The 115,343-nt window shown below is 63.4% G+C and carries 98 protein-coding genes and 1 pseudogene (2 of these 99 running past the window's edge); 31 read left to right on the plus strand and 68 right to left on the minus strand.

The genetic code is table 11. From position 1 onward, the window contains the following. Positions 1-155: the 3' portion of an ABC transporter permease gene (locus tag QA643_RS29815; protein WP_283029233.1), read on the plus strand. 787 nt of this gene lie to the left of the window's left edge; 155 of the gene's 942 nt are visible here — the last part of the coding sequence; the start codon falls outside the window, past its left edge; the stop codon is at positions 153-155. A gap of 3 nt (positions 156-158) precedes the next feature. Continuing rightward, positions 159-1,046, plus strand: a complete 888-nt coding sequence (locus QA643_RS29820) for an ABC transporter permease (RefSeq protein WP_283029234.1) — start codon at positions 159-161, stop codon at positions 1,044-1,046. Between the two features lie 114 nt (positions 1,047-1,160). On the opposite strand, the gene QA643_RS29825 is transcribed toward QA643_RS29820, so the two are convergent. The 4 genes from QA643_RS29825 to QA643_RS29840 form a co-directional block, all read right to left on the minus strand. Then, a complete protein-coding gene (locus QA643_RS29825) occupies positions 1,161-1,904 on the minus strand; it encodes a hypothetical protein (RefSeq protein WP_283029235.1) in 744 nt (247 codons plus the stop codon). 126 nt (positions 1,905-2,030) lie between these two features. Next, positions 2,031-5,126, minus strand: a complete 3,096-nt coding sequence (locus QA643_RS29830) for a MexW/MexI family multidrug efflux RND transporter permease subunit (RefSeq protein ID WP_283034974.1) — start codon at positions 5,124-5,126, stop codon at positions 2,031-2,033. A 106-nt stretch (positions 5,127-5,232) separates the two neighbouring features. Beyond that, positions 5,233-6,426 (minus strand): efflux RND transporter periplasmic adaptor subunit, encoded by a 1,194-nt coding sequence (locus tag QA643_RS29835; RefSeq protein ID WP_283029236.1) that lies wholly within the window; start codon positions 6,424-6,426, stop codon positions 5,233-5,235. Position 6,427: 1 nt separating this feature from the next. After that, on the minus strand, positions 6,428-7,129 hold the full coding sequence (locus QA643_RS29840) for a TetR/AcrR family transcriptional regulator (RefSeq protein WP_283029237.1): 702 nt from the start codon (positions 7,127-7,129) through the stop codon (positions 6,428-6,430). A gap of 316 nt (positions 7,130-7,445) precedes the next feature. Here QA643_RS29840 and QA643_RS29845 point away from each other — a divergent pair, with 316 nt between their 5' ends. The 3 genes from QA643_RS29845 to QA643_RS29855 all read left to right on the plus strand — a co-directional run bounded on the left by QA643_RS29845 (position 7,446) and on the right by QA643_RS29855 (position 11,036). Then, the gene (locus tag QA643_RS29845; protein WP_283029238.1) at positions 7,446-8,666 is read left to right on the plus strand and encodes a cytochrome P450; all 1,221 of its coding nucleotides are present in this window, start codon (positions 7,446-7,448) and stop codon (positions 8,664-8,666) included. Between the two features lie 621 nt (positions 8,667-9,287). Then, complete coding sequence (locus QA643_RS29850) at positions 9,288-10,604, plus strand: Spy/CpxP family protein refolding chaperone (protein ID WP_283029239.1); 1,317 nt, start codon at positions 9,288-9,290, stop codon at positions 10,602-10,604. 51 nt (positions 10,605-10,655) lie between these two features. After that, positions 10,656-11,036: a c-type cytochrome gene (locus QA643_RS29855; RefSeq protein WP_283029240.1), complete on the plus strand. Its 381-nt coding sequence runs from the start codon at positions 10,656-10,658 to the stop codon at positions 11,034-11,036. Between the two features lie 37 nt (positions 11,037-11,073). Here the strand turns inward: QA643_RS29855 and QA643_RS29860 are convergent, their stop codons facing one another. From QA643_RS29860 to QA643_RS29925, 14 genes are all read right to left on the minus strand, one after another. Next, positions 11,074-11,946 carry a hypothetical protein gene (locus QA643_RS29860; protein ID WP_283029241.1) on the minus strand — a complete coding sequence of 291 codons (873 nt, stop codon included), beginning with the start codon at positions 11,944-11,946 and terminating at the stop codon, positions 11,074-11,076. A gap of 10 nt (positions 11,947-11,956) precedes the next feature. After that, positions 11,957-13,321 carry an MBOAT family O-acyltransferase gene (locus tag QA643_RS29865; RefSeq protein WP_283029242.1) on the minus strand — a complete coding sequence of 455 codons (1,365 nt, stop codon included), beginning with the start codon at positions 13,319-13,321 and terminating at the stop codon, positions 11,957-11,959. A gap of 118 nt (positions 13,322-13,439) precedes the next feature. Further along, positions 13,440-13,820, minus strand: a complete 381-nt coding sequence (locus QA643_RS29870) for a hypothetical protein (protein ID WP_283029243.1) — start codon at positions 13,818-13,820, stop codon at positions 13,440-13,442. 194 nt (positions 13,821-14,014) lie between these two features. Further along, positions 14,015-14,308 carry a hypothetical protein gene (locus QA643_RS29875; protein WP_283029244.1) on the minus strand — a complete coding sequence of 98 codons (294 nt, stop codon included), beginning with the start codon at positions 14,306-14,308 and terminating at the stop codon, positions 14,015-14,017. A 237-nt stretch (positions 14,309-14,545) separates the two neighbouring features. Further along, entirely contained in the window at positions 14,546-15,409 is an 864-nt protein-coding gene (locus QA643_RS29880; RefSeq protein WP_283029245.1) for a sugar phosphate isomerase/epimerase family protein, read from the minus strand. Next, the gene (locus tag QA643_RS29885; protein ID WP_283029246.1) at positions 15,409-16,602 is read right to left on the minus strand and encodes a dihydrodipicolinate synthase family protein; all 1,194 of its coding nucleotides are present in this window, start codon (positions 16,600-16,602) and stop codon (positions 15,409-15,411) included. Before QA643_RS29885 ends, QA643_RS29880 begins: the two co-directional genes overlap by 1 nt. A 12-nt stretch (positions 16,603-16,614) precedes the next feature. Beyond that, entirely contained in the window at positions 16,615-17,766 is a 1,152-nt protein-coding gene (locus tag QA643_RS29890) for a Gfo/Idh/MocA family oxidoreductase (protein WP_283029247.1), read from the minus strand. Further along, on the minus strand, positions 17,763-19,166 hold the full coding sequence (locus QA643_RS29895) for a hypothetical protein (RefSeq protein WP_283029248.1): 1,404 nt from the start codon (positions 19,164-19,166) through the stop codon (positions 17,763-17,765). The genes QA643_RS29890 and QA643_RS29895 overlap by 4 nt, the downstream gene beginning before the upstream one ends. 12 nt (positions 19,167-19,178) lie before the next feature. Next, entirely contained in the window at positions 19,179-20,027 is an 849-nt protein-coding gene (locus tag QA643_RS29900; protein WP_283029249.1) for an ABC transporter ATP-binding protein, read from the minus strand. A 174-nt stretch (positions 20,028-20,201) separates the two neighbouring features. Beyond that, on the minus strand, positions 20,202-21,200 hold the full coding sequence (locus tag QA643_RS29905) for an ABC transporter substrate-binding protein (protein WP_283029250.1): 999 nt from the start codon (positions 21,198-21,200) through the stop codon (positions 20,202-20,204). Between the two features lie 124 nt (positions 21,201-21,324). Continuing rightward, positions 21,325-22,134, minus strand: coding sequence for an ABC transporter permease (locus QA643_RS29910; protein WP_283029251.1), 810 nt, complete (start codon positions 22,132-22,134; stop codon positions 21,325-21,327). Between the two features lie 208 nt (positions 22,135-22,342). Then, complete coding sequence (locus tag QA643_RS29915; RefSeq protein ID WP_283029252.1) at positions 22,343-23,002, minus strand: TetR/AcrR family transcriptional regulator; 660 nt, start codon at positions 23,000-23,002, stop codon at positions 22,343-22,345. Between the two features lie 206 nt (positions 23,003-23,208). Further along, entirely contained in the window at positions 23,209-24,096 is an 888-nt protein-coding gene (locus QA643_RS29920; RefSeq protein WP_283029253.1) for a VOC family protein, read from the minus strand. Further along, positions 24,093-25,352 carry a Glu/Leu/Phe/Val dehydrogenase gene (locus tag QA643_RS29925; protein ID WP_283029254.1) on the minus strand — a complete coding sequence of 420 codons (1,260 nt, stop codon included), beginning with the start codon at positions 25,350-25,352 and terminating at the stop codon, positions 24,093-24,095. Before QA643_RS29925 ends, QA643_RS29920 begins: the two co-directional genes overlap by 4 nt. Before the next feature lie 265 nt (positions 25,353-25,617). On the opposite strand from QA643_RS29925, the gene QA643_RS29930 reads away from it, so the two are divergent. Together QA643_RS29930 and rbsK are read left to right on the plus strand one after the other, a co-directional pair. Beyond that, positions 25,618-26,529 (plus strand): sugar kinase, encoded by a 912-nt coding sequence (locus tag QA643_RS29930; protein WP_283029255.1) that lies wholly within the window; start codon positions 25,618-25,620, stop codon positions 26,527-26,529. 2 nt (positions 26,530-26,531) lie between these two features. Further along, positions 26,532-27,446: a ribokinase gene (rbsK, locus tag QA643_RS29935; RefSeq protein WP_283029256.1), complete on the plus strand. Its 915-nt coding sequence runs from the start codon at positions 26,532-26,534 to the stop codon at positions 27,444-27,446. Here the strand turns inward: rbsK and QA643_RS29940 are convergent. Beyond that, positions 27,439-28,425 (minus strand): sialic acid TRAP transporter substrate-binding protein SiaP, encoded by a 987-nt coding sequence (locus QA643_RS29940; RefSeq protein WP_283029257.1) that lies wholly within the window; start codon positions 28,423-28,425, stop codon positions 27,439-27,441. The genes rbsK and QA643_RS29940 overlap by 8 nt on opposite strands. Positions 28,426-28,537: 112 nt before the next feature. Beyond that, positions 28,538-29,767, minus strand: a complete 1,230-nt coding sequence (locus QA643_RS29945; protein WP_283029258.1) for an FAD-dependent oxidoreductase — start codon at positions 29,765-29,767, stop codon at positions 28,538-28,540. A gap of 264 nt (positions 29,768-30,031) precedes the next feature. On the opposite strand from QA643_RS29945, the gene QA643_RS29950 reads away from it, so the two are divergent. Continuing rightward, on the plus strand, positions 30,032-30,826 hold the full coding sequence (locus QA643_RS29950) for an enoyl-CoA hydratase/isomerase family protein (protein WP_283029259.1): 795 nt from the start codon (positions 30,032-30,034) through the stop codon (positions 30,824-30,826). 142 nt (positions 30,827-30,968) lie between these two features. Here QA643_RS29950 and QA643_RS29955 read toward each other — a convergent pair whose 3' ends face one another. The 4 genes from QA643_RS29955 to QA643_RS29970 form a co-directional block, all read right to left on the minus strand. Next, positions 30,969-32,309, minus strand: a complete 1,341-nt coding sequence (locus tag QA643_RS29955; RefSeq protein ID WP_283029260.1) for a TRAP transporter large permease — start codon at positions 32,307-32,309, stop codon at positions 30,969-30,971. Continuing rightward, on the minus strand, positions 32,306-32,890 hold the full coding sequence (locus QA643_RS29960) for a TRAP transporter small permease (protein ID WP_283029261.1): 585 nt from the start codon (positions 32,888-32,890) through the stop codon (positions 32,306-32,308). The genes QA643_RS29955 and QA643_RS29960 overlap by 4 nt, the downstream gene beginning before the upstream one ends. A 147-nt stretch (positions 32,891-33,037) precedes the next feature. Next, the gene (locus tag QA643_RS29965) at positions 33,038-34,039 is read right to left on the minus strand and encodes a TRAP transporter substrate-binding protein (RefSeq protein WP_283029262.1); all 1,002 of its coding nucleotides are present in this window, start codon (positions 34,037-34,039) and stop codon (positions 33,038-33,040) included. A 138-nt stretch (positions 34,040-34,177) separates the two neighbouring features. Next, on the minus strand, positions 34,178-35,884 hold the full coding sequence (locus QA643_RS29970; RefSeq protein WP_283029263.1) for an IlvD/Edd family dehydratase: 1,707 nt from the start codon (positions 35,882-35,884) through the stop codon (positions 34,178-34,180). Positions 35,885-36,050: 166 nt separating this feature from the next. On the opposite strand from QA643_RS29970, the gene QA643_RS29975 reads away from it, so the two are divergent. Continuing rightward, entirely contained in the window at positions 36,051-37,058 is a 1,008-nt protein-coding gene (locus tag QA643_RS29975; RefSeq protein WP_283029264.1) for a Gfo/Idh/MocA family oxidoreductase, read from the plus strand. After that, positions 37,055-37,747: a GntR family transcriptional regulator gene (locus QA643_RS29980; protein ID WP_283029265.1), complete on the plus strand. Its 693-nt coding sequence runs from the start codon at positions 37,055-37,057 to the stop codon at positions 37,745-37,747. The genes QA643_RS29975 and QA643_RS29980 overlap by 4 nt, the downstream gene beginning before the upstream one ends. Here the strand turns inward: QA643_RS29980 and QA643_RS29985 are convergent. Then, positions 37,744-38,568 (minus strand): NAD(P)-dependent oxidoreductase, encoded by an 825-nt coding sequence (locus QA643_RS29985; RefSeq protein ID WP_283029266.1) that lies wholly within the window; start codon positions 38,566-38,568, stop codon positions 37,744-37,746. The genes QA643_RS29980 and QA643_RS29985 overlap by 4 nt on opposite strands. A 93-nt stretch (positions 38,569-38,661) precedes the next feature. Between QA643_RS29985 and QA643_RS29990 the strand changes: the two genes are divergently transcribed. Continuing rightward, positions 38,662-39,630 carry an SMP-30/gluconolactonase/LRE family protein gene (locus tag QA643_RS29990; protein ID WP_283029267.1) on the plus strand — a complete coding sequence of 323 codons (969 nt, stop codon included), beginning with the start codon at positions 38,662-38,664 and terminating at the stop codon, positions 39,628-39,630. 180 nt (positions 39,631-39,810) lie between these two features. Here QA643_RS29990 and bla read toward each other — a convergent pair whose 3' ends face one another. The 3 genes from bla to QA643_RS30005 form a co-directional block, all read right to left on the minus strand. After that, on the minus strand, positions 39,811-40,698 hold the full coding sequence (bla, locus tag QA643_RS29995; RefSeq protein ID WP_283029268.1) for a subclass B3 metallo-beta-lactamase: 888 nt from the start codon (positions 40,696-40,698) through the stop codon (positions 39,811-39,813). A 135-nt stretch (positions 40,699-40,833) separates the two neighbouring features. Continuing rightward, positions 40,834-42,264 (minus strand): aldehyde dehydrogenase family protein, encoded by a 1,431-nt coding sequence (locus QA643_RS30000; protein WP_283029269.1) that lies wholly within the window; start codon positions 42,262-42,264, stop codon positions 40,834-40,836. 281 nt (positions 42,265-42,545) lie between these two features. Continuing rightward, on the minus strand, positions 42,546-44,912 hold the full coding sequence (locus QA643_RS30005) for a transketolase (protein WP_283029270.1): 2,367 nt from the start codon (positions 44,910-44,912) through the stop codon (positions 42,546-42,548). 136 nt (positions 44,913-45,048) lie between these two features. Here QA643_RS30005 and QA643_RS30010 point away from each other — a divergent pair, with 136 nt between their 5' ends. Next, the gene (locus QA643_RS30010) at positions 45,049-45,510 is read left to right on the plus strand and encodes an Lrp/AsnC family transcriptional regulator (protein WP_283029271.1); all 462 of its coding nucleotides are present in this window, start codon (positions 45,049-45,051) and stop codon (positions 45,508-45,510) included. 877 nt (positions 45,511-46,387) lie between these two features. Further along, on the plus strand, positions 46,388-47,539 hold the full coding sequence (locus tag QA643_RS30015) for a DJ-1/PfpI family protein (RefSeq protein WP_283029272.1): 1,152 nt from the start codon (positions 46,388-46,390) through the stop codon (positions 47,537-47,539). A 109-nt stretch (positions 47,540-47,648) separates the two neighbouring features. Here QA643_RS30015 and QA643_RS30020 read toward each other — a convergent pair whose 3' ends face one another. From QA643_RS30020 to QA643_RS30040, 5 genes are all read right to left on the minus strand, one after another. After that, a complete protein-coding gene (locus QA643_RS30020) occupies positions 47,649-48,731 on the minus strand; it encodes a zinc-binding dehydrogenase (RefSeq protein ID WP_283029273.1) in 1,083 nt (360 codons plus the stop codon). Positions 48,732-48,776: 45 nt separating this feature from the next. Continuing rightward, a complete protein-coding gene (locus tag QA643_RS30025; protein WP_283029274.1) occupies positions 48,777-51,317 on the minus strand; it encodes an autotransporter domain-containing protein in 2,541 nt (846 codons plus the stop codon). A 275-nt stretch (positions 51,318-51,592) separates the two neighbouring features. Beyond that, a complete protein-coding gene (locus QA643_RS30030; RefSeq protein ID WP_283029275.1) occupies positions 51,593-52,585 on the minus strand; it encodes a DMT family transporter in 993 nt (330 codons plus the stop codon). A 137-nt stretch (positions 52,586-52,722) separates the two neighbouring features. Further along, the gene (locus tag QA643_RS30035) at positions 52,723-53,565 is read right to left on the minus strand and encodes an aldo/keto reductase (protein WP_283029276.1); all 843 of its coding nucleotides are present in this window, start codon (positions 53,563-53,565) and stop codon (positions 52,723-52,725) included. An 8-nt stretch (positions 53,566-53,573) separates the two neighbouring features. After that, positions 53,574-54,200, minus strand: coding sequence for a LysR family transcriptional regulator (locus QA643_RS30040; protein ID WP_283029277.1), 627 nt, complete (start codon positions 54,198-54,200; stop codon positions 53,574-53,576). On the opposite strand from QA643_RS30040, the gene QA643_RS30045 reads away from it, so the two are divergent. The 3 genes and pseudogenes from QA643_RS30045 to QA643_RS30055 all read left to right on the plus strand — a co-directional run bounded on the left by QA643_RS30045 (position 54,182) and on the right by QA643_RS30055 (position 57,324). Beyond that, positions 54,182-55,198 carry a VOC family protein gene (locus tag QA643_RS30045; RefSeq protein ID WP_283029278.1) on the plus strand — a complete coding sequence of 339 codons (1,017 nt, stop codon included), beginning with the start codon at positions 54,182-54,184 and terminating at the stop codon, positions 55,196-55,198. The genes QA643_RS30040 and QA643_RS30045 overlap by 19 nt on opposite strands. 1 nt (position 55,199) lies before the next feature. Next, positions 55,200-55,550, plus strand: a pseudogene (locus QA643_RS30050) (L-2-amino-thiazoline-4-carboxylic acid hydrolase); the annotation flags it as partial. Between the two features lie 214 nt (positions 55,551-55,764). After that, a complete protein-coding gene (locus QA643_RS30055; protein WP_283029279.1) occupies positions 55,765-57,324 on the plus strand; it encodes a hypothetical protein in 1,560 nt (519 codons plus the stop codon). 230 nt (positions 57,325-57,554) lie between these two features. On the opposite strand, the gene QA643_RS30060 is transcribed toward QA643_RS30055, so the two are convergent. From QA643_RS30060 to urtA, 8 genes are all read right to left on the minus strand, one after another. After that, entirely contained in the window at positions 57,555-58,595 is a 1,041-nt protein-coding gene (locus QA643_RS30060) for an aliphatic amidase (protein WP_283029280.1), read from the minus strand. 41 nt (positions 58,596-58,636) lie between these two features. Continuing rightward, positions 58,637-58,984 (minus strand): zinc ribbon domain-containing protein, encoded by a 348-nt coding sequence (locus QA643_RS30065; protein ID WP_283029281.1) that lies wholly within the window; start codon positions 58,982-58,984, stop codon positions 58,637-58,639. A gap of 107 nt (positions 58,985-59,091) precedes the next feature. Further along, on the minus strand, positions 59,092-60,321 hold the full coding sequence (gene fmdA / locus QA643_RS30070; protein ID WP_283029282.1) for a formamidase: 1,230 nt from the start codon (positions 60,319-60,321) through the stop codon (positions 59,092-59,094). Between the two features lie 28 nt (positions 60,322-60,349). Then, the gene (urtE, locus tag QA643_RS30075; RefSeq protein ID WP_283029283.1) at positions 60,350-61,039 is read right to left on the minus strand and encodes an urea ABC transporter ATP-binding subunit UrtE; all 690 of its coding nucleotides are present in this window, start codon (positions 61,037-61,039) and stop codon (positions 60,350-60,352) included. An 11-nt stretch (positions 61,040-61,050) separates the two neighbouring features. Next, on the minus strand, positions 61,051-61,806 hold the full coding sequence (gene urtD / locus QA643_RS30080; RefSeq protein ID WP_283029284.1) for an urea ABC transporter ATP-binding protein UrtD: 756 nt from the start codon (positions 61,804-61,806) through the stop codon (positions 61,051-61,053). Positions 61,807-61,874: 68 nt separating this feature from the next. Continuing rightward, positions 61,875-63,014 carry an urea ABC transporter permease subunit UrtC gene (urtC, locus tag QA643_RS30085; RefSeq protein ID WP_283029285.1) on the minus strand — a complete coding sequence of 380 codons (1,140 nt, stop codon included), beginning with the start codon at positions 63,012-63,014 and terminating at the stop codon, positions 61,875-61,877. Positions 63,015-63,032: 18 nt separating this feature from the next. Continuing rightward, positions 63,033-63,959: an urea ABC transporter permease subunit UrtB gene (gene urtB / locus QA643_RS30090; RefSeq protein ID WP_283029286.1), complete on the minus strand. Its 927-nt coding sequence runs from the start codon at positions 63,957-63,959 to the stop codon at positions 63,033-63,035. 131 nt (positions 63,960-64,090) lie between these two features. Next, positions 64,091-65,350, minus strand: coding sequence for an urea ABC transporter substrate-binding protein (gene urtA / locus QA643_RS30095; RefSeq protein WP_283029287.1), 1,260 nt, complete (start codon positions 65,348-65,350; stop codon positions 64,091-64,093). A gap of 176 nt (positions 65,351-65,526) precedes the next feature. On the opposite strand from urtA, the gene QA643_RS30100 reads away from it, so the two are divergent. Both QA643_RS30100 and QA643_RS30105 read left to right on the plus strand, forming a co-directional pair. Continuing rightward, a complete protein-coding gene (locus tag QA643_RS30100; protein ID WP_283029288.1) occupies positions 65,527-68,898 on the plus strand; it encodes an ATP-binding protein in 3,372 nt (1,123 codons plus the stop codon). Next, a complete protein-coding gene (locus tag QA643_RS30105; protein WP_283029289.1) occupies positions 68,888-69,814 on the plus strand; it encodes a response regulator transcription factor in 927 nt (308 codons plus the stop codon). Before QA643_RS30100 ends, QA643_RS30105 begins: the two co-directional genes overlap by 11 nt. A gap of 165 nt (positions 69,815-69,979) precedes the next feature. On the opposite strand, the gene QA643_RS30110 is transcribed toward QA643_RS30105, so the two are convergent. From QA643_RS30110 to QA643_RS30140, 7 genes are all read right to left on the minus strand, one after another. Beyond that, the gene (locus QA643_RS30110) at positions 69,980-72,688 is read right to left on the minus strand and encodes a nitrate reductase (RefSeq protein ID WP_283029290.1); all 2,709 of its coding nucleotides are present in this window, start codon (positions 72,686-72,688) and stop codon (positions 69,980-69,982) included. Positions 72,689-72,701: 13 nt separating this feature from the next. Next, a complete protein-coding gene (locus tag QA643_RS30115; RefSeq protein WP_283029291.1) occupies positions 72,702-73,919 on the minus strand; it encodes an FAD-dependent oxidoreductase in 1,218 nt (405 codons plus the stop codon). A 9-nt stretch (positions 73,920-73,928) separates the two neighbouring features. After that, the gene (locus QA643_RS30120) at positions 73,929-74,354 is read right to left on the minus strand and encodes a globin family protein (protein WP_283029292.1); all 426 of its coding nucleotides are present in this window, start codon (positions 74,352-74,354) and stop codon (positions 73,929-73,931) included. Between the two features lie 53 nt (positions 74,355-74,407). Beyond that, positions 74,408-75,202 carry an ABC transporter ATP-binding protein gene (locus QA643_RS30125; RefSeq protein ID WP_283029293.1) on the minus strand — a complete coding sequence of 265 codons (795 nt, stop codon included), beginning with the start codon at positions 75,200-75,202 and terminating at the stop codon, positions 74,408-74,410. A gap of 11 nt (positions 75,203-75,213) precedes the next feature. Further along, entirely contained in the window at positions 75,214-76,122 is a 909-nt protein-coding gene (gene ntrB / locus QA643_RS30130; RefSeq protein ID WP_283029294.1) for a nitrate ABC transporter permease, read from the minus strand. Positions 76,123-76,187: 65 nt separating this feature from the next. Further along, entirely contained in the window at positions 76,188-77,510 is a 1,323-nt protein-coding gene (locus tag QA643_RS30135; protein ID WP_283029296.1) for a CmpA/NrtA family ABC transporter substrate-binding protein, read from the minus strand. A 332-nt stretch (positions 77,511-77,842) separates the two neighbouring features. Then, a complete protein-coding gene (locus tag QA643_RS30140) occupies positions 77,843-78,757 on the minus strand; it encodes a dioxygenase (protein ID WP_283029297.1) in 915 nt (304 codons plus the stop codon). Positions 78,758-78,892: 135 nt separating this feature from the next. Between QA643_RS30140 and QA643_RS30145 the strand changes: the two genes are divergently transcribed. Together QA643_RS30145 and QA643_RS30150 are read left to right on the plus strand one after the other, a co-directional pair. Next, positions 78,893-80,167, plus strand: coding sequence for a serine hydrolase domain-containing protein (locus tag QA643_RS30145; RefSeq protein WP_283029298.1), 1,275 nt, complete (start codon positions 78,893-78,895; stop codon positions 80,165-80,167). A gap of 153 nt (positions 80,168-80,320) precedes the next feature. Further along, complete coding sequence (locus QA643_RS30150) at positions 80,321-81,829, plus strand: sensor histidine kinase (protein ID WP_283029299.1); 1,509 nt, start codon at positions 80,321-80,323, stop codon at positions 81,827-81,829. Position 81,830: 1 nt separating this feature from the next. Here QA643_RS30150 and QA643_RS30155 read toward each other — a convergent pair whose 3' ends face one another. The 3 genes from QA643_RS30155 to QA643_RS30165 form a co-directional block, all read right to left on the minus strand. After that, positions 81,831-83,150: a TRAP transporter large permease gene (locus QA643_RS30155; RefSeq protein ID WP_283029300.1), complete on the minus strand. Its 1,320-nt coding sequence runs from the start codon at positions 83,148-83,150 to the stop codon at positions 81,831-81,833. Next, complete coding sequence (locus QA643_RS30160; RefSeq protein ID WP_283029301.1) at positions 83,147-83,662, minus strand: TRAP transporter small permease; 516 nt, start codon at positions 83,660-83,662, stop codon at positions 83,147-83,149. Before QA643_RS30160 ends, QA643_RS30155 begins: the two co-directional genes overlap by 4 nt. Before the next feature lie 80 nt (positions 83,663-83,742). Further along, entirely contained in the window at positions 83,743-84,741 is a 999-nt protein-coding gene (locus tag QA643_RS30165) for a TRAP transporter substrate-binding protein (RefSeq protein WP_283029302.1), read from the minus strand. 909 nt (positions 84,742-85,650) lie between these two features. On the opposite strand from QA643_RS30165, the gene QA643_RS30170 reads away from it, so the two are divergent. Together QA643_RS30170 and QA643_RS30175 are read left to right on the plus strand one after the other, a co-directional pair. Then, positions 85,651-86,046: a helix-turn-helix transcriptional regulator gene (locus QA643_RS30170; protein WP_283029303.1), complete on the plus strand. Its 396-nt coding sequence runs from the start codon at positions 85,651-85,653 to the stop codon at positions 86,044-86,046. Positions 86,047-86,432: 386 nt separating this feature from the next. Further along, on the plus strand, positions 86,433-87,254 hold the full coding sequence (locus tag QA643_RS30175; RefSeq protein WP_283029304.1) for an enoyl-CoA hydratase: 822 nt from the start codon (positions 86,433-86,435) through the stop codon (positions 87,252-87,254). 183 nt (positions 87,255-87,437) lie between these two features. On the opposite strand, the gene QA643_RS30180 is transcribed toward QA643_RS30175, so the two are convergent. From QA643_RS30180 to QA643_RS30215, 8 genes are all read right to left on the minus strand, one after another. Beyond that, positions 87,438-88,520: an isocitrate/isopropylmalate dehydrogenase family protein gene (locus QA643_RS30180; RefSeq protein WP_283029305.1), complete on the minus strand. Its 1,083-nt coding sequence runs from the start codon at positions 88,518-88,520 to the stop codon at positions 87,438-87,440. Positions 88,521-88,722: 202 nt separating this feature from the next. Further along, the gene (locus tag QA643_RS30185; protein ID WP_283029306.1) at positions 88,723-89,793 is read right to left on the minus strand and encodes an alcohol dehydrogenase; all 1,071 of its coding nucleotides are present in this window, start codon (positions 89,791-89,793) and stop codon (positions 88,723-88,725) included. Between the two features lie 99 nt (positions 89,794-89,892). Next, a complete protein-coding gene (locus QA643_RS30190) occupies positions 89,893-90,870 on the minus strand; it encodes an oligopeptide/dipeptide ABC transporter ATP-binding protein (protein WP_283029307.1) in 978 nt (325 codons plus the stop codon). Further along, positions 90,870-91,862 carry an ABC transporter ATP-binding protein gene (locus QA643_RS30195; protein WP_283034975.1) on the minus strand — a complete coding sequence of 331 codons (993 nt, stop codon included), beginning with the start codon at positions 91,860-91,862 and terminating at the stop codon, positions 90,870-90,872. Before QA643_RS30195 ends, QA643_RS30190 begins: the two co-directional genes overlap by 1 nt. Beyond that, positions 91,862-92,734, minus strand: coding sequence for an ABC transporter permease (locus QA643_RS30200; protein WP_283029308.1), 873 nt, complete (start codon positions 92,732-92,734; stop codon positions 91,862-91,864). Before QA643_RS30200 ends, QA643_RS30195 begins: the two co-directional genes overlap by 1 nt. Then, positions 92,721-93,671 (minus strand): ABC transporter permease, encoded by a 951-nt coding sequence (locus QA643_RS30205; RefSeq protein ID WP_283029309.1) that lies wholly within the window; start codon positions 93,669-93,671, stop codon positions 92,721-92,723. The genes QA643_RS30200 and QA643_RS30205 overlap by 14 nt, the downstream gene beginning before the upstream one ends. Positions 93,672-93,677: 6 nt before the next feature. Further along, positions 93,678-95,219, minus strand: coding sequence for an ABC transporter substrate-binding protein (locus QA643_RS30210; protein WP_283029310.1), 1,542 nt, complete (start codon positions 95,217-95,219; stop codon positions 93,678-93,680). 149 nt (positions 95,220-95,368) lie between these two features. Continuing rightward, a complete protein-coding gene (locus QA643_RS30215; RefSeq protein ID WP_283029311.1) occupies positions 95,369-96,574 on the minus strand; it encodes a CoA transferase in 1,206 nt (401 codons plus the stop codon). A 193-nt stretch (positions 96,575-96,767) separates the two neighbouring features. Here QA643_RS30215 and glgA point away from each other — a divergent pair, with 193 nt between their 5' ends. After that, entirely contained in the window at positions 96,768-98,219 is a 1,452-nt protein-coding gene (gene glgA, locus QA643_RS30220; RefSeq protein WP_283029312.1) for a glycogen synthase GlgA, read from the plus strand. On the opposite strand, the gene QA643_RS30225 is transcribed toward glgA, so the two are convergent. Further along, positions 98,197-99,348 (minus strand): patatin-like phospholipase family protein, encoded by a 1,152-nt coding sequence (locus QA643_RS30225; protein ID WP_283029313.1) that lies wholly within the window; start codon positions 99,346-99,348, stop codon positions 98,197-98,199. The two genes, glgA and QA643_RS30225, sit on opposite strands and share 23 nt — an antisense overlap. 23 nt (positions 99,349-99,371) lie before the next feature. Next, positions 99,372-100,196 (minus strand): 3-hydroxybutyrate dehydrogenase, encoded by an 825-nt coding sequence (locus tag QA643_RS30230; RefSeq protein ID WP_283029314.1) that lies wholly within the window; start codon positions 100,194-100,196, stop codon positions 99,372-99,374. A 167-nt stretch (positions 100,197-100,363) separates the two neighbouring features. Here QA643_RS30230 and QA643_RS30235 point away from each other — a divergent pair, with 167 nt between their 5' ends. The 3 genes from QA643_RS30235 to QA643_RS30245 all read left to right on the plus strand — a co-directional run bounded on the left by QA643_RS30235 (position 100,364) and on the right by QA643_RS30245 (position 102,454). Continuing rightward, the gene (locus QA643_RS30235; RefSeq protein WP_283029315.1) at positions 100,364-101,257 is read left to right on the plus strand and encodes a LysR family transcriptional regulator; all 894 of its coding nucleotides are present in this window, start codon (positions 100,364-100,366) and stop codon (positions 101,255-101,257) included. Positions 101,258-101,353: 96 nt separating this feature from the next. Continuing rightward, a complete protein-coding gene (locus QA643_RS30240) occupies positions 101,354-102,073 on the plus strand; it encodes a DUF899 family protein (RefSeq protein WP_283029316.1) in 720 nt (239 codons plus the stop codon). A 54-nt stretch (positions 102,074-102,127) separates the two neighbouring features. Further along, a complete protein-coding gene (locus QA643_RS30245; protein ID WP_283029317.1) occupies positions 102,128-102,454 on the plus strand; it encodes an antibiotic biosynthesis monooxygenase family protein in 327 nt (108 codons plus the stop codon). 39 nt (positions 102,455-102,493) lie between these two features. On the opposite strand, the gene QA643_RS30250 is transcribed toward QA643_RS30245, so the two are convergent. Further along, positions 102,494-103,213: a peroxiredoxin-like family protein gene (locus QA643_RS30250; protein WP_283029318.1), complete on the minus strand. Its 720-nt coding sequence runs from the start codon at positions 103,211-103,213 to the stop codon at positions 102,494-102,496. A gap of 80 nt (positions 103,214-103,293) precedes the next feature. Next, positions 103,294-103,614 (minus strand): hypothetical protein, encoded by a 321-nt coding sequence (locus QA643_RS30255; protein ID WP_283029319.1) that lies wholly within the window; start codon positions 103,612-103,614, stop codon positions 103,294-103,296. A 207-nt stretch (positions 103,615-103,821) separates the two neighbouring features. Between QA643_RS30255 and QA643_RS30260 the strand changes: the two genes are divergently transcribed. The 4 genes from QA643_RS30260 to QA643_RS30275 all read left to right on the plus strand — a co-directional run bounded on the left by QA643_RS30260 (position 103,822) and on the right by QA643_RS30275 (position 107,710). Next, entirely contained in the window at positions 103,822-104,313 is a 492-nt protein-coding gene (locus QA643_RS30260) for a DUF302 domain-containing protein (protein ID WP_283029320.1), read from the plus strand. 78 nt (positions 104,314-104,391) lie between these two features. Next, on the plus strand, positions 104,392-105,753 hold the full coding sequence (locus QA643_RS30265; protein ID WP_283029321.1) for an NAD(P)/FAD-dependent oxidoreductase: 1,362 nt from the start codon (positions 104,392-104,394) through the stop codon (positions 105,751-105,753). Between the two features lie 115 nt (positions 105,754-105,868). Then, complete coding sequence (locus tag QA643_RS30270) at positions 105,869-106,360, plus strand: cupin domain-containing protein (protein ID WP_283029322.1); 492 nt, start codon at positions 105,869-105,871, stop codon at positions 106,358-106,360. Positions 106,361-106,480: 120 nt separating this feature from the next. Continuing rightward, complete coding sequence (locus tag QA643_RS30275; protein ID WP_283029323.1) at positions 106,481-107,710, plus strand: MFS transporter; 1,230 nt, start codon at positions 106,481-106,483, stop codon at positions 107,708-107,710. Here the strand turns inward: QA643_RS30275 and QA643_RS30280 are convergent. From QA643_RS30280 to QA643_RS30295, 4 genes are all read right to left on the minus strand, one after another. Further along, positions 107,673-108,911, minus strand: coding sequence for an MFS transporter (locus QA643_RS30280; protein ID WP_283029324.1), 1,239 nt, complete (start codon positions 108,909-108,911; stop codon positions 107,673-107,675). The two genes, QA643_RS30275 and QA643_RS30280, sit on opposite strands and share 38 nt — an antisense overlap. Before the next feature lie 89 nt (positions 108,912-109,000). Then, a complete protein-coding gene (locus tag QA643_RS30285; protein WP_283029325.1) occupies positions 109,001-109,486 on the minus strand; it encodes a PRC-barrel domain-containing protein in 486 nt (161 codons plus the stop codon). A 41-nt stretch (positions 109,487-109,527) separates the two neighbouring features. Next, positions 109,528-111,726 (minus strand): amylo-alpha-1,6-glucosidase, encoded by a 2,199-nt coding sequence (locus QA643_RS30290; RefSeq protein ID WP_283029326.1) that lies wholly within the window; start codon positions 111,724-111,726, stop codon positions 109,528-109,530. Between the two features lie 67 nt (positions 111,727-111,793). Further along, entirely contained in the window at positions 111,794-113,557 is a 1,764-nt protein-coding gene (locus QA643_RS30295) for an ABC transporter ATP-binding protein (protein ID WP_283029327.1), read from the minus strand. 304 nt (positions 113,558-113,861) lie between these two features. Between QA643_RS30295 and QA643_RS30300 the strand changes: the two genes are divergently transcribed. Next, positions 113,862-114,932 (plus strand): glycosyltransferase family 4 protein, encoded by a 1,071-nt coding sequence (locus tag QA643_RS30300; protein ID WP_283034976.1) that lies wholly within the window; start codon positions 113,862-113,864, stop codon positions 114,930-114,932. Between the two features lie 140 nt (positions 114,933-115,072). Here the strand turns inward: QA643_RS30300 and QA643_RS30305 are convergent, their stop codons facing one another. Further along, positions 115,073-115,343 carry the end of an alkyl sulfatase dimerization domain-containing protein gene (locus QA643_RS30305; protein WP_283029328.1) on the minus strand. The gene runs 1,676 nt beyond the window's last position, so 271 of the gene's 1,947 nt are visible here — the last part of the coding sequence; its start codon lies off the right edge, out of view — the gene reads right to left on this strand; its stop codon occupies positions 115,073-115,075.

Consider the following 115,343-nt stretch of genomic DNA (forward strand, 5'->3'; position numbering starts at 1 on the left):
TTCCCGGGTTCGGCAAACTGATCGTTGATGCCGTCTTCAACCGCGACTATGCGGTCGTGCAGGGCGTCGTGCTGACGACGGCGACGATCTACATCACGCTCAACCTGATTGCCGACATTGCCTATGTCCTAGTCAATCCGCGGCTGAGGTCGTAAGCGATGACCGACGCCGCCCTCAACGCATTGCCCGCTGCCGCCTCCGACGAACTCGAGAGCCCGGCGCGGCGCGCGCTGCGCCGCCTGTTCAAGCGCAAGGGCGCGGTGGCCGGCCTCGTGGTGATCGCAACCTTCGTGCTGCTCGCGCTGTTTGCGCCGCTGATCTCGCCCTATGAGCCGATCGCGACAAGCTGGTCACTGGTGCGCAAGCCGCCCTCCGCGCTGCACTGGTTCGGCACCGACGAGCTCGGCCGCGACATCCTGGCCCGCGTGATCTATGGCGCGCGGGCTTCGCTCTTGGCCGGCGCGATCTCGGTCGGGATCGCGCTGTCGATCGGCGTGCCGCTCGGCCTGTTGTCAGGCTACCGCGGCGGCTTCATCGACGCGCTGATCAGCCGCATCACCGATGCGATGCTGGCCTGCCCGTTCTTGATCCTGGCGATTGCGCTGGCCGCCTTCCTGGGGCCGAGCCTTGGCAATGCCATGATCGCGATCGGCGTCTCGGCGACCCCGATCTTCGTGCGGCTCACCCGCGGCCAGGTGATGAGCGTCAAGGTCGAGGACTATGTCGAAGCCGCGCGCGCCATGGGCAATCCGCGCTGGCGCATCGCGCTGTTTCACATCCTGCCCAACATCATGCCGGCGCTGTTGGTGCAGGCGACGCTGTCTATCGCCGCGGCGATCATTGCCGAGGCCGCCCTGTCCTTCCTCGGCCTCGGCCAGCAGCCGCCCGCCCCGTCCTGGGGCAGCATGCTGAACGCCGCGCAGCGCTTTTTGACCAATGCGCCCTGGATGGCGGTCTGGCCGGGGCTGGCGATCTTCCTGGTCGTGCTGTCGTTCAATCTGGTCGGTGACGGCCTGCGCGATGCGCTGGACCCGAGGGAGCGGTAGGCACCGCCGCCCGTCATTGCGAGCGAAGCGAAGCAATCCATAGCGCCGCAAGCGGAAGGATGGATTGCTTCGTCGCTGCGCTCCTCGCAATGACGACTAACCCCGCTAGTGGCTCTAGATCACCAGCTCCCGCAGCACCCTCCGGCAGTCCATCTCATACTCAAGATCGATCACCGGAGGCCGGGCAAAGTGCCAGGTCAGGCCGGAGCGCGCAGCGCCGCGGCAGACCAGCGCCTCGGCGAAGACGTGATGAAAGTCGTGGATGGTGTAGGTCTGCACACCAGTTGCATCCTTCCAACCGAAGCCGAACTCGCCCATCCGCCGCTCCATTACGCCGGCGACATAGTGGACTTTTTCGGCAATGCCATCGGGGCTGATATCGCGGTAGCGCACGGTGCGTTCGGCGTAGCTCGCATTGCCCTCCTGCGACTCGCCGCTGCCGGCGATCACGAAGCTTGGCCCAGCGCCCTCCCTCGGCCGTGTGAACGAAAACGCGTAGAACGACGGCTCGGCCGGCGGATCGACCTCCGGGCAAACATTGCTGCGCGCCACCGGGTTGGTGGTGCCGTCATAGATACCCCACTCCGCCAGCGTCCTGACGTAGTGCAGGTTGAAATTGCGAAAGCCCTCGTCGGTGAACGCGGCGGGCGAGCGCAACTCGCAGGCGCAGAACGAGGTCAGCGGCCGGCTCGCGGCCTGGATATATTCAGCGAACCGCGTAAATCCTTCGGCCAGCGGCACCGGCCGATCGAAACGCACCCGCTCGATTTCGAAGCCTGGGCTAGCGGCGACGCCACCGGAATACTGGAACACGGCCGGGATGAAGCGGTAGTTGCCGGCGGAAAAGTCGCTCGTCATGGTGGCACCCTGCTTTTTCTTTTCTTTCTAGCACGGGGAACCGGCTGCGTCGCGGGGCGCGCAACATGAAAACGGCGGCAGCGATGTTTCGCTGCCGCCGTCGGCGCTTGTTCCTGAGGTGAGCACTCAGGTCGGCTTCAACGCCTTGTTGCCGAGATCGAAGTCGGCGATCTCCTTGGTGCGCTCCGAGCTTGCATGAGCCTGGTGGTCGGTCGCCAACCAGACATAGACCGCCGGCAGCACGAACAGCGTGAATAGCGTGCCGATCGACATGCCCGCGACCACGACGAGACCGATCGAGAAGCGGCTGGCCGCGCCCGCGCCGCTCGCCGTCAACAGCGGAATCAGGCCGGTGACCATCGCTGCCGTCGTCATCAGGATCGGACGCAGCCGGATGCGGGCCGCCATCTCGATCGCCGAACGCTTGTCGAGGCCTTCATTGAGCTGCAGCTCGTTGGCGAACTCCACCATCAGGATGCCGTGCTTGGTGATGAGGCCGACCAGCGTCAACAGCCCGACCTGGGTGTAGATATTGATGGTCGCGACGCCGAAGAACAGCGGGAATAGCGCGCCGACGATCGCCATGGGCACGCTGATCATGATCACCAGCGGGTCCCGGAGGCTCTCGAACTGCGCCGCCAGCACCAGGAAAATGATGATCAGCGCGAAGCCGAAGGTGATCGCGAGCTGGTTGCCCTCCTGCACATATTGGCGGGAGTCGGCGAGATAATCGTGACCGAAGCCGGTCGGCAGCTTCTTCGCTTCACCCTCCAGGAAGTCGACCGCCTGCCCGACCGTCACGCCCGGCATCGGCACCGCCGAGAAGGTGGCGGAGTTGAGCTGGTTGTAGTGCGTGAGCGAGTTCGGATCGGTGGCGGTCTCGATCGACACGATGGTCGACAGCGGCACCAACTGCCCGGTGTTGGTCGGGACGTAGTAGCCGCCAAGCGATTCCGGCGACAGCCGCTTCTCGCGCGGCACCTGCGGAATCACCTGATACGAACGTCCCTCGAGATTGAAGCGATTGACGTAGTTGCCGCCCAAGAGCGTCTGCAGGGTGGCGCCGACCTGCGCCATGTTGATGCCGAGGTCGCTGGCCTTGGAGCGGTCGACAGAGACGCGCACCACCGGCTGATTGAACTCGAGGTCGCTGTCGGACACGATGAACAGGCCGCTCTTGCGCGCGGCGTCTTTCAGCTTGGCCATCTGCTCATAGACGGCCTGGAAACCGGCGGTCGAGTTGATCACCATCTGGATCGGCAGGCCGCCCGGTCCGCCCGGCAGCGGCGGCAGGTTGAACGCGAACGCCTGCACGCCTTCGATCTTGCTGATTTCAGCCTGCACCAGCGGCTTCAGCTTGATCGAGGACCGCTTACGCTCCTCCCAGGGTTTTAGCAGCATGCCGGCGATGCCGCCCTGCGGCCCGTTGATGCCGTTCAGGACAAAGCGCAGATCGGTTTCGGGGAATTTGGCAAACGCCTTGTCGAGCTTGTCGCCATAGAAGTCGACGTAATCGATATTGGCGTATTTCGGCGCCTTGGTCACCGAGAACACGATGCCCTGGTCCTCTTCCGGCGCCAGCTCCTTGGCGGTGTTCATGTAGAGGAAGCCGACCAGACCCAGCATCGTCAGCGCGAACAGGCCGGTGACCGGCCGATAGTCGAGCGAGCGGTCGAGCTGACGGCCGTACCAGCGCGTCATCGCGCCGAACACACGGTTGACCAGCCGGGCAAAGCGCCCCTCATCGGCGCTCTTGAGCAGCACCGAGCACATCATCGGCGACAGTGTCAGCGCGATGACGCCGGATACGATCACCGAGCCTGCGAGCGTGAAGGCGAATTCGCGGAACAGCGAGCCGGTCAGGCCGCCGAGGAAGCCGATCGGCGCGTACACCGCGGCGAGCGTAATGGTCATCGAGATGACCGGACCGACAATTTCGCGCGCGCCCTGCAGCGACGCCTGTACGGGCGTCTTGCCCTCCTCCAGATGACGATGGATGTTCTCGACCACCACGATCGCGTCGTCGACGACGAGGCCGATCGCCAGCACCATCGCCAGCAGTGTCAGAAGGTTGAAGCTGAAGCCCAGCGCCAGCATCAGACTGCAGACGCCGATCAGCGACAGCGGGATCGTCACGACGGGAATGATGACCGACCGGAGCGAGGCCAGGAACAGGAAGATCACGACCACGACGATTCCTACGGCCTCGATCAGCGTGTTCTTCACCTCATCGATTGATGACTGAATGAACTTGGTGGAGTCATAGGCCACCTTCATCTTCATCGACGGCGGCAGGTTGCGCTCGATCTCCGGCATCAGCGCGCGCACGCCCTTGACCAGCGTCAGCGGGTTGCCTTGCGGCGTCGCCTGCACGCCGATGAAGATCGCCCGCTCGCCGCTGAAGGCGACGCTCGCATCAGAGCTCTGGGCGGCAAGTTCGACGGTTGCGACATCCTCGATTCTGACGAAGCCGCCGTCCTTGGACTTGACGATCATCTTCTTGAACTGCTCGAGGTTGCGCAGGTCGGTATTGGTCTGGATGTTCGAGACGATGAAGTAGCCCTTGGCCTGACCGGCCGCGGCCTGGAAGTTGTTGGCGGCAATCGCCTGCGAAACATCGCTCGGCGAGACGCCGCGCCCGGCCATCTTGACCGGATCGAGCCACAGACGCATCGCAAAGGTCTGGCCGCCGAGAATGTCGGCCGACGCCACGCCGTCGACCGTCGACAGCACCGGCTGGACCACGCGCGTCAGGTAGTCCGAGATCGCCGAGCCCGAGAGCTCATCGCTGGAGAAACCGAGATACATCACGGCCGTGGTCTGACCGGTGGTCTTGGTCACGATCGGATCGTTCGATTCCTTCGGGATCAGGTAGCGGACCGAGTTCACCTTGGCGAGGACTTCGGTGAGCGCCTGGTTCGGATCGAAATTCAGCTTGATGTAGACCTGGATCGTGCTGGTGCCTTGCACGGAGGACGAGGTGATGTAGTCGACACCCTCGGCGGAAGCGACCGCCTGCTCGATCGGGGTGGTGATGAAGCCCTGGATCAGGTTGGCCGATGCGCCGGGATAAACCGTGGTGACGTTGACCACGGTGTTCGACAGCTTCGGATATTGCCGGATCGGCAATACGCTGGCGGCCCGCAGGCCGATCAGGAGGATCAGCAGGCTGACGACGATCGACAGGACCGGACGCTTGATGAAAATATCGGTTAAGGCCATCACAGAATTATCCCGCTGAGTTCAGCATTCCGGGCACGGCCTCCCCATGGAGACCGCCGCCTGTCTTTTCTCGCCAGCGCGGCCCTGAAGGCCGCGCGATCGTCCGTCAGTAACGCGGCGGCTTCGCCGGAACCGGCGGCACCGGATCGTTCGAGATCTCCACCGCCGCGCCCGACTGCAGCTTGAGCTGGCCGACCGCCACGACGCGGTCGCCCTCCTTCAACCCCTTCAGGACTTCGGCCCGTCCTTCGACGCGGTTGCCGGTCTGCACGAAGGTTCGTGTCACCGTGAGGCTGGTCTTGCCGTCCTCTGCCTTCTTCTCGGTCAGGAGGTAAACCGAGTCGCCATAGAGCGTGTAGTCAACAGCGGTTTCCGGCACGGTGATGACGGGCGGCTTCTCCGGCAGCACCACGGTGGTGGTCGCGAACATGCCGGGTTTGAGGATCTTGTCGGGGTTCTGGATCGTCGCCTGCACGCGAATGTTGCGCGTCTCAGTCGCGATCTGCGGCTCGATCGTCGTGATCTTGCCCTCGAAGGTGCGGCCCGGATAGGCATCGACCGCGATGCGGACGATCTGGCCGACCTTGAGCTGTCCGGAATCCTTTTCCGTCACGGTGAAGTTCGCAAACAGCACCGACAGGTCGGTCAACGAGACGATCTGCGTGCCGGCGGTCAGATATTGTCCGACTTCGACCTTGCGAACGCCGAGCTCGCCGTCGAACGGCGCCCGCACCAGCTTCTGCGAGATGATTGCTTCGGTCTTGGCGATGCCGGCGCTGGCCTGGTCGAACACAGCCTGGGCGTTGTCCACCGTCGCCTGCGGTCCGACCTGGCGCTCGGCCAGTTGCTTGGCACGATCGAGCGAAATCTGCGCCACGCGCTGCTGCGCCTTGTAGTTGGCGAGATCGCCCTGCTCGGGTCCGTCGAACAGCTGCACCAGCGGCGTACCCTCCTTCACGGCGGCGCCCGCCTTGAACATGATGTCGGTGATGCGGCCGTTGACGTCGGAGGTCACGTTGACCTGATGCACGGCGGCGAGATCGCCGACCGCGGTCAGGAGATTCGGAATGGTTTCGGACTTTGCCGTGGCGACGTTGACGCTGATCGGCGGCGGCGCCTTGCTGAAAATCTGCTTGAACAGATTCGGCAGAAAGACAAACTTGAAGAACACGAGAACGCCGACCACCAGGGCCAGCAGCGTCCCAACGATGAGGAACCAGCGCACCAGCTTGACCGGCCGCTTGTGCGGCTTCTCGGTAATCGGCTTGCCCGAAAGTTTGGGTTCAGTCACGATATTCATGTCATGCACTTTCTGCAGTTACCGATTGTCCCGGGGTCGGTGACAGCTCGCCGTCCAGATGAGAAGCAATTGCGGCCTCGGTAAGTCCGATGCCGCGCAGGATGAATTGGGTAAGCTGCCGCTCCAGGTCGGCAGCGTTGCCGTAGGAAAGACAGGGCACGGCGGGAAGCCGCGTCAGCGCCGCCATCAGCACGGTATGGTGCGCGAACCAGAACAGGTTGAGCGGATCGCTGCCGATCCGCGCCGCATCGCCGGCCGCAACCGCGCTTTCGATCGACGCCTTAAACACCGGCCCGATCAGGCCGCCGATCTTGTCATAGAGCAGCCGCGCAAACTCGCCGTCGTCGAGATGGCTCGTCGTCATCAGCCGCAGGCGCTGCGCTTCCTCCTGGTCCGAGCCGTCGGATACTTCAATGAAGTGGCCGACCATGCCCTTGACCAGTTCGACCAGTGTGGCAGTTGAAGGCTCCTGGCCGAGCAGGTTTGCGAAATCCGGATCGGCCTCGCACTCCTCCGCCAGGATTTCGGCATAGAGCGCGGCCTTGGATGGGAAGTGCTTGAACAACAGCCCTTCCGAAATAGCCGCGGCGGCCGCCACGCTCTTGGTCGTGGTGCCGGCAAAGCCGTTACGGGCGAAGCATCGCTTGGCGGCGCTCAGGATCAATTGGCGCCGCAAGTCACTGGTCATGCGCAGGCTAGACATGGGCGCGTGAGTAATTACTCACCTTGACGAAGTCAAGGATCTATTGCAGCGCACCCGGCGGATTCTGTTGCGGGGTGATGTTAAAGCCACAACCTCATCATCTTGTTTGGTCACGATTTTTCCGAGAATCGGGCGCTCATCTTCAAGCTTATTCTAAATAGGCCGCAACCCCAGCGCGCCCATCAAGACGCCCGTCGGGCATCGAGCTGCCGGCGTCGCGCCGGCTTGACGCGCCCTCCGCGGCATCTAAGATAGTTGCATATGCGACTAATTATCGGTCGCGAGGACGTCGGTCTTCCCAAAACATTGGCGAGCCATGGTTTTAGAAGCGAACGAACTGGCGGCGACCTTCGACCTCGAAAAGCTGACGCCGGAGTTCTACGCCAATCCCTATCCGACCTACCGCGCGCTGCGCGAGACCGAGCCGGTCAAGCGGCTGCCGAACGGCTCGTATTTCCTGACCCGCTATGACGACCTGGTGGCCGCCTACAAGAACACCAAGGCCTTCTCCTCCGACAAGAAGAAGGAGTTCTTGCCGAAATACGGCGACTCCCTGCTCTACGAGCACCACACCACGAGCCTCGTCTTCAACGATCCGCCCGCGCATACCCGCGTCCGGCGGCTGATCATGGGCGCGCTGTCCCCGCGCGCGATTGCCGGCATGGAGGCCGACCTGATCCGCCTGATCGACCGCCTGCTCGATGCCATCGCGGCCAAGGGCAAGGTCGACCTGATCGATGATTTCGCCGCCGCGATCCCGATCGAGGTGATCGGCAATCTGCTCGACGTGCCGCAGGACGAGCGTGAGCCGCTGCGCGACTGGTCGCTGGCGATCCTCGGCGCGCTGGAGCCGGTGATCGGCGCGGAGGCGTTCGCCCGCGGCAACAAGGCGGTAAAGGACTTTCTCGCCTATCTGGAAGTGCTGGTGGCGCGGCGGCGGGCGAGGCCCGGCAATCCCGACCGTGACGTGCTGACACGGCTGATCCACGGCGAGGACAATGGCGAGCGGTTGACCGAGAAGGAGCTGCTGCACAATTGCATCTTCCTGCTCAATGCCGGCCATGAGACCACCACCAACCTGATCGGCAACGGCCTGGTGACACTATCGGGCCATCCGGGCGAGAAACGGCGGCTGATCGAAGACCCCACGCTGATCAAGACCGCGATCGAGGAAATGCTGCGGTTCGAGAGTTCCAACCAGCTCGGCAACCGCATGAGCGTCGAGCCGTTCGAACTCGGCGGCATTGCGATGCCACCGGGCACGGGCGTGACGCTGTGCATCGGCGCCGCCAACCGCGATCCCGCGCAGTTCGCCGACCCTGAGCGTTTCGACATCGGCCGTACGCCGAACCGGCACCTGGCCTTCGGCACCGGCGCGCATCAATGCGCCGGGATGGCGCTGGCGCGGCTCGAGGGCGCGATCGCGATCGCGCGCTTCCTCGCGCGCTTTCCGGATTATGCGCTGCGTGGCGAGCCGGTCCGCGGCGGCCGGGTGCGCTTTCGCGGCTATTTGAGTGTGCCTTGCACGGTCAGCTAGCACTGTGACGAATTGCATCAGCTTCGGCGTCGCAAAATCGTGAACGATTGCTACGCTTGCGCGTTGACTCCCCGGGCGACGAAGCACGAGGGAGTTGCGACCATGCTTCCGCGCGGTGTTCGCCTTGCAGCGCTTTTTCTTGGTGCCTCCGCGATCGCGCTGAGCACCGGTTCGTTTGCCCAACCAGGAGGAAGAGGCCATGGCCCACCATCTGGAGCAGCCGCACCGGCTGCCCGACCGGCGGGGCCGCCACCTGCCATGGCGCGCCCGGCGGCGCCGCCGGCGATGGCACGTCCAGCAGCACCTCCGGCAATGGCACGACCAGCCGCACCGGCGTTCCGTGCGGCTCCTCCCATGCAGCGTCCGGCGATGGCTCCGCATGCCGCGCCACGTATCGCTGCACCGCCACGACCGGCCGCACCGCACATTGCTGCGCCGCGGCCCCAGATCCATCGTGCCGCACCGCCGCAGCGGCCGGCCATGGCGCGGCGTCCCGAGCCGCGCATTGCCGCACCATCGCGTCAGGGCCCACCGCCCGCGGCCGCGCGGCAATCGCGAGGCGAACAAATCGAAACGCGTGCGCAGCAGCGTGCACAACGCATCGAGGAACGGCGCCAAGTCGTGCAGGAGCGACAGCGCGGCATGCTGACGCGCCAGAGCACGGAGCGGCAGAGCCGCATCGAGCGCATGCAGCAGCGTGTGCAGCAATTGCAGGGGCAAAAGCCGGAAGGCGTTCGGGCGCAACGCGCGCAGCAGCGATTGCTGCAGACCGAAAACCGCCGGCTGCAGCGCGAGCAGCGCATGCTGCAAAGCGACCAAGCCCGCCTGCAGCGGATGGGGCCGCAGCCCTCGGCTGAACGATCGGCTTCTGCCGCCGCGCAGGCCGCGGCCCGCGGACGTTTTTCCACCCAATTCCGCAGCAATGATGCCATGCAAGCCCGCGCGGCACTCACGGCGCGAGAGAACGCCTGGGCACCTCGCCATGCCTGGCGGCGCGGTCACCGCGCAGCCTTTGTGGCCTGGCTCGGCCCCGTGTTCTGGCCCTACGCCTATTCCGACATCTTCAGTTACACCTTCTGGCCCTATGCCTATGATCCCGGCTACTGGGCCTACGCCTATGACGACTTCGTCGACACGGTGTTCTGGGGCGCCGACAGTCCATATTCCGCCTATGCCAGATATCCCGAGCCCGGCGCCGCGATCACTGGCTATCAAACGCGCAAGCATCCGACCGCGAGCCGGCAGACGCTGCGGGAATTGTGTGGAGCGCCCGGCGACGGGGTGACCGCCTGGCCGATCGCCTCGATTGCGCGCGCAGTGCAGCCGACGCCCGAACAGCGCGCGCTGCTAGACGAATTGAAGGCCGCCGCGGCGAAGGCCGCCGACGCGTTCAAGGATTCTTGTGCCGATTATTATGGAATGACACCGCCCGGCCGCTTGCGGGCGATGACGACCCGCATCAGTGCAACGCTCAACGCGGTCAGGATCGTACGGCCGGCGCTCGAGCAATTTTACAATTCGCTGAGCGACGAGCAGAAGGCGCGCTTCAACGCCCTCGGCCCGAACGTCGGTGAAGGTTCGCAACAGCCGCAACAGGAAGCAAACGCGCAAGGCGAGCGCTGCGGCGAGCCGAAGTCCAGCCTCACGCAGTTGCCGATCGATCGGATCGAGGCCGTGATACATCCGGCCGGCAACCAGAAGGAAGCGCTCGACCGCCTGAGCCAGGCGACGAAGAATGCGGTTGAACGGCTGCAGGCCGCCTGCCCCGACGACGTCCCGCTTACCCCGCTTGGACGGCTCGAAGCCATGGAAAAGCGGCTCGATGCAATGCTGCAGGCCGCCGCGCTGGTGCAGCCGGCATTGGATGAGTTCTATGCCACGCTGAGCAACGAGCAGAAGGCGCGCTTCAATACGCTGCAACAGGTGGCAGGCCAGTGAGCTAACCCAACCCTTTCAAGCGAGGCTCGCATGAGATGGCGAGACGGACGCATGCGGAACCGAGTGCTCATGATGATGGCGGTGGGCGGGATAGCATACGCGCTTTCATCGCCGTTCGCCCTGCCGCAGGACGCCTCCGGACAACAGGCGTTCAACAATTCCTGCCGGACCTGTCACATGGTACGCGAAGGCGACAATCGGCTCGGCCCCAATTTGCACAAGATCATCGGACGGAAAGCAGGATCTCTGCCGGAATACGCCTTCTCCAGCGCGATGAAGGAAGCTGGCTTCGTCTGGGATGAAGAGAAGCTCGATCGCTTCATCGCCAACCCCGAGGAGGTCGTACCCGGCAATAACATGAAGCCGTATGGCGGTCTCTCCTCGAGCGAGGACCGAAAGAAGATCATCGCCTTCCTGGCCGAAGGGCGCTGACGCGCGGCCTTGAACAGCTCTTGAGAACGACGGTCGGCTACTTCATGCGCACTGACGCTAAGGCGCGTTCCAGCGCCTCGGTCACGATGATCGCCGAGCGCTCGTCGAGATGAACGCCGTCTGCCCAGCGCAGCTCGCCTCGGTCTACTTCGATCGGCAACCACCGGTTCGAATCCGGAAATGCGGCGTGGGCAATCTGCCGCGTGGTGGCGGCGTATCGCGAGGCTTCGATCGGCCCCGAATAAGGAATCTCAAACAGAAATACCCGTGCGCCGCGCAGTTCGATCGTGCGGATCAACTCCGCGATCCGTTTCTCATTGAACTGTACCATATCCGTCGGATCTTCCGCCTCGAACTGTTGCAGCGCGCGATCCGCATAGATCCGGTTGTCGAAGTCGCTTGGCGGCTGCGCGGTCAATCGGCGCAGATTGACCGCGACCTGCTCATGCGCAAGCGGGGCATGAAGCCGCTGCTCATAGGCGGCGATCGCAGCCCTGACAGGGCGAAAGAACCACGGCTCGCTGTCGCTGCGCGCATAAAGTTCGACCAGCGTGGCATCGACCGGACGGGCAAGCACGTTAGCCTCGACCAGAATGATCGCCGGAAGATGCGGCTGGCTCGCGACGATTTCCAGCCCGGTAACCGGTGAGCCGCCGGCCAGTGCCAGATTCCGCAAGCCCGGCGTTGCAAAATATTCCTCCTTGAGGCGGAACGCGATCGAGCTGCCGACCAGTACGATGTCGGGCACGGGCTCGCGCAGGTAGCGGCTCAGGGTGGTCAGCGTGCCGTCCCGCGTCGTGGTCGCCGGCATCTGCAGCCCGGTGCCGAAACGCGCCGTCGCAAAACCGCAGGCGATCAGCACGACCGCCGCGCCGACACTGCATTTCATCAACCACCTGATAGCAGACACTTTTCTCATCCTAGAACTGAAAATAAATGAACGAGGTTTCCGGGCCGGCCTCCAGATACATCAGCGCGGCCATCGAGCCGTAGAGATATGGCTCCGCCCAGCGTAGCCTTCCCTCGGAAAGCGCACGGAAACCAAGATGCTGGATCATGACCGGCAGCGAATAGAGCAGCGCCAGGCTGTAGAACAGCTTTGTCGGATTTGGGTTTGTGCCCGGCGTGAACATTCCCACGAGATAGCCGAGCGCGTGGTCGAAGTTCGGTAGCTTGAAGAAGATCCAGAGCATGCTGACGAAGACGAAGACGACCGTCATGCGCGCCGCCCGGAACGCCGCAAGGTCGATCGAGCCCAGCCGCGCCAGCAAGGGGCGTTCGAGCACCAGCAGCAGACCGTGCATCAATCCCCACGCCAGATAGCTGAGGCCGGCGCCATGCCAGAGGCCGCCGAGACCCATCACGATCATCAGGTTCAGATAGGTCCGCCAGACACCATGACGATTGCCGCCGAGCGGGATGTAGAGATAGGTGCGCAGCCAGGTCGACAACGAAATATGCCAGCGCGTCCAGAACTCGGAGAACGAGGTCGAGATATAGGGAAGATTGAAGTTGATCGGCAGGCGGTAGCCGAACAAGAGGCCAAGGCCGAGCGCAATCGCCGAATAGCCGAAGAAGTCCGCATAGATCTGGTAGCTGTAGAGGAAGATCAGCAGCCAGCGGTCCTGGGTCTGCAGCGTCTCATGGAGCGGGTAGCTCATGTAAGACGTCATCTCATTGAGGTTGTTCGCCACATAGAGCTTGAAGAAAAAGCCGGCGAGAATCCATTTCGCGGCCTCGACGAACGGAACGTCCGCAAAATATTTCGGCTTGATCTGCGGCATGAATATTTCTGCTCGCGTGATCGGACCGGACACCAGCTGCGGAAAGAAGATGATGTAGAGGAAGACCCCGGTCAGCGTCGGTGGCGCCGGCTTCTGCCGGGTAAGATCAACCAGCAGGCTGATGTTGTGGAAGACGAAAAACGAAATGCCGATCGGCAGCGGCAGCTTTAAAAGAAAATCCAGCGGCGCAAAATCGGTCAGGCGCGGGGAAGCCGGATCGAGAAACAGGAACTTGTATTTGAAGAAGGCGAGCAGCGCGAAATTGAAGACGATGCCGACCGGCAGCCAGACCCGCCGGTTTCGCAAGGCAAGGATCAGGAAGAGATAGGTTCCGAAAACTGCGACAGCGAGCAGCGCCAGCAATTCCGGCTGGCCGTATCCGTAAAAGAACAGGCTGGCGAACACCAGCAGCTGGATCTGAAAGCCCCGCAGCGCCGGCAGGTAATAAGCCGCGAACACGAGCGCGACGAAAACGCCGAACTGCCAGGATGTGAAAGTCATGCCGCCCCAACGGATGTCGGGGAAGCTCTAGCATTTCGGTTCGGGAGGGCATAGCCGGAACCGGGGCTGCCGGTGCGGGCCCGGCCGCCGCGCGATCCTGCCCTTGTGTCAGGAAGCGCTAATTGCCGGCGGTATTGAAGCGCGAGAGATCGCAATCCCGTTCGGCATATCGCACACGCCGCAGGCCCTCGCTATCCTCGATCACGGTCGGCCGGCAGCGGGCGTTCCAGGCGGCCTGGCCGGCTTCGTCGGCCTTCAGTTCTTCCGCCGTCCGGGGCGCGACCTTCACCATGGCGCGACCGCCGACATAGAAATTGGTCTGCTGGCTCGGAAGCAGCGGCGCGCCGGAGGCGATCGCCGCGGCCTTGGCATCTGCAGCAGCCCTCGCCGCGCGTGCGGCCGCTGCGGCGTCCGCCGCGTGGCCGTGGTCCATCGCGAATTGCGCTGACGCGGACGAGACCGAAGCGACGAGAATCGAGATTGCGATGAAGAAGCGCATTGCCCTGCCTCTTGAAATGACTGCCCTGTCAGCAATGACGGACAAGCATTGAGGCGCCGTAAAGCAGCGTGACTAACCGGATCGCAATTTGGTCGATAAAGATTTAGCGGTTGTTCGGGCGCGGCAAGGCGGCGGAACCATCGGGCTCACAGGCCCGGAAATGCTCCCCGCCAGTTGCGAGGAGCAGAGGCAGATTAATCGCTGCTGCGACCGAACTCGCAGCCCTTGCGCGCATAGACCAGGCGGGTGACGCCTTCCTCATCATAGGTGCGCCGCGGCTTGCAGAACGCTTCCCACTTCTCGATGCTGGCGCGCCTTGCTTTCTCGTCTTCCTGTTCCTGCTGCGCGTTGCGCGGCGCATCATCCAGATAGGAAGTCGTGCACACCCTGCCAAAGAACTTGCTGTAGGTGCAGCGCTCCACGACCTGCCAGGCCTGTGCCGACGACGACAGCAGAACGAGGGCCGCAATTGCGTAAAGAGTTTTCATGGTGTCGCTCATCGCTCGCGGAGAAACGTTCTCCATGCGGCGTAGCTAGCGCCGGAGTTCTCACGGGCGCAACGGTAACCCTTTGTTAATCTAAATAGCTGCGCAAAAGGTTAAATCCGGAACCGCGCGCTGTCTCACGGCGCGACGCTATCAGAAAACACAACTCACGGCAGTTCACATACGAGACAACAGCGTGCGCAATTGAGACAGCTAACAAGCGACCTCGACACACGACCCTCAGACCACCGTGCGGTGCCGCGCGATACAGGTCTGTAAAACCTCGTCCATCGGCCTTCCCCACCAGTCGTTGGAGAAGATTTCGATCTCGGAATAGCCGGCAAAGCCCTGCGCCTCGACCGCTGCTCGCGCGGATTTGATGTCGATGACGCCGTCGCCCATCATGCCGCGGTCGTTGAGGATGTCCTTTGTCGGCACCAGCCAGTCGCAGACGTGAAATGCGAGCAGGCGGTCTTTGCCGGCGCGCGCGATCTGCGGCATCAATTCCGGATCCCACCAGATGTGATACACGTCGAGCGCAACGCCGAGCGCGCCGGTGCGTTGCGGATCGAGCTGGTCGCAAATATCAAGCGCCTGCTTCGTCGTGTTCACGCAGGCACGGTCCGCGGCATAGGCCGGGTGCAGGGGCTCGATCGCGAGCGGCATGTTGGCCCCCCTCGCATATTCCAGCATCTCCGCGATGGCGTCATGCACCTGTGTACGCGCAGCCACGATATCCTTCGATGCCGTGCTTCCGGGGCGCGAATATTGCGGCAGGCCGCCGACAACGAGCACGATGCACGGCGCGCCCAGCGCCTTGGCTTCGTCCACGGCGCGGCGGTTGTCGTCGCGCGCCTCGATACGGTGCGCGGCGTCCGCCGTGAACATGCCGCCGCGGCAGTAGCCAGATAATTCGAGTCCTGCGTCGCGCACCGTCCGCACCGCGCGGTCAAGACCGACGGCCGCAACCTGGTCGCGCCAGGGATCGATGGCGCGGATGCCATGTCGCGCGCAGGCTTCGATGATGGCGACGAGATCGCCCTGCTTGCGGACGGTTGCCGTATTCAGCGACAGCCAGCGATGATCCGAAGAGAAATCGCGCATCAAGGTTCGATGCCGCGCGTTGCCAGCACCGTCTTCATGCGCCGCGTCGCCAGTTCGGGGTTGGAGAGCAGCCCGGCCCTGTCGGCGAGGCGAAATAGTTCGGCGAGATGCAGCGTCGAGCGCGTGCTCTCCTGGCCGCCGACCATGGTGAAATGGTCCTGATGGCCGTTGAGGTACGCCATGAACACGATACCGGTCTTGTAGAACCGCGTCGGCGCACGGAAGATATGGCGCGACAGCGGCACCGTTGGGCCCAGCACATCGTGAAAGCCGGCCTCGTCGCCGGCGGCAAGCCGCGACAGCGCGTAGGATGCCGCCGGCGCGATGGCATCGAAGATGCCGAGCAGCGCGTGCGAAAAGCCTTGCGCGTCGCCGGCGATCAATTCGGCATAGTTGAAGTCGTCGCCGGTATACATCTTGACGTTCTCATCGAGGCGCCGGCGCATGTCGATTTCGCGCTGCTTGTCGAGCAGCGAGACCTTTACGCCGTCCACCTTGGCCGCGTTGGCGTTGATGATGGCGACCGCCGTATCCATCGCCTTGTCGAGATCGGTCGTGCCCCAATAGCCCGCCAGCGCCGGGTCGAACATGTCGCCGAGCCAGTGGATGATCACGGGCTCGCGTACCTGCGACAGTACGCGATTATAGACTTTTGCGTAATCGTCGGCGCTGCGGCCGAGCTTGGCCAGCGCGCGCGAGGCCATCAGGATGATCCGGCCGCCGGCCTTCTCCACCGCCGCGATCTGTTCCTCATAGGCGCGGATCACGTCATCGATCGATTTGGCATCCTCCACTGCGAGGTGGTCGGTGCCGGCGCCGGAAAACACCAGCGCATTGCCCCTCGCCTTCGCGGCCCTCACCGAGCGCTGAATCAATTCCAGCGATGTCGGCCAATCCAGCCCCATGCCGCGCTGCGCGGTATCCATGGCTTCAGCGACGCCAAGGCCGAGGTCCCAGACATGCTCGCGGAACGCAATGGTGCGATCCCAATCGATCGCGGCGCTGAGCCAGGGATCGTTGTCGGCAAGCGGATCGGCGACCGTATGCGCAGCCGAGAAGGCGACGCGGTTCAGCGTGCCCTGAAGCTTCGCCGGAAACGTCTGCGACGCCGCCAGACGATAGGTCTCGATGGAACGTTCCGCGGTCGGCAGTTTCAGGAACAGCGATGACATCGGCAGGACAGGCTTGTTCATGCTTGGGCCTCCTCACACCTTGATCGGGGCAACGTCGATCCAGCGCCGCTCGCGCCAACTCTGCAGCGCGCATTCGGCAAGCTGCACGCCCTTGGCGCCTTCCAGCAGCGTGAACTTGTAGGGTGCGTCCTCGCAGACGTGGCGGATGAACATCTCCCACTGCTCCTTGAAGCCGTTATCGTAGACGGCGTTGTCAGGAACCTTCTGCCAATCGGCATAGAAATCATGCGTGCGCTTTTCGTCCGGATTCCACACCGGCCGCGGCGTTGCCTGGCGTGCCTGGATCACGCAATCGGTCAGGCCGGCGACTGCCGAGCCGTGGGTGCCGTCGACCTGGAAGGTCACGAGGTCGTCGCGATAGACCCGCGTCACCCAGCTCATGTTGATATGCGCGATCACGCCGCCCTTGAGGCGGAAGGTGGCGTAGGCGGAGTCATCGGCGGTCGCCGTGTATTTCTTGCCTTTCTCGTCGAAGCGCTCGGGGATATCTGTGGTGCCGAGGCAAGAGATGCTCTCGACCTCGCCGAAGAGATTGTCGAGCACGTAGCGCCAGTGGCAGACCATGTCGAGGATGATGCCGCCGCCGTCCTCGCTGCGGTAGTTCCACGACGGCCGCTGCGCCTCCTGCCAGCCGCCCTCGAACACCCAATAGCCGAATTCGCCGCGCACCGAGAGCATGCGGCCGAAGAAGCCGGAATCGCGCAGGAAGGCGAGCTTCTTCAGGCCCGGCAGGAACAGCTTGTCCTGCACCGTGCCGTGCTTGACGCCTTTGGCGTTGGCGAGCTTGAGCACCGTGACCGCTTCCTCGAGATTGGTCGCGATCGGTTTCTCGCAATAGACGTGCTTGCCGGCCTCGATCGCTTTCGTCAGCAGCGAAGGGCGCGCCTGCGTGGTGGCGGCGTCAAAGAAGATCGTGTCGTTCTTGTCGGCGAGCGCCTTGTCGAGGTCGGTTGACCAGCGCTCCACGTTGAAACGTTTTGCCAGCCGCTCCACCTTCTCGGCGTCGCGGCCGATCAGAATCGGATCGGGCAGCATGCGGTCGCCATTCGACAGCAGCACGCCGCCCTGGTCGCGGATCGCGATGATGGAGCGGATCAAATGCTGGTTGAGCCCCATCCGGCCGGTCACGCCGTTCATGATCAGGCCGAGGCGTTTGGTCGTCATACTGCTTTCTCCAGGGAGTTTTTGGCTATGGGCTCGGCAAGCGGCGACATCGCGGACCAGTCCGGATGTACTGAAGTGGCGAAGCCCGGTGTCGTCAGCGATCCCGTCAGGAGATCGCCGTCATGGACAGCGAGACGAACCTTGCCGCCGTCGCGGGTGTAGAGATCGGGATGACCTGCGAGAAACGCTTCCGCCTCGGCGGCCGGCGTGTCGCCAAATCCATCGACGTAATGGTGGCCGTTGCGCTCGGCATGGGTGACGCCGATCAGCGCGCCGAGCGCGAGATCCTGCTGCACGGCTAGCCCCGCCTGACAGGTGAGATCCTCGCCCGTAACGAAGCATTTTTCGCCTGCCGCGCTCCATCGGGCGGCGCGGGTCGCGTTGATCACCGACTTGTAGATGCCCTTGCAGGATTTCGAGGAGATGCCGCGATAGCCGAGCGCCCGCGCGATCGGGAAGGCGTCGTAGGAATCATCCGCCTCGTCGACAATGAAATCGCGCCGGGCCAGCGCACCAAGCGGTGACTGGCGCGTGATGTCGCGCGGCATCGGCTGTTCGATGTAAAGTAATTTTGACGCAATCGGCCGCAACGCGGCGTCGCGGTCGAGGCGGTCAATCAGCGCGCCGAGAACGGCGAGGTCGGAATATTGCTCGTTGGCATCAAGCGTGACGCGGTAATCATGGGACAGCGTGGCCAGCTCGTGGCCGATTCGAATCAGGCGGTCGGCATCGTGCGCGGGATCGCCGTTGAGCTTGAGCTTGAAATAGCGCGCGCCGGCGTTTTCACGTGCATCGGCGACACCGCCCTCGCCTTCGACCTCGTCGTCCATGCCGACCGTATGTCTGATGGCCACGCGCTCCAGCCGCTTGCGGCTGGCGAGGAGCTTGGTCACGTCACCATCGCCGATATCGCGTGACAGGCGCGCATCGATGCCGGCGATGTTGGCCGCCATGCCATCGAAGAAGTTGGCGCCGGTGCAGCGCAACAACGCATCCAAAATCGCCTTGTCGATTTCGGCCGGCCCGTAAGCTGCCGCCAGCGGCGGGATGTCCTCGGCGGCGCAGGCCTCGATTTGCGCGCTGATACAAGCAGCATGCAGACCGAACGCGGTCTCTAAGCCGGAATGTGCCAGATAGATATCCCGCGCGATCAGCAGCGAGCGGCGCAGCTCGGTCACCGTCTCCTGCGGCGAGAGATGCGGCCGCTTGTCGAACCATTTGGCGACCAGAAACTCGGCGCTTGCGCCCGTCGCCCTGCCTTTGCCTTCAACCTCGATCTCGACCCGCACAAAAGCCTGCGGCGTGCCGTCGATGACAACCGCGCCGAACCGGAACGGCCGGGCGAAGGCGACCTGCCGTTCAAAAAAGGAGATGTCCTTTATGGCTAGACGTGGCGGCATCGAAAGCCTGTCTCAATCCAGCGCGCTTTGGGTGAAGAAGTGCTTGCGAATCCGCTGCACCAGCTCGGTGAAGGCCGGATCGGCCATCGCATCGAGCGAGCGCGGACGCGGCAGCGGCACGTCATAGATTGCCGCGATCGCGCCGGGACGCTCGGTCATAACAAGCACGCGGTCCGCCAGAAACACCGCTTCCGGGATCGAATGCGTGATCAGGAGTACGGTCTTGCCGGTCTCGCGCTGGATGCGCATCAGTTCGACATTCATCTTCTCGCGCGTCATGGCATCGAGCGCGCCGAACGGCTCGTCCATCAGCATGATCTTGGGATCGTGCACCAGCGCGCGGCAGATCGAGGCGCGCTGCTGCATGCCGCCAGAGAGCTGCCAGGGCAGCTTCTTCTCAAACCCTTCGAGGCCGACCAGCTTGAGCAGCGACTTGGCGCGCGGCAGATATTCGTCGCGCGGCAGCTTCTTCATGTCGATCGGCAACATCACGTTGGAGAGGATGTTGCGCCAGGGCAGCAGCAGCGCATTCTGAAACACGATGCCGACATTGCCGTGCGGTTTCGTCACCGGCTCGCCATCAACGGTGATTTCGCCGGTCGAGGGCGCGAGCAACCCCGAGATCATCTTCAGCAGCGTGGATTTGCCGCAGCCGGACGGGCCGACCACGACGAAGAACTCGCCCTCGTTGATATGGAAATCCAGCGGCCGCAGCGACGGCACGTCGCCGTCGCGCGACCGATAGGTTTTCGAGACGCCCGAAAGCGTAATCCCCGGCGCCGCGCTGCCGGCGCGATCCGATACCAGCCGCAGATGCGCGGCCGGTTGATTGATCTCGATTGGTTTGGTCGCCGGGTTCATTCAGATGAGTCCATTTGGAAAAGTCTCGCTCCGCCGTCGTCCCTGCGAACGCAGGGACCCATACGCCGTGCCCTTTCGTTTGGGCAGCCTGGCAGAGACCTTCTGCAACAACACAGGCCGGTGGTTATGGGTCCCCGCGTGCGCGGGGACGACGATGGAATTTTTAACGCCTGCTCACGAACCGCCCTGCGGCAGGTAGTCGTTGGTATAAAACGCCTTCGGATTGTCCTTGGCCTTGGCGTCCAGCCCGCCATACTCGACCATCAAATTGACCGTGTCGGTCATGTTCTGGTCGGTCACCTGGAACGGCCGCTTGGCCTTGGTTTCAGCCGTGCGGTAAAGCGGAATCGTCAGCTCAAAGCCCTGCGTCAGCGTTTCGATCTTGCCGCCCTTCGGGTTGGCGTCGAGGATCGACTGCGCCGCGCCCTTCGGGTCCTTCTCGGCTGCTTCGACCGCCTTGGTCGTTGCCGACATGAAGCGCTTGACGAGGTCGGCATTGGCCTTGACGAAGTCGGTGTTGGCGACGATGCCCGAGCAGACCATGTTGATGCCGTAGTCGGCGAACTTGATCGCGTTGACGTCCTTGCCGGTCGCGTCCTTGATCTTCATCGACTGGTCCATGACGTAGCCGAGCAAGAGATCGGCCTGCCCGTTGATGACGGCGTTGAGCTTGGTCTGGCCGTCGCCCGCTACCGTCTGGAAATCGCTTTCCTTCAGGCCGGTCTTCTTCAGGAACAGCGGCCAGATCTGCGTCATCGAGTCGGCCGGCGTGATCGCCACCGTCTTGCCCTTGATGTCCTCGGGCTTCTTGATGTTCTTCTCGACAAAGCCCATCGCCGACATCGGGCTGGTCTGCAGCAGCACGCCGGTGGCAACGATCGGCGCACCCTTGACCGCCGCGCGCATCATGGTGGGCACATCGACATAGCCGAAATTGGCGGTCTTGGCCGCCACGGCCTGCGTGGTCGCTGCGGAGCCGCGGCCTTCCTGGATCTCGAGGTCAATGCCCTCGGCGGCGTAGATGCCCTTGGCCTTGCCGTAATAGAACGGCGCGTGCTCGCCATAAACGTACCAGTTCAGCATCAGCACCACCTTGTCGGCGGCCGATGCCGGAAGCACCGAAAGCGCGGTCCAGATCAGGGCGGCGGAGACCGCCGCTATCGTTCGTATCATTGTCTTCCTCCCTTTGCTTCGTCATTGCGAGCGAAGCGAAGCAATCCATCTCTCAACTTGCGGCGCCATGGATTGCTTCGCTGCGCTCGCAATGACGTCATCTGCTATCGTTCCAACGGTAATTTCACGAAGCGAAAATGATGTCGTCACGCTGGCTGACGTGCCAGGGGATCACGAGGCGCTCGATGCGATCGACGACCCAGAACAGCACGACGCCGAGCAGCGCGAGGATCACCAGCGCGGCAAACATCGTCGGCAGGTCGAACGTTCCGATCGAGCGCTGCATCACATAGCCGATGCCGGAATTGGAGCCGACGAACTCGCCGACCACGGCGCCGACGACGGCGAGCGTGACCGATACTTTCAGGCCGGAGAAGATCGCCGGCATAGCATGCGGCAGGTTGACGGCGCGGAACACCTGAAAGCGGCTGCCCTGCATCGCGCGCGCGAGATCGACCATGTCAGGATCGACCGATTTGAAGCCCTGCACGGCGGAGACCACGACCGGGAAGAATCCCAGCAGGAATGCCGAGATTACTTTCGGAATGATGCCGAAGCCGAACCACACCACGAACAGCGGCGCGATCGCGATCTTCGGCACGGACTGCGAGAATACGAGCAGCGGATAGACATAGCTTTCCACCGTCTTCGATCCCGCAATCAGCATGGCGACGGGGATGCCGAATACCGCCGACAGCAGGAAGCCGCAAATGGTGGCGTAGGTGGTCGGCCAGGACTGCCGCAGCAATTCCGGCCACTCCGTCCGCAAGACCGCCACGACATCGCCGGGCGCCGGGATCTGATAGGCCGGAATCTGGAACAGGCGGATGGTGACGTCCCACATCACCACGATGAAGATCAGGAACAGAAACGGCCGCACCCACGCCGCGTTCAGCGCTTTCGACAAGCCACTTTCAGCCTTCAACTCGGCCACGTTGCGCTCCCTGGTATCGTCTTTTCGGAGGAGAAATTAACCCGTTGGATAAATACTGGCAAGCGGGTTTTCGTGCGGTATTTTGTCGTTCCTGCTCACACAGGAACCCATAACCACGAACGTTAATTGTCAAAGCAAGATCAACGACTACCGCCTCAAGTCGAAAGGCCGCAGCGTATGGGTCCCGGCTTTCGCCGGGACGACAGAATCACACCGGCTGATGCTCGGGCGACCGTGCCCCCTGCGCGATGGCCTTGCCAAAATCCGCGGTCGATTTTCCGGTCAGCGCCGCCAGCACCAGCGCCACCATGTGGGCGAGGCGCTCGTCCCGCGCCTCCTTCTTCAGGAGGTCGCGGCCGAAGATCACGGAGAGCGTCGCGCTGTTGGACAGATAGAAGAAGCACAGCGCCGCGATCGAAATGTAGAGCTGAACCGGATCGACGGCGACACGGAAATCGCCGCTGACGACGCCGCGCGTCACCACGGTGCGGATCATCTCGACGAACGGGGAATGCATCGACTTGACCTTGGTCGAGCGCTTCAGGTGGCGCGCCTTGGCCAGGTTTTCGGTGTTCAGCAGCGCCAGGAATTCGGGGTTACGGAGAAAATAATTCCATGTGAAGTCGATCAGACGCTCGATCGCTTCCGGCGGATCGAGATGCTCGAGATCGAGCTCCCGCTCCTCGGAACGGATCTTCTCATAGGCGCCTTCCAGCACCGTGAGATAGAGGTCCTCCTTGTTGCCGACGTGGTAGTACAGCATGCGCTTGTTGGCGCCGGCATTGGCCGCGATGCGATCGACCCGCGCGCCAGCCAGGCCGTGGGCGGCGAATTCCTGCTTGGCGGCCTCGAGAATCCGAAGTCGCATCCCCTCAGGGTCGCGTTGCCATTTCTGTCCGCGTTTTGCCTTTGCCAAATCAGTTGCCCGATGGATGCACGAAGCAAGCTGTAGCATGCGAGAGGCGCTTTGAGAACGGATCACCCTCCCCTGGAGGGGCGTGACGGGGTGGGGTGATCTCTCCACTCGGGCACTGTTGGATGACGAGAGACCGTCACCCCACCTCGGTTCGCATTTCATGCGAACCGATCCTCCCCCTCCAGGGGAGGATAAGCTCTTTCGCCCTTCCCCGCCGATGGCTGCACCAATAGTGTCGGCACGCCGCAGGTCCCCTTCCGCACCGTCATGACCCGCGTGCCCGGCTTGCGGCCGGTGCGGATTTCGGAGACGTCGGCGCCGGCCTGGACCAGCCGCGCATGGACGGCGTCGATGTCCGCGATGCGCCAGCACAGGCCGTATAATTTATCCTGCGTCGTATCGGCCTGCTTGCCCGGCCGGTGCGTGATCTCGACGATGAGGTCGCCGCAGCGGAAGAACATCAGCCGGCCCCAATCGGGATGCGAGCGGTCGAGTGCCATGTCGAGGCCGAGCCGTGCGCCGTAGAGGGCAGCGGCGTGCTCGGGGTCCGAGGTCGAAACCACGACATGGTCCAATGCCGTGATCGCGGCGGCCGTAGTTGGCACCGACGGCGGCCGCTCCTTGTCACGCTCGAGGAAGAACAGGCGGACGCCGCGCGAGGCCTCCGTTGCGGTCCGCGTGCGCCTCCAAGACAGCGTCGCACCCGAGATCGCATCGCGGCTCTCGACCTCCGCGATCGCCTCCGGCTGCAACGCCAGCCGCTCGAGCCGGCGATGCATTTTCGCGATGTCGCCGGTCCGGAAGCAGATGCTCGCCAGCCCCTCGCCCTGCGCATCGAGTACGGCGCGGATGCGGTCCGCATCCATGCCCTCCCCGTTCGGGGCCACCAATTCCAGCGTGGTGTTGTCAAGCGTGAACAGGACGCGGTCAGCGCCCCCGCCGCCATACTGCCAGGCCGGCGCGCGGGCAAACAGCGTCTGGTAGGCGGTGGATGCCGCGTTGATGTCGCCGGTGAGAATGACGACGTGGTCGAGGTCAGTGATCACGGGAACAGGCCTCGCGTGTTCTTGGCGGCGCGCACCTTCTCCACCCCGATCGCCATCGCCGCGGTGCGGTGCGGAATCTTGTCTGCCTTGGCGCGTGCCAGCATGGTGTCGAAGGCGCGATCGAGGATGGCGTATTCGCGCCGTGTCACCTCTTCTTCCTCCCAGAACAATTGCTGCAGGTCCTGCACCCACTCGAAATAGCTGACCACGACGCCGCCGGAATTGCAGAGAATGTCGGGGATCAGAAACACTTCGCCCTGGCGCTTCTCCAGCACCAGATCGGCCTCCGGCGTGGTCGGGCCATTGGCGCCCTCCGCCAACACGCGGCATTTGAGGTTTTCCGCGACCTTGGCGTCGATCACCCGCTCCATCGCGGCCGGCACCAGCACGTCACACTTCAAAGTGAGGATCTGCTCGGGGTCAAAAGTCAGCTGGTTGGAGAAGCCGGCGATGCTGCCATGGCTGCCGGCATGCCGCATCAGCGCCGGAATATCGAGGCCGGCCGGATCGTGCAGCGCGCCGGTGTGATCGCTGACGGCGATGATCTTTAGGCCGTAATTGTGCAGTTCCAGCGCGGCATAGGAGCCGACATTGCCAAACCCCTGGATCACCGCGGTCGCCGTGCCCGGATTGATCGACAGCTCCTTGAGCACGCGTTTGGCGAGATAGGCGACGCCGCGGCCAGTCGCCTCGCGCCGGCCGAGCGTGCCGCCCGACGAGACCGGTTTGCCGGTGACGATCTCGGTCACGGTTTTGCCCTGGTACATCGAATAGGTGTCCATGAACCAGGCCATCACCTGCTCATTGGTGCCCATGTCGGGCGCCATCACGTCGGTGTGCGGGCCGACGAACGGAATCATCTCCTGCATGTAACGCCGCGACAGACCTTCCAGTTCGCGCTTGGAAATCGTGGAGAGATCGACATTGACCCCGCCCTTGGCGCCGCCATACGGCAGCCCGACAAGCGCACACTTCCAGCTCATCCAGATCGCCAGCGCCGCGACCTCGCCGATGTCGACGGAGGGGGCGAATCGCGTGCCGCCCTTGGTGGGGCCAAGTGTGAGGTGATGCTGCACCCGGTAGCCTTCGAACACCGCGACCGTACCGTCGTCGCGGTGAATCGGACAGGAGACGGTGATCGCCCGCTTCGGCATCAGGATACGGTCGCGCTCGTCCATCGGGATTTCCAGATGGTTGGCGATGACGCCAAATTGGTTAACCGCCATGTCGAAGACGGGACCGGAATAAACGGTCATCATTCCCTCCACTTTTGTCGCGCCGCCGGGAAACCCGGGCAGCCGTCAGCCGTTATACGGCAGTATGCCCAATACCTCTAAGGACAAGACCTTCTCAGGAAGACCTCCAAGTACAGGACCCAAGGACGGTCGTATTCTCCTCATACTCCCATCTCAAGCTGCAAAGACGGCACGGTTGCGAATAATTTCAGCGAATGCATCCGATAACCGGTGCTAATGTGTGTACGCCGGGGCCGGGATAACCCAAGCTCATGACGGAAAACGAATGCAGGCTCTCTTCATCGGACAGACCTATATCGACGTCACCTTCATCACCGACCACATGCCGACCGGCGACGAAAAACATGTGGCTTCCAACTATGCGGTGTCGTTTGGCGGCAATGCCGTCACTGCGGCGTTCTGCTGCGCCAAGCTCGGCGTCGTGCCCGACCTGATCGCGACCGTCGCCAATGACTGGCTCGGCCGCATGTTTCAGGACATGGCCGCGAAATACGGAATCTCGATCCATCCGCGCAAGGTCAACTCCTCATCGCTGTCGTTCATCATGCCGAAGGACGGCAAGCGCGCCATCGTGCGCTGCCGTGACGACGAGCACATTCATCCCTTCCCGATGCTCAACCTGAAGGGCTGCCGCGCGCTGCATGTCGACGGCCATCAGCCCGATGCCGCCATTCATTACGCAAAGCTCTGCCGCGAGGACGGCATTCTGACCTCGCTCGACGGTGGCGGCCTGCGCACCAACACCCACGAGCTGCTGCAATTCATCGACGTTGCTATCGTCGCCGAGCGCTTGTGCGAGCAGATGGACAAGACGCCGGAGGCCATGCTCGATTATCTCAAGAGCCGCGGCTGCCGGGTCGGCGGCGTCACCATGGGCGAACAGGGCCTGCTCTGGTATGACGAGACCGGCGCGGTGCGCAAGCTGCCGGCGCTGCCGATCGCCGCCGAGCGCGTCATCGATACCAACGGCGCCGGCGACGTATTCCATGGCGCTTACGTGTTTTCCTATCTCAACAATCCCTCAAAAGGCTGGCACGAGCATTTCGAGTTTGCGCGTGCGGCCTCGACCTATAAGATCCAGCGCCTCGGCAACGAGGCTGGATTGCCGACGCTGGCCGATATCGACGCGGTCAAGCAGGAATTCCAGATCGGGCGCAAGAAGGAATTTTGGGACTAGAGATGGGGCGTGTCTTCGTCGCCGGCAGCATCAACATGGATGTGGTGGCAACCGCCAGCCGGCATCCCAAGGTCGGCGAAACCGTCGCGGGCCAGGCCGTGCATTATTTTCCGGGCGGCAAGGGCGCCAACCAGGCGGTATCAGCCGCAAAGCTTGGTGCGCCGGTCACGCTGATCGGCCGGCTCGGCACGGATGCGTTCGGCCGGCAACTCCGGCAGTTTCTTGAGCTGCAGGGCGTCGATCTCGCTCTGGTCAAGGACAGCGCTGACATCCATACCGGGACAGCCATCATCACCATCGCCGATGCCGACAACACGATCGTCGTCGTGCCCGGTGCCAATGCGCTGGTCAGCGCCGAGGATGTCGCCGCCCCCGCGCTCGCCAGAGGCGACGTTGCTGTGAGCCAGTTCGAGATTCCGCAAATGGCGATCGCTGCCTTCTTCAAGCGTGCCCGCGCGGCCGGCGCCGCCACCATCCTCAATCCAGCGCCGGCGCTTGCCTGCGGCGCCGAATTGCTCGACCTCGTCGATATTCTCGTCCTCAACGAGACCGAGCTCGGGCTGCTCGCACAGGCCGAGCTTCGCGATACCGACGAGCCCGCTCGTTTCGTTGAAGCCGCGTGCCGCCTCCCGACGGCCTCGGACAAGATCATCTGCGTCACGCTGGGCAAGCGCGGCGTGCTCGCGCTCATCGGCGGCGAGCCGTCGCTGATCGAGGGACGCGCCGTGAAAGCGGTGGACACTACCGGCGCCGGCGATTGCTTCGTCGGCGCCCTCGCCGCCCAGCTTGCCAATGGCAAGCCGATCCGCGACGCGCTTCAATACGCCAATGCGGCCGCGTCGATCTGCGTGCAACGGATGGGCGCCGCGCCGTCGATGCCGACCGCCGCCGAGGTGGCTGCGCTATCAGCTATTTGAGGGCCTGCAATTCATCATATTGCGCGCGCGTCCACCCCGCCCCGAGGGATGCATCATTATGCAGCGGGATCGCCGCCTTTCGGAACGCCTCCCGGTCGGGCTCGATCACAGTCATGCCGAGCCGCTTCAACTCGCCGGCCAAAATCCGCTCAGAGGCCTCGATCGCTTCCGTTGCCTTCGCGGCGGCTTCCTGCAACGTATCGGCAAAGAGCTTGCGATCTTCCACCGTCAACTTGTTCCAGACGTGACCGCCGACCACCGTTACCATCGACTCGGTGATGTGGCCGGTCAGCGCGATGTGGCTCTGCACCTGATAGAATTTTTTCGCCATGATGGTCGGCAGCGGATTCTCCTGGCCGTCGACCAGCCGCTGCTGGAGCGCCGTATAGACGTCGGAAAAAGCGATCGGGATTGCATCGGCGCCGACCGACTTGGTGAACATCAAAACCAGCGGCGCCGGCGGCACGCGCAGCTTCATGCCCTTCATGTCCTGTGGGATGCGGATAGGCTTGTTGGCCGTGACATGGCGCTGACCGTAATAGGTCAGCGCCACGATCTTGTGTCTCGTCTTGTCCTCATAGCCCTTCGCCAGTTCGGCAAACAACTTGCTGCCGCGGTAGGCCTTCCAGTGCTCGAAGTCGCGCAGCATGAACGGCGCGCCGGTGATGCCGAGCGGCTGATAGGTCGCCGCGGCGAAATTGATCCCGACATAGACGATATCGATGGCGCCGGCGCCGAGCGCTTCATTGATCTGATTCTCATTGCCGAGCTGGGAGGCCGGAAACACCTCGATATCGAACCTGCCGTTACTGCGCTTCCTGATCTCGCTGGCCGCCCAAAGCGCCTCGGTGTGGAAGGGTTCGGTGACCTCGTAGACATGCGCCCATCTCAGCTTGGTCTGCGCCGATGCCGGGCCGCTTGCAATCCAAGCGACGATGGCAGCGCCAATCAACCCGAGATAGCACGCACGAACAGACATATACCCTCCGAGGATGGACCGCCGGAGACTCATGACGGACCTTCCGCGGCATGGTTGCCGAAATGGATCGGCCGACGCAAGCAGACTGGCGGCGCGGAAAGTCGAATCTAAGTCAGGCCACGTTCGAAGTCAGGGCGCGCTTGAGGTCGAATTCGGCATCGGCGGCTTGCTCGGGGGTAATTGAGCCGTGAGCGGCGAGCAGACGCCGTCCGAACATGTGATCGCCCGCGCGGTTAACGGATTCGATGCCGACGAGTTGCCCCGCCTTGTAGCAAAAGACGGAGAACGCGCCTTGCGCGCGATCACCGCGCACCACCACCTGGTCATAACCTGTGGTCAATCCCACCATCTGCAGCTTGTCAGGTCCCTGATCGCTCCAGAACCACGGCAGGCCGTCATAGGGCTTGGCATCGCCGGTCAGCCGGGCGGCAATGCAGCGCGCGTGGTCTGTGGCGTTCTGCACGGATTCCAGCCGCAGCGAGCCGCCGAACCGCGGGCTCGCATAAAGCGAGCAATCGCCCATCGCCGAGATATTCGGATCCTCGGTCAAAAGATTCTCATCGACGATGATGCCGGCGGCGACCTTCAAGCCGGCGTCCGCCGCCAGTTCGACATTAGGTAAAACGCCGACGCCGACCACGATCAGGTCGGCCTTGATATGCCGTCCGTCGCTCAGGCTCACACCGGTGACCTTGCTGCCGTCACTCTCGATGCTGGTGACCTGTACGCCGAGGTGAATCCGGATACCGGCCGCGGTGTGCCGGGACTGGAAGTGCTCCGAGATTTCCGCTGTCACCGCGCGCGCCATGACCCGCGGCGCGAGCTCGACGACGTCGACCTCGAGGCCCTTGGCTCGCGCCGTTGCGGCAAATTCCAGCCCGATGAATCCGGCGCCGATGACGACGACGCGCTGGCCTGCCGTGATATAGTCGCGCAACGACTGGCTTTCATCGAGCGTGCGCAAATAGCGCACGCTGTCGAGATTGGCATTTGGAATATCGAGCAGGCGGTTGCGCGCGCCGGTCGCCAGCACCAGGTGGCCGTAATCGAGCGAGGCGCCGGAGGCGAGCGCCACCTTGCGCGCGGCACGATCGATCGACACCGCGCGATCGGAAATCAGATCGATCTTCTGGTCGGCATAGAATTTTTCCGGGCGGAACATCAGGCTGTCGGGTCCGCCGGTTCCCTTCAGATAGGCCTTCGATAGCGGCGGCCGCTGGTACGGCAGATGGCCCTCGTCATTCACGAGCGCGATGGCTTGCGAAAAGCCGTGCTGGCGCAGCGAGGCCGCGAGCTGGTAGCCGGCGTGGCCCGCCCCAATGATGACAACCGGTCCTGTCATCGGCACATCCTACGTTCGAGCGCACGGGAACGACCCATGTTGTTTCCCCTCCGAGGTTTTGGCTTGCCTGTCCCGTCCCCTGAAGCGGCGCTCGTGTCCGTCCGACAAACGATGACAGCTCCTATCTGACCTCATGGCGCGCGGAGACGCAAGAGCGCCGTGGCCAGAGGATCGCGCAGTATTTTGCCGGCCATGCCTCGGGGATTGTCACCCCTTGCCTTCTGCGATTTAAATGCAGACCCCGTTTCGAGCCGAGGGCCCGCCATGCCAACGTCAGATGATACCGCCAGCGCACCTGCCCTGCTCCGGATCGAGGGTGCAATCGCCACCATCACATTGAACCGGCCCGCCGCCTTCAACTCCATCAATCTGCCGATCGCGCAGAAGCTCGAGCAGCTCGGCGCCGAGATCGAGGCTAACCACGATATCCGGGTGCTGGTCATCGAGGGCGAAGGCCGCGCCTTTTCGGCCGGCGGCGATTTGCAAACCATTGGTGCTGCGGCCGCCAACGACACCGTCGCACCTGTGGTCGGCGAACTCCTGAAGCACTACCACGCCTTCATCGAGACGCTGCGGCGGATGCCGAAGATCGTTCTCTCCAGCGTCCACGGCTCCGCCGCCGGCGCCGGCATGGGCCTCGCCTTCGTAGCCGATCTCTGCATCGCCGCCGAGGACGCCCGCTTCACGCCGGCCTATGCCAAGATCGGCGTGTCCCCGGACGGCGGCAGCACCGTAAGCATGGTCGGCACCGTAGGCACCCGCCGCGCGTTGCAGATCTTCCTCGCTGAGGACAGTTTTACCGCGCAGCAGGCCTATGAATGGGGCCTGGTCGCCCGCGTCGTTCCGGCAGCCGAGCTGAAGGCGCAAACGCGAAAGTTCGCCGAGCGGCTGGCGCAAAATCCGCCGGCCGCCATCGGCGGCACCAAGGCGCTGGTCTATCAGGCAGCGGTCACGCCGGTGAAGCAGCAGTTAGATGCCGAGGAAGCGAAGATCATCGATGCCATGTGCACCGACGAATTCCGGGCTGCCGTGAAGAAGTTTACCAGCAAATCGAAGTAGCGGCGTACTGGCGCCGCCCACTCAACTGTCATCATCCGCGAAGGCGGATGATCCAGTACGCCGCGCCCTCTCGATTCACGTCCGGCGCCTCGGCGTACTGGATGCCCGCCTTCGCGGGCATGACGACGATGTGCCGACCCGATCAATTCGGGCAGATATACCCCGTCCCTGATGGTGACTTGAAGCAGCCGACCGATTCCGGGATCACCTGCTTCGGCAGCCACAGCACCACCTTCGGGAAGTAGATCGTAAAGGTGATGGTGACCAGGAACACGACATAGATCGGCAGCGCCGCCCGCAACGCCTTGGAAAACGGGACCCCGACGAATTTCGAGGCCATCAGCAGCACCAGCCCGTAAGGCGGCGTGATCAGTCCGAATGCCAAAGTCGCAATCAGCACGACGCCCATGTGAACGGCGTTGATGTCTCCGGCTTGCGTCAGCGTATTCACCAGCGGCATGAAGATGATGATGGTCGGCACCGGCTCGATGAAATCGCCGACCACGGTGAACAAGAGCACCAGCAGCAGCATGATCAAATGCGGATCGTTGCCGGCGATCGCGATGATCCAGTCGGCGATCACGGAGGCGCCGCGCAGGTAGGCCAGCATCCAGCCGAACGCATTGGCGGCGCCGATCGTGATCAGCGGCAGCGAGAAGATCAGCCCGGCGAGGCAGAAATCATAGGGAATGTTCTTGAAGTGGCCGCGGTTGAGCGCGGGGATCACCACGGCGATGATCCAGATCACGGCGACGACGCCGGCCTCGGTCGGTGTGAAGGCGCCGGTCAGGATGCCGCCGAGCAGGATGACCGGGATCATCATCGGAAGGGCCGCATCGCCTGCCGCGAACACGATCTGCTTCAGCGGCGCGCGGGGCCGGCGCATGCCGGTCGGCCCGAAGAAGAAACAATAGATCATCAGGCCGAAGCCGATCATCAGCCCCGGCACCACGCCGGCCATGAACAGGCCGGCGATCGAGACGTTGCCGACCGCGCCGTAGACCACGGCGGTGATGCTCGGCGGCACCAATGCCGCGATGGTAGAAGCCGCGGCAATGATCGCGGCGATGAAGGCGGGGCTGTATCCCTCCTTCTTCATCGGGCCGCCCAGCGCGCGGGTCATCACGGCAACGTCGGCGGTGGTCGATCCCGACATTTCCGAGAAGAACATCGAGAACACGACCACGACCTGCGACAGCCCGCCCCTGATATGCCCGACCAGCGACAGCGACAGATTGGCGATCCGTATCACCACATTGGCCGAGCTCATGAGTTCGCCAACCAACAGGAAGAACGGGATCGCGAGCAGCGCTTCGGAATCCACGCCGTCAAAGATCTTCTGCATGATGGCGGCAAGCGAGACATCGGCGAGCAGCGCGCCGACGAAAACGCCAGCCATCAGCGAGAACGGCACCGGCACGCCGAGATAGCCGAAGAACAGGAAGCAGAACGTCATCAGTCCGAGAATGACGGGGGAGCTCACAGCCGTCCCCCGTTCTGGATGCCGACATCGGCGGGCGGAATGTCGGCAGTCTCTTCAGGGGGCTCGGGATGGTCAAAGCCGTTGCGGATGCCGTTGACCAGCTGCTCGATGGTGAACAGCGCGATCAGCGCACCTGACAGCGGAATCGCGGCATAGAGCGAGGCGATCGGCGTGTTCGAGGGCAGCCGGAAACTGCCGAAACCCCTAAGATAGTTGATGTAGCCGTAATAGATCAGGCATCCCGCCACCGTCAGTACCACGAGCCGGATCAGGATTTCGACGATCATGCGCGGCGTGCCGTGCATCGATTCCGAGATCGCGGTCAGATAGAGGTGATCGTTGCGGCGCGTGGCAACCGCGGAGCCGATGAAGATGGCATAGATGAACAGCGTCGAGGTCGCTTCCTGCAGCCATAGCCAGGGGTGGCCGACGGTCCGCGTGAAGATGTCAGCGGTGACGGAGAGCGAAAAGCCGAAGCACAGCATACCACAGATCATCATCAGGATCAGTTCGAGCCGGTCGAGCGCCCGCCATTTCAGATGATGCTGGCGTTGCAGCACGAGTCTATCGGCAATGGACATTGCTACACTCTCTGCCGTCGTCCCTGCGAAAGCAGGGACCCATAACCATGGGCGCTAATTTAGTCGTTGCGAACGTCGGCTAGCCGATCACTCAGCCGACAGGCCGCGGGGTATGGGTCCCGGCGTTCGCCGGGACGACGCACGGAACTAATTGACCGCCCGGATCAGCGTCTTGATCTTGTCGGCGTGCGGACCGAGCTCCTTGGCGAGCTTGTCGAGATAGGGGTCGGCGATCTTCTGGAAGCTCGCTTTGTCGACGTCCTTGACGATCTTGACGCCCATTTTCTCGAGCCGCGTCGCAGCCGCGTTCTCCAGATCGAATGCTCGCTTCGGCTCCTGCAGGCTGACGTCCCGCGCGGCGGCCAGCACCCATTTGCGCTGATCGGCATTGAGGCCCTGCCAGAGCTTGTCGCTGACCCAGACCACGCAATTGTTGGCCTCATGTCCGGTCGTCGACAGCACGGGCGCGACTTCGTAGTGCTTGTTGATCATGTAGACGTTGACGGCGTTCTCGCCGAAGTCGACCACGCCGGTTTGCAGCGAGGTGTAGACGCTGCCGAACGGCATGTGCACCGTCTGGGCGCTATAGGCCGGAAACATCATGTCCTCGGTCGCGGTCGCCTGGACGCGGACCTTGAGGCCCTTCATATCCTCGGGCTTGCGCACCTCCTTCTTGCCGTACATGTGCCGAAAGCCCTGGGTGCAGAGGCCGATGGCGTGAATGCCCTGCGTGGTGTTGTCGATCATGTCGCGCACCGCCTCGAACACCTTCTCGTCGCCGAGCGCCTTGATGTTGTGCTCCTCGGAGCGGAATAGGAAGTGCAGCGACATCACGCCGGCCTGCGGCGAGATCGTCGAGGTGTTGGCTGACGACACCACCGCGAAATCGAGATCGCCGGCCTTCACCAGCTGCAGGAGCTGAGGCTCCTGCCCGAGCTGCGCGCCGGGAAACTGATCGACGAGCATCGTGCCCTTACTCAGCTCCTTCAGCTTCGCCGAAAAGATGTCGTAAGCAATGCTGTAACCGGAGTTGAGCTGCTGATCGTGCGCGAAGCGATAGTGCTTCACTTCCTGCGCACTGGCGCCGGTGGCGAGCATGACCGCCGCAGCGGCGATCGCCGCGAGTATCGATTTCCCTGGATTCCCCATGACGCATTCCCCCGTTGGCTTGATTTTTTCCAATCAAACCACCGGGGTGGCGACATTGTCAATAAAGCATCGGATTTTTCCCGCCAGATCGCGCCAATCAGCTGTATCCTGATAGCTATTATCGATAATTCGGCCGGATCAGTCCCTGCCCTCGCCGCGCATGAAATCGAAGTCGCAGCCCTCGTCGGCCTGCAGAATCGTTTCATTGAACAGATACGCGTAGCCGCGCCGGGCTCCCTCGGCCGTTGCGGCCGGGGCCAGCGCCGCACGGCGCTTTGCCAGCTCGGCTTCATCGACCAGGAGATCGAGGCGGCGGCCTGCGACGTCGAGCCGGATCATGTCGCCGTTCCTCACCAGCGCCAGCGGGCCGCCCACCGCCGATTCCGGCGTAATGTGCAGTACGATGGTGCCGAACGCGGTGCCGCTCATACGCGCGTCCGAGATCCGCACCATGTCCTTGGTGCCGCCGCGCGCCAGCTTCTTCGGGATCGGCAGATAGCCGGCTTCGGGCATGCCCGGCGCGCCCTTGGGGCCGGCATTGCGTAGCACCAGCACGTCATCGGCATTGACGTCGAGATCGGGATCATCGACCCGCAGCGTCATGTCCTCGACGGATTCGAACACCACCGCACGTCCGGTGTGCTGCAGCAGTTTTGGGCTCGCCGCCGATTGCTTGATGACGGCCCCCCGCGGCGCCAGATTTCCATGCAGGATCGCCATCGCGCCTTCCGCTTTGATCGGGTTGTCGCGTGAACGGATGGCATCCTGCCCCGGCACATCCTCCGCGCCGGCGACGATCTCGCGCAGCGTCTGGCCCGTGATGGTCTTGGCATCGAGATCGATGAGGTCGCCAAGTTGCGCCATCAGCTTCGGCACGCCGCCGGCATGATGGAAATGCTCCATGTAATGCTCGCCTGACGGCTTCAGATCGACCAGCACCGGCACCTCACGGCCGAGCCTGTCGAACGTCTCAAGATCGATCTTGTGCGGCGAGCGATGGGCGATCGCGGTCAGATGGATCAGCCCGTTGGTCGAGCCGCCGATCGCCTGCATCACGACCTGGGCGTTGCGGAACGACGCCGGCGTCAATAGTTCGCTGGGTTTTGGCCCCTTCGTCTTGGCCATTGCGGCAGCGACCCTGCCGCTGGCCTCCGCCGAACGAAATCGCTCGGCATGCGGCGCAGGAATCGTTGCACTCATCGGCAGCGACAGCCCGAGCGCTTCGGTGATGCACGCCATGGTGCTGGCAGTGCCCATCACCATGCAGGTGCCGACCGATGGCGCGAGCCGGCCATTGACATCTTCGATCTCGACGTCATCGATTTCGCCCGCACGATATTTCGCCCAGAGGCGGCGACAGTCGGTGCAGGCGCCGAGCACCTCACCCTTGTGATGTCCGACTACCATCGGCCCGACCGGGATGACGACAGTCGGCAGATCGGCGCTGACCGCGGCCATGATCTGCGCCGGCAGCGTCTTGTCGCATCCGCCGATCACCACCACCGCATCCATCGGCTGCGCCCGGATCATCTCCTCCGTATCCATCGCCATCAGGTTGCGCAGATACATCGAGGTCGGATGCGAGAAGCTTTCGGCGATCGAAATGGTCGGAAACACCATCGGCATCGCGCCCGACAGCATCACGCCGCGCTTCACCGCCTCGATGATCTGCGGCACATTGCCGTGGCAGGGGTTGTAGTCGCTGTAGGTATTGGTGATGCCGACGATCGGCCTGTTCAGCGCGTCGTCCGAATAGCCCATGGCCTTGATGAAGGCCTTGCGCAGGAACAGCGAGAAGCCAGCATCGCCATAACTTGCCAGTCCCTTGCGAAGTCCGTCGGCCATTTTTTCTTCCCGTTTCGTTGGAGGTGGGCACTTAAGGAGCCCGCCGGATTATTGTCAATGTCTGATTATTCGGGCGCATTCTGGGCTCATGCACCCCGAAATCGGCCGTCATTATTGACAATAAAGATCCGGCGTGTTGACTACGGGCACCATTGGAAACGCGCCCATGAACCAACCGTTGCGCATTGGCCTGATCGGCGCCGGCATGGTGAGCCGTCATCATCTCATCGCCTGGGCCAGCATATCAGATCAGGCCCGCGTCGTGGCCATCGCCGATCCGTCGGCCGAAAATGCCGCACGGCGCGCCGGCGAGTTCGGAATTGCGCAGACCTATGCCAGCGCCGAGGCGATGCTCGCGGCGGTGACGCTCGACGCCGTCGATATCGCAGCGCCCCGCGAAATGCACGCGCCGCTGGTGCGGCTCGCTGCCGCAAGACGATTGCCGGTGCTGTGCCAGAAGCCGCTCGCGCCCAACCTGCAGGAGGCAACGGAGCTTGCGGCCGAAGTCGATGGTGCGACACGCCTGATGGTGCACGAGAACTGGCGTTTTCGCGGTTATTACCGCGATGCGGCGGCGTGGCTGCGCGAGGGACGGATCGGCAATATCAAACAGGCGCAACTGACACTGTTGACCTCCGGCGTGCTGCCGGGGCCGGACGGGCTTTGTCCCGCGTTGGAACGGCAGCCGTTCATGCGGCGCGAACGGCGCATGCTCGTGGCTGAAGTGCTAATCCATCATCTCGATACGCTGCGCATGTTGCTCGGGCCGCTGCAGGTGACGGCGGCGCAGCTCTCGCGTTCCAGTGACCTTCTCGCCGGCGAAGACGGCGCGGTGATCCAGCTTCGGACCGATGGCGGCGCGGGCGTTGCCATGTTCGCCAGCTTCGCCGCCCACGGGCACCCGGCCACGCAGGTCGACCGGCTGGAAATCCTCGGCGACAAAGGCGCGATCCGGCTCGACGGGCCGTCGCTGACGTGTTCGGGCACGTCGCCGGCCGAACGCAGCTACGATCTCGCCGTCGAGTATCAGGGTTCCTATAATCGCACCATCGCGCATTTCGTGAGTGCGCTCCGCGACAATCTGCCCTTCGAGACCGCGCCGGCCGACAACCTTCAGACCTTGCGCCTCGTCGAGGATTGTTATCGGCTGTCGGGCTGGGAGGCTCTGCGATGAACCCACAGCCATCGTCGACGGACGCGCCCGCGCCCTCGCGCGAGGAGGAGCAGGCAGAGGTCATCCGCCGGCTCGAGGAGGACATCATCTTCGGCCGCTTCGCGCCGGGCCTGCGGCTGGTCGAAGACAACTTGATGCAGCGCTACGACGCCAGCCGGCACTTCGTCCGCCAGGCGCTGTTTCAGCTCGAGCGCCAGGGCATCGTGCTACGCGAGAAGAACATCGGCGCCACCGTGCGATTCTATTCGGCCGACGAGGTGCGCCAGATCTACGAGGTGCGGGAAATGCTGACGCGGCAGGCGGCGCTGATGATTACGCTCCCCGCTCCCGCCAGCCTGATCGAACAGTTGACCGAACTGCAGCGGCAATACTGCGCCAAGGCCGACGCGCAGGATCTGCGCGGCATCCACGAGGCCAACGACGCGTTTCACGTCGCGCTGTTCTCGGCCTGCGGCAACCCGTATCTGGTGCGCTCGCTGCAGGACTACATGAACCTGACACTGCCGATGCGCGCCAAGAATCTCGCCGACAAAGAAGGACTGGCGCTATCCCGACGCCAGCACGAACTGATGATCGAACTCCTCACGGGCCGCGACAGCTGGGCGCTGGCGCAGCTGTGCGTCGATCACATGCAGTACAGCAAGTCGGATTATCTCGGCCGCATCGCGGAGGACGAGGGCAAGCGCTAGCGCTTGCCCCAATCCACGATCCGGCCCTTGTCGCCATCGAACTCCATGCTGCAGAACGTGCCGCCCTGGAAGTAATCGCCGACCGGATCAGGCTTCAGCTTGGCCTGCTCGGCCATGGCGTGCTCGCGGAAATCTTCTGCCCTGCCGGTCGGCCGGTAGCCGAGCTCATAGGCTCGGTGGTTGTCCCACCAGGCGCGCTCGTTATAGGAGGCGCCGTAGAAGATCTCGAAATGGATGTCGGGATGTTCGAGGCCGATGCGGCAGAGCTGCACGAGGTCCTCGGGCTTCAGCCAGATCGAGAGGCGGCGGTGGTCGAGCGGCATCTCGCCGAAATTGCCGATCCGGATGCAGGTGACGCCAAGCCCGTGCTTGTCGGCGTAGAGCGCGCCGACCGCTTCGCCAAATACCTTGCTGACGCCGTAACGGCCATCGGGGCGCGGGGTGACGTCGGTGCCGATCCGGTGATGGCGCGGGTAGAAGCCGACCGCATGGTTCGACGAGGCGAAGATCACGCGCTTGACGCCCTTCTTTCGCGCCGCCTCGAACAGATTGTAGCCGCCGATGATGTTGGACTGCAGGATCGAATCCCAGGGCCCTTCGACCGAATAGCCGCCGAAATGCAGGATGCCGTCGACGCCCTCGCAGATCGCCTCGACCTCAGCCATATTGGCGAGATCGGCCGCCTTGAATTTCTCGTCCTTGCCGAGATCGGCCGGCGCCTTCAGGTCGCTCAGCACCAGGTCCGGATAGATCGGCGGCAGCAGCTTGCGCAGGGATGTCCCGATCCCGCCGGCGGCGCCGGTCATCAATATGCGTGGCATTTCGTTCCTCTTATCTCGCAACCGATTTGCGGTCATTAGCAGGGAATGATAGCAAACCCAACCGCTCTGGGAACGCACCAACGAGAACAGCAAATGTCCGATGCAGCATCGCATGCCGCCGGCTGGCGCCCGGCTACTTATTACCCCGATCCGGCCATCCGTGCCCTCGACCCGCGCTTCGAGAAATACTGGCTCAAGCTCTCGGCAGTCGAGCGGCTGACCACCGGGCTGCGCTGGGCCGAAGGGCCGGTGTGGTTCGGCGACGGGCGGTATCTGCTCTGCAGCGACATTCCGAACCAGCGCATCATCAAATGGGAAGAGGAGACCGGCGCGGTCAGCATCTTCCGCAAGCCCTCGAACTTCGCCAACGGCAACACCCGCGACCGCCAAGGCCGCCTCGTCACCTGCGAGCACGGCGGCCGCCGCGTCACCCGCACCGAGTATGACGGCTCGATCACCGTGCTGATGGATTCGTTTGACGGCAAGCGGCTAAACTCGCCGAACGACATCGTCGTCAAATCCGACGGCTCGATCTGGTTCACCGATCCGGTGTTCGGCCTGCTCGGCAACTACGAAGGCTACAAGGCGGAGTCGGAGATCGAGCCGAATGTCTATCGGATCGACGGGCAGACCGGCAAAGCCACCGTCGTCGCCGAAGGCGTGCTGGGGCCGAACGGACTCGCCTTCTCGCCAGATGAAAAGATTCTGTACGTCATCGAGTCGCGCGGCGTGCCCAACCGCAAGATCCTCGCCTATGACGTCTCACCTTCCGGCGACAAGCTTTCCAACAAGCGCGTGTTCGTCGATGCCGGACCGGGCACGCCTGATGGCTTCAGGGTCGACATCGACGGCAATCTCTGGTGCGGCTGGGGCATGGGCGATCCGGAACTCGACGGCGTCGTGGTGTTCGCGCCCGACGGCGTCATGATCGGCCGCATTGCGCTGCCCGAGCGCTGCGCCAATCTCTGCTTCGGCGGCGTCAAGCGCAACCGCCTGTTCATGGCCGCGAGCCAGTCGATCTACGCGCTCTATGTCAACACGCAGGGCGCGCCGGGGGGATAACGCTCCCGCACACACTGCTGTCGTTCCGGCGAAAGCCGGAACCCATAACCACAGAATCGAGTCGTTGGAGCGAGCTGGAGCGCGAGCCTTCGCAAAGTGACTTCCTGTGGTTATGGATCCCGGATCGGCGCTCGCTGTGCTCGCTTGTCCGGGACCACGGGGTGGTCAGAGACTATCAGCTCACCCCTTCTTCTCCTGCGCGGCGGTCTGCTTGACGAGCGCGTCCTCGAACGCCTTCTCCAGCGTCGCCGCGTAGGCATTGAACTCGCCGGGATTGACGAATGGATTGGGTCCGCCTTCGCCGAGCTTGGCGCGTTTGTCCTGCATCTTGTACATTTCCGGATGCGGCGCGAGCAGCACGTCCACCTTCATGTCCTTGGCGCGCGCGAACGTCTTGCGGTAATCGGCGACGATTCCGAAATAGGTGGGATCGCCGACCAAGCGGTTCAGCGCCACAGTGCCGCTGCAGAAGATCAGCGCGGAGCGCGTGGCGTCACCGTCCTTCACCGAAAATTCCCAACTCGTGCAGCCCGGCGAATGTCCGGGAGTCTCCCGCGCAGTCAGCGTGACATCGCCGACCGTCACCGTGTCGCCCTCGCGCACCGTGCGGTCGACCTTGACCGGCGGGAAATTGAGCGCGTCGTTGTTCTCCGCGCCCGGGTAGTAGCCGCCTTCGAGCAGCGACTTGTCGGCTTCGCCCGCCACCATCCGCGCGCCGCTCGCCTTCTTGATCTCGGCAAGGCCGCCGGTGTGGTCGATATGGGCGTGGGTGTTGAGGATGTATTTGATGTCGGTGATCTTGAAGTCGAGCTTCTCGATGTTTGCTTTGACCAGCGAGGTCGATTCCGGCATCACCATATCGACGAGGACATGCCCCTGCGGCGACGTGATCAGATAGGACGCCAGCCCCTCGGTTCCAACATAGTAGACGTTGCCGATCATCTTGAATGGCTCGGTCGGTGCGTTCCACTTTGCGCGTAGGGTTGCGAGCATATCCTTGACCGTCTGGGCCTGCGCGACCCCGGCAAGCGGCAACAGCGCGACCAGCGCAATGGCGACTCTCTTCATCTTCAACCTCGGTTTCTTGATTGTTCTGCGCCCGTCCTGCGAAGCGGCGTCATTATGAGGATCGAAAGCAACGAAGCAATCCACGCTTGTCCAGCAATGGATTGCTTCGCTTTACGCGTAGTGACGGTTTAGGGATTACGCAGCGTTGTAGCCGGCGACCGCCTTCACCTCGAGATATTCCTCGAGGCCGTACTTGCCCCACTCGCGGCCGTTGCCGGACTGCTTGTAGCCGCCGAACGGCGCGGTGCGGTCGTTCGGCACGCCCTGCAGGTTGACGTTGCCGGCGCGGATCTGGCGGGCGACGCGGCGCGCGCTTTCCACGGTATCGCCGGTGACGTAGCCGGCGAGACCATAGGGCGTGTCGTTGGCGATCTTCACTGCTTCAGCCTCGTCCTTGGCGCCGATGATGGTCAGCACCGGTCCGAAGATTTCCTCCTTCGCGATGGTCATGTCGTTGGTGACGTCGGCGAAGATGGTCGGGCGGACATAGAAGCCCTTGTTGACGCCGTCCGGCAGGCCCGGACCGCCGGCGACGAGCGTCGCGCCTTCATCGATGCCCTTCTTGATCAACGCCTGGATCTTGTCCCACTGGCCACGGTTGACGACGGGGCCGATAGTGGTGCCTTCGGCGCGGGGATCGCCGGCCTTGGTCTTGTCGGCGACGCCCTTCGCGATCGCAGCGACTTCTTTCATCTTCGACAGCGGCACGATCATCCGCGACGGCGCGTTGCACGACTGTCCGGAGTTGTTGAACATGTGCATGACGCCACCGGTTACCGCCTTGGTGAGGTCGGCGCCTTCGAGGATGACGTTCGGCGACTTGCCGCCGAGCTCCTGGCTGACGCGCTTCACGGTCGGCGCGGCGCGCTTGGCAACGTCGACGCCGGCGCGGGTCGAGCCGGTGAACGAGATCATGTCGATGTCGGGATGTTCGGCCATCGCAGCGCCGACTTCGGGGCCGAGGCCGTTGATGAGGTTGAACACGCCCTTCGGCACGCCGGCTTCATGGAGGATTTCCGCGAAGATCAGCGCCGAGGTCGGGGTGAATTCGGAGGGCTTGAGGATCATGGTGCAGCCAGCGGCGAGCGCGGGCGCGACCTTGCAGGCGATCTGGTTCAGCGGCCAGTTCCACGGCGTGATCATGCCGACGACGCCGACCGGCTCGCGCACGACGACGGCCGAGCCGAGCGTCTCCTCGAAATGGTAGTTCTTCAGCACTTCCAGCGTCGAGGCGATGTGGCCGAGCCCGGCGCCGGCCTGCAGCCGCTCGGCCATCGGCAGCGGCGCACCCATCTCGTCGGACACCGCCGCGCCGATCTCCTTCATGCGGCCCTTGTAGACCTCGATGATCTTTTCCAGGAGCGCGATGCGCTCTTCGCGGCTGGTCTGCGAATAGGTCACGAAGGCGCGCTTGGCGGCGGCGACGGCCTTGTCGAGATCGGCCTTGGAGCCCAGCGCAACTTCATACATCGCTTCTTCGGTCGCTGGATTGACGACCGGGGTGGACTTCTTGACGGCCGGATCGACCCAGGCGCCATCGATGTAGAATTGCATGCGATTGACCATCGGAAACCTCTTTAATCTCGGAGCAATGGAGGGGAACGAAAGCGTTCGGCAGGCATCCTTGCACGAAAGCCAAGGCGGTTGAACCCGCCATATGCGGGGCGCCGCGATGCGGCAGGCGCTGGATATAAGGACGGCGGCGCGGCGGTGGCAAGGTCGGTAATTCGTCCCGGCGAAGGCCGGGACCCATAAGCACCGGCGGGAGTCGTGAGATAATGCCGTTGGACCTCATCAAGGTAACGGCGGCGTATGGGTCCCGGCCTTCGCCGGGACGACTGGAATTGTCACACCGCCATCTTCCTGTGCCGCACCGGTGCGCCAACCGTCAGGCTTTCTGCCGCATCGATGATGGCGTTGGCATCTATTCCGTAGTGGCGGTAGAGGTCTTGAATGGTGCCGGTCTGGCCGAACTGCTCGACGCCGAGCGCCTCGACGCGGTGGCCGCGGACGCTGCCGAGCCAGCCAAGCGCAGCGGGGTGGCCGTCGATCACGGTCACGATGCCGCAGTCGCGGCCGAGCGGCGCCAGCAATTTTTCGACATGGCTGAGATGTTGTATGCCACGGCGGTCGCGCCGCAAATTCCGCGCCGCGGACCATCCCGCGTGCAGCCGGTCGGCGGAGGTTACCGCCAGTAAACCGACATCGCGGTGGCTTTCACCGATCAGGCCGACGGCCTCGATCGCCTCGGGCGCCACCGCGCCGGTATAGGCGATCACGATATCGCAGTTCGGCCCTGGCTCGCGCAGCCAGTACGCACCCTCGGCAATGTCCCGTTGCAGGTCCGGCGTCATGATGCGCTGCGGCTGGTCGATGGTGCGGGTCGAAAGGCGCAAGTAAACCGAGCCGCCCTCGCCGCCTTCGCGCTGCATGTGGCGGAAGCCAAACGCCATGATCGCCGCCAACTCATCGACGAAGGCCGGCTCGAACGAAGCCAGCCCGTCCTGCGCCATGCCGATCAGCGGCGTTGCAATCGACTGGTGCGCGCCGCCTTCCGGCGCCAGCGTGATGCCCGACGGTGTCGCCGCCACCATGAAGCGCGCGTCCTGGTAACAGGCATAATTCAGCGCATCGAGGCCGCGCTCGATGAAGGGATCGTACAGTGTGCCGACCGGCAGCAGCCGCTCGCCATTGATCTGGTGCGACAGGCCGAGCGCCGAGAGCATGATGAACAGGTTCATCTCGGCAATGCCGAGTTCGAGGTGCTGGCCCTTCGGCGAAAATTCCCAGCTATAGGCGGACGGAATCTTCTCCTGCCGGAACAGGTCGTGATTTTCGGCCTTGGCGAACAGCCCGCGGCGGTTGACCCAGGCGCCGAGATTGGTCGACACCGTGACGTCGGGCGATGCGGTCACGATCCGCGACGCCAGCTCGGTGTCGGCGCGTGCGAGTTCGTTGAGCACCAGCCCAAAGCCCTGCTGCGTCGACATCTGCGCCGCCGGCTTGAAGGTGAGCCGCTCGGGTACCTCGATCGTGGACGCGGTCAGCCGGCGGCGGCCCTGCTGATTGAAGGGCGCGGCCGCCAGAAAGGCCTCGAGCTCGGTCGGCGTCTGCGACAGGCCCTCGAACTTGTCCCACTCATGGCCGGGGCGGATGTTCTGTGCAGTGCGCCATTTTTCCATCTGCGCCACTGTCATCAGGCCGGCGTGGTTGTCCTTGTGGCCCTGCATCGGCAGGCCGACGCCCTTGATGGTGTAGGCGATGAAGCAGACGGGGCGATCATGATCGATCGCCTCAAACGCCTCGATCATGCTCGCCATGTCGTGGCCGCCGAGGTTGGACATCAGCGCCAGCAATTCCTCATCGCTGCGGCGGTCGATCAGCTCTGACACCGCGCCCTGGTCGCCGATGTCGTCCTGCAGATGCTTGCGGAAGGCGGCGCCGCCCTGAAAGCACAGCGCGGCATACATCTGGTTCGGGCAATTATCGATCCAGCGCCGCAGCGCCTCGCCGGCGGGTTCGGCGAACGCCGCCTGCATCAGGCGGCCGTACTTCACGATCACGACCTCCCAGCCGAAGTTGCGGAACATGGTCTCGAACTTCGCCCACAGCCCCTCGCGCACGACGGCATCCAGGCTCTGGCGGTTGTAGTCGACGATCCACCAGGTGTTGCGCAGCGCATGCTTCCAGCCTTCGAGCAGCGCTTCAAAGATGTTGCCCTCGTCCATCTCGGCATCGCCGACGAGTGCAATCATCCGCCCCTCGGGGCGATTTTTCATCCAGCCATGCGCGGTGACGTAGTCCTGCACCAGCGAGGAGAACAGGGTTTGTGCGACGCCAAGGCCGACCGAGCCGGTGGAGAAGTCGACATCGTCGGCATCCTTGGTGCGCGACGGATAGGACTGCGCGCCCTTGTAGCCGCGGAAATTTTCCAGCTTCTCGCGGGTCTGGTTGCCGAACAGGTACTGGATGGCGTGAAACACCGGGCTAGCATGCGGCTTCACCGCGACACGGTCCTGCGGGCGCAGCACCGAGAAGTACAGCGCCGACATGATGTTGGCGAGCGAGGCGGACGAGGCCTGGTGGCCGCCGACCTTCAGCCCGTCGGCATTCGGCCTGACGTGGTTGGCGTGATGGATTGTCCACGACGACAGCCAGAGCACCTTGCGCGCCAGCGCGGACAACAGTTCGAGACGTGCAGGCTCGATCGGCATGGCAGGGCTCCCGGCGATTCAGTATGCGCCAATTTTAGCCGCGGCGCAGGCGCCAAACTTCTCAATTTCCTGCGGCATACCGTCCGATATTGGGATAAAATACCACAATACCCCTCCAAACTATGAGTTCATCCCAATGGCCGCCCTCGATGCCATCGACCGCAAGATCCTCAGCCACCTGCAGAGCGACAGTCGCATGACCATGCAGGAGCTCGCCGACAAGGTCGGCCTTTCGGTGTCGCCATGCCATCGCCGGGTGAAATTGCTGGAACAGCACGGCGTCATCACCCGCTATATCGCGACCGTCGACCAGAAATCGCTCGGGCTTCACGTCAGCGTGTTCATCTCGATCAAGCTGGCGCGGCAGAAGGAAGAGGACCTCAACCGGTTCGCCAAGGCGATCTCGAAATGGGACGAGGTGCTGGAGTGCTACCTGATGACCGGCAACCGCGATTACCTCTTGCGCGTCGTCGCCGCCGACCTCTCCTCCTATGAAGCGTTCCTGAAGAACAAGCTGACGCGGCTCGATGGTATTGCTTCCATCGAGTCGAGCTTTGCGCTGAGCCAGGTGAAGTATTCGATCGCGCTGCCGGTGTGATGGAGAGATGCCGCCACACACACCATTGTCGTCCCCGCGAAAGCGGGGATCCAGTACGCCGCGGCTTATCCGTTCAATCACTGGCGTCTCTGGCATACTGGGTCACCCGCCTGCGCGGGTGACGACAGCTGAATGTGGAGCGGCGATCTCGCGACATGATTTGCCCGAGGTTTGCATCTCGTTTGCCCCCATCGAAATGAGGGCGCAGGGAAGACCAGGTGCGCGCCGCACCCGCGGTCTCGCGTGCCATTATGCGCATTAGCAAAAGATGCACACGAGCATACAGGTTCGGCGGGAGCATCCCGGCCTTCCCTGCGCAATGGCTTTACCGCTTACTTCGCGCTCTTCCCGGAGAACGGCTCTTTTGCCTCCGTCGCCCGCAAGATGCTTTCGCTTCCCGAGGGCTTAACGCCAGCACCACGGCGCCAGAACCACACGACTTCACCGTACGCCTCAGCCACACTCGTCCGTCATGGCATCGGCGTCCATCGCATCTCCCCGCGCGTCAGTGACGATGGCCAACGCCCCTCATCTCGCGGTGAGACGGCGGTATTTATGCCGCTGATTTGGGTCAGAATGGAAGCGGAATATTTCTGATTATCAGCAATTCCTGACTTGACGCCACTTCTGACAATCAGAACTGATTTGCCCGTCGGGCAGCCACAATCGTCGGTGCCGTAGGGTGGGCAAAGCGACAGCGTGCCCACCATCGAGCGGCGCGATCGGTGAGAGATGGTGGGCACGTCGCTTGCGCTCCTCTGCCCACCCTACGGCATCCTCATTCTACATGACCGTTTTCGCGGGATTTGCGTCATTTCCAGCGGAATATGACGGCGGTAAACTCTGATACAATCAAGCACGCATCGAGCCGGCAATTATGACATCGCGACGCCTGTTGTGGAGCGCCCTTGGCGCTGTCGCACTTCTTCTCATTATCGGCGGCGGCTGGCTGTGGTCGCTGCCGCCTGCCCCAGCCGTCACACCGCCGCCGCCGATCGCACAGGCCGAGCGCGACGCGACGGTTGCGGCGTTGAAGCCGCCGAAGCGGCAGCGCCCGCTGATCGCCATCATCGGCATCAACGATGGCACCGAGACCACCGATTACCTGATGCCCTACGGCATCCTGCGGCGCGCCGATGTTGCCGATGTTATGACGCTGGCGACGAAGCCGGGCCCCGTGCAGCTCTATCCGGTGCTCAAGGTCGAGCCGCAGGCGACCATCGCTGAGTTCGATGCGCAGCACCCTGATGGTGCCGACTATGTCATCGTGCCCGCGATGATCCGCGACGACGATCCGGCGGCGCTGCAATGGATCAGGAATCAATCGGCCAAGAAGGCCATCATCATCGGCGTCTGCGTCGGCGCCAAGGTGGTCGGCGATGCCGGGCTGCTGCACGGCAAGCGCGCGACCACGCACTGGTATTCGGTCAAGGAATTGCGCAGCAAGCATCCGACCATGCAATACGTTGAGGACCGGCGGTTCGTCGTCGACGACGGCGTGGCGACCACCACCGGCATCTCCGCCTCGATGCCGATCTCGCTGACGTTGATCGAGGCGATCGCCGGCCGCGACAAGGCGCGCGCGGTGGGACGCGATATCGGCGTCGCCGACTGGGATGCGCGGCATGAAAGCGACGCGTTCCGCTTCACGCGCCCGTTTGCGCTGACCGCAATCGGCAACACCGCCGCGTTCTGGGCGCGCGAACGGCTCGGCATCGAGCTCAAGGACGGTGTCGACGAAGTGTCGCTGGCGCTCGCCGCCGATGCGTGGTCGCGGACCTTTCGCTCCCAGGCGGTGACGTTCGCCGTCACCGCCGATGCCCGGCAGAGCCGGGGCGGTCTCCGCATCTATCCCGAAGAGGTCGCCGCGAGCTGGCCGGCGGAACGGCTGCTGGCTTCAGTCGGGGAGCGCAAGCCGGCGGAAGCGCTGGACGAGACCTTGCGCGCCATGACGGCGCGTTACGGTGCGCGCACGACGGATTTTGTCGCGATGCAGATGGAGTATCCGAGAAATCGTGCAGCGCAGTGAGATTTCGTAGGGTGGGCAAAGCGAAGCGTGCCCACCATCTCACAGCGTACTCGTCGATGGATGGTGGGCACGTCGCTTCGCTCCTTTGCCCACCCTACGGCAGCGGCAATCACCGCCACGGCTCGACGATGATCTTGGTGTGCGCCTCGGGATTGGCGAGATCGGCGAAGGCTTTTGCGACGCCGTCGATGCCGACTGACGCGGTCACCATCGAAGCTGCATCGACCTGCCCTTCCGCGATCAGCCGCAGCGAATACGCGAACTCCTCCGGCGTGTAGCCGAGCGCATACTGGACGTTGAGCTCCTTCAGGATGCCGAGCATTGGCTCGGAGCGGTCGGTCTCCATGCAGACGCCGACCACGACGATGCGCGCATCGCGCGGCGCGCCCTCGAACACCTGCTGGATCAGGCCGGGCACGCCGACGCATTCGAAGATCAGCGCGGGCTTGAGCGCCGGCAGCAGCGCCTGCAGCGGCGGGCGCGCGGCCTTCTCCTCCGGCGACATCTGGGCGTGCTCCGCCCAGGTCGTATAAGGCTGCGTGCGCGCGGGATCGACGACGACGTCGGCGCCGAGCCTTTCGGCCAGCGCGCGGCGCGCCGGCGAGTAATCCGCGGCGACTATCGGATGCAAACCCCTGATCTTGAGCGCGGCGATGACGGCGAGCCCGACCGGACCGCAGCCGATCACCAGCGGCACCTCGCCGCCGCTGATGTTGGCTTTCGCCACCGCGTGCACGCCGACCGCGAGCGGCTCGGTCAGCGCGGCATGCTCGGCGGCAAGGCCGTTCGGCACTTCAAGCAGCAGCGCCTCGGAGAGCAGCATTTGCTCGGCATAGGCGCCGACAAAATCGTTGGAATAGCCGATGCCCTTCGGACCTTCGGCGGTCAGCAGCGCCGGGATCGAGCAGACTTTTGCGCCGGGCTTGAACTTACGAGCGGTATCGGGGCCGTAGTCCAGCACCTCGCAGCAGAACTCATGGCCGAACACCACATCGCGCGAGAGATCCATCGGCTTGCGGCCGGGAAAATGTTTTGCCAGTTCCACCATGCGGTGCGCATGTTTGCGCGCGTGCAGGTCGGAGCCGCAGATGCCGCAGGCCAGCGACTTCACCAGCACCTGCCCGGCGCCGGGTTTCGGCTCCGGCATCTGATCGACGACAATTTCCCCGTTGCGGAAAATGGCGGCGCGCATCGACGGAATCCTCCCGGTGATTTTTCATCACTCTAGCATGGAGAATTACCAGGAATAGCGGACCACACCCTTGCCGGCGTAGGAATTGGTGACGCTCGAGAACTGGCCTTCGAAGGTTGCCGCCGTCGACCAGCCGTTCAGCCATTTCATCTCGGCCGCGGCCGTCACCAGCGCCGAGTCGTGCGCCTGCGCCGCGCCGTTGACGATGAAGGCCGCGCCCGGCAGCGTCTGGAACAAGGCCGTGACGTTGCGGTCGGTGTTGAAGTCGTGCGCCCAGGCGGCGCGGCCGCGCAGCGTGAGGATGCCGTTCTGCACGGCATACGATTTGTCGGTGCGCAGGCCGAGTTCGGTGCGCGCGGCGGTGACGTCCTTGGCGGCATAGTTCAGCGCGAAGGTGCCGGGGCCGACCAGCACCTGCTCGGCATAGGCCGGCAGGCTATAGCTGGTGAACTGGCCGGCGGCATAGGGCGTGATGCCCATCCACGGCGTGATGAAGCGGTAACCACCTTCGATGCGGCCGGAATAAGCGTTGGTGTTGAACTCGGCGCGCAGGCGCTCGAAGCCGGCGACCGTAACCGTGCGCTCCGTGGAGACATCCTGCCAGCCATAGGCGGCCGCGGCGGTGACATAGGCTTGGCCCATGGTGTGGCGCACGAACGCGCCGGCCTGGAACAGGTCCGAACGTCCCGAGCCGAAACCGGAGACGGCAAAGCTGGTGCCCCCGCCGGCGAGCGCAAAGACAGCCAGCGTATCCGGCGAGAAGCGATAATCGGCGCCGACCGCAACGCCGAAGGCGCGCGCGCTGGCGTCGTTCGAGCCGAGCGCCGCGTTGCCCGACGTATTGCTGCCGCCGCCATAAGCCGAGCCCCAGACGCTCCAGCGCCGATCGAACAGATCGCTCTGCGCGACGTCCGCCTTGGTCGGGAATTTGGCGAAGGCCTCGCGCGCGGGACGCTTCTTCGCGGCATAGCCGAGCTCGCTCTCCTCCGCGAACGGCACTGCGCCGGCATTGCCACCGAAGCCGCCATTGCGGCCGGCGACGAACGGATCCGAGATCAGCGACAGGAACAGGTTCATCGCATCGAACGTCGCCTGCTGCGAGCCGGTCGCGAGTTCACCCGACACCTGCGTCAGGCCGGCCGGCGACAGCGAGGCGAAGGCGGCGGGAATGCCGCCGGTGGCGTTGAAGAAATTGGTCAGGCTGCCCGCAACATTCTGCTGGTTGACGTTGAGGCCGCCGCCATAGTTCAGCGCGAAATTCAGGTAGACGTTATTGAGGTCATAGCTGAGGCTTGCGGCCAGGTTCGGCGTGGTGCTCGACACGACCGGGTTGAACGTGCCGGAGACGCCGCCGGTCGCGGTAAGGATGGTGTACTGCTTCGCCACTGTCCCCAGCGGCGCAACTACGACGGTGGCGCCGCCGAGCGTCGCCACGCCGGTGACGCGAGTCAGGTCACTGCTCGCGCCTGAAATCTCCACCATGTAGCTCGACGCCGCCGTAAAGGTCAGGCTACCAGGCACGTTCAGCGTACCGATCGAATTGCCCGGCGCCAGCGTGCCACCATTGACTGTGACATCGTTGATCGTGCCGATACCGCCGAGCGTGCCGCCGGCGTTGATGGTGACGAGGCCGTTGATGATGCCGTTGACCGAAAGCGTGCCGCCCAGCACGTTCCAGTTCTGCGCGCCGGTGCCGAGGAGGGTCCAGTTCGAGGCGCCAACCTTGTTGAAGGTCGTGAAGCCGTCATATTGCTGGCCGCCGCCGATCAGGCTGAGGTTGAACGTATCCTTGCCGACGCCGCCGAGCTGGAACGTATCGGTGCCGCTGCCCATCACGAGGCCGTTGATGACGCTGCGGGGCCCGAGCGTCAGCGTGCTGTTGCCACAGCCGCAGAGCTCGATCGCGGCAAATCCCCCGGCAGCATTGATGGTGCCCGAGTTGAATATCGTGCCGCTGCCCCGGAGCAGAATGCCGATGCCGATCCCCCCCGTGCCGACGTTGACCGTGCCGGTATTGGTGACGGAACTGGTGCCGACGAAACTGGAAACGTCGATGCCGACGGCAAACCCGTTTCCGACGGTGATGGTGCCGCTGTTGGTGATGGTGTTGGAATCGCCGACCACGAGGATGCCAACCGCAGCCTCTCCGAGCAGGATGCGGCCGCTGTTGTCGATCGTGCCGGACGAGCCGTTAAAGGCAAGGCCCGCGCTCTGCACCCCACCATTGATTGTGCCGGAATGAGTGATCAGCGCGCGGGCGCCCACGATGGCAATTCCGGCGCCGTTATCGCCGATATTCATCACCCCATTGCTTGTGATCGTCGCATCGTCGCCGAACACGTCGATGCCGGCCCCGGAAGCCGCCGTGTTGATCGTGCCCGCGTTGTTGATGATCCCGCGGTTGCCTTGCAGAAAGACGCCGTCGCCGTTGATGCCAGCGATGAGGGTGGCGCCGGCCAGGACATTGACGGTGAGATTGTCGATCCCGCCGGCCTGAAAGCCGTTCGGAGTCCAGCCGCTACAGGTTACAGTGTCCCCGCTCGCGGCGGGATCGGGCGCGCACGCCGCGTTCGCGGGCGCTGCCACCAAACTCAATGCGCCGAAAGATGCCGACACGGCGACGGCCCACGCAGCCGCGCTCCGGCGTCGTCGGCCCTGCGCCGATAGAAGCAACTGAAAAAACAACGCCCCGAACCCCAATATCAGGCGCTCTTCCGGCGCCATCGGGATTCACTAGCACGGGTTCCGCCGTGGAATTACGGATGCGGTGTTGAATCCGCCGGATTTGCGCCACAACCGGGCGTTTTGCGGCGCGGCTGTGGCACGCGCGCCACGTTTTTGACGGCCAGCCTACGGCGGGCTCAGGCGTTGGGCGACGGCTCGCCCGAGACGGAAAGAAGCTGCGAGCGGCGCACCCGCTCGCGATGGGCGGTGTAGAGGCCGCTGGCGACGATGAAGGCGGCGCCGGTGATGGTGTAGGCGTCGGGGACCTCGCCGAAGATGAAGAAGCCGAGGATGCTGACCCACAAGAGCTGCGTGTAGGAGAACGGCGCCAGCACGGACGCATCGGCATAGCGGAACGCCAGCACCACGATCCACTGCCCTGCGGTCGAGGCGACGCCGATCAAAATGCCGAAGCCGAGGTCGTGCCAGGTCGGCGTGACCCAGACGAACGGCACCAGCGCCGAGAGAATGCACAGGCCGACGATCGACGAATAGGCCATCACCGTGATGGCGCGCTCGGTGCCGCTCATCATCCGCGTGATGATCAGCGTGCAGGCCCAGGCCAGCGCCGAGACTAGCGGAAAGAACGCCGCCGGATGGAATGCGCCGGTGCCCGGCCGCAGGATGATGAGCACACCGATCAGGCCGACGGCCGTGGCGATCCAGCGGCGCAGGCCGACCTTCTCGCTGAGAAAGATGATCGACAGCGCCGTGACGAACAGCGGCGCGACGAAGCCGGTGGCGGAGGCTTCCGCGATGGGGAGGAACCGCAGGCCGGAGATGAAGAACAGCGAGGAACCCAAAATGGTCGCGCCGCGCAGCAGATGCAGGCCGAGCCGGCCGGTCTGCATCGCAAACAGCGGCGAACCCGGCATCATCGCCGGCGTCATGATCAGCGCGAACACCAGGAAGCGGATCCAGGTGATCTCGATCGAGGGCAGCGTGGCCGAGAGATATTTCGCCGTGACGTCGGAAGTGCCGAGAAACACCGTCGAGGCCAGGATCAACGCGATGCCCTTGAACGGCCGGTCGGCGCGCGCCGGCGCCTTGGGGACAGAGGCGGTCTTCTTTTCGGGAATGGGTAATGGAGCGCTGTCCAGCCTTGCGGCTGCGGCGGGGGGCGGTGTCACGGCAATCTCGAAGGCAGTAATTCGAATCGGGCGAGGTTGTAAAAAACACCAATTCGCGGCATGCGACTAGGTCCGAAAACAGGATGCCGATATGCACAGAGGGCGCGATTGAAACACTTTGTTAAGGACGGTGTTCCTCAGAGCATCGGCAGGCCGCGCGGCTTCGGGCCGCGCGGCAACGCCTTGTCGAGCGCGGCGATATCGGCGGCGCTTAGTTTCAAATTCCCCGCCCCCGCATTCTCCGCCGCATGTTCCGCGCTCGAGGCTTTCGGAATCGCCAGCACGGAAGCCGCGCGTGTGAGAAACGCCAGCGCGACCTGGCGCGGGGTCGCTCTGTGCACTTCGGCAATCGCCTGCAGCACCTCGCCGCCCCTGCTGCGTGCGGACGGAAAATCATTGTGACCGAACGGCGAATAGGCGACGACAGCAACGCCGTTGCGCTCGCACCACGGGATCACCGCGTGCTCGATCGCCCGCTCCTGCAGATGATAGAGCACCTGATTGCAGGCGATCCTGCCCTCGCCGGCGACATCGAGTAGTTCGTCGAGATCGTCCTCGTCGAAATTGCTGACGCCCCAGGAGCGGATCTTTCCGCTTGCGACAAGCTCCTCGAAGGCCGCGACCGTCTCCTCGAGCGGATAGGAGCCGCGCCAGTGCAAGAGATAGCAATCGAGATGATCGGTCTTCAGCCGTTTCAATGAGCGCTCGCAGGCGGTAATGGTGCCACGCCGCGAGGCGTTGCTCGGCAAGACCTTTGAGACCAGGAACAGTTTTTCGCGTGGCAGGCCGGCGATGGCGTCGGCGATGACAAGCTCGGCATCGCCATACATCTCGGCGGTGTCGATATGCGTCATGCCGGTCTCGATGCCGCGGCGGAGCGCAGCGACCGCGGCCTTGCGGTCGCCGTGGTCGAGATACCAGGTGCCCTGCCCGATCACGGATACGTCAGGGCCGCCGGCGCCGAATTTTTTCTGCTTCAAGAGTCACCTCAACTTCTGACGATGCCGACTACCCGGCGGCGTTGCAGCGCAAGCGAATTAGCATCTGGCAAGCCGTGCAGCCAATCACGGAAACTGGATATCTCTGGACAATCCGCCGTGCCCGCCGGTGCGACCAGCCAGTCGCCCACCCCGGCCCCCTCCGTCACGCGATCGCAGCGATATCCCGGATGATGGCCGACACCGCGCGCGATCAGGACGTCGACCTTGCCCTCGACCAGCTCATGCAGGCGGGCGGGCTGCAGCACCCGCACGCCGATTTCCGGGTGGCTTGTGCGAAACTCCTCGAGCGCCAGACGGCGCAGATCGAAGCTGCCGTGCACGCCGAGTTGCAGCAGCACCGCGCCCACCGGCTTCAATTGCGCGGTTGCGTCGGCGATGCGGCGAAAGCCGTCGGAAATTTCCGGCAGATAGGCCTGGCCGGCCTCAGTCAGGATGAGTTGCTTGTGCAGCCGCTCGAACAGGCGGACGCCGAGGCGCGCTTCGAGCGCCTTCACCTGCTGCCCGACGGCGGCCGGCGTGACATGCAGTTCATGCGCCGCGAGCTTGAAGCTGAGATGGCGCGCCGCGGCTTCGAAGGCACGCAGCGCGTTGAGCGGTGGAAGGATGTAGGTCATTACCGCACCAGTTTGACACCGATAGGCCGCGGCCTTGCAATAGATTTTCTTGCGCTAAACCGCAGCAACAATGCTTTGCCGCGCGGCGATGCCGCCGGTTACGGTCGGCCCGCAACCCGGAGAACCCCATGCCCCGCCGACTGGATCATCTCGTCGTTTGTGTTCGCGACCTGACGCAGGCTGCGCTCGATTGGCAAACGCTCGGCTTCACCCTCACGCCGACCGGCGTGCATCCGTTCGGAACCAGCAATCGCCTCGCACAGTTCGGGAACAATTTTCTGGAACTGCTTGCGGTCACCGATGCTGCGGCGGTGCCGCCGGCCGCGCCCGACCGATTCAGCTTCGCCGCCCACAACCAGGATTTTCTTCGCACCCGTGAAGGAATGTCGATGCTGGCGCTGCACAGCGACGATGCCCACGCCGATGCAGCACGCTTCAAGGCCGAGCACGTTAGTAGCTACGCGCCGTTTGATTTCGGCCGCGACGCAGTACTGCCGGGCGGTGGCACGGCGCGCGTTGAATTTTCACTCGCCTTCGCCGCCGCGACGGCCATGCCCGGGATCGCCTTCTTCACCTGCCAGCAGCGTCATCCGCCGGAGCTGTTCTGGAAATCGGATTATCAGTGCCACCCGAACGGCGCGCTTCGCGTGGTCGAGGTCGTGATGTCGGCGCCGGAGCCGGCGGCGCACCGCGATTTCCTCGAACGCGTCACGGAAAGCAAAGCCGAACTTGCGCCCGGCCGGCTGACGGTTGGTGCGAGCGGCGACCGCATCAGCGTGCTCGACGCACGCGAGACGGCGCGCCGGCTGCCCGGTTGCGCGATCGATACCGCGCCGCGCTTTTGCGCCGCGCGTGTGGTGGTCACCGATCTGGATGCGACAAGATTGGGATTGAAGGACAACGGCGTCGACTTCGAGATGATCGGCGCTGTGCTGCTTGTTTCATCCGCCGCAACGCATGGCCTGGCCCTGGAGTTCGTCGAGCGGAAGGCGGTCTGACATGCCGGAGACCGAACGGCTCGCGTCGGGACATCAGTTCATGTCTGCCGAGAACCAATCCCTGCTCCGCGAGCAGGCAGTCAAAAGCCAGACGAATGAATATCCGGAAGATTTCATCTACGATTTCGTCGAGCCTGGGCCCGGCGACAGCTTTGAGTTCGGTATCGATTACAAGGCCTGCGGCTTCTGCAAATTCGCCGCGCGTCACGGCGATCAAGAAATCCTCCCACATATTTGCGGACTTGATTTCGATGCCTATGCAACGCGTGGCATTCATTTGGAACGAACCCAAACGCTGGCCGGCGGCGCCAGTCACTGCAACTTTCGTTTCTCCCGCATCGAGGCAGAGTAGGAGATACCGGCACGCGAAGTGATCGCGCTTGTTCGACGAACTCGTCGGCACGAATGCGCGCGAATCCGGGCGGCGAGTTCCATCACGCGTCATGGATTCGTCCAGCTATCACCTTGCTTGCAGGTGCAATGGCCGCGGTCTCGGCCGAATGACGCCACGAAGGAGGACGATCGGTTGCGGCCATCGGTCACGTTGACAGGGAGAAAAGCCAGCCATGGCCAGCCATTCTCATCACCATCATCGCCACGATCAGACATCCCCAGTCATTACGCCTGATCCCCCGGTGGATCCGACGCCTCCAACCGATCCGACCACGCCTCCGACTGATCCGACACCGCCAACATCTTCTGCGCCGGCATTCTCGGACCTCGGCCTGACGTTCAACGACGCAACCCGCGCCCTCGTCGGCGGTTTGTGGCAAAACGTGGTCGAGGAAGGCGGCCAGGGATTGGGCAGTGTGTTCAAATACACCGCCGATCTCACTGCCGTGCAAACTGGCCTTCAGGCCGAGATCGCGGCCGGACAATTCACCGGCGACACGCTGACCCATGTCAACACGATCCTTGCCGATATCACGACCGCACTCTCGGCGGCCACGGCCTCGGTGAACGGCGGCGGCGATTTCGGCAGCGTCGCGGCGGCAGAAGCCGCGCTGCGCACGAGCCATCTCGACATTCTCAACATCGTCAACAACGATGCCAATCTAGCCACCCTGGCAACGCAAGACGGCGCGGCCGGATTTCTTGCCGCGCCCGTGGGCCTTGCCGCCGGCGTCACGGCCGCGACCGCGCCCCACGCCAATCTCGCCGAGATCGGCGTCATCTTCAACGACGTGGCGAGCCAGATCCTCGGCGGCGTCAATGCCGACAACGCGGCCACCATCAGCAACGATGTGAACGCGATCATCACGGACATGCAGGCCTTGATGACGGCAAACCCGCTGCTGTTCGGCGGACTGACCGGCGTTCACGCCGAGGCTGTCGTGCGGCAGCTTCAGCTCGAGAACATCTACATCGCAGAGGCGGGCATCAACCCCGATGCGGGGCGGGCCAGCAATGACAACATCCTCGACATCATCGACATCGTCCAGGGCGACACCAACCTGGCGAACATGGCGAACCAGGGCGGCGTATCCGGCTTCACGCCGTTTGGCGACGCGCTGAACCCGACGCCAAAATACCTCGACAACGATGCACAGACGAACTTCTGGGCGAACTTCATCGCGCAATCCAATTCGCTGGGACAACAGGCGATCGCGGCCGTCACCGCGCATGATGCGGCGGCGACCGCGCAAGTCATCGCCGACCTGCACACCTTCCAGACCGACGCCACCAACTTCGACGCCGCGCAGGGCGGCATCTTCGAGGCCCGGTTCGACAACGAGCTGCTCGGCGACACCAGCACGCTCGGCGCTGAGGTGACCAAGATGATCGAAGGCCTGCAGACCGGAAACGCGGCGCTGGTCGCCGCTGCCGCCGAGCAGATGCACGCCAACTCCGCCGATGTCGGCGGCAACAATATCCCGGTGACCGGCGGCACCTATAACCCCGATGGCTTGACGGTGGCCGAGGTGCTGTCGACGGCGGGGACACCCGCGGCGGTTGCCGCTGCTGCTCCGGCGGCTGCGGCACCGACTCCTGCGGCTCCCGACCCGGTCGCGAAGGCCCTCGCCACCGCCGACGCCGGTACGCATGATGTTGCGCCGGCGGCCGTGGAGGTCCACGATTCGGCCGTCAACGACGGAGCGCACCACTTCCATCATATGTGGGGATGACGCCAAGGCGGCACGTTTCGGAAGGCGGGCAATGGCGCACTTGCGCCATGCCCACCGTCTCTCGACACGTCCATCGCGAATAGTGCGCTCGCTACGCTTTGCCCACGCCACAGCCGTCATCACCCGCGAAGGCGGGTGATCCAGTATCCCAGAGACATTAGTAACTGAATCGACACAGCGCGGCGTACTGGATCGCCCGGTCAAGCCGGGCGATGACAGTTCATGGGACTTCAATAATTCGTCGCCGTCACGTCGTTCGGGATGCCCTCGATCGGGCATTCGTCGGTGCCGACGGTCGGCCGCGTCAGCGCCTCGACCATCTCGCGAGTGCCTTCGGGGTCGGCGATCCACTTCGCGTAGAAATCATAGGGGCATTCGGCGACACCGCGCGCGCCTTCGCCGGAATTGATCTTGCCGGTATAGCCGCGATGCAGCAGCTTGAAGAGGTGGTTCTGCGACTGGTTGTTGCGGCGGGCGTCGCGGATCAGGTTCTTCGATAGTGCCGCATACTGGATGCCGTACTCTTCCTCGCCGGTCTCGCCCAGCGTGCGTCCATCGAAGCCGATGATCGCGGAGTGGCCAAAGTACGAGTAGACGCCGTCGAAGCCCGCCGCGTTGGCAACGGCGACATAGACGTTGTTGGCCCACGCCATCGCCTTGGAAATCAGGACCTGCTGTTCCTTGGCCGGATACATGTAGCCCTGGCAGCGCACGATCAGCTCCGCGCCCTTCATCGCGCAGTCGCGCCAGATCTCCGGATAGTTGCCGTCGTCGCAGATGATCAGGCTGATCTTGAGGCCCTTCGGGCCGTCGGAGACGTAGGTGCACTTGCCGGGATACCAGCCTTCGATCGGCACCCATGGCATGATCTTGCGGTACTTCTGGACGATCACGCCCTCGTCGTTCATCAGGATCAGGGTATTGTACGGCGTCTTGTGCGGATGCTCCTCGTGACGCTCGCCGGTAAGCGAGAACACGCCCCACACCTTGGCCTTGCGGCAGGCTTCCGCGAAAATATCGGTCTCCGCGCCGGGGACGGAGGAAGCAGTCTCGTACATCTCCTGGGAGTCGTACATGATGCCGTGCGTCGAATACTCCGGGAAGATCACGAGGTCCATGCCCGGCAGGCCAAGCTTCATGCCGACGATCATGTCGGCGATCTTGCGGGCGTTGTCGAGCACCTCGGCCTTGGTATGCAGCCGCGGCATCTTGTAGTTTACGACAGCGACGCCGACCGTGTCGTTGCTGGAGGAAATGTCACCGTGGAGCATCGGATCGCCTCTTGTTCTGGTTTGAGTTTTCAGGGGATCAGCTAGTGGCTGATCATCCAGGGCCGCGCGGTGGGAAAACCCTTGGCGCCGCTCCTCGTCTTGGTCATCAACCGCGCCGGTTTCTTCTTGCCGGTTGAACAGCAGCCGCAGCCCGGGCCATGCGTGGCCTTGTATTCGGCAAGCGACTTCGGCGCGTGAGAGCTCCGCTCGTTGGTGGCGATGGCTTTGCGCTTGTCCGAGGGCATGCAGAAGAATGCCGGCGCGGTCAGGATGACGCGCGGCGATTCACTATCGCAGCGCGGGCAGTCCTGCGGGTCGTCGCATTCGGCCATCGGCCGCATGTCCGTGAACGGGCCGCAATCGTTACAGAGATATTCGTAAACGGGCATTGGATATCCTCAGCGAGTAGCGAATGGCGAGTAGCGAATGGATTCCATTCGCTACGGATGCGGGGCGGCCAGCACGCATGCGGTCCCGCATCCCTCTCGCGCGGGGGTTACTTGTCCGGCGAGATCGGCATCTGGATGTCGCCCGTGATGTGTTTGATCGGGCCCGCCGACGACGGCATGATGTCGAAGTCGAAGATCTCCGTCGGCAGCCACAGCGTGGCGCAGGCGTTCGGCACGTCGACGACGCCTGAGATGTGGCCTTGGCACGGCGCGGTGCCGAGGATCGAATAGGCCTGCGCGCCGGAGTAGCCGAACTTCTTCAGGTACTCGATCGCGTTCAGGCAGGCCTGGCGATAGGCGATGTGAACGTCGAGGTAATGCTGCTTGCCGGCCTCATCGACCGAGATGCCCTCGAAGATCAGATAGTCCTTGTAGTTCGGCGTGATCGGCGACGGCTTGAACACAGGATTCTTGATGCCGTATTTGGCAACGCCGTCCTTGATGATTTCGACCTTCAGGTGCAGCCAGCCTGCCATCTCGATGGCGCCACAGAAGGTGATCTCGCCGTCGCCCTGGCTGAAGTGCAGATCGCCCATCGAGAGCCCGCCGCCCGGAACATAGACCGGGAAGTAGATCTTCGAGCCGCGCGAAAGATCCTTGATGTCGCAATTGCCGCCATGCTCACGCGGCGGCACGGTGCGCGCGCCCTCGGCGCCGACCTTGGCCTTGGCGTCGCCCTTGGCACGGCCAGCATGGGCGGTCGGCGCGAACGGCGGATTGGCAAGGCCCGGAATGCGGGTCGGATTGGTCGAGATCAACTCGGCTTCGCGCGCATTCCACGTCGCCAGCATCTTTGGATCGGGCAGACAGCCGATCAGGCCGGGATGAATCAGGCCAGCAAAATTCACGCCGGGCACGTGGCGCGACGAGGTGTAGAGGCCCTTGATGTCCCAGATCGATTTCTGCGCCAGCGGGAAATGATCGGTGAGGAAACCGCCACCGTTCTGCTTGGAGAAGAAGCCGTTGAAACCCCAGAGGCTCTCCTTGAGCGGGCCGACATCGAGCAGGTCGACCACCAGGAGATCACCAGGCTCGGCGCCCTTGACGCCGATCGGGCCGGACAGGAAGTGCACGATCGACAGATCGATGTCGCGCACGTCGTCGGCGGAATCGTTGTTCTTGATGAAGCCGCCGGTCCAGTCATAGGTCTCGATGATGAAATCGTCGCCCGGATTGACCCACGCCACGATCGGAATATCGGGGTGCCAGCGGTTATGGATCATGTCGTTCTCGTAGGCCGACTTGGTAAGATCGACCTTGATCAGTGTCTCTGGCATCGATAGCTCCCCTTTTGCAAAATATGGTTCAGACAGACAGGAATTTCGAAACTTGCGCGGCATCGACGAGCTCGCGCGGGTCGTCGCGGACGATCTCGCCGTTCTCGATCACGAGCACGCGGTCGGCGATATCGAGCGCAAAGCTGAGCACCTGCTCGGAGACGACGATCGACAGGCCGCGCTCGTCGCGGATGCGCTTCAGGGTGCGCGCCATGTCCTTGATGATCGACGGCTGGATGCCCTCGGTCGGCTCGTCCAGCAGCAACACTTTTGGCTTGGTGGCGAGCGCGCGGGCGATCGCGAGCTGCTGCTGCTGGCCGCCGGAAAGGTTGCCGCCGTGGCGGCCCTTCATCTCCAGCAGCACCGGAAACAGCTCGTAGATATCGTCAGGCACTTCGGAGCCGCCGGATACCACGAGCCCGGTCTCGATGTTCTCCTTCACCGTCATGGTGGAGAAGATCATCCGGCCCTGCGGCACATAGGCGAGGCCCTTGGCGACGCGGGCATAGCTCGGCAGCGCGTTGAGTTCGGCGCCGTCCATTTTCACCGAACCGCTCTTGGTGGGCAAAATGCCCATTAGCGACTTCATCAGCGTGGTCTTGCCCATACCGTTGCGGCCCATGACCGCCACGATCTCGTTGGGCGCGACGGAGACGTTTAGGCCGTGCAGTACCTCGCTCTGGCCGTAGGCGACGTGAAGATCGGAGATTGCCAGCATGAACCCGCTCCTTAATGGCCCAGATAGACTTCAATGACCTTGGGATCGTTCTTGACCTTCTCCATCGTCCCCTCGGAGAGGATTTGGCCCTGGTGCAGCACCGTGACCTTGTGGGCGATGTCCTCGACGAACTTCATGTCGTGCTCGATGACCAGCACCGAGCGGTCCTTGATGATGCGGTTCAGGAGTTCGGCGGTCTTTGCGCGCTCGGAAACGCTCATGCCGGCGACAGGCTCGTCGAGCATCAAAAGCTCCGGGTCCTGGATCAGCAGCATGCCGATCTCGAGCCACTGCTTCTGGCCATGGCTGAGCTGGTCGGCATAGGTGTCGAGGCGATCCTTCAGGAAGATCATCTCGGCAACCTCCTCGACGCGCTGCTTCACGGCTGCATCGCGCTGGAAGGCGAGCGAGCCGAACACGGTGCGACCGCGCGGGTAGGAAATCTCCAGGTTTTCGAACACGGTGAGATCCTCGAACACCGACGGCGTCTGGAACTTGCGCCCGACGCCGGTCTGCACGATCTGGTTCTCCTTCAGCTTGGTCAGCTCCTTGCCGCGAAACTGGATCGAGCCCGAAGTGGCCTTGGTCTTTCCGCAGATCAGGTCGAGCACGGTGGTCTTGCCGGCGCCGTTCGGACCGATGATGACGCGGATCTCGTTCTCCTCGACATAGAAGGAGAGGTTGTTCACGGCCTTGAAGCCGTCGAACGACACGGTGAGCGCCTCGACCGCAAGCAGGAAGGGTTTGGGTTGGTGACCGATGAGCATGATCTATTTTCCTCATTCCGCCAATGTGGCATCGGCACCGGGGTGACCGATGAGCATGATCTATCTCCTCACTCCGCCGGTGCGCCGTCCGCGACGGAATTCCAGCCGTCCTTGGGTTTCGATTTGCGCGATGCCAGCAGGCGATCGATGCGCGGCTGCACGTAGTCAGCCCAGATGCCGGACAGGCCATTCGGGAAGGCCAGCACGACCGCGATGAACAACGCGCCAAGGCCGAACAGCCAGAGCTGCGGGAAGGATTCCGACAGGCTGGTCTTGGCGAAGTTCACCAAAATCGAGCCCCACACCGCGCCGAAGATCGACATCCGGCCGCCGACCGCGGTGTAGATCACCATCTCGATCGACGGCACGATGCCGACAAAGGACGGCGACATGAAACCGACATTGAGCGCGAACATGGCGCCGCCGATCGCGGCGAAGATCGCGGCCATGCAGAAGGCGAAGATCTTGAAGTTGGCGACGCTGTAGCCGGAGAAGCGGACGCGGTCTTCCTGCTCGCGCATCGCTACCAAAATGCGGCCAAGCTTGGTCAGGCGGATGAACTGTGCGATGCCGATGCAGGCGAACAGCAGCACGACCTCGACGAAGTACAGGATGACCTTGGCGTGGTCGGGCCGAATGTCCCAGCCCTTGAGGGTGCGCAGGTCGGTCATGCCGTTGATGCCGCCGGTGTAGCCCTGCTGCCCCACGATCAGGATGGTCAGGATCGCGGCGACGGCCTGGGTGATGATCGCAAAGTAAGTGCCGCCGACGCGGCGCTTGAACATCGCCGTGCCAATGATCAGCGCGAACAGGCCGGGCACCAGGATGATGGCAAGGATGGTGAAGGTGAGACTGTGGAACGGCTGCCAGAACAACGGCAGTGACGTGACCTGATTCCAGTCCATGAAGTCAGGGATGCCCGGCGTCGACTGGATCTTGGTGTTCTCGACGCTGGAGGCCTCCAGCTTGAGGAACATCGCCATGCAGTAGCCGCCGAGGCCGAAGAACACCCCCTGCCCCAGGCTCAGGATGCCGCCATAGCCCCAGCACAGCACAAGCCCGATCGCGACAAAGGCGTAGGTCAGGTATTTCGCGACCAGGTTGAGACGAAACACATCCAGCGACAGCGGCAGGATCACGAACAGGATGGCGGCCAGTGCCAGGAAGCCGATGAGCTCGGACCTGTTGAAGAAACGTGAGTTGATCATGACCGGGCCTGCCTGTTGTTATTTGCGGACTTTGAGGGCGAACAGGCCTTGCGGCCGCAGCATCAGGATCCCGACCACGGCGAGCAGCGTCAGCACCTTGGCCATCGATCCCGACATGAAGAACTCGAGCGTCGACTGGGTCTGCGAGATCGAGAAGGCGGAGGCGATGGTGCCGACGAGGCTGGCGGCGCCGCCGAACACGACGACCAGGAAGGTGTCGACGATGTAGAGCTGGCCTGAGGTGGGCCCAGTCGAGCCGATCATGGTGAAGGCGCTGCCGGCGATGCCGGCGATGCCGCAGCCGAGCCCGAAGGTGTAGCGGTCGACCTTCTCGGTGTTGATGCCGACGGCGCCGGCCATGATGCGGTTCTGCACGACCGCGCGGACCTGGCGGCCCCAGCGGGATTTATAGAGGACGTAGGCGACTACTATCGTGATCAGCACCGTCAGGCCCATCACGAACACGCCGTTGATCGGCACCTCGATGCTGTCGGTCACTTTCAGCGAACCCAGCATCCACTGCGGCAGCTCGACGCCGACCTCGCGTGGGCCGAACACCGAACGATACGTCTGCTGCAGCATCAGGCTGAGGCCCCAGGTCGCGAGCAGCGTGTCGAGCGGTCTTTTATAGAGGTGTCGTATCAGCACCCATTCGACCAGCATCCCCAGCGCCCCGGAGGCGAAGAACGCCAGTATCATCGCGAGGAAGAAATAGCCGCTGAACAGGCTCGGCAGGTACGACTGGAAGAAATTCGACGTCATCCAGGTGACGTAGGCGCCCAGGATCATGAACTCGCCATGCGCCATGTTGATGACGCCCATCTGGCCGAAGATGATCGCGAGCCCGAGCGCCATCAGCACGTAGACGGAGAACAGGATCAGGCCCGCAAAGCCCTGCATGACGAAGATGGAGCCCAGATCGCCAATCGAGTAGTCGCCGAACATCGATGTTTCTCCGTCGGAGGGATAAGGTCCCCCGCGCCGCGAACAATGTCGCGACGCGGGGTCGTCAAGCGCGGATTGACGGTCCACGCCAGGGAGCTGGCTGCTCGGAGAAGCGCTGATGGCGGCTGCGCTTACTGGTAGCCCTTCGGGAACGGATCGGGCTCGACCAGATCCGTGGTCTCGAAGATCAGCTCGAACTGGCCGTCGAGCTTGGCGCGGCCGACGCGGGTCTTCGACCAGAGGTGATGGTTTTCATGGATGCGCACGTAGCCTTCCGGCGCTTCCTTGAATTCCACGCCGGGGGAAGCCGCCGCGATCTTGTCGACGTCGAAGCTGCCGGCCTTTTCGCAGGTCAGTTTCCACAGCCACGGGCCGAGATAGCCGGCCTGCGTCACGTCGCCGATCACGGTCTTGTCGCCCCACATCTTCTTGAAGGCCGGCACGAACGCCTTGTTGTTGGCGTTGTCGAGCGACTGGAAGTATTTCATGCAGGCATAGGCGCCCGCGATGTTCTCGCCGCCGATGCCGTCGATTTCGTCCTCGGTCACCGAGATCGTCAGCAGCGCCTGCTTGGAGAGGTCAACTCCCGCCGCCTTGAGCTGCTTGTAGAACGCGACGTTGGAGCCGCCGACCACGTCGGTGAAGATGACGTCGGGCTTAGTGAGCTTGATCTTGTTGATGACCGAATTGAACTGCGTGGAGCCGAGCGCGTAATATTCCTCGCCGACGACCTTGCCCTTCAGCACGTTCTCGACGTGCTTGCGCGCGATCTTGTTCGAGGTGCGCGGCCAGATATAATCCGAACCGATGAAGAAGAATGATTTGGCGCCCTTCTCCTTGGCAATCCAGTTGAGCCCGGCGAGAATCTGCTGGGTGGCTTCCTGGCCGGTGTAGATGACGTTCTTGGACTGCTCGAGGCCTTCATAGAAGGTCGGGTAATAGAGCATGCCGTTGTATTGCTCGACGACCGGCAGCACCGCCTTGCGCGAGGCCGAGGTCCAGCAGCCCATGATCGCCGCGACCTTGTCGTTGACGAGCAGCTTCTTCGCCTTCTCGGCAAACGTCGGCCAGTCGCTGGCGCCGTCTTCCTGGATGAACTTGATCTTGCGGCCGAGCACGCCGCCCATCGCGTTGATCTGTTCGATTGCGAGCTTTTCGGCCTGGATCGAGCCCGTCTCCGAGATCGCCATCGTGCCGGTCGCGGAGTGCAGGATGCCGACGGTGACTTCGGTATCGGTCACCGCAAGGCCCGTGGTGTTGACGGTGGCAGTGGCGGGACCGGCCCCGAAGGAAGGCCGCGGAAGGATCGAAATCAGCGGCAATGCCGCCGCCCCCATCAGCAGCTTGCGGCGAAGCGGCGACTGCAGGCCCTTGTTTGGTTCGTCTGACATGAGCACCCCATTTTTGTTCGAGAACGCGCCTATTGGTCAGGCGAGGATGCCCAGAATTGTGCACTGCACAGATACGTGGGATTGCGTATACTGCACCGCAAAATTGCGACGTAGGTTTTTGGTACGGACTTTGCTGGGCCAGGCGGGGTCGGCTGAACTGGGCAGGAGCAGCATAAGTGGCAGGGCGGCAGCGGATAGACCGCGTCAGGCGCCAGTACAATCAATGGGTTGCCAACCAGACGCTGGAAGACTACGCGCTGCGCTTCACCGCCAAGAGCGCGCGGCGATGGTCCGCCGCCCGCGTCGCCAATACCGCCCTTGGCGCGATCTCGTTTCTGGCGCTGGAGGCCATCGGCGGCACGATTACGCTGAATTACGGTGCCACCAACGCCACCGTGGCCATCCTGGTCGTCAGCGTCATCATCTTCTTCTGCGGCCTGCCGATTGCCTATCATGCCGCCAAATGCGGCATCGATATTGATCTGCTGACCCGCGGCGCCGGCTTCGGCTATATCGGTTCGACCATCACCTCGCTGATCTACGCCTCCTTCACCTTCATCTTCTTTGCGATCGAGGCCGTCATCCTCGCCTCCGCGCTGGAGATGTGCTTCGGCATCCCGCGCCCGCTCGGCTATCTCATCAGCGCCGTCGTGATCATCCCGCTCGTCACCTACGGCATCACGCTGATCAGCCGCTTCCAATTGTGGACGCAGCCGATCTGGATCATCCTGCACATCCTCCCCTTCGTCGCGATCGCCTATGCCAATCCGCATTCCTTCACGGAATGGCGCAAGTTCGCCGGCGAGCATGGCGAGACGAGCGGCCATCTCGATCTGCTGCTGTTTGGCACCGCGGCTTCCGTGGTATTCTCGCTGGTGGCGCAGATCGGCGAGCAGGTCGACTTCCTGCGCTTTCTGCCGCGCGACCGCCGCACCTCGCGGACCTCGTGGTGGATCTCGCTATTGATCGCCGGTCCCGGCTGGATCATCTTCGGCGCGCTCAAGCTGCTGCTCGGCTCGTTCCTCGCCTTCTTTGCGCTGAGCCACGGCCTCTCCAGCGAACAGGCCGCCGAGCCCGCGCAAATGTATCTCGAGGCGTTCCGCTACGTGCTGTCGCAGCCGGACATGGCGCTGGCGCTGACTGGAACCTTCGTCATCCTCTCGCAGATCAAGATCAACGTCACCAACGCCTATGCCGGCTCGATCGCCTGGTCGAACTTCTTCTCGCGGCTGACCCATAGCCATCCTGGCCGCGTGGTGTGGCTGGTGTTCAACGTGCTGGTCGCGCTGCTTCTGATGGAGATCGGCGTCTACAAGGCGCTGGAGCAGACGCTCGCGCTCTATTCCAACGTGGCGATCGCCTGGGTCGGCGCTCTCGTCGCCGATCTCGTCATCAACAAGCCGCTGGGCCTGCGCCCGCAGCAGATCGAGTTCAAGCGCGCGCATCTCTGCGACATCAATCCGGTTGGCGTCGGCGCGATGACGATCGCGACCATTGTCTCGATCTCGGCGTTCTACGGCCTGTTCGGGCCGACCGCGAAGGCGCTGTCGGCCTTTGTCGCGCTCGCCGTCGCCTTCGTCGCCGCGCCGCTGATCGCCTGGGCGACCGACGGCAAATATTACATCGCGCGCAAGCCGAAGCGGAGCTGGCAGAACATCGAGCAGATCCAGTGCTGTATCTGCGAGCATTCGTTCGAGCCGGAGGATATGGCCTCCTGCCCCGCGTATGCCGGGCCGATCTGCTCGCTGTGCTGCTCGCTCGATGCGCGTTGCCATGATCTCTGCAAGCCGCATGCGCGCGCCGGCGCGCAGGTTTCGGACCTACTCGGCAAGCTGCTGCCGGAGACGATCTATGCGCGGATCAACTCGCAAGTCGGGCATTATCTCGGCGTATTCGCCGTTTCGGCCGGCCTCGTCGCCCTGACGCTGGGGCTGATCTACCTGCAGACCTCGACCACGCTGCCTCTCGACAATGCCCAGATATCCGACGTGCTGTGGAAGGTGTTCTTTGCGCTCACCATCATCATCGGCGTGGTGGCGTGGTTGTTCGTGTTGGCGCAGCAGAGCCGCCGCGCGGCGGAAGCGGAGACGCGGCGGCAGACCACGCTGCTGATCCAGGAGATCGATGCGCATAAGCGCACCGACGCCGAGTTGCAGCGCGCCAAGGAAGTGGCAGAATCCGCCAACCTCGCCAAGAGCCGCTATGTCGTGGGGCTGAGCCATGAGCTGCGCTCGCCGCTCAACGCCATCTCCGGCTACGCGCAATTGCTGGAGCAGGACTCAAGCCTCGCGACAAAGCCGCGCGACCAGGTCCGCGTTGTCCGCCGCAGCGCTGACCATCTCTCCGGCCTGATCGACGGCATTCTGGATATTTCCAAGATCGAGGCGGGCCGGCTTTATTTGTCGCGTGGCGAGGTGCGGTTCGGCGAATTCCTCGATCAGCTCGTCGGCATGTTCCGCGTGCAGGCCGCCGCCAAGGGCATCGACTTCGTGTTCAAGCGGCCGGCGGTGCTGCCGGTCGTGGTCTATGCCGACGAGAAGCGGCTACGGCAGGTTCTCATCAACCTGCTCTCGAACGCGCTGAAGTTTACGCAAACTGGCAGCGTGCAGTTCGTCGTGCATTACCGCAGCCCGGTCGCGGAATTCGAGATCATCGATACCGGGCCCGGCATCCAGGCGGACGATCTCGAACGTATCTTTGCCCCGTTCGAACGCGGCGCGCTCGGCGTGTCGCAGCCGCAGACCGGCACCGGGCTCGGGCTCACCATCAGCCGCCTCTTGGCAGGCGTGATGGGCGGCGACATCAGGGTGACCAGCGGGGTCGGCACCGGCAGCACGTTTCGTGTAAAACTCCTGCTGTCGGAAGTCACCAACCCGACCCGGATCGCGCCGGTGGAAGCGCCGATCTTCGGCTATCACGGTTCGCGCAAGACCATTCTCATTACAGACGACGATCCGACCCACCGCGATCTCTTGCGCGAGGTATTGGTGCCGCTCGGCTTCATCCTGCTCAGCGCGCCGGATGGTCCCGGCTGCCTGGCGCTGGCGCAGCACTGCCGGCCCGACCTGTTCCTGCTGGACATCTCGATGGCCGGCATGGACGGATGGACAGTCGCGGAAACGCTGCGCGCCACCGGCCATCACCAGGCGCGCATCCTGATGGTATCGGCGAGCGCGCTGGAAGCGCATGGCGCGCCGCTGGCGCAGCCGTTCCACGACGGCTATCTGATGAAGCCGATCGACATTCCGCGGCTGCTCGAAACCATCCGGCAATTGCTCAAGCTCGAATGGCAGTATGAGGCCGAGCAGCCCGCCCTGCCTGGCTGGAAACCGGAGACCGGCCCGCGGCCGCCGGTCAAATATGTCGAGGAACTGATCGGGCTCGGGCAGCTCGGCTACATCAGGGCCATCCAGCTCAAGCTCGACGAGATCGGCAACGACTACCCTGAGCATGCCGACTTCGTTGCGCAGATGCGCGGCCTGATCGACCGCTTCGATCTCGATCAGTACATGGCGACTTTGAAAGTGCTGCACAGCTATGATCACTGAACCGAAGAAGCGCGATGTCGCCCTCGTCGTCGACGACTCCCCGGAGACGCTGCGCCTGCTCACCGATGCGCTCGACGGCGCCGGCATGACGGTCATGGTCGCGCTCGACGGCGCGTCCGCGATGCGGATCGTCGACCAGATCACGCCCGACATCGTGCTGCTCGACGCCGTCATGCCCGGCATCGACGGGTTTGAGACCTGCCGGCGGCTCAAGCGCGACGCCGGGCTCGACCACGTGCCGATCATCTTCATGACGGGGCTTGCCGAAACCGAGCACATCGTGCGCGGGCTGGAGGCCGGCGGCGTCGACTATGTGACAAAGCCGATCGCGGTCGAGGAGATGCTGGCGCGGATCCGCGTTCACCTTGCCAATGCGCGGTTGACCCAGAGCGCGCGCGCCGCGCTCGATGTCTCCGGCCGCTATCTGCTCGCGGTGAACGGCGCCGGCAGACTGATGTGGGCGACGCCGCAGGCACAAAAGCTGCTGTCGGACGCGCTGGCGAGCGAGAGCGACGACGACGTCGTGTTGCCCGACCCGATCCCGCAATGGCTGGAGCAGGCGCGCAAGGGCAAGGCGGGCTCGAAAGCCACCGTCATGGCCACGCTGCCCGGCAACGAACTCCGCCTGCAATATATGGGCAAGCTCGGCGCCAACGAGTTTCTGCTGCGATTGGCGAAGGACTCCGGCGCCGAGGCGCCTGCGGAATTCTCCAGCGAACTCGGACTGACCACGCGCGAGGGCGAAGTGCTGTCGTGGCTCTCCAAGGGCAAGACCAACCGCGACATCGCGCAGATCCTGGGCCTTTCCCCACGCACCGTCGACAAGCACCTGGAGCAGATCTACGCCAAGCTTGGGGTCGAGAACCGCACCGCCGCGGCCGCGATTGCGGTGAACGCGAAGAACCGGAAGGGGTGAGGCGCCTTAAGCCTCTCCTCTTGTCGTCGCCCGGCTTGACCGGGCGATCCAGTATCCCAGAGGCGGACATGACTTACAGCGAGGCCGCGGCGTACTGGATGCCCCGCCTTCGCGGGGCATGACGAGGGTAGGCTGACGCAACACTGCTCCGAAGGCGACGAACACTCAGTTGGCGCTCACGACCAACTTCTGCGGCACTGCGCCCGACGTGCTCGCCTGCGCAATCAGCCGCTTCAGCTCCGGAATGCAGGAGCCGCAATTGGTGCCGGCCTTCAGTTTCGCGCCGATGTCAGCCGCCGACCTTGCTCCCGCGGCGATGGCCTCGCAGATCGTGTTGCGGCCGACGCCGAAGCAGGCGCAGACGATCGGGCCGGCATTGGCGAGGCCGTCGGCGGATTTACCCGACAGCAGCATGCGGCGCTGGTCGCTGCCGAGCGCACCGGCGGCGAACAGGTCCTTGACCACGTTCCAGTCGCCGGCGTCGCGCGCGGGGCCGATGAACAGGCAGGTCTCGATGCGGTCGCCGGCGAAGCATGCCGCGCGGTAGACGCCGCCGCCAAAGTCCTTGTATTCGGCGAGATCGTCGGTGGCGTTTCGCCGCAGCCAGGATTGCCAGCCGGCGAGATCGGCGTTGTCGGCGAATAAATAGCCATGACCGCCGTTGACCGCGACACGCGCCACCCAGGCATGTGCGGGAAATGTGACCGACTTGCGCGACAGGGCAAGGCCGCGGAACACATATTCATACGGCGCGATCGAGGCCGGTGTCGCCTTGTTCTCGGGCTGGCCGGAAAACGGATCGGTGAGCGGCGCCACCAGCGAGCCGACGCGCGCGCCGGTCGCGTTGGCCTCGCTCCAGTGGATCGGTGCGAACAGCATGCCGCGCTGCTGGCGCGGGCTGACGACGACGCGAAGCGTGCATTGCCCGTGATCGGTCGTGACGCGGGCGAAATCGCCATCGGCGACGCCATGACGCGCAGCATCATCGGGATGGACCTCGACAAACGGCTCGGGCAGATGCTGGCCGAGCCGCGGGCTCATCCCCGTCCGGGTCATGGTGTGCCATTGGTCGCGAATGCGGCCGGTGTTCAGCCGCAGCGGCCGCGCCGCCGTCGTTTCGGTTCGCAGCGCCGGGATTTCCGGCGCGATGAAGCGGGCCTTGAAGTCGCCCGCAAAGAAGCCGCCGTCGGCAAAGAACCGCGCCTGCGACTCGGCGCCCTGCCGGACCGGCCATTGCACCGGCGCCATCGCATCGAAATCGCTATCCGAGACCGATTGCAGTGCGCCGATATCGAAATCTCGCGCGCCCTCGTTCTCGAACGCCGAGAGCGCGGCATGCTCGCGAAAAATATCCGCCGCCGAAGTGAAAGAGAACGCCGCGCCGAAGCCAAGCCGTTTGGCGACCTCCCCCATGATCCACCAATCGGGCTTGGCTTCTCCCGGCGGCGGCAGAAACGCGCGCTGCCGGGAAATGCAGCGCTCCGAGTTGGTCACCGTCCCGGATTTCTCGCCCCAGGCCAGCGCCGGCAACAGCACATGCGCGCCGGCATCGACCGTATCGTTGGAGATCACGTTCTCGGAAATGACGAGCAGGTCGAGCTTGTTCAGGGCTTCACGAACGCCGTCGGCGTTGGGCAGCGACACCGCCGGGTTGGTGCCCATCACCCAGAGCGCCTTGATCTCGCCGCGCGCGATCGCCTCGAACATCTGCACCGCCTTCAGCCCTTCATGGGTGGCGATGCGCGGCGCTTTCCAGAACCGGCGCACGCGGTCGATGTCGGGCGGCGTGAATCCCATATGGGCGGCGAGCTGATTGGCGAGCCCGCCAACCTCGCGGCCGCCCATCGCATTGGGCTGCCCGGTCAGCGAGAACGGCGAGGCGCCCGGCTGGCCGATCCGCCCGGTCGCGAGATGGCAGTTGAGGATGGCATTGACCTTGTCGGTGCCCTGCGCCGACTGGTTGACGCCTTGCGAATAGAGCGTCACCACGCGCGGCGTATTGGCGAACATCTGGAAGAATGTCGAAACGTCCGGCTCGGAAAGGCCGGTCGCCAGCGCCGTGGCGCCGATGCTGCCGGCCATGCTGCGCGCCCGCGCAATGGCGTCATCGAAGCCGCTGGTGTGGAGCGCGATGTAGTCGCGGTCGATGACGCCATTGTCCACGAGGTGGACCAGCAAGCCGCTGAACAGCGCGGTATCGGTGCCCGGCTTCAATCCCAGAAACAGATCGTCGTCGCTGACGGTGTCGGTGCGGCGCGGGTCGATGACGACCATGCGCGCGCCGCGCTTCTGCTTGTTGGCGAGCATGCGCTGGTAGAGCACTGGATGGCACCAGGCCGCGTTGGAGCCGACCAGCACCAGCAGGTCGGCCTCGTCGAGATCCTCATAGCAGCCGGGCACGGTGTCGGCGCCGAAGGCGCGGCGGTGGCCGGCGACGGAGGACGCCATGCAGAGCCGCGAATTGGTGTCGACATTGGCGCTGCCGACAAAACCTTTCATCAGCTTGTTGGCGACGTAGTAATCCTCGGTCAGCAACTGGCCGGAAAGGTAGAACGCGACCGCGCCGGGGCCGTCGCGCGCGATGATGTGCTGGAAGCGGTGCGCGACATGGTCGAGCGCATCGCTCCAGGCGACCCGCTCCATTCTCCCTTCGCCGCAGCGGATCATGGGATAGAGCAGACGATCATTCAGCCCAAGCGTCTCGCTGAGCGCCGAGCCCTTTGAGCACAGCCGGCCGAAATTGGCGGGATGCTCGGGGTCGCCCGAGATCGCCGCCCCGCCCCGCCCATCCGGCGTCGCCAGAACGCCGCAGCCGACGCCGCAGTAGGCGCATGTGGTCTTGATGGCACGGAGATCGGGATCGACAATGGTCATGCTGACAGCCCGATCATGCAGCTTCCAGGCGCATCGCGAGCGAGCGGCCGAACATCATGTCGGCACGAATTCGCGCCGTCGGCTGCTGCGTGCGGATCAATTCGAGGTACCAGAGCGCATCAGTGACATCGCCGATCAAAACGGCGCCGGTCAGCCGGCCGTCCGCGATCACGAGCTTCTTGTAGGTGCCATGGTTGATATCCGACAGCACGATACTCTCGCTGCCTGCGCCGCCGATGAAATCGCCGGCCGAGAACACGCTGACGCCGGAAACCTTCAGGTTGGTCGCCACGATGCTGCCGGCATAGGACGCTTGCCGCCCGGCGAGATGCTTGGCCAGCACCCTCGCCTGCTCGTAGGCCGGCTCGACCAGGCCGTAGCAGATACCGCGATGCTCGGCGCATTCACCGATTGCGAATATGTCCGATATGCCGGTTTGCAGATGATCGTCGACCACGATGCCGCGGTTGACGGCAATGCCCGCCTCCTTCGCCAGCGCAATGTTTGGGCGAATGCCCGCGGCGAAGATCACGGCGTCGGCATCGATCAGGCGTCCATCAGCCAGTTCAACGCCTTCGACGCGCGTTACGCCGTGGATGCGCGCGGTGTTGGCGCTCAGGAGGATATCGATGCCCTTGCGCTCGACGAGGGATTTCAGAAGTTCAGCCGCCGGCGCATCGAGTTGCCGCTCCATCAGGCGGTCCATCAGATGCACCAGCGTCACCGGCGCGCCGGCCTTGGCGAGGCCATAGGCCGCCTCCAGGCCCAGCAGGCCACCGCCGACCACGACGACGCGCTTCTTCTGCGCGGCCAGCGCCAGCAGAAGATCGACGTCGCGGCTGTCGCGGAACGTATGCACGCCGGCAAGGTCGGCGCCCGGCACGTTGAGCCGCAGCGGCGACGAGCCGGTGGTCAGCACCAGCTTTGAGAACGGCATGCTCTCCTCGCCGGCAATCTTCAGCTCGCGGCGGCCGACATCGATCTCGGTGGCAACGCAGCCATACTTCAGCGTGACGCCGCGGTCGCGCCACCAGGAGGCCGGCCGCAATTCGATATCCTGCGAGGCGGTCTCGCCGGCCAGCACCGACGACAGCAGCACGCGGTTATAGGCAAGGCGTGGCTCATCACCGATCACGGCGATGGCGTAGCGGCCCAACGCCGCCTTGGCGAGTTCATCGACCAGCCGGGCAGCGGCCATGCCGTTGCCGACGATGACAAGCGGTTCGCTCATGGCGCGTCCTCACTCGGCGGCTTGCGACTTGTCGTAGGCCTCCGAGATCATGTAGCCGGACAACGTGCCGTAGGCCGCGGTCCAGGCCGCGGCGACCTCGGGCGTCCAGGCCGCACCTAACCCTTTTTCCAGCGTCAACAGCAGCGCACCGCCGACGACCGGATAATGCTCCGGCTTGGCTCCATAGTTCACGTGGCGCTTTGCCAATGCGCTGGCAGCAGGCAACACTGCCGCCAGATTGCTCAGGCCGTTGACGACCAGAGCGAGGGTTGCCATCAGCTTCTTGCGCTGCTCGGTCAGGTCGGAAGGAAACATCGCCTTCACCTGCGGAGCGACTTCGAACAGGCGGTCGTAGAACATCACCGCCGCCTGCTCGGAAATCGGAGCGACCTTGACGAAACTTTGCTGCACGAGATTGACCTGCTCAGGCGTCATCTTCTTCTCCTGCCTGTTCCAAAGCCCCCGCCCCGTGAAGGACCAAGCAAGACTCAGGCCGCTTCGACGAAGCGATGCCGCTCGTAGAGGAACTCGAGCACGCGCTGGCGGCATTTGAGGTAGCCGGGGTTGGTCGCGAGTTCGAGCCGCTTGCGCGGCCGCGCGAGCGGCACCTCCAGCACCTCGCCGATCCGCGCGCTCGGGCCGTTGGTCATCATCACGATGCGGTCCGACAGCAGCACGGCCTCGTCGACGTCATGGGTGATCATCAGGATGGTGTTGCCGAGCTTCTGATGCAGCGCCATCACCGAGTCCTGCAGATGCGCACGGGTGAGCGCGTCGAGCGCACCGAAGGGCTCATCGAGCAGGAGCACCTTCGGCTCCATCGCGAGCGCGCGGGCAATGCCGACGCGCTGCTTCATGCCGCCGGAGATTTCGCTCGGGCGCTTGTCCTTGGCGTGCGCCATCTGCACGAGGTTGAGGTTGTGCATCACCCATGCGTCGCGCTCGGCCCGCGTCTTGGCGCCGGCGAACACCTTGTCGACGCCGAGCTTGACGTTCTCATAGACCGTCAGCCAGGGCAGCAGGCTGTGGTTCTGGAACACCACCGCGCGATCCGGACCCGGGGAATTGACCTCGCGGTTCTCCAAGAGCACGCCGCCATTGGTCGCGCCGGTGAGGCCGGCCACGATATTGAGCAGCGTGGACTTGCCGCAGCCGGAATGGCCGATGATCGAGACGTATTCACCCTTCCCGATCGTCAGGTTGATATCCTTCAGCACCTCGGTGGTGGCGTTACCGCGGGTGAAGGTCTTGTCGATGTGGTCGAGCTTCAGATAGGCCTGCATGACATTCTCCTTCAGTTCAGCGCGGTGCCGCGGGTGACGAACTTCGCAAGTCCCGCGATCAGGCGGTCGAGCACGAAGCCGATGATGCCGACATAGAACAGCGCCAGGATGATTTCGCTGATATGCGAGGAGTTCCAGGCGTCCCAGATGAAGAAGCCGATGCCGACGCCGCCGATCAGCATTTCCGCCGCGACGATCGCCAGCCACGACAGGCCGATGCCGATGCGCAGGCCGGTGAAGATGTAGGGCGCCGCCGCCGGGATCATGATCTTGGAGAAGAACTCCAGCGGATTGAGCTGCACCACCGCCGCGACGTTGCGGTAATCCTGCGGGATGTTGCGAATGCCGACCGCCGTGTTGATGATGATCGGCCACACCGAGGTGATGAAGATGACGAAGATCGCCGAAGGCTGGCCGTCGCGGAATGCGGCGAGCGACAGCGGCAGCCAGGCCAGCGGTGGAATGGTCCGCAGCACCTGAAACAGCGGATCGAGCCCGCGCATCGCCCACACCGACTGCCCGACCAGTGTACCGAGCGCAATGCCGACAACAGCGGCAATCGAATAGCCATAGGCGACGCGCTGCAGCGATGCCGACAAATGCCAGAACAGGCCCTTGTCGATGCCGCCATTGTCGAAGAACGGATCGAAGATCAGCTCTTTTGTGTCCTTGAAGACTTTCGATGGCGGCGGCAGCGTCGAGCCGGTACGCCGGCAAACCAGCTCCCAGAACAGCATGAGCAGCGCGAGCACGACCAGCGGCGGCACGACTCGTACCGCAGCCTCCTTCGTCATCTTGACGTATTTCTCGGCACGCGGCGCCTGCTTCGGCGTCATCGTTACCACGGGCGCCGCAACAGTCGGCGAACTCATCGGAACGGCCACGGCGGTGGCTTCGGTTTTGATCGCGGGCATCGACATCGAAAATTTATCTCCGTGTTCAAAAAAAGCGAGCCGCCCACCTGTGGCGGGCGGCCCGGGCTTGATCAGACATCAACACGCTTGATCGAGAGCGACTTCAGATATGCGGCCGGATTCTCCGGATCGAACACCTTGCCGTCGAAGAAGGTCTCCTTGCCGCGCGAGGTCGAGGCCGGGATGTCGGAGGCGGCAACGCCGAGCGTCTTGGCGGCCTCCTTCCAGAGATCCTCACGATTGACCTTGCCTATCAGCGCCTTGGTGTCGAAGCCCGCTTCGTACTTGCCCCAGCGGATATCCTCGGTGAGGAACCAGAGATCGTGGCTTTGGAACGGATACGAAGCGTGATCGCGCCAGTACTTCATGATGTGCGGCGAGTTCTCGACCACCTTGCCGGGGATGCCGTAGTCGAACTTGCCCGCCGAACGGTCATAGACGTCGTCGACCGGGCAGTTCATCCATTGCCGCTTGCCCATGATGGTGGCGAGCTCTTTCTTGTTCTCGGCCTTGTCGGCCCATTGCTGGGCTTCCATGACAGCCATCAGAATTGCCTTGGCGGCTTTCGGATATTTGTCGACAAAGGCGGCGCGCATGCCGAGCGATTTTTCCGGATGCTTGTTCCAGAGTTCGCCGGTGTTGACCGCGGTGTAGCCGATGCCCTGGTTGATGAGCTGCAGATTCCAGGGCTCGCCGACGCAGAAGCAATCCATGGTGCCAACCTTCATGTTGGCGACCATCTGCGGCGGCGGCACCACGATGGTCTCGATGTCCTTGTCGGGATCGATGCCGCCAGCGGCAAGCCAATAGCGAATCCAGAGGTCGTGGGTGCCGCCGGGGAAAGTCATCGCGGCTTTCACCGGCTTGCCCGACGCCTTCTTTCGTTCGAGTGCCGCCTTGAACGGCGTGGCGTCGACACCGAGCTTGAGGTCGGCATATTCCTTCGCGACCGAAATGCACTGGCTGTCGAGATTGAGCCGCGCCAGGATGTACATCGGCGTCGGCACATTGTTCTGCGTCACCTTGCCGGCCGAGATCAGATAAGGCATCGGCGTGAGGATATGTGCGCCGTCGATGCCGTTGCCTTCACTGCCGAGCACCAGATTGTCGCGGGTGGTGCCCCATGAGGCCTGCTTGGCGACCTCAACATCGGGCATGCCGTATTTAGCGAACAGCCCCTTGTCCTTGGCGACGAACAGCGGGCCGGCGTCGCTCAGCGCGATGAACCCCAGCGTCGCCTTGGTCACTTCCGGACCTGCACCTTGCGCGAACGCGCCCGCGGGAAAGTTCAGCTTGGCGGCGGCGAGCAGGGCCGCCGTGCCGCCGGTCGCCTTCAGAAGCTGGCGGCGGCTCAGGCCACGGCGTGAGGTCGGATAGGTGGTAGGCTTCGTCATTGGTATCGCGCTCCTTTGCGTTTGAACGGGGCCGTCCGACTGGTGTCACCACGTGAGGCGCACGAGGGCGCGTTCCAGGGAGGCCCCGGAGTGGTGGCGTCAACAAATTCGGATGAGTGGTCTCAAGGGACGGCGTCGATGGCGTCAGCACTAGCTATTCAAGCTCCGTGCCAAGCCTCCCGCAGCGCAAAAATAACTTAAATGTCAATACGTTGAAAAACCACTGCTACAGAAATAGGCAGCGGTCAGGAACCAGTCACCGCATGCGAAAATTGCGATTCGCTCAATCCTTGTGCGGCGCACAAGAATTGAGCAGGCGCAAAGCGAGGGACTCAAGCTTCCTCGGTAGCCTTCGCCATCATCGGTTTCGGCGCGTTTCCTTCACCGGGTTTCATCCGGAATTCGTAGGTCATGAGGTGCCAGGGTTCGGCGGCGGGCTTGCCGTCCGGCATCGTCGGATCGCTGCGTTTTTCGATCCTGGCGACGAGTTCGTCCTTGACCCCGAACACCACGTCGGAATCGAGATATTTGTCACCATCCATGAAGACGTGCGTGATCAGCGGCTGATAGCCCGCTGCATTGACGAGAAAATGCACATGCGCCGGCCGCATCGGATGGCGGCGGGTCTGCACGATCATCTCGCCGACCGGACCGTCGGTCGGAATCGGATAGCTGCACGGCAGGATGGTGCGGAAGAAGAATTTTCCGTCGGCGTCGGTGACGAAGCGCGCCCGCGACGACGGCCCTTCGCTCGCATAGGTCGGCTTCTGGGAATCATAGAAACCGTCGCCATCGGCGTGCCAGATATCTACCGGCACGCCGGCCAGCGGCTTACCCTTGAGGTCGGTCACCCGGCTCTGCACGAACATCCGCTCGCCGGCTAGGTTGGCGGAGATATCCGTGCCATGGGGCGTCACCTTGTGCTCGCCGACGTAGAACGGGCCGAGCACCGTCGTTTCCGTGGCGCCTTCGCGTTCCCTGTGGTTGACGGCATCGACCAGCATCGACACCCCGAGCACGTCGGAAAGCAGGATGAACTCCTGGCGGATCGGCGTGCATTTCTGGCCAGTCCGCGTCAGGAAGTCGATCGCATATTCCCATTCCTCGAAGGTGAGATCGGTCCTGCGGACATAATCGTGCAGCGATTTCACCAGTTCCTGCAGCAGGAATTTGGCGCGCGCATCCGGTGTGCTGTCGAAGCTGCGGATCACGGCGACGGTCAGTTCGGTCTCGCTGAATTGGCGCATTTGGTAGTCCTCGAGGGGTAGGCGAAAAGCTGCGTGGAGCCTACACCAGTCTCCTATCCGGGATAAGCAGGCCGGTTGGAACCGGGTACACTTTTCGGCTATCAAAGCCGTATCGCCAGAGGGAGATCAGCGCCGATGTTAGCCCCTACCCCCGCATCGCCCGAGCAAGCCGGAATGTCCCAGGCCGCGCTCGACCGTTTCGAAAATCACCTCAAGCTGCGCTACATCGATGCCGGCCGCTTTCCGGGAACACAGCTGCTGATCTATCGCCGCGGCAAGGTGGTCCATTCGGTATCGCAGGGCTTTGCCGATCTCGAGCGCAAGGTGCCGGTGAAGGACGACACGATTTTCCGCATCTATTCGATGACCAAGCCGCTGACCAGCGTCGCCTTCATGATGCTGGTCGAGGAAGGCCGCGTCGCCATCGACGAGCCCGTGCACAAATACATTCCGCAGTGGAAGAACCTCGGCGTGTTCGCGGCCGGCACCCATCCGGCGTTCCTGACCCGGCCACCGGCGCGGCCGATGCTGATCGTGGATTTGCTGCGGCACACTTCGGGCCTGACATACGGCTTCCAGCAGCGCAGCAATGTGGACGCCGCCTATCGCGCGAACAAGATCGGTGAGGTCGAGAAGGCCGGCACGCTGCAGGGCATGATCGACGACCTCGCAAAAATCCCGCTGGAATTCTCGCCAGGCGAGGCCTGGAACTATTCCGTCGCCACCGACGTGATCGGCTATCTCATCGGCGTGATCAGCGGCAAGCCGTTCGAGCAGTTCCTGAAAGAGCGCATCTTGGACCCGCTCGGCATGAACGATACCAACTTCTTCGTGCCGAGGGACAAAGTGAACCGTTTCGCGGCGTGCTATTCGGCCGACCCCGGCGGCGGATTCAACCCGCTTGCCGCCGACCGCAAGGGAACGCTGACGCTGCAGGACGATCCGGCGACGAGCTCGTTCCTGGAGCCGCCCTCCTTCATCTCTGGCGGTGGCGGGCTGTGCTCGACGTCGGCCGACTATCTCACCTTCTGCCGCGCGCTGCTCAATGGCGGCGAGCTCGGCGGTGTCCGCCTGCTCGGTCCGAAAACCCTGAAGCTGATGACCTCGAACCACCTGCCCGGCGGCGTCGACCTGCCGGCGATGTCGCGCTCGCTGTTTTCGGAAGCCGCCTACAGTGGCATCGGCTTCGGGCTCGGCTTTGCCGTCACCATGCACCCGGCGCAGACGCTGATCGCCGGCAGTCCCGGCGAGTACAATTGGGGCGGCGCGGCGACGACCTCGTTCTTCATCGATCCGGCGGAAGAGCTGATCACGATCTTCATGACGCAGGTGCTGCCGTCGAGCGCCTATCCGCTCCGGCGCGAGCTGCGCACCATGGTGTATGCCGCCATCACCGACAGCAACCTCTGAGGATCGGCGGCCGGGCCGCATCGACGGAACCCGGCCGCACCTCCAGCCCGGCTGAATATCTGACTTCATCCTCTTATTATCGTTGTATTTTCTTGGCGAAATTCGGCGGCTTCTCCTATGCTTTAGGTATTGGGGTCCGATCCGGGGCGTGCGTTGCCGAAACCTTCACTGCCAGTGCGTCTCGCCCTTCTGGTCGCAGGGACCACGCTGCCGCTGATCCTCTTTGCGGCCGGCATCGTTTTCAACCATTACAAGCAGGACCGCCAGATCGCGACGCAACGCGTCGCCGAAACGGTCCGCAGCATTCGCCTGGTGCTCGATGCGGAGATACAGCGAATTACCGGGGCGCTGCAGGTGTTGTCGCTAACCAACGCGCTGCACGACCGCGATTTCGAAGGATTCCGCCGCATCTGCCAGGGTTTCCTCGACCAGTACGGCGACGGCGGCGTCGTGCTGGTGGCCGATCGCGAGGGACGCCAAGTGTTCTCCTCGCTGACGATGGATACGAAAAATCTGCCGCTTCGCAATAACCTGCCGATGGTCGCGAAGGTCTTCGCGGAGAAGAAGCCTGTCTATTCCAACCTGTTCTTCGGATCGGTCAAGAAGCGGCTGATCGTGACGGTCGAGGTGCCCGTGATGCAGGGCGACGAGGTACTTTACGACATCTCGTTCAGCCCGCCGATCGAAATCTTCCAGGCCATGATCGAGCAGCAGCGGCCGAGCCAGGACTGGACGATCTCTATCTTCGACAGCGAAGGCACCAATTTCGCGCGCGTGCCCAACCCGCAGGATACCGTCGGCAAACGGGCCTCGCCCTCGCTCTACACGGAGATGTTCCAGAATCCGGAGGCGACCATGCCGACAGTATCGCTCGAGGGCGTGCCGCTGATCACGAGCTTTGCCCGTTCCTCGCTCACCGGCTGGACGGTCGCTGCCGGCGTTGCCGAAAGCTCGCTGGTCGCGCCGCTCTGGCGCAACCTCGCGATCACGAGCGTGATGGGCGCCGTGCTCCTGATGGTCGGCTTCGCCTTTGCGGTGCGGATGGCGACCCAGATCGCCCGCGGCGAGATGCTGCATAATCTCCTGATCGAGGAGCTGAACCACCGCGTCAAGAACACGCTCGCGGTGCTGCAGTCGATCGCCACCCAGACTTTCCGTAGCGCAAGCCGCGGCGAGCGCGAGAAATTCGAGGGCCGTCTCGGCGCGCTGGCCGAGGCGCATAACCTTCTGAGCCAGGAGAAGTGGCAGGGCGCTGAGCTGCGCGAGGTGATCGCCCGGGTGCTGCAGCCCTATTTGATCAACAATCAGGAACGGGTGCGGATGTTCGGACCGCAGGTTCCGCTGACGCCGAGGCTCGCCGTGGTGCTCTCGATGATCGTGCACGAGATCGCCACCAATGCCGCCAAATACGGCGCGCTGTCGAACGAGACCGGCACCGTCGCGGTGGATTGGGAGATCCTCGAGGAAGCGGGCGGCCGCAAGCTGCGGCTGATCTGGACCGAGGCCGGCGGCCCGCCGGTGACCGCACCCGTACAGCGCGGCTTCGGCTCACGGCTGATCGAACGCAGCGCCCGCGACCAGCTCGGCGGCGAAGCGACCGTCGACTTCCTGCCGCGCGGCGTGATCTACACCATAAGCTGCGCGCTCGACCGCGACGAATAATCTATTTCAGCATCTCCGGCACGATCAGCCGCGGCAGGAACAGCGATACGCTCGGCCAGATGATGACGGCGGCCAGCACCAGCAGCATCGGGATCAGCATGATCACCGTATCCTTGAGCGCATAGCGCAGCCGCACGCCCGCGATCGCACAGGCAATCATCAGGCACAGGCCGTAGGGCGGCGTCACCAGGCCGAACGCCAGCGATACGATCGAGATGATCGCAAACTGCACCGGATGCAGGTCGACCGACCTGGCGAGCGGCTCCAGCACCGTGCCGACGATCACGATCGCCGGAATGGCATCGAGGAAGCAGCCAACGACCAGGAAGCAGAAGGCGATGAAGAAGCCGGCGGCGATGGTGCCCATGCCCCAGGTCGAAACATTGGCGAGCAGCTCCTGCGGAATCCTGTAGTAGGCAAGCAGCCAGCCGAAGGCGCTGGCGGTGCCGACGCAGAACAGCGCGACGCCGGCCAGCCGCCCGGTGTCGAGCAGCGCCTTGTAGAGCTCACGCCAGCCGGTCTCACGATAGAAGAACATCGACAAGGCGACGGAATAGAGCACCGCGACGCAAGCGGATTCGGTGGCGGTGAACCATCCGAGCAGGATGCCGCCGACGATGATGAACGGCGTCATCAATGCCGGTATCGACCGCCAGATGGCATAGCCGATATCGCTCCAGGTCGATTTCGGGTAGGTCGGATAGCCGCGGCGCACGGCATAGACATGCACCGTCGCCATCTGCGCGCCCGCGATCAAAAGGCCGGGAACGATGCCGGCAAGATACATCGCCGCGATCGAGGTCGAGATCAGCCCGCCCCACACGATCATCAGGATCGAGGGCGGAATGATCACCGCGAGCACGGCTGAGACTGCCGTGATGGCGATCGAGAACGAGAGGTCGTAGCCCTCCTTGGTCTGGGCATCGATGAAGATCTTGGACTGGCTGGCGGCATCCGCGGTGGAAGAGCCGGAAATGCCGGCAAAGAACACGCTCAGCACGACGTTGATCTGCGCCAGCGACCCTGGCCAGTGCCCAACCATCGAGCGCGACAATGCGACCAGACGGTCGGTGATGCCGCCGATGCCCATCAAATTGGCGGTGAGCAGAAAGAACGGCACCGCCAGCAGGATGAATGAGTTGTAGGCGTTGAAGGTTTCCTGCGCGAGCGTCATGATCGACAGGCGCGGCTCGATCATCAGGATCGGCACGCAGGCAAGGCCAAGCGCAAAGGCGACCGGCACGCGAATGATGAGCAGGCCGACGAAGCTGCCGAACAGGACGAGCGCGGCCTGGCCGGCAGAAAGTACGTTACCGCTCATTGCTGCGCCCCAAACAGAATCCGCGCTTCATCAAGAATCTGCTCGCCCGCGAACACGATCCACGTCACGCCTGCAACGGGCCAGGCGACGTGGATCAGCCAGAGCGGCAGGTCGGCCAGTTCGGAGGTCCGGTTCCAGGCAAACCGCGTGAATTCGAGCCCGGCCCAGACGAACACCACCGCCATCGCCAAGACGCCGAGGCGTGCGGCAATCCGCACCGCGGCTTCGCTGCGCCGCGACAGATTGGGCCAGATGTCGACCTCGAAGTGCTGGGATTCGCGGATCCCGACCATGGCGCCGATCATGATCGTCCAGACGAACAGGAAGCGCGCCATCTCCTCGGTCCAGATGTAGGACGGAATCAGCGACGTGTAGCGCGAGACGATCTGCAGCGTGACGGGGATGATCAGAATGCCGACGCAGGCGGCGAGCAAAAATTCCAGCAATTTGGCATAGGCCGCCGTCGCGCGTCGCCACAGCGACGGGTTCGGCGGCATCGGTATTTCAGTCATCATGGCTCCGGGGAATAACGGTCACGGAATGGGGCAAGCCGAACGGCCTGCCCCAACGTCCTGTCAGCTCGCCGACAGTCTCAAGCCATGTTGATCTTCTCGTAGATGCCCTCGGCGCCGATTTCCTTGGCGTAGGTGGCCATCACGGGATCGGCGAGCTTCTTCATGGCGTCGCGTTCCTCGAACGGCACGCGCTTGAGCTTGCCCGCCTTCTCCAGCGTGTCGAGCTTGATGGTTTCCTCGCTCGATTCCAGCTGGCGGCCGTAGTCGCCGGCTTCCTTGCCGGCCTTCATGATGGCGTCCTGCAGATCCTTCGGCAATGTCTTCAACGTCTTCACCGAGAAGCAGATCGGCCGGATCGAGACCGCGTGCTGGGTCAGGTTGAGGTGCGGCGCGACTTCATAGAACTTCATCGCCTCGACGCCGGCCGCCTCGTTCTCGCCGGCCGCGATCACGCCGTTTTGAATCGCATTGTAGATCTCGTTATAGGCGATCACCGTCGGGCTCATGCCGACCGCCGCGAACGTCTTTGACCAGATCGGCGCGCCCTGCACGCGCACCTTGAGGCCCTTGAGGTCGGCGAGATTCTTGAGCGGCTTGTTGGCGAAGATGTTGCGGACACCGCCGCCGGCATAGCCGATCAGCACCACCTCGGCCTTGGCGGCAACCTCGTCGGCGATCGGCGCCAGAATGTTGGCTTCCACCACCTTGTTCATGTGCTCGATGCCCTTGAACACAAAGGGTGCATCAATGAACGGTGCCGCCTTGGCGAAGGTCGACATATGCGCTGGCGAAACGATGCCGTAATCGACCGCCTTGCCCTGCGACATGTACTCGAAATATTGCTTCTCGAGGCCGAGCGACGAGTTGCGGTGCAGCGTGAAATTGATCGGCTTGCCGTAGTATTTTTTTACCAGCTCCTCGAAGCGGAGCAGCGCCCGATTGAAGGCGTGATCGTCGTTGAACTGAACGGCTCCGTTGAGCGAGATGGATGCCTGCGCCCGCAGGATCGACGGCATGCCCAGCACGCCGGCAGCCGCCGTCGCTCCAAGCCCCGCAAGTACGGTTCTTCGCTTCATCGCGTTCCTCCCCTGTCATGCCCGTCCCTTGTAGGCGGGACTTTGGGCCTGGCCGACGACGCGGCCACCCACGCAAAGCGTATGCAAAACGGTGCGGCCTTGGAAGCCAATTTAAGTCGTAGCCGACACTATAGGCCACAGCGGCCTGGCGATGGTTGCAATCACGCCAACCCGGCTGCAGCCATCTCGCTCGAAGCGACGCTTCCCGGCGCCAGCCGCGCTGTGATCGCACTGCCGCATATGGAATGGCGAGCAACATCGAACGCCTGTGGACGTCGCCCGTTCAGGTCAACCAACTGACTGGTTGCAAATGTTGCGGGATGTCGAATCTGCCCTGCGCCGGCAAGGCGTATGCGAAATATTCCCACAAGTGCGACGGCGACGTCGCCGGTCGATTTGCTTAATTCCGATAGTGCAGCATGCACATGTTACCGCAATTTCCCGAACGACGCTGATCGGAAAACCGAGGCTGAAGCCTGCTGCATTTTGTCAGGCATCAGCCCCGTGAAAATTTCGCGTAGCAAGCGGCGACGTGTAGCAACCGACGCACTTTCTGCGGGCAAACTCCCGTAGAAACCCGGTGGGAGACCGCGAGATAGTAAGCATGCCCGGCCAAAATCTGTGACCTTTGAACTCGCGGTGGTTGTGGTTTGTCGAATATTTTGTCAAATGTAGAGAGCGGGGTTTTGCCAACATGCCCCGGGTGCAGACAGCCTTAGGTGGTTGCCCGTACCGGTATCAGGATGCTTCCAATACGCGTAGGCGTTTGGCTACCATCCTGCAATCTCTCAGGATTCCTGTGTTCCGATACAACTCACGGGTTGGACTGACTTTAAATAGGCAAAATTGTGGAGGAATCCCTGACCTACTTTTGCCAGGGTTTCCCGATTGAAGGACGGTAAAACCAGAATGAACAGATCAGCAGCGAAGAAGATGAAGCAGCGCAGCGCTGGCAAACCCGATATCGAATTGGGCAAGCGGATCAGGCTGCGGCGTGTGGAGCAGAAGATCTCTCAGGCGGAGCTCGGCGACAAGCTCGGCGTCAGCTTCCAGCAGGTCCAGAAGTATGAGAAGGGCGTCAACCGCGTCGGCGCTGCCCGTCTTCAGCAGATCGCGACCGCGCTCGATGTGCCGGTGACCTTCTTCTACGATGGCGACAACAAGGCACGCGAAGTCGAGAGCCTGCTCTTCCTGGACAGCGCCTTCAGCCTGCGGCTGCTGCGCGCCTACAGCAAGATCAAGGACCAGACGGTGCAGCGTCAGCTGGTGTCTTTGATGGAATCGATCGCCGCCAACGAAGGCTAGGCAATATCGCGCCTGGATCGCAGCACCGCGGACCCGACCAATCAACGCGGGAAATCGCCGGGTAGCCTGTTGCTGCGCTAGGCCTGATCTTGAGCCGGCCGGAGACAAGATCGGTTTGTCGCCATCGAAATGGCGAAGTCCGGCCACGACACAGTACGAAGGCTGCGCGGCACGCTTGGGCGAAATAGCCGCGGGGGTCCAGCCTCCGTAATGTCTTCGTCACCATCTGCCCTGCCCCTCCGCGCGTAAGCCTGGCCGTGCGCCAACGGCCCTCCCTCCGCCGCGCCTGACTTCCACGCCTCCCTGCCGTGAAAAATGCGACGATTGACCTCGGCGCGATGCTTGTCCGACAATGGACAACGCCCCGCGACGGAAGGTCACAACCCGTGCTCGATATCCCCAAATCCGCCGAAATCGCCCATGCCGACGGCAAGATCCTGCAAAGCGTCAGCGATGGCGTCGGCGTCATCACATTCAACAACCCCGACAAGCGCAACGCGATGTCGCTCGAGATGTGGGAGGGGCTCGGTTACGCGCTGACCAGCCTGCGCGACGATCCCGCCGTGCGCGTGGTCATCCTAGTCGGCGCCGGCGACAAGGCTTTCGTGTCGGGCGCCGACATCAGCCAATTCGAAAAGACCCGCCACAATGCAGCGGCCTCGGAGGAATATTCGAAGCGGAGCGAGGCGCAGCGCGCGCTGCTCGCAAGCTACCCGAAACCGACGATCGCCTGCATTCGCGGCTTCTGTCTCGGCGGCGGCATGCAGGTCGCGATGCTGACGGATATGCGCATCGCCTCCGACAACAGCCAGTTCGGCATTCCCGCAGCAAAGCTCGGCATTGCCTATGGGTATGACGGCCTCAAGCATCTGGTGTCGCTGGTCGGCCCGTCCTGGGCTCGGCTCATCATGTATACGGGCATGCGCATCGAGGCGAGCGAGGCGCTGCGCATCGGCCTCGTCGACCGCGTGCTGCCGGACGGTGAACTCTGGAATGCGACCATGGAGATCGCCCGCACCATCTCCGGCAACGCGCCGCTCGCCATCAAGGCCGCGAAGATCACCATCGCCGAGGTGCTCAAGGACGAGAGCAAGCGCGACATGGAGGCGATCAAGGCGATCGGCCGCGCCTGCATGGATAGCGAGGATTTCCGCGAGGGGCGAACGGCTTTCATGGAGAAGCGCAAGCCGCTGTTCAAGGGGCGGTGATTGTTGGAGTCCACTCTCCGCAGTCATCATCCGCGAAGGCGGATGATCCAGTATTCCAGAGACGCCAATGATTGAACCGAGAAGCCGCGGCGTACTGGATACCCCGCCTTCGCGGGGTATGACGACCGTGGCTTACGGACATACAAGGCGACGATCAATACGCGCTCCTTGGTCATGCCTAGCCTATAACCCCGCCAGCACCGCCTTCGTCACGTCAGCCGTGCCGTTGCTGCCGCCGAATTCCATCGGCTTGATGCCGCCGGCATAGGCCTTGTCCACGGCGCGCTCGATGCGCTCGCCGGCCTCTGCAGCGCTTTCGAGGCCGTGCTTTTCGGCGAGCCAGTCCAGCATCATCGCGGCCGAGAGGATCATCGCGGTCGGGTTGGCCTTGCCCTGCCCCATGATGTCGGGCGCGGTGCCGTGGCAGGGCTGGAACACGGCATAGCGGTCGCCGATGTCCGCCGATGGCGCCATGCCGAGGCCGCCGATCAGGCCGGCGGCGAGATCGGAGAGAATGTCGCCGAACATGTTCTCCGTCACCATGACGTCGAAATCCCAGGGCCGCTTCACCATCATCAGCGAGCAGGCATCGACATAGACCCGGTCCGTTCTGACGTCCGGGTGGCGCTTGGCGGCTTCATCGAACATCTCGCGAAAGAACGCAAAAGCCCTGAACACGTTCGCCTTGTCGACGCAGGTCAGGCCGCCGTTCGCCTTGCCGCGGGCCTTGCGCCGCTCGGCGAGCCTGAAGGAAAATTCGAACAGCCGCTCGGAGGTCTTGCGGGTGATGACGAGCGTCTCGCGCGCATCGGTTTCGGTCACGACGCCCTTGCCCATCGAGGCGAACAGGCCTTCGGTCGATTCCCTGATGAGCACGAGGTCGATGCCGCGCGCATCGGCCCCGACGATCGGGCTCGGCACGCCCGGGATCAGCCGCGCCGGGCGCACGCCGGCATAGAGGTCGAAATGGAAGCGCAGCTCGATCTGCGGGGCGATCTCGGTGTTATCAGGGTAGCGCACCGACGGCAGGCCACAGGCGCCGAGCAGGATAGCGTCCGCCTCCTCACACAGCCGCACGGTGCTGTCGGGCATCGATTTGCCGGTCGCGAGATAATTGTTGGCACCGGCCGGCGCCTCGGTGAAACGGAATTTGAGATCGGACGCCGCCTCGATCCTGCGCAAAACTTCAAGCGCCGGCGCCATCACTTCAGGGCCGATACCATCGCCGCCGAGCACGGCGATGTGGAGGGCGTTATTTGCGGACATGGGCGTTCCTTGGAAGAATGAAAATGATAGCTGCCGTCATTGCGAGCCAACGGGTCGCACGAATGTGCGCCCGATGACAAGCTCCGCGAGGCAATCCATATCTCGGCAGAACGGATGGATAGATTGCTTCGTCGCTTCGGCGCAAAATTGCTTTGCAATTTTGTCGCGAGCTCCTCGCAATGACGGCGGCAACAGCGGGGGCTTACGGCGTCAACACCGCGCGGCCCACCAACTTGCCCTTCTGCAGATCGATGAGCGCTTCATTGGCTTTCGCGAGCGGCATCGTCGTCACCGGGATCGGCGCGATCATCTTGTTGCGGACGAGCTCGAGCAACTCCTGGGTCTCCCGCAAATTGCCGACATAGCTGCCCTGGATGGTGATCGCCTTGATCGGGATCAGCGGCAGCGCAAAGGTCGCACCGCCGCCGAACAGGCCGACGATGACGAGCTTGCCGCCCTTGGTGAGACAATCGAAGCCGAGCTGCGTGGTCTGCGCGTTGCCGACGAGATCGATCACCGCGCGGATCGGCCCGCCCGCCTTCTTCGCGAGCTGTTCCAGCGCGTCCGGCGCCTTGCCATCGACGGTGGCGAGCGCGCCCGCAGCTTCCGCCGCCTCGCGCTTGCGCGCGTCGATGTCGACGACGATGGCGCCCTTGCCGCCCATCGCCTTCAGCAGCGACAGCGCCATCAGGCCGAGCCCACCGGCGCCGAAGATCACGATCGGCGAGTCGAAGGCGAACTCGACCTTCTTCAGTGCGCTATAGGTGGTGACGCCGGAACAGGCATAAGGCGCGGCCGTCACCGGATCGAGCCCCTTCAGGTTCAACAGGTATTTCGGGTTCGGCACGGTCATGTGATCGGCATAGCCGCCGTCGCAATAGACGCCGAGCGAATTCGGCTTGATGGCGCACATGTTCTCGTCGCCGCCGAGGCAGGTCGGGCATTTGCCGCAGCCGAGCCAGGGATAGACCAGCGCCACATCGCCAACCTTGAGATCGCCCTTGTCGGCCGCGCTGACATCCGGCCCGAACGCCACGATCTCACCGACGGTCTCATGGCCCATCGTGCGCGGCAGCGACACGCCGCGGTCCTTCAATGACAGCGGCTTGCGGCCATGGCCGAGATCATAGCCGCCTTCCCAGATGTGAAGGTCGCTGTGACAGACGCCGGCCGCCTTGACCTTGATCAGCACCTGCGTGCCCGTCGGCTGCGGCGTGTCCTGATCGACCTCTTTCAGGGGGGCGTTGAACTCGGCGACCTGAAAACTCTTCATCGCTACTCTCCCGTCATTCTTGTTCTTGGGACCGGAATTTCTTGCGCGGACATTGCCACGTCTGCCCGGGCGAGACAAACGCAGGCCGCGGCGGACTGTTCAGATCAACGGGTGATGGCAGGCCGCGAACTGGCCCGGCGCGACGGCGCGAAGCTCCGGCACCTCGGCGCTGCATCGCGCATCCGCACGCGGGCAGCGGGTACGAAACCGGCATCCCGACGGCGGCGCGATCGGCGACGGCGGTTCCCCGACCGGCACTGATACCGTGGGACGGACGTCGGGATCCGGCACCGGGATCGCTTCGATCAAGAGCGCGGTATAGGGATGCGCCGGTCTTGCGAACAACTGCTCGGACGGGCTGACCTCGCAGAGCCGGCCGAGATACATCACCGCGACACGGTCGCTGACCGCCTTCACGACCGCCAGATCATGCGCGATGAACAATAGCGTCAATCCGAACCGGGCCTTCATCTCCTCCAGGAGGTTAAGGATCTGGGCGCGGATCGAAACATCGAGCGCAGAGACCGGCTCGTCGCAGACGATGAACTCCGGATTGAGAATGAGCGCGCGGGCGATGCAGATGCGCTGGCACTGTCCACCGGAAAATTCGTGCGGCAGCCGCCCGCTCACGATCGCCGGATCGAGACCGACCGCGCTGAGCACCTCGTCGACGAGTTGCTTGCGTTTGTCCGGATCCTTGACGCCCGCGATCACCAGCGGCTCGGCGACGATGTCGCCGATCTTACGGCGCGGGTTCAGCGAGGCGATCGGGTCCTGGAAGATCAGTTGCACGCGCCGGCGCATCTTCCGCAGGGCATCGCCCTGCATCGCCGTGAGATCGTTCCCGTCGAACAGGACGCGCCCCGCGGTCGGCCGGCGCAGTTGCAGCACCGCACGGCCGAGCGTCGATTTTCCGCAACCGGATTCGCCGACCAGGCCCAGCGTTTCGCCGCGGGCGATCTGCAAGGACACGCCCGAGACGGCATGAACGGTCTTCGCGCCGACCGGGTATTCCACGACGAGATCGTCGACCTTGAGTAGCGCGCCAGGTGAAGTAGCCGGGACAGATTGCAGCATCACGCGCCGGCCTCCGCATGGGTCTCGATCGGATGGAAGCAGGCGAACTGGTGCGCGCTCGTCTCCGCCGACTCGAGTGACGGCTTCTCGGCCCGGCAGCGGGCGACCGCATAGCGGCAGCGCGGCGAGAACGAACAGCCCCGCAGCGGCCGGGTCGGATCGGGCGGCCGCCCCGAGATTGCCGGCAGCGGCGTGTGGGGCGCAGTGTCGAGCCTGGGCAAGGCCGCCAGCAGCGCTTCGGTGTAGGGCATTCGCATGTTCTTGAACAAGGCAGGCGTCGGCGCGCGCTCGACAACGCGGCCGGCATACATGACCGCGACCTCGTCGGTCCGGCCGGCGACGACGCCGAGGTCGTGGGTGATGATGATCATCGCCATGTGGCGGCGTTGCTGCTCGCGCGCCAGCAGATCAAGGATCTGGGCCTGGATCGTGACGTCGAGCGCGGTGGTCGGCTCGTCGGCGATCAGCAGCTTCGGCTCGCACGACAGCGCGATTGCGATCGCCACGCGCTGCCGCATGCCGCCCGAGAGCTGGTGCGGATACTGCGCGAGCCGCTGCTCGGGCGCGGGAATGCCGACCGCCGCGAGCAATTCGACGCTGCGCCTGGCGGCGGCGGCATCGTCCAGCTCGAGATGCTCCTGCAACGTCTCGATCAACTGGGTGCCGATGGTGAGCACCGGATTGAGCGAGGTCATCGGGTCCTGAAACACCACCGCCAGCGATCGGCCACGGAGCTTGCGCAGCTTCTCCGGCGAAAGTCGCAACAGGTCCTGCCCATCGAACATCACGCGGCCGGCAAGCTTGGCCTTCTTCGGCAGCAATTGCAGGATGGCGCGCGACAGCATGGTCTTGCCGCAGCCGGATTCGCCGACGACGCCGAGCGTCTGGCCGGCGCCAAGTGTCAGGTTGACCCGATCCACCGCGCGCAGATTGCCGCGCGGGGTCGGCAGGTCGACCACGACATCCTCGATCGAAAGCAAGGTGTTCCCGATCACAGCGCGCCCTGACGTGGATCGGTGAGCGCACGCAGCGCGTCGCCGATGAGATTGAAGGAAAGCACGGTGAGGAACATCGCCGCCGCCGGCAGGAAGGCGAGCCGTGGCGCCACTTCGAGGCTCTCACGCCCCTCCCCGATCATGCTGCCCCAGCTCGATATCGGCGGTGGCACGCCGAGCCCGAGGAAGGACAAGGCGCCTTCGACCACGATGAGGACTGCAACGCCGAGCAGGAAGAACGCCAACAGCGGCAACATGACATTGGGCAAGAGTTCCCGCAGCAGGATGCGCGCATGCGTCGCCCCCAAAGCCTGAGCTGCAATCACGAATTCACGTCGCGCCAGCGTAAGAGTCGCCGCACGAGCCACGCGCATAAAGGCGGGAACGCTGAGCACGCCGAGAATGCAGGTCAGATAGAAGATCGATTGTCCGAGAAAGGCGGTCACGGCGAGCGCCAGGATCAAAGGCGGAAACGCCAGCAGCACATCCATGCTGCCGACCACCATCGTTTCGAACCGGCCACGGAAATAGCCCGCGAGCATGCCGAGCGCACCGCCGATGATGAGCCCAATCACCGACGCGCATATCCCGACCACCAGCGATATCCGCGCCCCGTAGATCAACCTTGATAGCTCGTCGCGGCCAAGGCCGTCGGTCCCCAGCCAATGCTCTGCGGAGATTGGCGCGCGCCGCTCCAGCATGTCCATGTCGGTCGGACTCGGCAGCGGCAGCACGGGCGCAAGGATTGCGACCGCGAACATGAAAATCATCCAGCCAGTCGCCATCCAGAACAGCAGTCCCAACCGCCGTCCGCGCTTGGCAGGTTGCGCCGCGGCATCCTCGTCGAGCGTAAGTTCAAGCGTGGCCATGGCGAATCCTGGGATCGAGAACTGCGTAGAGCAGGTCGACGATGAAGTTCATGATAACGAAGCCGGCGGCGACGATCAGCACCACGCCCTGCAGGATGATGAGGTCACGGGTGTAGATCGCGCCGACCAGGAGACGGCCGATTCCCGGGAGTGCGAAGATCGTTTCCACGATCACCGTGCCGCCGATCAATCGCCCGATATTGATACCTGTTATCGTGACCAGCGTGAGCGATGAGGGTTTTAGCGCATGCACGAACAGGATGCGCGAGGCCTTCAGTCCCTTGGCTTTCGCCAGCGCGATATAATCTTCCTGCAGGGTCGCGATCATATCAGAGCGCAGCACCCGCATGATCCCCGGCCATTCCGCGAGCGCCAGCGTCAGCGCCGGCAACACCATGAAGCGTAGGTTTGCGGCCGGATCTTCTGCAAACGGGACGTAGCCCGTTGCGGGCAGCCAGCGCAGTTCCACCGCAAACAGATAGATCAGCAGGATCGCGGACAGGAAAGCCGGCACCGAAAGCATGGCAAAGGCGCTGCCGGTCATGAAGCGGTCAAACCCGCTGCCGCTGCGGGCGGCGCAGACGATCGCCAGGGGAACGCCGATGACGAGGCCGATGATTTCGGCCAGAAGCATCAGCTCGATCGACACCGGCAGCCGTTCGGTCACGGCCTGCAGCACGGTTTGCCCGGTGCGGAACGATCGGCCGAAGTCGCCCTGCAGGATGTTGGCGAGCCAGCCGAAGTAACGGACATAAATCGGCTGATCGAGCCCCATGTCCTTGCGAAGAGCAGCAACGTTCTCCGGCGTCGCCTGATCGCCAAGTATCACATAGGCGAGATCGCCCGGCAGCAGCGAAGCGATGAAGAACGTCAACAGCGATACGGCGATCAGCACCGGTACGAGGTACAGAAGCCTACGCGCAACAAACAACAGCATGGAAGATTATTCCAGCCAGGTGTCCGATACGTCGATTACTCCGTGGTAGATCTTGGGCAGGCCCTTCAGTTTGGAGGTAGCGATCGCATAATAGGTATTCTGGAAGGTCCAGAACCATATCGCCTCCTTGTTCACGATGCGGCTGACCGCGCAATAGTCCTCGATCCGCTTCTGCAGATCGGCCGTGACTCGTGCACGATCCAGTAGCCGGTCGAGCTCCGGATTGGAATAGTTTGCAAGCGCGACCGGACTGCCGGTACGGAAATTGGCGTACATCTGCGGATCGGGATCGGCGAGATCGACGATCCGCCACCCTATGACCTGAAACTGGCGCATGAAGGCGCGTGGCGGGAACGTGGCCTGATCGATCTGCTCGATCTCCGCATTGGCCCCTGCCCGTTTCCAGAACTGCTGGAGCACCTGACCGATGGCGCGGCCGCGCGGCGTCGCGGTAACCAGAAACTTGAACTCGACCGGCTTGCCATAGTCCTTGATCAGCGCCTTTGCTTTCTCAAGGTCTTCGGGAAGCGCACCGTCGTCCTTGCACTTGACCCAGGAACCGTCGCCGTAAGGATTGCTGGCGGGTCGTGCGAGGCCATTGGTGATCGCCTGCGACATCTTCTTGCGGTCGAGTGCCATCACCAATGCCTGCCGCACGCGGACATCATCGAACGGTGCGACCTTAGTGTTGATGGCGTAAACCTGCGCGCCGGAGCCGGCGTAGGTGTGCACCTTCATCTTCGGGTCTTTCTGCGCCTTCATGACGTTGTCGGGGTCGTATTCATCAGCCCAGACGATGTCGGCTTCGCCCGACTGCAGGCTGGCAAAGCGCGACTGCGCATCCGGCAACGGCTTCAACACGATGCGGTCGAGATAGGGATGACCCTTGTTCCAATAATCCGGATTCTTTTCCAGCACCATGCGGTCGCCCGCGGCCCATGACTTCAGAATAAAGGGACCGGTGCCGACTGGGTTGCGGTTATAGTCGTCGCCCTTGGTCTTCCACGCCGTCGGCGAGTGGACAACGTTGTTTGAACTTTGAATGGTCATCAGCGCGGGCTGGTTCACCTGCGGATCGTTCAGATTATAGACCACCGTCAATTCGTCGGGCGCCTGCACGTTATTGACGTAGGCAATGTAAAAGGCACAGCGGCATTTGTTGGCAGGGTCTTTCTGCCGATCGAAATTTTCCTTGACCGCTTGCGCATTGAAAGGCGTGCCGTCGTGGAATTTGACGCCTGGCCGCAGCTTGAAAGTCCAGGTCTTGTAGTCGTCCGAATGCGTCCAGGACAACGCCAGCTTCGGCACCGGTTTGCCATTGTCATCGAGCGCAACGAGCGTGTCGAAAATCGCTGCTGCCGCTGTTTCTGCCGATGTATCGTAAACTCCAACCTTCAGCGGATCGAATCCGGGAATATCGAGCTCAAGCCCGACGGTGATGCTGCCGCCCGCCTTCTGCGCACCGGCGGGCATAGCCGACAATGCCACGCCAAATCCCGCCACAAGAAATATTCGCGCGAGCGCGCTCGAACGGATCGCCGCTTTCATTGATATTCCTCCCGATGTGCCGTTCGTCCGGTGTTCCGGATCGTCGATGCTTGCCCGCAAGATTGTCCGGAAACGCAGTCGCGGGCAAGGCCGATCACACGCGGCGGGTGAAAAGCCGCAGGTTCATATTTCGCTATGCGGACCGCGCGTCAGGCGCGCGCAGTTTCCTGTGCCTTGCCGGCGAAGGCCGCGATCTCATCCTCCGAAAGGCCGGTCTCTTTCAGATAGGCGCGCGTGTGCTCGCCGAGCGTCGACATGCGCGGCGCCGCCGACACCCTGGCAGCGGACATGCGGAACGGCAGATTGAGCACCTTGAACGTGCCGCCGCCGTCCTCGACCTCGGCGAGCGCGCCGCGATGGGCGATCTGCGGATCGCGCAGCGCCTCGGCGACGGTGCGGTAGGCCGACGAGGGAACGCCCTGTGCGTTAAGCGCGGCGAGACATTGCGCCGTGGTCACGGTGCGCGACCATGCCTCGACGCCTTCGATCAGGCTTACCCAGTTTTCTCGCCGATCGGAATATTTGGCAAAGCGCGGATCGCTGATCCACTCGGGATGACCAATCACCTGCATCAGGCTCTGGAACGTTTTCTCGCTGGCGATCGCCATCATCACGTAGCCGTCGGTGGTCTCGATCGGGCCGAACGTCGGCCGCTGCGTCGGCTTCACCTCGAATTGCGACCATTGCACTTCGTTCAGCGTCAGGCTCAGCATCGATTCGAGCATCGAGACGTCGATGTGCTGGCCCTGTCCGGTCGACGCGCGCTGATAGAGCGCGGCGGAAACCGCGCCGAATGCGTAGACGCCGGTCAGCACGTCGGCAAGATAAATGCCGCAATAGTCCGGCCGGCTGCGACCGGGCTGGTAGGCCAGATGCGCCATATCATAACCGGAGGCGGCGTGAATCACCGGTGCATAGGCCGGCAATTCCGCCGACGGGCCGGTCTGGCCGTATCCGGAGATCGAGCAATAGACCAGTTTCGGATTGAGAGCATGCAGGGAGGCATAATCGAGCTTCAATCGCCGCATCACGCCGGGCCGGAAGTTCTCGATCAGCACGTCCGCGGTCGCGACCAGCCGGCGCACGGCCTCCAGTCCCTTTGGCGATTTCAGATCCAGCACGAGGCTCCTCTTGCCGACATTGAGCTGGCCGAACGCGGTCGAGCAGTTATTACGTACCGGCGGGCGGGTGCGCATCGTCTCGCCCTCCTCGGTCTCGATCTTGATAACCTCCGCTCCCGTATCGGCGAGCATTCGTGTACAATGCGGCCCGGCAATCGTGGTTGAGAAATCGAGGACCCGCAGGCCTGCGAAGCTGCCTGTCAAATTCCTCTGATCATTGCCGGCTATGGTCATTTCGTAACGCTCCTTCGGCCGTTGGCGGCCCTTCGTTTTTGGTGGCGGCCGTGACCCTAAATTGTGCAGCCTCGTCAGGAAAGTGGTTCCCATAGGAACGACGGCCCGAAGCGCGCGTTGTACGTCTCGAAGTTGGACCCATTCTTGCATTGCTCTCATTGAGTTTCGTGACGGCTGGTACGAGGACGTTGCCTTGAAGGTCTTGTTCGTCACCACTGAAATGGATGACTTCATCCGCGTAGGCGGTCTTGCCGCGGTTTCCGCGGCCCTACCGCGGGCGCTGCGCCGCTGGAGCGACGTCCGCATTATGCTGCCGGGCTATCACGACGTCGTCGAGCAGCTCACCCACATTGAAATCGTTGGGGAATGCCCCGCCCTGGCGGAGATGCCGGCCTGCCTGCTCGGAAGGGCCGCCACTAAGGATGGTCTGCCGGTCTATGTTCTGATCTGCCCAGAACTTTACGACCGGCCGGGCAACCCCTATGGCGACGAATCTGGACGCGACTGGCCGGATAATGACATCAGGTTCGGCCGCTTCGCCTCCGCCGCCGCCGAGCTTGCCGCAGGCAGCCTGGACAAGAATTGGGCAGCAGACCTGATCCATGCCAATGATTGGCAGGCCGCATTGGCGCCGGCCTATCTGGCTTGGAGGGGCTCGAGGATTCCCTCGATCCTGACCATCCACAATCTCGCCTATCAGGGCCTGTTCCCGCCGGACTCGCTGCGGCGGATCGGAGCACCGGAGAGCTCGTTCCACATCGACGGGCTGGAATTCTACGACCACATGTCGTTCCTGAAAGGCGGCCTCGTCTATGCTTCGCACCTGACCACAGTCAGCGCCACCTACGCCAGGGAGATCACGACGCGCGAACTTGGCTGCGGGCTGGAAGGCCTGCTGCAGAAGCGCTCGAACGCCGCGCAGCTGACTGGTATTCTGAACGGCATCGACGAAAGCTGGGATCCCAGCGCCTGCGCGCAGCTGGCACAGACCTTTGCCCCCGGCGATTGGGAAGGCAAGCAGGCCAATGCCGACTATGTCCGCAAGCAGTTTGGCCTGGCGCTGACACGCGGCCCGCTGTTTGCCCTTGTCGCCCGTCTGGTGCACCAGAAGGGCGTCGACCTCGTGCTGCATGCTGCCGACGAAATCATCGAGGCCGGTGGACAGATCGTGGTGACCGGCAGCGGTGAGCCGCAGATCGAACAGGCGCTGGTCGATGCGCATCGCCGCAGGCCGGATGCGATCGGCGTCGTCATCGGCTTCAACGACGCGCAGGCCCGGCGCATGTTCGCCGGCAGCGATTTCACGCTGATGCCCTCGCGGTTCGAGCCGTGCGGGCTGAGCCAGATGTACGCGCAGCGGTTCGGATCGCTGCCGATCGGCCATCAGACCGGAGGTCTAGCGGAAACCATCAAGGACGGCGAAACCGGATTCCTGTTTGCAAAGCCGTCGCCGGAGTCTTTCCTCGGCGGCGTCAGGCGTGCGTTCGACGCTTTCCGTGCCAAGGACAAGCTCGATGCGATGCGGCGCAGCGCCATGGCCCGCTCGTTCAGCTGGGACCTCTCCGCTTCGCTTTACAGCGCGCTGTACCGCAAGACGATCGCGCCCTCCATCGTGACCACGGCTACTCCGCTGCTTCCGGCATGACTTCCATCTGCTCGTGGAGCACGACGCCCGACAGCGGATCGAATTCGCCAACCCACGGCTTTCTTTCGAGCACCGCTTTGGTGTGGCGGTAACCGGCGTCCCAGCGCTGCATGATGCCGGACGGGCTGAAGTCGATATCCTTGGTGTGATCCTCGCGGCTGAGCTGCGGCGCAAGCAGCCGCACGACGTGCATTCGCGTCGGACAGCCGTAACCGGCAAGCTCCCGCACGGCCTCGCTGTTGCGCTCGGCCTCCGGCAGGCGCGCGGCAAGCTGGTTGATGACATGACGCAGCCGATGCGCCTGCTGCTGGCGGGCGATGTGGCTGGCAATCCGGCTGGAATATTGCACATCCTTGTGGCGGTTCAGCACCTCCGCCATCGTGGTCGGCTCAGGTCCCGCCGGATTCCACAGATGCACGGCGAAGATCAGCGAATTCTTGCGCGGATTATCGTCGAACACGGCTTCCGTCGGCGTGTTCGACAGGATGCCACCGTCCCAGTAAAGCTCGCCGTCGATGCGGATCGCAGGGAAGGCCGGCGGCAATGCGCCGGAGGCCATGACATGCTTGACGCCAAGCTTGCCATCCCGGCTGTCGAAATATCGCATCTGGCTGGTGCGGACATGCGCGGCGCCGACGGTCAGGCGCGGCGTGCATTGATTGACCAAATTGAAGTCGACCAGCTCCGTCAACGTCTGCTCCAGCGGCGCGGTGGAATAATAGCCGGCATGGTCGGACCCGAGCGGATAGGAGTCGCCGGCATGGGCCAGCGGGTTGGGCCGGAAGAAGCCGGGAATGCCGTGGGTCACGGTCGACCAGTAAGCGAGCTTTTCGTTGAAGCCCGGAAAGATATCGCGAAAGCTCCAGAGCGGATTCTGTTCCATCCGCTTCCAGAATTCGCGGAGCCGCGGCAGGCGGTTGTGCGGCAGATTGCCTGCGATCATGCCGGCGTTGATGGCGCCGATCGAGGTGCCGATAATCCAGTCCGGCTCGATGCCGGCCTCGCTCAGCGCCTGATAGACGCCAGCCTGATAGGAGCCGAGCGCGCCGCCGCCCTGAAGCACCAGAACGACCTGGCTGGCCCGCGCGCCGACGTGAGGCGATATACAGACTTCGCTTGCCTTGTGCATGACACGCTCCTCGATCCTCTTTCTCAATGCGCGGTCCAGCCGCCGTCGACCGGCAGGGCGATGCCCGTGATTGACGCCGCGGCGTCGGTAGCGAGAAAAACCGTCAGCGCGCCCAACTCTTCGACGGTGGCGAAGCGCTTGTTCGGCTGCTGCGCCAGCAGCACGTCGTGGATGATCTTTTCGCGGGAAATGCCGTGCGCCTTGGCCTGGCCATCGATCTGCGCCTCGACCAGCGGAGTGTAGACGTAGCCCGGGCAGATCGCATTGCAGGTGATGCCGTCTTCCGCCGTCTCCAGCGCGGTCACCTTGGTCAGCCCGACAATGCCGTGCTTGGCCGCGACATAGGCTGCCTTGAAGGGCGAAGCGACCAGACCATGCGCCGAGGCGATGTTGATGATGCGGCCGAACACGTTCTGGCGCATTGCCGGCAGCGCCAGGCGCGTGGTGTGGAATGCCGACGAGAGGTTGATCGACAAAATCGCATCCCACTTTTCGACCGGAAATTGCTCGAGCGGCGCGACGTGCTGGATGCCGGCATTGTTGACGACAATATCGAGCCGGCCGTGACTGGCGACGGCCGACGCGATCATCTCGGCGATCGCCTGATGGCTCGTCATGTCGGCCGCGGAATAGCTGACTGCGACGCCGAAATCGGCCTCGATTTGATCGCGGGTTTTGGCGATCTCGGCCGCAATGCCGAGGCCGTTCAGAACCACCGCCGAGCCGGCCTCCGCCAGCGCCCGGGCGATCCCGAGCCCGATACCGCTGGTCGATCCCGTCACGAGGGAGACCTTGCCGGCCAGCGGGCGCGCGGCCGCAACACCCCGGGTTTTAAGCTGGATATTCATGGCGGATCCTTTCGGGTGGAATTTCGCTGCCGCCACCCTGCCAGGTCGCATTCACTTGATGAAATGCCGTTTGGCTTCTAAAACCATAGGCCGGCGCTATGGCGGTTATGGTGTCATCGCCTGCTGCGATCGGTTACGGTGCGAGCCAGACAGACCGGGGCACGGCCATGGAGATGCATCAGGTTCGCTATTTTCTCGCGGTTGCGCGCGTGCTCAACTTCACGCGCGCCGCCGACGAGTGCAACGTCACCCAGCCGTCGCTGACGCGGGCGATCAAGCAGTTGGAGGCCGAGCTTGGCGGCGACCTGTTTCGCCGCGAGCGTCCTGCCGCGCAGTTGACCGAGCTCGGCCAGCGCATGCATCCCTTGCTCAAGCAATGTTACGAGGCGGCGACCGGCGCGCGCGAACTGGCCTCATCCTTCAAAAGCGGCGAGGTCGGCGCACTCCGGATCGCGCTGACCCATTCCGTCGATCTGTCGTTGCTGATTCCGCATCTCGACCAGATCAAGCGGATGTTCAACCGCCTGGAATTTCGCTTCCTGCGCGGCAATGCCCGCGAGGTCGCCGAATATCTCAAGCGAGGCGAAGCCGAACTCGGCATCGCCGCCGAAATCAGCGAGGAATGGGACCGCCTCGATACCTGGCCGCTGTTCACCGAGAGCTTTCAACTCGCCGTCAGCAGGAACCATCCATTGGCGGCGCGCGAGAAGATCGATTTCGGCGATCTGCGCGCCGAGCAACTCTTATCGCGAAATTATTGCGAGCACGCCGCGCGCGTGAACGGTACGCTACGCGAACACGGCCTCGACGTCGACCGCTGCCATGAGATCGCTTCCGAGCGCGACCTGATCGAACTGCTGGAAGCCGATATCGGCGTTGCCGTGGTGCCCGATACCGCATCCCTGCCGCCGACGCTGAAGCGCGCAAGCGTTGAAGGGCTGGATGCGCGGCGCACGATAAATCTCTACGGCGTCGCCGGGCGCGAACGGACGGCCGTGGCATCCACGGTGATGCGGATGCTGCGCGGCGCCGACTGGCAGCATGTCATCGGCAAGACGTAGGCGTCTGGAGAATACGGGACGTACGGCCGGAGGGAACCCTCGTTTCCGGGCCGCGTTTTAATCTCAAGCAAGTTCCCTACCTCCGGGAGGACAGCCATGGAGCACCTCCACTATCCCAACGAAAGCGCCGAATACCGGTCCGCCAGAAACGCGCTTCTGGACGAGGAGATTGCGCTTCGGGCACAGATCGAGGCCGTTGCAGCGAAGCGTCGCGCGCTGCCGCCCGGCGGCGAGATACCCAAGGACTACGTCTTTGAGCGGATCGGCAAGACCGATATGCCGGAGAAGGTGAAGATGTCCGAGCTATTCGGTCCACACGACACGCTGATCCTGTACAGCTTCATGTACGGGCCCGAACGCGAATTGCCGTGTCCAGGCTGCACCCACTTGCTCGACGGCATCGACGGCGCCGCCCGGCATATCGGCGGGCGCGCGGCGCTCCACATCGTCGCCAAATCGCCCATCGCGCGTCTGGCCGCCTGGGCGCACGAACGCGGCTGGGACCACCTTTCGCTGCTGTCTACCGCAGGCAACAGCTACGACGCGGATTACTTTGGCGACACGTCAAGATTTTCCAAGGGAATGCGCAGGCAACACCGGGTTCCTGATGGCCAGGACTGGGATGAAACAATCTTCAACGTCTTCAAGAAGAAGAGCGGGTTGATCAGGCACTTCTGGGGTTCGGAGATGAGCTTTGCGCCGCCTGCTCCCAAACAACATCATCGCGCCGGCGATCTCGTCGACCCGCTCTGGGGGCTTCTCGACATGACACCCGAAGGCCGCGGCGACTTCTTTCCGAAGGTGAATTACAAGTAGACCGCGCTCTTTAATTGCGGACCCCGAGATTGAAATATTCAAGGGAGATCAGCCATGCCGCAGATCCACACCGACAAACAGCCCGTCACCCAGATCACCATCATCGAGTCAGAGCCTGAGAAGCAGGCGGAGGCATTGTCGGTGATGACCGAGCGCGCCCGCTTCATGGCGCGTCAGCCGGGCTTCGTTTCCATCAGTCTGCATCGCAGTCTCGATGGCCGTCGCATCGTCAATTATGTGCAATGGCAGAATCGCGATCTGTTGCGGTCGGCCCATCAGTCGCCGGAATTCCGCAAGCGGTGGGGTCATTTCGACGAGATAACCAGCGAGATCGATCCTCATCTGTACGAAGTTACCGAAGTCATGGACGGCGGACGGTAAGCAGCGCCGTCCCATCACGCACGATCCGCGGATGCAGCGTCACCGCTCTTCGCTCGCTGCCTTCAGCGCGGCGATGAGATCGTCTATCTCCATCCGCTTGCGGAAATCGGGATCGACGAAACGCGCCTTCACCCGTCCATCGCGGCCGACAACGAAGGTTGCCGGGATCGGCAGCACCCAGCCGTCATTGCCGTGGAAGCTCGCCATATCCTGATATGACAGCAATTGCTGGATTTCGGCGCCGAGCCAGATCGCAAGGTTGAGCGATAGCGCGTATCCGTTGTCGAGATCGGTCAGCACGGGGAAAGGCGCGCCCGCCTCGGATTTGAATTTTTCGGCGTAGGCCTGCGTCTCCGGCATGATCGCGACTGTCTGCGCGCCCAAGGCCCTGACACGGTCCTGCGCCTGGATCACCGCCCGCACGTTCAGCCGGCAATAGGGGCACCAATGGCCGCGATAGAACATCACCGCGACCGGGCCCTGCTCGATCAGCGATTTCAGGCTGACCAGACGGCCGGTCTCGTCCGGCAGCAGAAACGGTGGCATCGCCTCGCCCGGCCGCGGCGCGTTTTCACCGCCGCCGTTCTCATTGAGCCGCACCACGAGGCGATCGACCGCCTCGCCATAGGCCGGAAAGATCTCGCGCCCCGCGGCGGCGTAAGCCTCGAGCTGCTCGCGCAGGGAACCTTCCATGTCGCGGCATCGCAGGAACGCCTCCTTGAGGCGCTCGGCATTGGCTGGCGATAGCATTGTCGTCATGGCTTGCTCCGGCATTTTTGTATTATTTTCCGGTCCGGGCTGACCCGCAAGGGGCTGCCCGGACGTCGCAGCGGGCTTGGTCAGGGAATGTAGAAGTTGCCGGTCGGATCGAGCATGCCCGAAGCCGAATAGAGCTGGCCGTTGTTCATGAAGAACACGGTGTTGTCAGGCACCTTCCTGGCGTTCTTCATCATCGCGTCGTGGTTCTTGGCGGTCGCGGCCATCGCCATCGCCGACATCTTGCCGGGGCCGCCATACATGTAGGCCATGCCGGATTTGAATTCCCAGGCGCCTTGCGAGAAGGCGGCGGTGGCAACAGTGGCAAACGCCGCGGCGGCGATCAGGGTCTTGGAAAAGGTCTTCATCGGAAATTCCTCCGTCTGGATGGTGACGCCCGCCATTCGGGCGCTGCCGCATCTGAGACGGAACCGACCGACAAGAGAAATGCCGTTGCCCAATCGGTTCGATAGCCGTGGCGTATTGAGACCCGGCCGATACTCCGCCGCTATCGACTCCAGAGCGAATGCGCATTTCAGCTTGGGCGGCCAAACCTTCATCCTGTCCGCGACGGCATGCGCAGGCATGCACCCATCGACAGGAGATTTCCGATGACTAGTCATTTGACGAACCGCCTTGCAAATTTCTGTGCCTCGCTGCTGCTGGCCTCGCTGATTCTCTCTGTTGTCTCCGCCGCGCGCGCTGACAGCGACGATGGCATCGTCCGCGTCAAGAGCGCCGTGCCGATGGCCGAGGCAATCACCCGCATCAAGGCGGACATCGCGGCAAAGGGCATCAAGTTCTTCATGGAGATCGACCAATCGAAGCTCGCGGCGGACGCCGGCATCAAGCTGCGGCCCTCGACGCTGCTGGTGTTCGGCAATCCGCCGCTCGGAACCCAGTTCATCACCTCGAACCCGAATGCCGGGCTCGACTGGCCGGTTCGCCTGCTGCTCACTCAGGACGACAATGGCGACGTCTGGGCGGTCTGGACTGATTTCGGCTGGATCGCGAAGCGCCATAACATCAGGAATCGCAGCGCGCAGTTCGAAATGGCCACCAAGGTCGTCGGCTCGATCACGTCGACGATTGCGACGAGATAGCCGAGCGGCCAGCTCACCTGGCGTCGTCAGGCCGCCTCGCGCGGCCTGATGGTCGATGCGAACAGAAGGGTTGCTTCGATGGTACGAGAGAAATTCGATGTGGTCATTCTGGGCGGCGGCAACGCCGGCATCGGCGTAACCGGACCCGTTCGGCACGCCGGCATGTCGGTCGCGATGATCGAGGCGGATCTGCTTGGCGGCACCTGCCCGAACCGCGGCTGCACGCCGAAGAAGGTGCTGGTCGCCGCCGGCCACGCGCTGCACGAAATCGAACGCGCATCCATCCATCGCATCGCGATCGGCAAGCCGAAACTCGACTGGGCCGCGCTGATCGACCGTGAGAAGGACATGATCAAGGATATCCCCGCCAATCTCGCCCGCTCGATGGCCAGGCGCCAGGTCGAGGTCATCAGCGGGCGCGGCGTCTTCACCGGGCCGAACACCGTCCGTGTAGGCGACCGCGAACTCCACGCCGGACATATCGTGATTGCGACGGGATCCAGGCCGCGGCCGCTGCCGATTCCCGGCGCTGAACTCATGATCACGTCGGATGACATGCTGAGCGAACGCGAACTGCCCGGCTCGGTCATCTTCATCGGCGGCGGCGTGATCGCACTGGAATTCGGCCACATCTATGCCCGCGCCGGCGCCGAGGTCACGATCCTCGAAGCGCTGCCGCAACTGCTGCCCGCGATGGATTCCGACGCCGTCGCACGCCTGCAGGCCGAGAGCGAACGCATCGGCATCCGGGTCAAGACCGCCATCCGCGTCAAGCGTATCGAAAGGATGAACGGCCGCCTGCGCGTGATCTTCGATGACGGGACGACCGAACATGCGGCCGAGGCCGACCGCGTCGTCAACGGCGCCGGCCGCATTGCCAATATCGATGCACTCGATCTCGCAGCAGGCCAGGTCGAGCACGGCAACGGCCGCATCGCGATCGACCGGCACCTGCGATCGGTCTCCAACCCCAACGTCTACGTTTGCGGCGACGCGGTACCGACCTCGCCGCAGCTATCGCCGATCGCGACCTATGAGGGCGACATTGTCGGCCGCAACATTGTCGAAGGTCCGAAATTCAGTCCCGACTATGCCAGCATGGCGACCTCGGTCTACACGGTGCCGCCGCTCGCTTCGGTCGGCCTGACGGAGGCCGCCGTCCGGCAGAAGGGGCTGGTCGTCAACGTTCACGTCAACGACATGCTCGGCTGGTTCTCGGCGAAGACCTATGCCGAGACTGTAGCCTGGTCGAAGGTGATCGTCGATCGGTCGACCGATCGCATCATCGGCGCCCATATCGTCGGACATGCCGGACAGGAACTCATCAACATTTTTGGGCTGGCGATGCGCTTTGGCATTACCGCAAGCCAGATCCGGGACAATGTCTACGCCTATCCGACGTTCTCCTCCGATCTCAAGCATATGCTCGGCCACACATAGCGCGGCGCTATCGAGTCGAGAGCCAACCGGCATTTCCTCCCGCCCGCGATTTCCATGATGGTGATGACGTAGCCGCCCGGACAGTTCGGGGCCGAGACAAACAGAGGAGACCACGATGTTCTATTCAAACGTCACGTCACGCCATATCCGGCAAAGCCTCGCGCTTGCCACCCTCGTCGCCGGCGCGTTTGTCGCGACATCCGGAGCCGTCGCGGGCGAATGCCCGGCCGGCAAAATGCAGGCGAATGTCCGCCCGATGGTCGACCAAAAGGCGGTCGGCGTTACCGACGTCACGCTCGGTGCGATCGATCTCGAGAAGCAGCCGGCCAATATTCGGGACCGCGAGCTGCGCTTCCGCAAGCTGACGATCGAGCCCGGCGGCATCGTGCCCTGGCACAGCCATGACGACCGCCCGGCGCTGATCTTCGTCCAGCAGGGCGAGATCGTCGAATATGCCAGCAATTGCTCGGAGCCGATCGTGCACAAGGCCGGTGAGATCAGGCCGGAGGTCGCCGGCACCTCGCACTGGTGGAAGAATCTCGGCAAGGAAACCGTCGTTCTCTATGTCGGCGATGTTCGCAAGGACCCGCACGACCACAACATGTAATCGGTTGTAACGAGCGCCCACCCGACGTCTCGTTGCCGGATGTGACGGCCTGGGGTCGCCGTGTCGCCCCACGCCCAGCCGTCACATCCCTCTTTCTCGAAAACGACGTTGAGGAGTGTCATGGCCGACATCGCCGCACAGATGAAATCCGAAGCGGCGGCAATGCCGAATCACTCGCCAGGTGTCGTGCTGCGATCCCTGATCATCGGACTTACTGCGTTTCTGACCGTGGTCGATCTGTTCGCGACGCAGGCGATCCTTCCCTCGCTGACCCGGCATTACAACGTCACCCCTGCGGCGATGGGCATCGCGGTCAATGCCAGCACCATCGGCATGGCCGCCGCCGGCCTCGTCGTCGGCTTTCTGAGCCCGCATATCGATCGCCGGCTCGGCATTCTCGTCAGCCTTGTCATGCTGGCCTTTCCCACCGCCTCCCTGGCCATCGCGCCCAATCTGACGACGTTCACGCTGCTGCGGATCGTGCAGGGTCTCTGTATGGCCTCGGCGTTTGCGTTGACGCTGGCCTATCTCGGCGAGCAATGCAGCGCAGCCGATGCGGGCGGCGCGTTCGCGGCCTATATTACCGGCAACGTCGCCAGCAACCTGGTGGGCCGGTTGGTATCGGCCGCGATGGCAGATACGTTCGGGCTGGCTTCGAACTTCTATTTCTTCGCCCTGCTCAATCTTGCCGGCGCCGTACTGGTGTATTTCACCATCGCCCGAGTGCAGCCGATGCATACGATGCCCACAGTGCAATCACCGTTCGCGGCATCCCTCGCGCATTGGCGCAACCCTGCCCTGTCGTCTGCCTTTGCCATCGGCTTCTGCATCCTGTTTGCCTTCATCGGCACGTTCACCTTCGTCAATTTCGTCCTGGTGCGCCCGCCGCTGTCGCTCGGACGGATGGATCTGGGCTTCGTCTATCTCGTCTTCGCGCCGTCCGTGGTTACGACGCTGCTCGCCGGCACGGCGGTGGCGCGCTTTGGCACGCGGCGGGCGATCTGGAGCGCGCTTGCGCTCGCTGCCCTCGGCTTGCCGCTGATGCTGTCTTCGCATCTTGCGGAAGTGCTGGCCGGCATGGTGCTGATCGGCGTCGGTACGTTTTTCGCGCAGGCCTGCGCCACCGGCTTTGTCGGGCTGGCCGCCCGCGACTACCGCGGCATCGCCAGCGGAACCTATCTAGCCTGCTATTTCCTGGGCGGACTCGCCGGCAGCGCCGTGCTGGGCCTGTTGTTCGACCGCTTTGGGTGGCCCGCCTGCGTCGCGGGGGTCGGCGCAGCGCTTTGTGTCGCGGCGCTGCTCGCCGCGCGCCTCAGGCTTGATCCTCCGTCCGCCTCGTCTCCGGCATGAACAACCATATGACCGTCAGGCCGAGGGCCGCAATCCCGGCCAAGCCGGTAAAGGCGATGCTGCTGCCAAAAGTGTCGCTGATATAGCCGGCCAGCACCGTGCTCAGCGACGCGCCAATGCCGGTCGCGGTGCCAACAACGCCTTGCGCCAGATTGAAGTGACCGCTGCCGAACGCGACATCGGCCACGATCAGCGGCACCATTACGCTGAGCACGGCCGCGGTGATGCCGTCGAACACCTGCACGGCGACCAGAAGATAGGGATCGCGGACAACGGCAAACAGCAGGCCGCGGATTGCCAGCGCGCCGAACGCCAGCAACAGCAGCGGCCGCCGTCCCCAGATCTGCGCCTTGCGCCCGACCGAGGGTGAGGTCAACGCCACAATGGCCTGCGGCACGATGATACAGGCCGCGATCAGGACCGGCGCCCATTGGCTCGACCGCGTCGTGACCACACCGGCCATCAGCGGCAGCATCGCCGCATTGGCGAGCTGAAACAGCAGCACGCCGCCGGCAAAGATCAGCAGCGGCCGCTGCCGCAGCAGATGGAAAACGCTGGTGGCTTCCTTGTCGGGAACCTCGCGCACCACAGCGCCGTGCGACTGCGCCACGTCGATTTCCTGCTCGCGGATCCGCGACAGCGCCAGCAAGGTTGGGATGGCCAGAAGAAAGGTGACGATGAATACCGACCGGTTCGAGGCCAGGTAACCCACGGCCCCCATCAGCGCCGCCGCCGAGCCGTTGCCGAGCGATGCGAAGCGCGCGTTGCGCCCGAGCCGCTCCCCAATCGCGTATGGGCCGACCAGGCCGAGGCTGATCGCGGCAATCGCCGGCCCCAGCACGCAACTCGCCAGCGCATGCAGCGTCGCCGCCGCAGTCACCACCGGAAAGATTGGCCACAACGCATAAGCCAACGCGCAGCAGCCGATGGTGGCAACCGCCAGCCCCGCCATCAGCCGCTCGGACCGCGCAGCATCGACGATGGCGCCGCCCGGCATCTGCCCGAGCAAGCCGATGATGCCGCCGATCGACAGCACGAAGCCGATCTCGACCTGCGTCCATTTCTGCGTGGTCAGATAGACCGCAATGAACGGACCGAATCCGGTTTGCACGTCGGCGAGAAAGAAGATGAACCAGTCGAGGCCGCGCTGGCTCTCGCGCGAGGGTTTTGGCCTTTTCCCGGGCGGGGGCGGAAGCGGCACGACGTCGCCCGTACCGGCAGATCGCCCATGGCGATCGTCGGCCATCCGGTCCAGCGATGGGGACGGACGCGCGACCAGATTACGGCTCCCTAATGATCAAAGTCCCACGGCTGCAAACGGCCGGCTGCACCGAGGACGATAACGGGTGCGTCCTCCTTGTATTCAGGCGCCGCCGCCACCTGAGCCTTGGTCAGTTCAAGCGTGATGCTGTCCTTCTTGTTGGCGACGCCGCCGAAACGCAGCGCTCCCCAATCGACGACGATCTTCCGGCTGCCGACGCCGAGAAAGCCGCCGAAATCGATCACCGCGGCGCGCACGTTACCTTCGCGATCCACGATCACGTCGACGACGCGTCCCATATCCTCGTTCGCCGCGCTGCGGACCTCGCGGCCGAGGATGCCGTGAGCATCTCTGGCGCCGATCACCGTGACCGATGGCGGCGGCGGAGGCTCCTTGGTCGCATCCGCCGGCGCGGTACGCGCCCCCTGTGTCGTCCCGGTATCCTGCGCGACGGCGGCCGCCGGGCCCGCCGCGAGACCGGCTATCAGAACTGCAGTGAGAATACCGATGCGCATGAGGCCCTCCGACTTTTACATGCATGAGCCGCGCATGGCTGCTAATGCGTCAATACGATCGACACCTGAATATGGCCGCGGGTTCGCACCACTTCGAGCGACACTTCATCGCCGTGACGGCGGACCCTCAAGTCGACGCTGGAAGGCCCGAGCTGCAGGTCGCGCAGCACCACCTCGTTGAGGAATTCCGGCAGACGCGGATCGCGCAGGCGGATCTCGCCGCGCGCGGCATCGAATTCGAGGCCGAGCGCCGCTTCCAGCAGCGTGAACGGCGTCGCGCTGGCCCAGGCCTGCGGCGCGCAGGCGACGGGGTAGAGCACCGGCCCGCGCCGCCTTTCGCGCTGGAACCCACAGAACAGTTCCGGCAGACGCCGCAGGTCCATGTAACTTGCGGTGTCGAACAGGCCCTTGAACAGGTGCGCGACCGAATGCTTCAAGCCATAGCGCGCGAAGCCGAGCGCAATCAGCGCATTATCGTGCGGCCAGATCGATCCGTCATGATAGGACATCGGGTTATAGCGGGCCTCGCCGCGCGCAATGGTGCGAATGCCCCACCCGGAGAAGAATTTCGGACTCATGAGATCGGCCGCGACCAGTCGCGCGCGATCGGTTCGTACCATGCCGGTGAAGAGAAGCTGGCCGGCATTCGAGCTTCGTACCTTGCATTGCCGCTTGGCCCCGTCGAGCGCCAGCGCGTAGGTGCCGAGCTCTTCGCACCAGTAGGCTTCCTCGAAGCGGTCGGCGAGCAGCAGCGCTTCGGATTCCAGCTTCGCCGCCATCTCGATCAGTCCGAGCCGCCGGGCGCAGCGCGACGCCAGCCGCTTGCCGGCAAAGACATAGCCCTGCACCTCGGCCAGCGCGATATAGCCTTCGGCAAGCTGTCCATCGGCATGGAAGATCGCATCATGGGAATCCTTCCATCCCTGGTTGGCGAGTCCCTGCTCGGTGGCGCGCTGATATTCGACGAAGCCGTCGCGATCGGGATCGCCGGGGCCGTCGATCCATTGCAGCGCCGCTTCGATCGCAGGCCACAACTCTCTCAGCGTCTCCTCGTCGCCGGTGCGTTCGACATAGAGGCCGGCCAGCAGGACGAACAGCGAGGTCGAATCGACACTGCCGTAATATTGCGCGAACGGCACCTCGCGCAGCGTGGCCATCTCACCGCCGCGCATTTCGTGCAGGATCTTGCCGGGCTCGGCGTCGGCCAGCGGATCGGTGGTCTTGGCCTGGAAGAAAGCAAGCCGCCGCAGCACGCCCTGAGCGATGCGCGGATCGACCCACAGCATCTGCAGCGCAGTGATCAGTCCGTCGCGGCCGAACGTGGTCGAATACCAGGGAATGCCGGCATAGGGGTACCGCCCCTGCGGCGTTTCGGTCATGAGCATGTTGAGGTCGGCCATCGCCTGGCACAGCACCTCGTTGAAGATGTTGTTCGACGTCTCGATGCTCGCCGCGCCCGACGTCGAGCGCCGCATCTCGCGGCGGTGCGCCAGGAGGCCGCGGAAGAACGGCGCGGGCTTCTGCATGATCGGCTTGTTGCAGGACACAGTGACGAACAGCGCGATCACTTCCTTCGGCGCCAGCTCGAAATGATAGGTTGCCGAATTGACGGCGAGCCTCGTCGGCCGAGGCTCGAAATGCAGCGCTGTGATGCGGATCTGGCTGTCGAGCCCGTGATACTCCAGCACGACATCGGAGGGACCGAGCAGGCGGCTGGAGCCGACGCCCCGGCGCGGCCGGCGCTCGCCGCGCACCTCGAACAGATCGGCGAAATCATTGTCGAACAACAGCGTCAGGTCGAAGCTCGCCGGCCGGTCGCCGTGATTTTGCAGCGCGATCCGCTGATAGGCCGTGCCGCGCCACAGAAAGATCGAACGCACGATGTGCAGCGTATCCTTCGGCAGCACCAGGCGACCGTTGCGGTAGACGTCGGAATTGGTGAGATCGATGGTCAGCGCCGAATTGTCGTCGCGCAGGTTGGAGCCGAGCAACAGCGGCTGGACTTCGTCGAGCACCATCTCGAGACGGGCGAGATAGCGCGTATCGGCGTTGAACAGACCGTCGGGGCCGCCGGCCGACGCGCCGATGTCGCCGTGGCTGTCCAGTACGATGAAGGTGTCGTCATGCTTGAGCGAGCGGCGCTGCCGCGTCGCGGGGCCCGTCATCGGGATGTAGAACGGCGATTCCGCGACGTGTTCGGCAGCCTCAATGGTGATGAGTTGCGTGACTTCGGCTGTCATTTGGACCTCAAGCAATCTTCTTGCGCGGTGATGGACGCAATCGAGACACAAACGCTACTGCCGTAGTTCAAGCCGCATGGCTGGCGAGACGGCCCAGTTCACGCGCGATCAATTCGCGGTACGGGCCCCTTCCCTGCACGAGAATATCCGGCGGCCCGTCTTCGATGATCCGTCCGCCCTGCAACACCACCACACGGTCGAAATTGCGCAAGGTGGCGAGACGGTGGGCGATGGCGATCACGGTACGCCCGCGCATCAGCCGCGACAATGCCTCGCGGATCGCCTCCTCGGACTCGCTGTCGAGCGCCGCGGTCGCCTCGTCCAGCAGCAGGATCGGGGCGTCCTTCAGGAAGGCACGCGCAATCGCGATCCGCTGCCGCTGTCCGCCGGAGACCTTGATGCCGCGATCGCCGACGATGGTCGCCATGCCCTCGGGCAGATTCTCGATGAAATCACAGCGCGCCGCAATCGCCGCGCGCAGCACCTCGTCATCGGTCGCGTTGGGCCGGCCATAGCGGATATTTTCCATGATCGAGCGATGGAACAGCGAAATGTCCTGCGGCACCACGGAGATCGCCTCGCGCAGGCTCTGCTGGGTTACCCGCGAAATGTCTTGACCGTCGATGGTGATGCTGCCGCGCTGAATGTCGTAGAAGCGCTGCAGCAGCATGAACAGCGTGGATTTCCCGCCGCCGGAATGGCCGACCAGCCCGACCCGCTGCCCCGGCTGAATGCGCAGGGAGAACTTCTCGAACACCTGGGAGCCGCCGGGATAGTGGAATGCGACGTTGTTGAAGGCCACCGCAGCGCCGCTGCGGATCAGCGGCTCGGCCTCGGGATGGTCCTTGAGCTCGTGCGGCAATAGCAGCGTCGCGATTGCCTCGGTCAGGCGCGCGACGTGCTGGGTCACATCGACCAGCGCCACCGCGAGGTCGCGCGTCGCGCTCAGGATCGATAGGCCAAGCGTACAGACCAGCACGACGTCGCCGGTGGTTGCGCCGCCGCTCTGCCAGAGCGTGATGGCCCATGCGAGCAGCGCAATCGTCAGCACGATGGTCACGACCGCGTGAAGAAGCCGCAGCTTTTCCAGATAGCGCAGGCTACGTCCGCGGGCGTCGAGTTCCCTCTCGACCGTGGCATCGAAGCGGTCGTGTTCGTAGCTGAGGCCGCAAAAGGCGCGGACCAGCGGCAAATTGCTGATGACGTCGACCATCTCGCCATCCACCGCAGCCGCCTTGTCGGCAAAATCGTCGTGCAGCGGCTTGCCCGCCGCAGCGAGGCGGAACATCGCCATCAGCATGATGGCTGCGATGACGATCAGGCCTGCAGACATTGCAAGGCTCACCGTTCCGATCAACAGGATCGCCGAAACCGTCGCAATGCACGGCGGCAACACATTCCAGACGAACATGTTTTCAACGGTGAAGACGGCATTCGACGTCGCCGTGATGCGGCTGGTCAGCATGCCTGGCAGCCGATCGGAGAAATAGCTGGGGGCATGCCCTGTCAGATGACGGAACATGTCACGCCGGAGATCACCGGTGACGCCGACGAAGGTGAAGCTCGCGATCCAGCTCGCCACCCGCCACAACAGATTGTCGGCTGCAATCAGCGACATGAGAAAAACGAATGCCAGCCATACGTTGCCCGCGTGCGACTGGCCGGCGGTCAGGCTGTCGACAAGATTTTTCACGCCATATTGCGTGCCCACCGAACAGGCAACCGCTGCCACGACCGCCGACACAATGATGATGTGGGCCGCGCGACGCTGGCGCAGATAGCGCAACACGAATGGAAAGGGACGTCGCGCATACCCTGAGAGATTGTCCATGAGTTCCGCAAACCTCTTGAGAGTGAAGAAGAATCTCTAACGCCTGCCGCACACGACGACGTGAAGAGTGTTGTTTCGGATTTCCATGCGCGCGGCCATCAACGCGCAACAATTCTGCAGCATCGAGATAGCCGTAAATCTGTTTCTGTCAGATGGCATCAGCAAGACAGCCGTGTGGAGGAAGCAAGATGTGCAGCACATTGGAACTTCGCAGATGCCAGAACGTTCCCGTTGTCGGCACGCTGGTGTCGGTTGCGGGCAGAGGGCTTCATTCAAACCACCAATCCAAACAGGAGACGGAAAGATGCGCATCGCGCAGGTCGCCCCGCTGACGGAGGCTGTTCCCCCCAAACTGTACGGCGGCACCGAGCGGGTCGTGCACTGGCTGACTGAAGAACTGGTAGCGCTAGGACATGACGTCACGTTATTCGCCAGCGGCGATTCACATACCTCGGCGAAACTGGACGCGGGTTGGCCAAAGGCGCTGCGCCTCGACGGCTCGGTCCGGGATCCTAACGCACTGCACATGGAGATGCTGGAGCGCGTGCGGCAGAAATGCGACGATGAAGAGTTCGATTTTCTGCACTTTCATCTCGACTACTATCCATTCTCACTGTTTTACCGGCAGCCGACTCCTTTCCTGACTACGCTGCACGGCAGACTCGACCTACCGGAGCACCAGCCGGTCTTCAACACCTTCTCCAAAATCCCTGTGATATCGATTTCCAACGCGCAGCGTAGGCCGGTACCGCAAGCCAACTGGGTGCGGACCATTCACCATGGATTGCCGGAAGACCTGCTGACGCCGCAGCAGGTGAAGCCTTCCTATTTCGCCGTGCTCGGCCGGATCGCGCCGGAAAAGGGCGTCGACCGCGCCATCCGGATCGCCACCCGATGCGGCATTCCGCTCAAGATCGCAGCAAAGGTCGATCGCGCCGACCAGGAATATTACGATGAATTGATCTCGCCGCTCATCAAGGCCAATCCGCTAGTCGAATACATCGGCGAGATCAGCGACCGCGAGAAATCCGATTTCCTCTCTGGCGCGATCGGCCTTCTGGTCCCGATCGACTGGCCCGAACCGTTCGGTCTCGTGATGATCGAAGCGATGGCCTGCGGCACGCCGGTTATTGCCTATAACCGCGGATCAGTCCCGGAAATCATCGATGCCGGCCTCACCGGCTTTGTCGTCGAGGATGAAACCAGCGCGGTCGGTGTGGTTGATCGTCTCATCGCGCTGGATCGGACAGCCATCCGCAAGCAATTCGAAACCCGCTTCACCGCGCGGCGCATGGCGCTCGATTATCTTGCCGCCTATCGCAACCTGACGGAGCAGGCCGAGCCGCGGATCAAGCTGGTCAGCAGCGCGGAGTAGTTTTTCCGCGCGTTCATCGTCATTGCGAGGCGCGCAAGCGACGAAGCAATCCATCTATCCGGGAAGGAAGGAAGCATGGATTGCTTCGCGGAGCTTGTCATCGGGCGCACATTCGTGCGACCCGTTGGCTCGCAATGACGTCAGGAGACCATCGTCCGCTTCGGCTCAACGATCTCGAACATTCGCGGAAACTCGTCCATCAGCGACATCAGTTCGGCAAGCCGCATCGGGTTGCCGGTGACTGCGATCCGACCACCACTGACCGCTTCCGGAAACGTCGTCAGCCTGGCGATCACCTCATCGAGCACGCTGCGCGGCAGCGTGAAGCCGGCATCGGCGTCGGACGCCTGTGCGCCGGCGACATAGGTCAACGCGGCGTTCTCCAGGTTGAGAATGAAGCTCTCGCCGGTA

Source organism: Bradyrhizobium sp. CB3481, from assembly GCF_029714305.1.
In the GTDB taxonomy this organism is placed as follows: Bacteria; Pseudomonadota; Alphaproteobacteria; order Rhizobiales; family Xanthobacteraceae; genus Bradyrhizobium.

What these genes read in the sequence shown, in the direction of transcription:
- QA643_RS29820 (WP_283029234.1), top strand. Translation starts at nt 159, where the DNA reads ATGACCGACGCCGCCCTCAACGCATTGCCCGCTGCCGCCTCCGACGAA.
- QA643_RS29825 (WP_283029235.1), bottom strand. Translation starts at nt 1,904, where the DNA reads ATGACGAGCGACTTTTCCGCCGGCAACTACCGCTTCATCCCGGCCGTG.
- QA643_RS29830 (WP_283034974.1), bottom strand. Translation starts at nt 5,126, where the DNA reads ATGGCCTTAACCGATATTTTCATCAAGCGTCCGGTCCTGTCGATCGTC.
- QA643_RS29835 (WP_283029236.1), bottom strand. Translation starts at nt 6,426, where the DNA reads ATGAATATCGTGACTGAACCCAAACTTTCGGGCAAGCCGATTACCGAG.
- QA643_RS29840 (WP_283029237.1), bottom strand. Translation starts at nt 7,129, where the DNA reads ATGTCTAGCCTGCGCATGACCAGTGACTTGCGGCGCCAATTGATCCTG.
- QA643_RS29845 (WP_283029238.1), top strand. Translation starts at nt 7,446, where the DNA reads ATGGTTTTAGAAGCGAACGAACTGGCGGCGACCTTCGACCTCGAAAAG.
- QA643_RS29855 (WP_283029240.1), top strand. Translation starts at nt 10,656, where the DNA reads ATGCGGAACCGAGTGCTCATGATGATGGCGGTGGGCGGGATAGCATAC.
- QA643_RS29865 (WP_283029242.1), bottom strand. Translation starts at nt 13,321, where the DNA reads ATGACTTTCACATCCTGGCAGTTCGGCGTTTTCGTCGCGCTCGTGTTC.
- QA643_RS29870 (WP_283029243.1), bottom strand. Translation starts at nt 13,820, where the DNA reads ATGCGCTTCTTCATCGCAATCTCGATTCTCGTCGCTTCGGTCTCGTCC.
- QA643_RS29875 (WP_283029244.1), bottom strand. Translation starts at nt 14,308, where the DNA reads ATGAAAACTCTTTACGCAATTGCGGCCCTCGTTCTGCTGTCGTCGTCG.
- QA643_RS29880 (WP_283029245.1), bottom strand. Translation starts at nt 15,409, where the DNA reads ATGCGCGATTTCTCTTCGGATCATCGCTGGCTGTCGCTGAATACGGCA.
- QA643_RS29885 (WP_283029246.1), bottom strand. Translation starts at nt 16,602, where the DNA reads ATGAACAAGCCTGTCCTGCCGATGTCATCGCTGTTCCTGAAACTGCCG.
- QA643_RS29890 (WP_283029247.1), bottom strand. Translation starts at nt 17,766, where the DNA reads ATGACGACCAAACGCCTCGGCCTGATCATGAACGGCGTGACCGGCCGG.
- QA643_RS29895 (WP_283029248.1), bottom strand. Translation starts at nt 19,166, where the DNA reads ATGCCGCCACGTCTAGCCATAAAGGACATCTCCTTTTTTGAACGGCAG.
- QA643_RS29900 (WP_283029249.1), bottom strand. Translation starts at nt 20,027, where the DNA reads ATGAACCCGGCGACCAAACCAATCGAGATCAATCAACCGGCCGCGCAT.
- QA643_RS29905 (WP_283029250.1), bottom strand. Translation starts at nt 21,200, where the DNA reads ATGATACGAACGATAGCGGCGGTCTCCGCCGCCCTGATCTGGACCGCG.
- QA643_RS29915 (WP_283029252.1), bottom strand. Translation starts at nt 23,002, where the DNA reads ATGCGACTTCGGATTCTCGAGGCCGCCAAGCAGGAATTCGCCGCCCAC.
- QA643_RS29925 (WP_283029254.1), bottom strand. Translation starts at nt 25,352, where the DNA reads ATGACCGTTTATTCCGGTCCCGTCTTCGACATGGCGGTTAACCAATTT.
- QA643_RS29930 (WP_283029255.1), top strand. Translation starts at nt 25,618, where the DNA reads ATGCAGGCTCTCTTCATCGGACAGACCTATATCGACGTCACCTTCATC.
- rbsK (WP_283029256.1), top strand. Translation starts at nt 26,532, where the DNA reads ATGGGGCGTGTCTTCGTCGCCGGCAGCATCAACATGGATGTGGTGGCA.
- QA643_RS29940 (WP_283029257.1), bottom strand. Translation starts at nt 28,425, where the DNA reads ATGTCTGTTCGTGCGTGCTATCTCGGGTTGATTGGCGCTGCCATCGTC.
- QA643_RS29945 (WP_283029258.1), bottom strand. Translation starts at nt 29,767, where the DNA reads ATGACAGGACCGGTTGTCATCATTGGGGCGGGCCACGCCGGCTACCAG.
- QA643_RS29950 (WP_283029259.1), top strand. Translation starts at nt 30,032, where the DNA reads ATGCCAACGTCAGATGATACCGCCAGCGCACCTGCCCTGCTCCGGATC.
- QA643_RS29960 (WP_283029261.1), bottom strand. Translation starts at nt 32,890, where the DNA reads ATGTCCATTGCCGATAGACTCGTGCTGCAACGCCAGCATCATCTGAAA.
- QA643_RS29965 (WP_283029262.1), bottom strand. Translation starts at nt 34,039, where the DNA reads ATGGGGAATCCAGGGAAATCGATACTCGCGGCGATCGCCGCTGCGGCG.
- QA643_RS29970 (WP_283029263.1), bottom strand. Translation starts at nt 35,884, where the DNA reads ATGGCCGACGGACTTCGCAAGGGACTGGCAAGTTATGGCGATGCTGGC.
- QA643_RS29975 (WP_283029264.1), top strand. Translation starts at nt 36,051, where the DNA reads ATGAACCAACCGTTGCGCATTGGCCTGATCGGCGCCGGCATGGTGAGC.
- QA643_RS29980 (WP_283029265.1), top strand. Translation starts at nt 37,055, where the DNA reads ATGAACCCACAGCCATCGTCGACGGACGCGCCCGCGCCCTCGCGCGAG.
- QA643_RS29985 (WP_283029266.1), bottom strand. Translation starts at nt 38,568, where the DNA reads ATGCCACGCATATTGATGACCGGCGCCGCCGGCGGGATCGGGACATCC.
- QA643_RS29990 (WP_283029267.1), top strand. Translation starts at nt 38,662, where the DNA reads ATGTCCGATGCAGCATCGCATGCCGCCGGCTGGCGCCCGGCTACTTAT.
- bla (WP_283029268.1), bottom strand. Translation starts at nt 40,698, where the DNA reads ATGAAGAGAGTCGCCATTGCGCTGGTCGCGCTGTTGCCGCTTGCCGGG.
- QA643_RS30000 (WP_283029269.1), bottom strand. Translation starts at nt 42,264, where the DNA reads ATGGTCAATCGCATGCAATTCTACATCGATGGCGCCTGGGTCGATCCG.
- QA643_RS30005 (WP_283029270.1), bottom strand. Translation starts at nt 44,912, where the DNA reads ATGCCGATCGAGCCTGCACGTCTCGAACTGTTGTCCGCGCTGGCGCGC.
- QA643_RS30010 (WP_283029271.1), top strand. Translation starts at nt 45,049, where the DNA reads ATGGCCGCCCTCGATGCCATCGACCGCAAGATCCTCAGCCACCTGCAG.
- QA643_RS30015 (WP_283029272.1), top strand. Translation starts at nt 46,388, where the DNA reads ATGACATCGCGACGCCTGTTGTGGAGCGCCCTTGGCGCTGTCGCACTT.
- QA643_RS30020 (WP_283029273.1), bottom strand. Translation starts at nt 48,731, where the DNA reads ATGCGCGCCGCCATTTTCCGCAACGGGGAAATTGTCGTCGATCAGATG.
- QA643_RS30040 (WP_283029277.1), bottom strand. Translation starts at nt 54,200, where the DNA reads ATGACCTACATCCTTCCACCGCTCAACGCGCTGCGTGCCTTCGAAGCC.
- QA643_RS30055 (WP_283029279.1), top strand. Translation starts at nt 55,765, where the DNA reads ATGGCCAGCCATTCTCATCACCATCATCGCCACGATCAGACATCCCCA.
- QA643_RS30060 (WP_283029280.1), bottom strand. Translation starts at nt 58,595, where the DNA reads ATGCTCCACGGTGACATTTCCTCCAGCAACGACACGGTCGGCGTCGCT.
- QA643_RS30065 (WP_283029281.1), bottom strand. Translation starts at nt 58,984, where the DNA reads ATGCCCGTTTACGAATATCTCTGTAACGATTGCGGCCCGTTCACGGAC.
- fmdA (WP_283029282.1), bottom strand. Translation starts at nt 60,321, where the DNA reads ATGCCAGAGACACTGATCAAGGTCGATCTTACCAAGTCGGCCTACGAG.
- urtE (WP_283029283.1), bottom strand. Translation starts at nt 61,039, where the DNA reads ATGCTGGCAATCTCCGATCTTCACGTCGCCTACGGCCAGAGCGAGGTA.
- urtD (WP_283029284.1), bottom strand. Translation starts at nt 61,806, where the DNA reads ATGCTCATCGGTCACCAACCCAAACCCTTCCTGCTTGCGGTCGAGGCG.
- urtC (WP_283029285.1), bottom strand. Translation starts at nt 63,014, where the DNA reads ATGATCAACTCACGTTTCTTCAACAGGTCCGAGCTCATCGGCTTCCTG.
- urtB (WP_283029286.1), bottom strand. Translation starts at nt 63,959, where the DNA reads ATGTTCGGCGACTACTCGATTGGCGATCTGGGCTCCATCTTCGTCATG.
- urtA (WP_283029287.1), bottom strand. Translation starts at nt 65,350, where the DNA reads ATGTCAGACGAACCAAACAAGGGCCTGCAGTCGCCGCTTCGCCGCAAG.
- QA643_RS30105 (WP_283029289.1), top strand. Translation starts at nt 68,888, where the DNA reads ATGATCACTGAACCGAAGAAGCGCGATGTCGCCCTCGTCGTCGACGAC.
- QA643_RS30110 (WP_283029290.1), bottom strand. Translation starts at nt 72,688, where the DNA reads ATGACCATTGTCGATCCCGATCTCCGTGCCATCAAGACCACATGCGCC.
- QA643_RS30115 (WP_283029291.1), bottom strand. Translation starts at nt 73,919, where the DNA reads ATGAGCGAACCGCTTGTCATCGTCGGCAACGGCATGGCCGCTGCCCGG.
- QA643_RS30120 (WP_283029292.1), bottom strand. Translation starts at nt 74,354, where the DNA reads ATGACGCCTGAGCAGGTCAATCTCGTGCAGCAAAGTTTCGTCAAGGTC.
- QA643_RS30125 (WP_283029293.1), bottom strand. Translation starts at nt 75,202, where the DNA reads ATGCAGGCCTATCTGAAGCTCGACCACATCGACAAGACCTTCACCCGC.
- ntrB (WP_283029294.1), bottom strand. Translation starts at nt 76,122, where the DNA reads ATGTCGATGCCCGCGATCAAAACCGAAGCCACCGCCGTGGCCGTTCCG.
- QA643_RS30135 (WP_283029296.1), bottom strand. Translation starts at nt 77,510, where the DNA reads ATGACGAAGCCTACCACCTATCCGACCTCACGCCGTGGCCTGAGCCGC.
- QA643_RS30140 (WP_283029297.1), bottom strand. Translation starts at nt 78,757, where the DNA reads ATGCGCCAATTCAGCGAGACCGAACTGACCGTCGCCGTGATCCGCAGC.
- QA643_RS30145 (WP_283029298.1), top strand. Translation starts at nt 78,893, where the DNA reads ATGTTAGCCCCTACCCCCGCATCGCCCGAGCAAGCCGGAATGTCCCAG.
- QA643_RS30155 (WP_283029300.1), bottom strand. Translation starts at nt 83,150, where the DNA reads ATGAGCGGTAACGTACTTTCTGCCGGCCAGGCCGCGCTCGTCCTGTTC.
- QA643_RS30160 (WP_283029301.1), bottom strand. Translation starts at nt 83,662, where the DNA reads ATGACTGAAATACCGATGCCGCCGAACCCGTCGCTGTGGCGACGCGCG.
- QA643_RS30165 (WP_283029302.1), bottom strand. Translation starts at nt 84,741, where the DNA reads ATGAAGCGAAGAACCGTACTTGCGGGGCTTGGAGCGACGGCGGCTGCC.
- QA643_RS30170 (WP_283029303.1), top strand. Translation starts at nt 85,651, where the DNA reads ATGAACAGATCAGCAGCGAAGAAGATGAAGCAGCGCAGCGCTGGCAAA.
- QA643_RS30180 (WP_283029305.1), bottom strand. Translation starts at nt 88,520, where the DNA reads ATGTCCGCAAATAACGCCCTCCACATCGCCGTGCTCGGCGGCGATGGT.
- QA643_RS30185 (WP_283029306.1), bottom strand. Translation starts at nt 89,793, where the DNA reads ATGAAGAGTTTTCAGGTCGCCGAGTTCAACGCCCCCCTGAAAGAGGTC.
- QA643_RS30190 (WP_283029307.1), bottom strand. Translation starts at nt 90,870, where the DNA reads ATGCTGCAATCTGTCCCGGCTACTTCACCTGGCGCGCTACTCAAGGTC.
- QA643_RS30200 (WP_283029308.1), bottom strand. Translation starts at nt 92,734, where the DNA reads ATGGCCACGCTTGAACTTACGCTCGACGAGGATGCCGCGGCGCAACCT.
- QA643_RS30205 (WP_283029309.1), bottom strand. Translation starts at nt 93,671, where the DNA reads ATGCTGTTGTTTGTTGCGCGTAGGCTTCTGTACCTCGTACCGGTGCTG.
- QA643_RS30210 (WP_283029310.1), bottom strand. Translation starts at nt 95,219, where the DNA reads ATGAAAGCGGCGATCCGTTCGAGCGCGCTCGCGCGAATATTTCTTGTG.
- QA643_RS30215 (WP_283029311.1), bottom strand. Translation starts at nt 96,574, where the DNA reads ATGACCATAGCCGGCAATGATCAGAGGAATTTGACAGGCAGCTTCGCA.
- QA643_RS30225 (WP_283029313.1), bottom strand. Translation starts at nt 99,348, where the DNA reads ATGCACAAGGCAAGCGAAGTCTGTATATCGCCTCACGTCGGCGCGCGG.
- QA643_RS30230 (WP_283029314.1), bottom strand. Translation starts at nt 100,196, where the DNA reads ATGAATATCCAGCTTAAAACCCGGGGTGTTGCGGCCGCGCGCCCGCTG.
- QA643_RS30235 (WP_283029315.1), top strand. Translation starts at nt 100,364, where the DNA reads ATGGAGATGCATCAGGTTCGCTATTTTCTCGCGGTTGCGCGCGTGCTC.
- QA643_RS30240 (WP_283029316.1), top strand. Translation starts at nt 101,354, where the DNA reads ATGGAGCACCTCCACTATCCCAACGAAAGCGCCGAATACCGGTCCGCC.
- QA643_RS30245 (WP_283029317.1), top strand. Translation starts at nt 102,128, where the DNA reads ATGCCGCAGATCCACACCGACAAACAGCCCGTCACCCAGATCACCATC.
- QA643_RS30250 (WP_283029318.1), bottom strand. Translation starts at nt 103,213, where the DNA reads ATGACGACAATGCTATCGCCAGCCAATGCCGAGCGCCTCAAGGAGGCG.
- QA643_RS30255 (WP_283029319.1), bottom strand. Translation starts at nt 103,614, where the DNA reads ATGGCGGGCGTCACCATCCAGACGGAGGAATTTCCGATGAAGACCTTT.
- QA643_RS30260 (WP_283029320.1), top strand. Translation starts at nt 103,822, where the DNA reads ATGACTAGTCATTTGACGAACCGCCTTGCAAATTTCTGTGCCTCGCTG.
- QA643_RS30265 (WP_283029321.1), top strand. Translation starts at nt 104,392, where the DNA reads ATGGTACGAGAGAAATTCGATGTGGTCATTCTGGGCGGCGGCAACGCC.
- QA643_RS30270 (WP_283029322.1), top strand. Translation starts at nt 105,869, where the DNA reads ATGTTCTATTCAAACGTCACGTCACGCCATATCCGGCAAAGCCTCGCG.
- QA643_RS30275 (WP_283029323.1), top strand. Translation starts at nt 106,481, where the DNA reads ATGGCCGACATCGCCGCACAGATGAAATCCGAAGCGGCGGCAATGCCG.
- QA643_RS30285 (WP_283029325.1), bottom strand. Translation starts at nt 109,486, where the DNA reads ATGCGCATCGGTATTCTCACTGCAGTTCTGATAGCCGGTCTCGCGGCG.
- QA643_RS30290 (WP_283029326.1), bottom strand. Translation starts at nt 111,726, where the DNA reads ATGACAGCCGAAGTCACGCAACTCATCACCATTGAGGCTGCCGAACAC.
- QA643_RS30295 (WP_283029327.1), bottom strand. Translation starts at nt 113,557, where the DNA reads ATGGACAATCTCTCAGGGTATGCGCGACGTCCCTTTCCATTCGTGTTG.
- QA643_RS30300 (WP_283034976.1), top strand. Translation starts at nt 113,862, where the DNA reads ATGCGCATCGCGCAGGTCGCCCCGCTGACGGAGGCTGTTCCCCCCAAA.